The sequence below is a fragment of the Streptomyces griseoaurantiacus genome (assembly GCF_036189845.1).
GTDB lineage: Bacteria > Actinomycetota > Actinomycetes > Streptomycetales > Streptomycetaceae > Streptomyces > Streptomyces griseoaurantiacus.
Window position 1 is genome coordinate 7,181,338 of sequence record NZ_CP108326.1, and the last position, 112,605, is coordinate 7,293,942.

Here is a 112,605-nt window from a genome sequence, read left to right on the forward strand (position 1 = left end):
TCGCCCGTGGACCGCCACATCTGGGTGAACGCCCCGATGGCCAGGCCCTGGTTGTAACTCCACACCGTCTGCCCGTTGTTGGCGCAGCCGTCGGTCAGGCCGTCGTTGACGAGGGAGGAGGAGCCGATGAGCCCGCTGCCCAGGTACCAGTCGGCCGCCGTACTCGCCCGCGAGCCCCACAGGGTGTCACCGGGCAGCCGCTGGTGCAGTGCGGCCGTGATCCACAGGTAGAGACCGTTGGTCACCGCGTTCTTGTACGTGCGCTCGCGGTTCCAGTAGATCCCGCCGCCGCAGGTCCCGGTGTCCCAGAACGTGTGCAGGTACGAGGCGATCGTCACCGCCTCGTCCAGGTAACGGCGTTCGTGCGTGAGGTCGTAGGCGTCCAGCCAGGCGATCGCCCACCAGCCCGCGTCGTCGACGGCGCGGCTGATGAAGTGCCCTTCGATCGGGTCGGAACTCCGGCCGCCCGCCGGGAAGACGCCCCGGTTCTGCTCGAAGGTACGGGCGACGGCCCAGTCGTACTCGTGGTCCCCGGTGCGCCGGGAGAAGTCGACGACCGCCGTGAGGGCCACCGCCGAGTTCCACCAACTGCTCCGCCACCAGCCCTCGTTGACGTGATACGAGGCCATCAGCGCGTCGGCCGCCGCACGGGCCCGGCTCGGCGCGGGGCGGGCCCACGCCGTGCAGCTCCCCTCCTGGTGGCCGGCCTCCCGGCCGCAGGCGCGCACCGCCCCGCCGTAGAGCAGCCCGCGCGGATCACGGGTGGCGAACACCGCGGTACGGGTCGAGCCCGCGCCCTCGGGCACCTGGGTGCGGCCCAGGGAGGAGCCCTCCGGCCAGCCGGCGCCCTCGTCCCAGGAGCGGTCGAGCCAGATCTCGTCGCCCGGGCCGCCGTTCTCGATCACACCCCAGGCCGTCGCGCCGCGCTGGTCGACGTGGAGGCTGATGGTGCGTCCGAACAGCGTGGTGGACGGCACGGGACGCTCGTCGGACGGCGCGCCGGCGGGGTCGCCGCCGTCGCAGCGGGTGCCGTCGCACACCGTGGGGTAGACCCAGTCGGTGCAGGTCACACCGGCCGCGTCGCCGCAGGCGCGGATCCACCCCCGGCGGTGCCCCACCGGGTCGGTGATGTTGTACATGAGGGTGCGCGTGCCGGTCCGTGCGGCGGGGACGCTCGCCCGGCCGAGCAGCCCCTCCCAGGTGGCGCCACGGTCCCAGGAGCGGTCGAGCCAGACGGCGTCGCCCTTGGCGCCGCGGTCGATGCTCGCCCAGGCCATGCCGTCCGGGTCGGAGACGTGCAGCCGCAGCAGACGGCCGCCCGGCGTGCGGTCGGCGACCGGGAAGGTCTCCCGCTGCGCACGGGAGGGGTCGAGGGTGTCGCACGCCAGCGCGCAGACCGGGTTCGCCGCGGCCCGGGAGGGTGTGGGCAGGGCGAGGACACCGGCCACGGCGGCGGTGAGGACGAGGAGTCCGGAGAGGAGGAGGGAGAGGGCGCGCACCCGTGGGGAGGGCGCGTACGACCGTGCGCAGGGCGGATACGACCGTGCGGACAACGTTGTCCGAAGCCGGCGCGAGATGTTCCGGGGCCCGTTCACGACGCCGCGTCGAGCAGGTCGAGGGCGCTCTGCTGGCGTGCCGCGTCCACCTTGTCGAGCGGACCCGACCAGCGCAGCCCGTACTGGTCCAGCGCGTTGCGGTCGGCCGCGTGGGCGCGGTCCGCCTGACGGCGCAGGTAGGAGGTGTACGGGTGGTCGGGGAGCGCGGAGTCGAGCCGGGCCAGGCCGCGTACGTCCGCGCCCTTGAAGGACGGTCCGTCGCCCCCGCAGTCACCGTTCTCGCACGGGTCGCGCAGGATGCCCTCACCGGTGTGCAGCGAGGACGCGGTGGTCGCCGCGTCGGCGATCCGCCGCGCGGCGGTGAGGGGCGCGCCGTCCCCCGTGGCCCGGCTCAGCTCGGCCAGCGCGCCGAGGAGGACGCCCTGGTTGTAGGACCAGACGGTGTCGCCGTTGTTGCGGCAGGTGGACAGGCTGATCCCGTCGTTGACCAGGTACGAGCCGTTGATCATGCCGGTGCCCTGGAACCAGCTCCAGCCGGCCCGCGCGCGGTTCAGGTACGCGCTGTCGCCCGGCAGGCGGTTGTGCAGGGCCGCGTTGAGCTGGATGTAGAGGGAGTTGGTGATGGCGTTCTTGTAGGTCCGGGCCGTGCTCCACCACACCCCGCCGCCGCACGTGCCGTCCCAGTGGGCGGCCATGTGGTCGGCGTCGGCGCGGGCGGTGTTCAGGTAGCGGCTGTCGCCCGTGAGGTCGTAGGCGGCCACCCAGGCCAGTCCCCACCAGCCGGTGTCGTCGAGGTAGTCGTTGCGGAACTGCCCGCCCTGGGCGTTCAGGTTCCGCTCGTAGGTGCGGGCGATCGCGTACCGGTAACTGCCCATCCCCGTCACCCGGATGTTGTCGATGACGGCGGTGAGGGCGTTGGCCGAGTTCCACCAGCCGGTGGTGTCGAACAGGCCGGTGCCGTAGTTGTACAGGCTCATCAGACCGGTGGCCGCGGCGGTGCGCCGCTCACCGGCGTTCCAGGTGGTGCGCGCCCACGGGGTGCAGGCGATGTCGGCGCGGTCCCCGGCCTTGCCGCAGGCCCGCAGTGCGCCGACACCGTGGTTGTTCCAGTCGTCGACGTTGTACATCAGGGTGCGCCAGCCACGCTGTCCGGCGGGCACGGTGGTGTCCCCCAGTCTGCTGCCGGCGCTCCAGGTGCGGCCGCCGTCGAGCGAGCGGTCCAGCCAGACCTCGTCGCCGGGAGTGCCGTTGCCGAGGGACGCCCAGCCCATCGCGTCGGCGTCGTCGAAGTGCAGGACGAGGGAGCGGCCGAAGACGCTCGCGGTGACGGGCGTGCGGTCGCCGGGAGAGGCGGCGGGGTCGCGGGCGTCGCAGTACGTGTTGCAGATGGCCGCCGCCGCGGAGGTGTCCGCGGCGGCGGGAACGGGGACCAGGGCCGCGAGGGCGGCACCGAGGACCGTGGCGAGTACCACGGCGGGCCGGCGCAGCGCACCGGGCCCGGATCTGCGGGACATGGGACCTCCCTGCTCGGTGGGGGGACCCCGGACCGGGTCGGCGCGGACGTGTGCCGTGCGGTCGCGTGCCGCGAGGGTGGCCCGGGGGTGTGGGGTGAGAGCGGGGTGGAACGAAGGGGGGAGCGGGCCGACGGTGAGGCGCACGCACGGCGCCTGACACAGAGAGCGCTCTCAGACGGTAGTGCTGAGCTGGGGGGACGTCAACGGGGCGGACGAGCGGTGGTGTTGAGCGGCCGCCGAGGACGGGGGCGGGGCCGGCGGGCGGTCGCCCTGGCCGGCCCGGCCGGTTCAGGTGCGGGGGCGCAGGCCGTCCAGGGTGAGGTCCAGCAGGCGTTCCGCCCTGGCCCGGTCCTCGGCGCCGGAGGAGGTGAGGGCGATGCCCTCCAGCGCGGTCCCGATGTCGTCGGGACCGATGTCGGTGCGGATCGCGCCGGCGGCCACGCACGCGTCCATCAGGATCTTCAGTGCGTCCCAGATCAACTCGCGGCTGTGGCCGTAGGGGTTGCCGCGCCCCGAGGCGGCGATGGCGCGCAGGGCGTCGATCACGCCGTACTTGACCGTCACGTAGTCCAGGAAGAGGCGGGTCCAGTCGTGCAGCGCCTCCAGGGGCGGCTTCGTCGCGAGCAGGGCGGGGGCCGCGTCGCAGAGCTGCGCCACCTCGTTGCGGTAGACGGCCTCGACCAGCGCCTCCCGGGTGGGGAAGTTGCGGTACAGCGTGGCGCTGCCCACGCCCGCCTCCTTGGCGATGCGCTCCAGATGGGCGTCGAGCCCCTCCGTCGCGAAGACGCGCACGGCGGCCGCGAGGATCCTCTCCCGGTTGCGCCGCGCGTCGGCCCGCAGCGGGCGTGCCGCTTCCTCGGTCATCGACCCTGTCATCCCTTCACACGCATGACGACTTGCTAAGTGGAGGCGCCCCCACTTAGTCTCGGAGAAGTGGGGGCGCCCCCACTTCCACTGTAGGTCAGGCATGACCTGCGCACACCTGTCGAAGGACACATCATGTCGGGAATCAACGGCAAGGTCATCGCGCTCACGGGCGCCAGCAGCGGCATCGGGGAGGAGACCGCGGTCCACCTCGCCGCCCGCGGGGCCCGTGTCGTGCTCGGAGCACGGCGCAAGGAACGGCTGGACGCGGTCGTGGAGCGGATCACCTCACAGGGGGGCGAGGCGGTCGGTCTCGTCGTGGACGTCACCCGACGCGAGGACCTCGCCCGGCTGACCGGGGAGGCGGTCGAGAGGTTCGGCCGGCTGGACGTGCTGGTCTCCAACGCGGGCACCATGGCGATCTCGCCCTTCGACGAGCTGCGTCAGGACGACTGGGACGCGATGGTCGCCACCCACGTCACGGGCCTGCTCAACGGCATCGGAGCGGCCCTGCCCGTCTTCCGGCGCCAGCGCTCCGGACACTTCGTCAATGTGGCCTCGACCGCCGCCTACCTCGTCAAGTCCCCGCAGGGCGTGTACGCGGCGACGAAGACGGCGGTGAAGATCCTCAGCGAGGGGCTGCGCCAGGAGTCGGGACCTGACCTGCGCGTCACCCTGGTCTCGCCCGGCTTCACGGACACCGAGGGAGTGGGCAAGGGGGCCGGCCCCGAGATCGCGGCGGCGCTGGTGCGGCAGCGCGACGAGATCGCCATGCCGCCCTCGGCCGTCGCCTCCGCCATCGCCTACGCGATCGAGCAGCCCGCACACGTCGACGTCGGTGAGATCGTCGTCCGCTCGACCGCGCAGGCCTGACGGGCCGACCCCGGCGGCGGCCCGCTCAGCCGCCGTGGGTGGAGCCGCTGCGGTAGTCGGTGTAGGTGTACGGGTTGTCGAGGATCTTCGTCTCCGGCACGTCCGGGTTCATGCCCTTGCGCCAGCCCTCCTCGCCGAGCGACTCGCGCAGATGGGCGACCGTGGCCTCGATCTCCCGCCGCGCGGCGGCCAGGTGCACGCCGAGCAGCCGGTGCTCGTGCTTGACCACGCGGCCGTCCACCAGGACCGTGTGCACATCACCGCGCTGGGCCTGGAAGGCCACGTGGCCGTAGGGGTTGAGCAGCGGGAACGAGACCGGCGAGTGGTCGTTCTTGATCAGGACCAGGTCCGCCTTCTTCCCGGGTTCCAGACTGCCCAGGTCGTCCCGGCCGAGCGCGTGCGCGCCTCCGCGGGTGGCCCAGGAGACCACCTCCTCGGCGCGCAGCGCGGCGTGCGTGACGGTGTCGCCCTTCGCCTGCGCCTGGAGATGCTCCCGGGAACGGTCGGCGCCGAGGGTGGTCCGCATCGCGGAGAACAGGTCGCCGCTCCACCACACACTGGTGTCCATGGACAGCGACACCGGGATGCCGTGGGCGCGGATCGCCCAGGTGGGCGGGTAACCCTGGCCCGCGCTCTGCTCGCTCTCCGTCGACACCGAGACGGAGCCGCCGGTCGCCGCGATGCGGTGGTAGGAGTCGGCGGACAGCGAGGCGGCGTGCACGTAGACCGTCTCGGGGGTCATGAACCCGTGCTCGTGCATGAGCCGGATGCTGTCGTCCCCGGTCGCGCCCCACACGCCGGCGTGGGTGGTCACGGGCACGCCGAGTTCGCGTGCCACCTCGAAGGCCGGCTTCTCCGGGAAGGAGGGGTCGCCCGTCACGTCGAAGGCGAGCTGGAAGCCCAGCATGTCGTCCCCGGTGATCCGGCGCCGTACGAAGTCGCGGAACTCCGGGCTGCCGGTCCACTCGGCGGGCGGCTGCTGGATGTTGCCGTAGGCGAGGACGGCCCGGCCGGGCACCGCGCGCAGGGCGTCCACGGCGGCGTCCGCGTGGTCCACGGTCTGCAGGCCGTGCGACCAGTCCACCACCGTGGTGACACCGGCGTCGATCGCCTCGATCGCCGCGAGCAGGTTGCCGGCGTGGACGTCCTCGGGCCGGAACAGCCTGCCGGACTCGAGGTAGTACCAGACGAAGTACTGGGTGAGGGTCCAGTCGGCGCCGTAGCCGCGCATCGCGGTCTGCCACATGTGCCGGTGGGTGTCGATCATGCCCGGCATCACGATGCCGTCGGTGGCGTCGATGACGGCGGTGCCTTCGGGCACCTCCAGGGCGGGTCCGACGGCGGCGATCCGGTCGTCGACGACGAGCACGTCGGCGTCCGGGAGCACTCGGCGCGACGCGTCCATCGGCAGCACCGTCCCGCCTCGCAGGACCACCGGTCGGCCCGGCCGGAACTCGCTCGACTCGCTCATCCGTGGACTCCTCACACCGTGGACGCGACCCCGGTGGCGGACGCGTGTCCGCTCAGCGGTCGCCAAGAGTTGGGTGCCACTCTGGGCAGCCGCTCCGGCAGTGTCAAGCGCCCGTACGGAATCGGTTCGCGCGGGGCGGGGAAGGGGAAGGAGCCAGTACGTCCGTACAACGGTCGCACCTGCGGCGCCTCTTCCCGTGAGGTGGGCGGCATCGGGGTGCGGCTTCGCCGGGTGCATCCGTGCCACCTGCGGTTTCGCCGCCCGCGAGGGGAGGGCCGGGTGTGGTCTTCGGGTGCGTTCCGGCCGTCCGTCTGGCGGACGTGCCGGGGCCTCGTGCAGTAGGGTGACGCCCGCTCCGTCAGGCGGTTCCCCACCGTCACCGATCGACCGTTGTGAGGAGAGGCCATGCCGCGCGAAGGCACCGGACCGGACTTCATCGAGGCGCTGGCCCGCGGCCTGGAGGTGATCACCGCCTTCGCCCCGCACCGGCCCGTCATGAGCCTGAGCGAACTCGCGACGGGGACCGGACTGGCCCGGCCCACCGTGCGCCGCATCCTGCTCACCCTCCAGGAGCTGGGCTACGTGCGGGCCGACCCGCAGGGCTTCGCCCTCACCCCGCGCGTGCTGGAACTGGGGGTCGCCTATGTGCGGTCGATGGGGCTGTGGGACGTGGCCCGGCCGCACATGGAGCGGCTGTCGGCCGGCACCGGCGAATCCGTCTCCGCGGCCCAGCTCGACGGCTCCGACATCGTCTACGTGGCACGCGTGTCGGTGCCCAAGATCGTCGCCCTCGCCGTGCAGATCGGCACGCGTTTCCCGGCGCTGCAGACCTCGCTCGGCAAGGTGCTGCTCGCCGCCCTCGACCCGGTGCGGCTGGAGGAGGTCCTGGCCGAGCCCGGCAGGTCGGGTCTCGTGCCGCGCTGGCAGCCGGACCGCGCCGAGCGCGAGGCGGAACTGCGCGAGGTGCGGGCCCGGGGCTGGGCGCTCACCGACGAGCAGCTCACCCTGGGGATCCGCTCCGTCGCCGTGCCGCTGCGCGACGGCTCGGGCCGGGTGATCGCCGCGCTCAACGTCAACGCCCACGCCGCCGAGACCTCCGTCGAGCGGCTGCTCGACCACCATCTGCCGCTGCTGCTGCAGGCGGCCGGCGAGATCAGTGCCGACTTCGCCCGCCTGGAGACGGCCCCGCACGTCGTCCGGTAGGGCCGTGGCCCCTGTCGCGCGGGTCCCACCGAGGGCCGCCCGCCCCGGGCGAGCGCCTCGCCGTCCCGCCGCGGAGATCCGTCTCCCGCCGCGGAGGTCCGCGTCCGCCGCCCCTTGACGTCCGCGCCGTTCGTCATGCCAGAATCGTACAGCGGACAGTCGTCCGTACAGCGGTCGACGCATGGAGGCGGTCCCTGATGCCAGACGACACCGGACCCGGCCCGACGACCGGAGGCGGTGGTCCCCTGTCGGGACTGCTGGTCGCGGACTTCTCCCGTATCCTGGCCGGCCCCTACGCCACCATGCTGCTCGCCGACATGGGTGCCGACGTCATCAAGGTCGAGGGACCGCGCGGTGACGACACGCGCACCTGGACGCCCCCGGTGCGCGAGGGCGTCTCCACCTACTACCTGGGTGTCAACCGCGGCAAGCGCGCCCTCACCCTGGACCTCCGCGAACCCGAGGACGCCGCCGCGGCCCGGGAACTCGCCCGCCGCGCGGACGTCCTGATCGAGAACTTCAGGCCCGGCGGCCTGGACCGCTACGCCCTCGACTTCGACTCCGTACGGACCGCCAACCCGGGCATCGTCTACGCGTCCATCAGCGGCTTCGGCACCGGCGCGGGCCGGAACGTGCCCGGGTACGACCTCATGGTGCAGGCGATCTCCGGGCTGATGAGCCTCACCGGCGACCCGGACGGGCCGCCGTACCGGGCCGGGATCTCCGTCTTCGACGTGATGGCCGGCAACCACGCCGTCATCGGCATCCTCGCCGCCCTGCGCCACCGCGAGGCCACCGGCACAGGACAGCACGTCGAGGTCAACCTGCTGTCCTCGGCGCTGACCGGACTGGTCAACCACAGCTCCGCCTACGCGGCGGGCGGCGTCGTCCCCTACCGGATGGGCAACGCCCACCCCAGCGTCTTCCCCTACGAGCCGCTGCCGACCGCCGACAACGACCTCATCGTCACCGCCGCCAACGACGGCCAGTTCCGCAAGCTCTGCGAGGTGCTCGGCATCCCCGAGGTCGCCGACGACCCGCGGTTCGCCCGCAACGCCGACCGCACCGAGCGCCGCGAGGAACTGCGGCCGCTCCTCGTCGAACGGCTCCGTGCGCGCGGTGCCGTCGAGTGGTTCGACCTGCTCGTGGCGGCCGGCGTGCCGTGCGGGCCGATCAACACCATCGACGGCGGCTTCGCCATGGCCGAGCGCTTCGGACTCGACCCGGTCGTGGAGGTCGGCGAGGGCGGACGCGCCGTACCGACCACCCGGCACCCCATCCGCTTCTCCGAGACCCCGGCCGCCTACCGGCTGCCCCCGCCCGAACCCGACGAGCACGGCGCGGAGATCCGCGCCTGGCTCAACACCCCCCACCCGGCCGGCACTTCGCCCGCCCCCGATGCCCTGCGGGCTCCCCGGGAGGACGGCGATGGCTGAGGAACGCCCCGTACCCGTGTACCCGACCGCCCTCGGCGCCTCCTCCCGCGAGTCGATCACCCTGCTCGGGCACGACCTGGCCCGCGACATCATGGGCGAGGTCGGCTTCGGTGAACTGGCCTTCTGGCTGGCCACCCAGCGACGGCCCACGCCCGGCGAGACCCGGGTGTTCGAGGCCGTGCTCGCCGCCCTCGCCGACCACGGCTTCACCCCGACCGCCATGGTGACCAGGCTGACCTACCTCTCCGCACCGGACTCCGTGCAGGGCGCGCTCGCCGCGGGACTGCTCGGCGGCGGCTCCCGCTTCCTCGGCGTCACCGAGGACTGCGGCCGCTTCCTGCACGAGATACTGACCGGACTCGGCGGGGCCCTGCCCGAGGACGAGTCCGGCTGGGACGCGGTGGCGCTGGAGACCGTACGGGCGCGGCGCGCCGAGGGCCGGTTCGTTCCCGGACTCGGCCACCACGTCCACAAGGACGGCGACCCGCGCACCCCCCGGCTGCTCGCCCTCGCCGAGGAGGAGCACCTCCTCGGGCCGCATCTCACCCTCTTCACCGCGATCGGCCGGGTCCATCCGCGGGTCCTCGGCCGTACCCTGCCGTTGAACGGCGCCGGCGTCTGCGGGGCCGCGCTCGCCGACCTCGGCCTGCCGCTGGAACTCCTGCGCGGCTTCGCCCTGCTGGCCCGCACCGCCGGACTGATCGGGCAACTCGCCGAGGAACTGCGCCACCCCGTCGCCAACGAGATGTTCCTCTCCGTCGACCTCAACAACCGCTCCGTGCCGCCCGATCCGTACACCCCAGAGCCCCCGCACGCCTGACCCGTACGCCCGGCCCCCACCCCCGGGCGGCCGCCACCCGCCGGCCACACCAACGGAGGTCCGCATGGCTGAACTGGTCGCGGTCATCGCGTCCACCCACCACCCCTTCTACTACCGCGCCAGCACCTCCACCGGCGAGGACCGCCCGCCCTTCGCGGACGAATGGGTGCGCAAGGTGGAGGCGTTCCGCGAAACCCTGACGAAGGCACGCCCGGACGTGCTGGTGATGGTGGGCTCCGACCACTTCCACCAGTTCTGGCTGGACAACATGCCCCAGTTCCTGGTCGGCAAGGCGCCCGTCTACGACGCCAACTTCTACAACGAGGAACGCGAGTTCGGCCTCCCCAGAATGGTGCTGCGAGGCCAGGAGGACCTCTCCGCGCACCTCCTGCGCGGGGGTCTGGACGCCGGATTCGACCTCGCCTTCTCCAACGAACTGCGGATCGACCACTCCATCACGTGCCCGATCATCACCCTGCGCCCGGGGAACGACCTGCCGATCGTCCCCGTCTACACCAACATCTTCGCGCCCCCGCTGCCGCGCCCCGAACGGTTCGTGCAGCTCGGGCGCGCGATACGGGCCCTGGTGGAGTCGTGGCCGGCCGAGAAGCGGGTCGCGGTGATCGGCACCGGGCACCTGTCCCTGGAACTGGGCGGGCCACGGCAGTTCGGGCCGACCGGCCCCGACCCGGAGTTCGACCGCAAGGCCGTCCGCTGGATCTCCTCCGGCGACATCGAGGGCTGCCTGTCCGAGGTCACCCTCGACAGCCTCCACCTGCCCGGCAACGCCACCCACGGCTTCATGGACTTCATGCTGATGATGGGCGTGGCGGGGGAGGGGCTCGCCGCCGACTACGTCGACACCTACGACCTCTTCCACACGATGGAGGCGTACTTCACCTGGTACCCGAAGGGCGGCCGCGCGTGAGCAAGTACCTGCTGAACAAGTTCCTGTTCACCGTCGACCGCGACCCGGAACTGGTCGAGAGCTACCGCCAGGACCCGCGCGCCACCGTGGCACGCTGGGAGGAGGTGTACGCGAACCGCATCCTCAACTGCGTCACCGGGGAGTCCTCCACCTGGCTGCGCCTCGAGGACGCGGAACGGGAGGCGCTCGCCACCCACGACTACGTGACGCTCTTCGAGATGGGCGCGCACCCCTTCCTCACCCTCACCCTGTTCATCGGCCTGTTCGAGCGGGACCACCCGCCGATGGGCTTCCAGACCGAGTACGCGAGGAGACTCGCGCACATGTCGCTGCCCTACCCCGACATCGCCACATGAGGGCGGCGGAACTGCGCGAACCCGGACGGCCCCCCGCCGTCACCGACCGGGAGGAGCCGGTGTGCGGGCCCGGGGAGGTCCTGATCGAGGTGCTCGCCGCCCCGATCACCCCGCTGGACCTGCTCTGCGCCACCGGAACCTCCTACTTCGGCCGGCCCGCGACGCCGTACGTGCCCGGGGTGCAGGGCGTGGGCAGCGTCGGGGACCGGACGGTGTGGTTCGCCACCCCGGCCGGCATGACCCCCGGCGACGGGAGCATGGCCGAACGGGCCGTGGCCCGCGCCGAGGACGTCGTCGCACTCCCCGAGGGCGCCGACCCGGTCGCCGTCGCCGCGCTCGGCCTGTCGGCCGTCGCCGCGCACATGGCGCTCACGTGGCGCGGCGGACTCGTGCCCGGTGAGCGGGTGATCGTGCTGGGCGCCGGCGGTGTGGTGGGCGAGGCGGCGGTCCGCCTCGCCCGTGCCGCGGGCGCCCGCCGGGTGGTGGCCGGGGCCCGCTCTCCGGCGGCCCGTGCCCGCGCCCGGTGGGCCGGCGCCGACGCCGTCGTCGCCCTGGACACCGATGACGTGGCCGTGCTGGCCGAGCGCTTCACCGAGGCCGCCGACGGCCCGGTGGACCTCGTCCTCGACCCGCTGTTCGGCGCCCCCGCCGCGGCCGCGGCCCGGGCCCTGTGCCGGGGTGGCCGGCTGGTCAACCTCGGCGGCGCGGCCGGTGGGACCAGCCCCCTCGACTCCGCGACGCTGCGCAGCAAGTCGCTCCGCGTCCTCGGCTACACCAACAACGAACTGACGGCGCGGCAACGGGCGGAGGCGATCACCGAGATCGCGCGGCGGGCGGCGGAGGGACACCTCTCCGTCACGCACGAGACGGCCCCCCTGAGCGACGCCACCCGGGCGTGGCAACGTCAGGGGGAGGGCGCCGCCTCGGGCCGGATCGTGCTGCTGCCCTGAGACCGCCCAGTGGCTCAGTCGCGGTAGCGGGCGCTCAGGACGTTCAGGACGTCCTGGTAGCGGCCCTCGGCCTCGGCGTTGCGCTGCCACTTCACCCGCTCGACGAGGATCTGCTCGGCGTCCGGCCGGGTCCGCAGCAGATCCATCACCTCGGTGAGGAACTCCTCCAGCGGCATGGCGACCTCGCTGTTCTCCTGGTTCATCAGCGAGGTCCGGGTGGCCGGCGGGACGAGTTCGACGACCCGCACGTTGCTCCTGGTCAGCTGCACCCGCAGCGACTCGGTGAAGGAGTGGATCGCGGCCTTGGTCGCGTTGTAGGTGGGGGTGGCGGGCAGCGGCACGTAGGCCAGGCCGGAACTGACGGTCATGACGGTCGCCGAGGGCCGGGCGAGCAGACCGGGCAGGAAGGCGTTGACCAGGCGGATCGGCCCGAGCAGGTTGACCGCGACGGTGCGCTCGGCCACGTCGAGGGAGGCCGGGTCCCGCAGGTCCTCCGGTTCCATGATCCCGGCCATGGTGATGAGCGCGTTCAGGCTCGGATGCCGGCGCGCGAGATCCTCCCGCGCGGCGGCGACGGAGGCCGGGTCGGTGGTGTCGATCTCGACGGTGTCGATGCCGGGGTGCTCGGCGGCGATCCGCCGCAGAAGCTCGGTGCGGCGTCCGCCGATGATGACGGTGCTGCCGGCGGCGTGCAGGCGCAGGGCCAGGCCCAGGCCGATCCCGGAGGTGGCGCCGGGAATGAAGACGGTGCTGCTGGTGACGTTCACGGGTTTCCTTGTCGATGGGGTGTGAGGGCGTGACTGATGGCCGCGGGTCCGGGCGGACCGGCGGAGGGGGAGAAGCGGGAGCGGGCGGGGGGACTCAGTCGAAGGACTGCGACCCCAGCACGGTCAGGAAGTCGACCTTCGCCACGGCGTCGGACCCCGCACGTGGACGGAACAGGACCAGGCGGTGCCCGGTCGCCGGGCTGAGCACCACGTCGCACTGCAGGTCCAGCTCGCCGACCAGCGGGTGCAGGATGCGTTTGGGCGCCGAGGACAGCGCCGCCACCTCGTGCTCCTCCCACATGCGGGCGAACTCCCCGCTGCGGGACAGCAGATCGGCCACCAGTCCGTGGGCGGCGGCATCGCGCGTCGACCGTCCGGCCAGGCCGGCGCGGAGATCGGCGGCGTACGCGCGGCCGATGCGTTCGTGTTCGGCCGGGTCGTTCAGCTCGCGCGAGGAGAGGTCGGCGAACCAGCGCCAGGTCACGTTCGACTCGTGGCCCGGCAGTCCGGTCCATCCCCCGAGCAGGGCCTCCGCGGCCCGGTTCTGCGCCACGACCGTCAGCAGGTCGTCGCAGATCTGCGCCGGGGTGCCGTCCAGTACGTCGAGCAGGTACCGCATCGCCGGATCAACGGGGGCCAGCGGAGAGTGCGGCTCGGGCGGTCGCTGACCGGCGAGGCGGAACAGGTGCCGCTGCTCCTCGCCGCTCAGGCGCATCGCCCGGGCCAGACCCGCGAGGGCCGCCTCCGAGGGCGTCCTCACCCGTCCCTGCTCCAGACGGGAGTAGTAGTCGGACGAGAGGGCCGCCAGCTGCGCGACCTCCTCGCGTCGCAGACCGGGAGTACGGCGCCGGCCGCCGGGGGCCAGGCCCACGTCCCGGGGGCGCAGCCGCTCGCGACGCGAGCGCAGGAACTCACCGAGCGCGTTCCGGTCCTCCATCACCGCCTCCTTCCGTGTCGTGCGGTGAGGAAGAGTCTCGTCCGGCGCCACGGTGACTACCAGGCCGCGTTTTACCGGGGACCGCGGGACCCCCCCTGGCGATCCCCGACGGCGATGCCGACGGTGGGGCGCGGGACGCGCGGGCCCGCGACCACCCGCACCCCACCGGCGTGCTCAGCCGGCGGTGGGAGCGCCGAACCACCGGGGGAGCCGGTCCAGCAGTTCCCCCTGGTCGTCACCGGCCCACGCCACATGGCCGTCCGGACGCAGCAGTACCGCGGGCACGTCCAGTCGCTCGCCGTCGTCGACGGTGTCGACGACATGGTCGACCCGGTCCTCCCAGCCGGCCACCGAGAGGCCTCCGGTCCCCTCGAGCAGCAGCCCGCGCCCGCCGCGCGTCAGCTCGTAGAGGCGCCCCCGCCCCAGCCGCACGTCCCGCAGTCGCCTGCCGAGCAGTTCATGGCCCTCGCCGAAGTCGTAACGAATGCCGATCGCCGTGATCCGCTCCGTCAGGTACCGGTTCACCTCCTCGAAGTCCATGAGCCGCGAGACCAGCCGCCGCACCGCCTGCGGCCCCGGCTCCACGGACATCAGCTCCATCTGCGCACGGGTGTTGTCCAGCACCTCGGCGGCCACCGGGTGCCGTTCGGCGTGGTAGCTGTCCAGCAGCCCTTCCGGTGCCCAGCCGGCGACCTCCGCGGCCAGCTTCCAGCCCAGGTTGAACGCGTCCTGGAGGCCGAGGTTGAGGCCCTGCCCGCCGGTCGGCGGATGGATGTGCGCGGCGTCGCCGGCCAGCAGCACCCGGCCGCACCGGTAGCGCTCGGCCTGGCGGGTCGCGTCGCCGAAGCGGGAGAGCCAGCGCGGTGAGTGCACGCCCAGGTCGGTGCCGGCGAGCTTGCGCACCTGCCGCCTCAGCTCCTCCAGGGTCGGCGGGACCGTGCGGTCCTCGGCGACCCCCTCGGCGGGCGCGACCAGGCGGTACGCCCCGTCGCCGAGGGGCATCGCGCCGAACCGCTTCTCGGTCCTGCGCACCTCGGCCACCACGGCGTTCAGCGTTTCCGGGGGAGCGGTCAACTCCACTTCCCCGAGCAGCGTGTCGACCCTGGAGGGCTCCCCGGGAAAGCCGACGCCGAGCAGCCTGCGCACCGTGCTGCGGCCACCGTCGCAGCCGACGAGGTAGCGCGAGCGCAGCCGTGTGCCGTCGGCGAGTTCGGCGCTCACCCCCTGCTCGTCCTGGCTCAGCCCGACGAGTTCGCGGCCGCGCCGGATCTCGGCGCCCAGCGCGGCGGCGTGCTCGGCCAGCAGACGGTCCGTGGCCGTCTGCGGGATGCCGAGGGTGTACGGATGCGCGGTGTCCAGCCCCTCCGGCGCCGGCTTGACGAGGGCGGCGAAGAACCCGCCGGCCGGGTGCCGCGTGCCGAGCGCGAGGAACCGCTCCAGCAGACCCCGCTGGTCCAGCACCTCGACGCTGCGCGCGTGCAGCCCGAGCGCGCGGACGACCCTGGTCGGCTCCGCGTCCTTCTCCAGCACGAGCGTGCGCACCCCGTGCAACCGCAGTTCGCAGGCCAGCATCAGGCCGGTCGGACCGCCACCGGCGATGATCACGTCGATCATGGACTTTCCCCCTACGTGAAGACGCGCACGCGCCGAGGACCGCACGCGCCGAGGACCGCATACGCCGAGGACCGCATACGCCGAGGACCGCATACGCCGAGGACCGCGTACGTCGAAGGCGCGCATACGTCATGAATCACCGAAAACCCCATGTTCCGGCTTCGGGTCGACGATTGTGCGGCACGACCCCGGCCTTGCCGCAAGGCCCCCCGTGCGCTATACGTTGAGCGTGGCAAGGAGCCGGCAAGCGCTCCTTGCCTTCGTTCTTCCGCCGTTCGTGAGTTTCGCGGATTCCCGGGGGTTTGTGGGTCCGTCCGGCGTCGGCTCACCCAGTGCGGGTACTTCACCGGCGAGGGGCCGCACGGCCCGGTCCGCGTCACCGCGCGCCGGACGCGCCGTGCCGCCTCCGGTCGACCGCAGCCGCCGCCGCGCGGCGCGACCGCCGCAGCGCCGCACCTTGAGGAGCGCCTCATGGACTACGAACGTGAGCTGGCCGAGATCGAGCGGCAACTCCTGACCCAGGATCCCGACCTCGCGGCCGAACTGGACACCTTCGGCGACATCACGAAGGCCCGCCGGGCCCCCTGCCCGCCCACGCCGGCCGCCGCTCCCGAGGCGCCCCCCGCACCGGCCCGCACCCGCACCGCGCGCCGCAGACGACGGCTCGTCATCGCGGCCTGCGTGGCCGTCGCACTGATCGTCATCGCCCTCACGTCCGCCCTCGGCGCCGGTGCCGCGACGCACCGGCCGGACCACCGGGCGCCCCGGCCCGGCCATGCCCTCCAGGACGACCCCGTACCGGGCCTCGCCGACCGGGCCTAGTGCGGGCGCGGGCGCACGAGAGGCGTCCGGCGAAGGACGTCAGGCCGCCGCGAACGCCGCGGCGACGGCGGTGTCCCTGCGCGCGTGCACGACCAGCCGGCAGCCGCCGGTGTCCGCGCCCTCCTCCAGCAGCCGCCGCGCGGGCGCACTGTGGGTGGACACGGACATCAGGACGCCCAGACCGCTGCACAGGCGGTGGGCACGCAGGACCGCACCGACCGTGGCGGGGCCCGCGGCGGGCTCCTCGAGCACGACCACGACGGGCCTCGGACGGTACGCGTGGACCAGGTTGCCGATCTCCGCGGCGAGCGCGGCGCGCCCGGTGGGACCGGGATCGCGGTGCACGGTGAGGACGAGGACACCACGCTCGAGCGCATGAGACAGCATGCCTGCTCCCTTCCACCGGCCAGTGTGCTGCCGCGGAAGTACCCCGGGCGTGCCGTGCGAATCGGGGCGCCGGCCGTTTACGCCCGGACGCTGCGGTGACTTGACCCGGAACCGTGCGTTTCACCGGAAACCATCCCGAAGAGGAGCCGCGCCATGGCGAGCATCAGCCCCATCGACCTGCAGAAGGCCCTCAAGGGCGCCGACTACCCCGCGAGCCGCGACGACCTGGTCGAGCTGGCCAGGAACAACGGCGCCGACGACGCCCTCGTCGACAAGCTGTCGAACTCCGGCGTCTCGGAGTTCGACGGTCCCAACAAGGTCCAGAAGGCCGTGTTCGACAACGGGTGACCGAAGGGCCGGACTGCCCCGGCGCGCTCCTTTCCCCAGCTCCGCGCCCCTGCGAGGCGCGCTCGGAGGGCCGGGGAGGGGGCACGGTGTCCGAGGGGTGGATTCCCTACGTTCCCCATAGGAGAACTCATTAATGTGCGGCCATGGATTTCTCCGGGCCGCTCATCCTCTCCGGGGCGCTCGTCGGCCTCGCCGTCGGACTGACGGGTATGGGCGGCGGCGCGCTCATGACACCGATCATGGTCATGGCGTTCGGCGTCAACCCCACCGCGGCCATCGGCAGCGACCTCGCCGCCTCGGTGTTCATGAAGCCGTTCGGAGCGGTCGTGCACCAGCGGGCCGGCACCGTGCGCTGGGACCTCGTCCGCTGGCTGCTGCCCACGGCCGTGCCCGCCGCGTTCGGCGGCGTGTTCCTGCTCCGCGCGCTCGGCGAGGGCGGGGCGCTGCAACGGCACGTCAAGTACGTCATCGGCGGGGCGCTGCTGCTGGCCGTCCTCGGCATGCTCGTCCGCATGGCGCTCGACCGCAGGCGCGGTGCCGCCCCGGACGAGTCGGGCGACGTGCCGGTGCGTCCCCTCGCGACCCTGGGGATCGGACTGCTCGGCGGGACCGTCGTCGGGATGACCTCGGTCGGCTCCGGTTCCCTGATCATCGTGATGCTGATGCTGGCGCACCCCCGGCTCAGGGCGAACCATCTCGTCGGCACGGATCTCGTGCAGGCGATCCCGGTGGTCGCGGCGGCAGCGCTCGGGCACCTGGTGCGCGGCGACGCGGACCTCGGGCTCGCCGCCACCCTGCTCGTCGGGGCGATACCGGGCGTCCTCCTCGGAGCCCGGCTGTCGACCCGGGTCACCGGACCGGCCCTGCGGTGGGCCCTGGTGGTGCTGCTCACCGGGTCCGGCCTGTCCATGCTGTCGGTGCCGGGCGCCGTCCTCCTGGCCGTGTGCGTGCCGCTCGCCGGGGCGGGCGCCGGGCTCACGCTGCGCGAGCGACGCCGTGCCGCCGCGTCCTCGGCGGCGCCCCCGCCCGGCCCGCCCGGCCCGGCCGGCAACGGCGACGGCGACGGGGACGGGGACCGGGACCGGGACCGGGTCGGACCGGAGGGCGTGCGCCTCCCGACCTGAGCGGGCCCTCGCCCCACCGGGCTTCCCTCCCTGCCGGAGGGCGGACCTCCGCCCCCGTTTACCCGCCCCCACCTCGCGGGTACCCCGCACCCCTCGAGACGCGGAGCAGACCGCCGTCCGAGGATCGACCCAGGTCGGGCACGGGGGCGGGAACGAGGACCGAGGAGGAAGCGCATGCCGAGCAGGACGGGGCGAAAGCTCGCGGTGGTGACCGGCGGAACGGCCGGGGTCGGCCGCGCGACCGTGCGCGAGTTCGCGGCACGCGGATACGACGTGGCGGTGCTCGCCCGCGGCCGGGCCGGCCTGGACGGCGCGGTGAAGGACGTCGAGGACGCCGGGGGCAGCGCCCTGGCCGTTCCCGTCGACGTGGCCGACCACGAGGCGGTGCGGCGGGCCGCCGAGCGGGTCGAGCGGGACATGGGCGAGATCGACGTCTGGGTCAACGTGGCCTTCGCCGGCGCGCTCACCTTCTTCTGGGACACCTCGCCCGAGGAGTACGAACGCATGACCGCGGTCACCTACCTGGGCCAGGTCAACGGCACCCGGGCCGCGCTCGCCCACATGCGGCCGCGTGACCGGGGTGTCGTCGTCAACGTCGGCTCGGCGATGGCCTACCGCTCCATCCCGCTGCAGTCCGCGTACTGCGGCGCCAAGCACGCGGTCAAGGGCTTCACCGAGTCGGTCAGGACCGAACTGATCCACGAACGCAGCAAGGTCCGCATCTGCATGATCCAGCTGCCCGGTCTGAACACACCGCAGTTCGACTGGAACCTCAGCCGGATGCCGAAGCACCCCAGGCCCGTGCCGCCCGTGTTCCAGCCGGAACTCCCCGCGAAGGGCATCGTCTTCCTCGCCGAGCACCCCCGGCGCAACCTGTGGGTCGGCCTGTCCACCGCCTACACCATCCTCGGCGAACGCCTCGCCCCCACGTTCATGGACCTCTACCTCGGACGCAAGGTCGTCGCCGCCCAGCAGACCGAGGAGGACCTGCCGCGCTGGGGGGCCAACGTCGACGAGCCCTCCGACGAGACCGAGGACCGGGGCGCGCACGGTGACTTCGGCGCGCGGGCACACGGCCGCGACCCGGTGCTGTGGCTGTCCCGGCACCGGCGCGCCCTGCTGGGCGGCCTCACCGCCGCGGCGGCGGGCCTCGGCGCGGCCGCCGCGTGGGGCTCCCGCGGGAGGTGACCGCGCGGGGGGAGAGGACGCGGGGGAGCGGTCCACCGTCCCCCTCCCTCACCCCGGTCACGTGGGCGGCACCGGTCCGAGTACCGCCTCCACCGCCGCGTACGCCTGCTCCCGCAGCCAGCGGTGGGCCTGGTCCTGGTCGTGGCGCCGGTGCCACATCAGGTGCACCGGGATCGGCTCCATGGGCACCGGCAGCGCCAGCGTCGTCAGCCCCAGGGCCTCCAGCGCGGTACGGATGATGGTGCCGGGGACGGTGACGAGCAGATCCGTCTCCCGGGCCAGCTGCAGGGCCGTGGCCGCGCTCGGCGCCGCCGCGACGACCGTCCGCCGCAGCCCGAGGGCCTCCAGGGCGGCGTCGACCGGATCGTGCAGCCGGCCGCGGCGGGAGACGGTGAGGTGGTCGGCCGAGGCGTACCGCTCGACGGTCAGCGGGCGCGCGGTGAGCGGATGCCCGGTGCGCAGCGCGACCACGAGACGGTCCTCACCGAGGAACCGGCTGTTGACGTCGGGCGCCGTCGACGGGGCGGTCCCGGAGGCCAGGTCGACCTCGCCGCGCCGCAGCTCGGGGGTGTCGGAGGCGGATTCCGCGACGAGCCGCAGCCGTACCCCCGGGGCCCGCCGGTGCACCGCGGCCACCAGGGCCGGGCCGCACGCGGCGGTGAGCGCGTCGTGCCAGCGCACGGTGAACACCCGCTCCAGCGTGGCCAGATCGATCTCCCTGCGGGTGGACAGCACGCCGTGGGCGCGGTGCACGAGCTCGTGCACCTCCTCGCGCAGCGCCAGGGCGTGGGCGGTGGGGACCATCGTGTGCCCCGAGCGGACCAGGATCGGATCGCCGGTCGCCTTGCGGATCCGGCCGAGCGTCCGGCTCATCGCCGGAGCGGTCACATGCAGCCGGGCGGCGGCGCCGGCGACGCTCCCCTCCTCCAGGAGCGCGTCGAGGGCGGTGAGGAGATTCAGGTCCAATTGCATGTGAGTAAGTTTATGGATGACGAGCGTGCATTTGTAGTTAATCCGCGCCGTACCTAACGTCATGTGCAGGCCGCTTCGCCCGTGTGAGTGAGGCAGCGGCGGCCGAGGGCCCGACCTCTCTCTCCTTCCCCTGCCTTCCCTTCTGCGTGAGGAGTCCGCCATGTCCGCCGTCCAGTCCCAGAACAAGTCCCAGAAAAAGTCCCAGAACAAGTCCGAGAGCCAGGCCGCGCTGCAGGCCGAGATGAAGGCCGCCGGTATCGACGAGGTGCTGCTGGGCGAGGCGCGCGCCGCGGTCGAGGCCGCCGGCGCCGTCCTGCGCGAGCGCTACACCACCCACGCCCGTGCCCGGAACATCGCGGAGATCTTCGAGGAGCTCCAGGCCAACGACAACGCGGTCCTGCCCGAGCTGGAGCGACGCCTGCTCGCCGCCCGGCCCGGCTCGCGGTGGGTCGAGGACGAACTGGCCACCGGTGCGATGCCGGAGGGCGAGTGGTGGATCGTCGACCCGGCCGAGGGCAACATCAACCACGTCCACGGCATGCCCGAATGGGCCGTCACCGCCACCCTCATGCGGGACAACCGGCCGGTCCTGACGGCCGTTCACCTCCCGCTGGCCGGCGACACCTACACCGCCGTCGCCGGCCACGGCGCCACGCTCGACGGCGAGCCGCTGCACGTCTCCACCAAGACCGGTCTGGACGCGGCACTCGTCGCCACCGGGCAGGCCCGGCCCGACGAGGACGAGGAGACCTACCGCCGGATCGGCGAGTCGGTCACGGCCCTGCTGACGGCCGGTCTGGTGGTCAGGGTCTCCGTTCCGGCCACCCTCCAGCTCATCAACGTCGCGGCCGGCCGCATGGAGGCCTTCTGGCAGTACTCCGAGGTGCGCTCCGGTCTCGTGTCCGGGGCCCTGCTCGTCACCGAGGCCGGCGGCGTCGTGACCGACATCCACGGCGACCCCTGGACGCCCGCGCGTCGCGACTTCCTGGCCGCCGCCCCCGGCGTCCACCGGGCCGTCTCCGCGGCCCTCGCCCCCGTCAAGTGACCGGCACCACCCGCCCCTTCACGAGTGAGGACGTACTCTTCATGACCACCATCGGCATCCTCGGCGCCGGACGCGTCGGCCTCGGCCTGGCCCGCAAGCTCGCCCTCGCCGGTCACGACGTCGTCGTGGGCCGCCGCGATCCGGCCCGGGAACTCCCCGCGCAGGCGCGTGACCTCGGCCCCCGCGTCCGCTTCACCGACCAGCGCTCCGCGGCCGCCGCCGGGGACCTCGTCATCAACGCCACGCCCGGCGACACCACCCTCGAACGCCTGGGCGCGATGGCGGACGTGCTCGCCGGCAAGATCCTCGTCGACATCGCCAACGCCACCCACCACGGTCCCGACGGCCTCCCCGGCGAGCTGGTGCACCAGGACGGCAGCCTCGGCGAACGGCTCCAGCGGGCACTGCCCGCCACCCGCGTCGTGAAGACCCTCAACACCATGCTGCACGTGGTCATGACGGCGCCCGAGTCCCTGGCCACCCCGCCCACCGCCTACCTCTCCGGCGACGACCAGGACGCCAAGGACACCGTGGCCCGGCTCCTGGGCGACCTGGGCTGGAAGCCGGACTGGATCGAGGACATCGGCGACATCGGCACCGCGCGCGCCACCGAGGTCCTCATCCTCCTGGTGACCCAGGTGCTGCGCCACCAGGGCCTGCGGCCGACGGCCGTCTCCCTGTCCCGCTGACCCACCGCCCGCCACCGGGGACCGCGCCGCAGGGCGCGGTCCCCCGACCCGTGGCCCACGGTCCGCGGCGGCCCCGCGCCTACGTCCGGAGCAGCCCCGCGCTCAGGCCCGGAGCAGCCCCGCGAGCACCCGGGCCGCGCTGATCCCGGGATCCTTGGTCGCCGTCAGCAGGGTCAGGGGCCGGTCCCCGGCCAGTTCGCGCAGGTGCGCCAGCGCGTCGGCCCGCTCGGGCTCCTTCAGTTCCTCCCGGTAGCGCCGGCCGAACTCCTCGAAACGGTCCGGGACATGGCCGTACCACTTGCGCAGTTCCGTGGACGGGGCCACCTGCTTGCACCACTCGTCCAGATGCGCCCGGTCCTTGCTCATGCCGCGCGGCCAGATCCGGTCGACCAGGACGCGGGTGCCGTCGTCCCGCGCGGGCTCCTCGTAGACCCGGCGGACGTGGACCGCCTTCGTGCGTGCCATGGGTACCTCCTCGTGGGAGCCCGGCCTCCGGGCGCCGCCGCTCCGGGCCGGACACCACCCCGTCCTCCACGCTACCCGGCGGCCCGCGCCGTGCGCCGGGGAACGGTGTCCACCCCCTCTGTTGACATGGCCATGATCGATCTCTAACGTGGCGGAGCGCTTCCCTCTTCGGCTCCTCCCCGGCATCCGTCGGCCGTCCCGGCCCGCACTCCGTGCGCCCCGGGAGTCCGGCGCCTGCCCCCGCACCGCAACCGTGCCCGCCGCCCCGCCGAGCGTTCCGCATCTGCTCGGACAACGTTGTCACCCGGCACTCGCCGCGTTCGGCGCCCTCCGACCCGCACGGCCACCCCCCATTCCTCGCACAGGAGGCGGCTCATGAGATCCCCCTCGACCGGTGCCGGGCGCGCCGCGGCGCGCAGGTGTCCACCCCGATGGCGGCGCCTCGCCGCCCTGACCGGGGCGGGCGCGGGCCTGGCCCTGATCGCCACGTTCGCCATGCCCGTCCAGGCCTCGGCCGGCTCCGCCCGTCCGGCGGAGAGGGCGGCGGCGCCCGTCACGGACCCGGCGGCTCTGGTCAACCCGTTCATCGGGACGTCCAACGACGCCAACGACTTCCCCGGGGCCGACATGCCGTTCGGCATGGTCCAGTGGAGCCCGGACACCCCCTCCCGGCCGCCCGGCGGCGGCTACGAGTACAAGGACTCCTCGATCACCGGCTTCAGCCTCACCCACATCGCCGGACCCGGCTGCGGCGCCGCGGGCGACATCCCCGTACTGCCCACCGTCGGCGCCGTCGACTACGCGGCCAAGGACTCCTTCTCGCACTCCGCCGAGTCCGCCACGGCCGGCGCGTACAAGGTCGCCCTCGACAACAAGGTGACCACCGAACTCACCGCGACCACCCGCAGTGGCATGGCCCGCTTCACCTTCCCCTCCACCACCCAGGCCAATCTGCTCTTCAAACTGGGCGGCAGCCAGAACGGCGGCTCGAACACGAGGTTCACCGCCGTCTCCGCCACCGAGGTGAGCGGGCAGGTCACCAGCGGCCGGTTCTGCGGCGCGGGCAACACCTACACCGTCTACTTCGACATGGTCTTCGACCGCCCGTACACCGCGCAGAGCACCTCCGGCGCGAACGCCCGCGTCACCTTCGACACCACCGGCGGCCAGGTCGTCCGGGCCAAGGTGGGACTCTCCTACGTCTCCGTCGCGGGCGCGGTCGCCAACCGCACCGCCGAGGCACCCGGCTGGGACTTCGACGCCACCCGCGCGGCCGCCCACCGGGCCTGGAACGACGCACTCGGGAAGATCGGGATCTCCGGCGGCACCACCGACCGGCAGACCCTCTTCTACACCGCGCTCTACCACTCGCTGCTGCACCCGAACGTCATCAGCGACACCACCGGCCAGTACTACGGCTTCGACGGCAGGACGCACACCGTCGACCCCGGCCACGACGCCGCCTACGCCAACTACTCCGGCTGGGACATCTACCGTTCCCAGGCGCAGCTCGAGGCGCTGGTCAGCCCCGAGGTGGCCTCGGACACCGCCCAGTCGATGCTCGACGACTACCGGCAGACGGGCGTCTTCCCCAAGTGGTCGGAGAACAACGGCGAGTCCTACGTCATGGTCGGCGACCCGGCGGCCGCCATCCTCGCCGACTACCACGCCTTCGGCGCCCGGGACTTCGACACCTCGGCCGCCCTCGCCGGCCTGGTGAAACAGGCGAGCACCACCAACAACGACCGGCCGGGCCTCAACTACCTCGACGCCCCCGGCTACCTGCCGCACAACGGCGGCTACGGCTGCTGCAACTTCTACGGCCCGGTGGCCACCACCCTGGAGTACGCCACCGCCGACTTCGCGCTCTCCGCGTTCGCCGGCGCGCTCGGCGACACGGCGAACCAGCGCACCTACGCCGACCGCGCCCAGGACTGGCGCGGCACCCTCGACCCGGCCTCCGGATTCGTCCAGCCGCGCAACGCCGACGGCACCTGGACGGCCGGGTTCGACCCCACCAGCGGCACCGACATGGTCGAGGCCGACTCCTGGATCTACAGCGGCATGGTCCCCTTCGACGTGGCCGGACTGGCCGCCGCCAAGGGCGGCGACGCCGTGATGAGCGACTACCTCGACACCGTGCTGCGCAGCTACACCGGCGCCAACGGCTACGCCTGGGTCGGCAACGAGCCCAGCATCGAACTGCCCTGGGAGTACGACTACCTCGGCGAGCCCTACAAGACCCAGAGCACCGTGCGGGCCATCCAGGACCAGATCTGGGCCAACACCCCCGCCGGTCTCGCCGACGGCAACGACGACCTCGGCGCGATGAGCGCCTGGTACGTGTGGTCGGCCCTCGGCATGTTCCCGATGACCCCCGGCACCGACGACCTGGCCCTCGGCTCCCCGCTGTTCCCCCAGGCCGTGCTCACCCTGCCCTCGGGCCGGACCCTCACGATCAACGGTGAGGGAGCCGCCGACGACGCCCCCTACGTGCAGTCCGCGAGCTTCGACGGCGCCGCCTGGAACAACGCCTACGCGCCCACGAACGCACTCAGCGACGGGGGCACCCTCACCTACCGCCTGGGCACCACCGCCAACACCTCCTGGGCGAGCGCGGCGAGCGCGGCACCGCCCTCCTACCACGGCTCCGTCCTCGCCCCGCCGGACCCGAGGGCCGGCATCGTCACCTCCGGCGTGAACGCGGGCACGTGCCTCGACGTCGACCACTCGGGCACCGCGGACGGCACCGCCGTGCAGATCCACACCTGCAACAGCACCTACGCACAGGACTGGACGGTCGCAGACGACGGCACCCTGCGGGCGCTCGGCAAGTGCCTGGACGTCGCCAACAGCGGCACCGCCAACGGCACGGCGGTCCGCCTGTGGACCTGCAACGGGACCGGGGCGCAGGCCTGGTCCCCCGGGTCCGGCGGCACCCTGGTCAACACCAACTCAGGGCGCTGCCTGAACGATCCGAACGCCTCGACCGCCGACGGCACCCGTCTGGAGATCCGCGACTGCGCGGGCGGCACCGCCCAGAAGTGGAACCTGCCCGCCGCCCCGCGCGCCCGCACCGGTCCCGTCACCGCGGGGGCCGGCCAGAACCTGTGCCTGGACGACAGGTCCGGTGCCACGGCCGACGGCACACCGATCCAGATCCGCGGCTGCGACGGCGGCGAGGCCCAGACCGTCACCGTGGCCGCCGACAGCACCCTGCGCTTGCGGGGCGGCTGCGTGGACGCCGCCGACAGCGGCACCACCGAGGGCACCAGGGTGCAGCTCTACACCTGCAACGGGACCAACGCCCAGCAGTGGCGGGCGACGTCCGCGGGACGGCTGGTGAACACCAACTCCGGGCTCTGCCTGGCCGCGCCGTCCACCACCGAGGGGACCCAGCTCCAGCTCCGGGCGTGCGACGGCGGCGCCGCCCAGAGGTGGACGCTGCCCGCCTGACCGGTACGGCCCGCGCACGACGGCCGGCCGGTCCCCCGCCCACCTCAGGTGCGCGGGGGACCGGCCGGCCGCCTTCAGGCCCTCACTTGGTGAACGTGAACCAGTTGACGTTGACGAACTCGGTGCTGCTGTCCGCGAAGGTCAGATAGACGTCGTGCACACCGGTCACGGAGCGGGTGACGTTCGCCGGTATGGTGCGCCAGCTCTGCCAGCCGCCGGTGTCACCGAGGTCGATCTCCGCGATCTGCGGCCCGGTCGCGCTGTCGATCCGTACCCGGATCGCCCCGCTCACCCCGGCCCCGACCCCCGAGGCGACCCGCGCCACGAACTGCGTGGGGGAGGAACTGCCGAAGTCCAGGCCGGAGTACTTCAGCCAGTCACCGGCTCCGATGTAACCCACGTCCTGCCCGCCCCCGCTGTCCGAGCAGGCCTCCGTCTGGGTGCCGCTCTGCGAGCTGTAGCTCTCCGCCTGGACGGTGGCGTACGCGCTGGTGCCGCCGCCTCCGCCACCCCCGCCGCCACCGGAACCGCCGGAGCCGGGACCGAGGGTGAGCGTCCAGGACGTGGGCGCCACGTCCTGCAGATGGCCGTCGACCGGGGCGCTGCCCGTGGGGCCGACGTCGTCGTAGGGGAAGGCGTAGCCGACGGTGGAGAACCGGTGCACCAGCCGGGCGTAGTGGTTGGTGATCGACTCCGTGTAGTACTGGTCGGGCCGCACCCCGCTCGGCTGGTTGGCGCCCCCGGACACCAGGAGGTTGGAGCGGTTGAGGGCGGCGGCCAGCCGGGCCGCGATCGCGCCGCGCGCGTCGGAGCCGGAATTGTAGAGGGGACCGCTCGCACAGCCGAAGATGTCGGCGGCCGAGGGCTTGGTGAACGGCACCCCGTTGGTGTTGAGCCCCGAGAACGTCAGGACGTCGCCGCTGACCCGGCCCGAGTACGCCCCGATCGAGCCCTGGCCGTCGATGGTGAGGGTGTTGCTTCGGAAGTGGTCCCACACCCGGTCCAGATACGGTCTCCAGTACGAGCCGAAGTCGGCCGGCGCGTGCGAGGGGGCCAGTACCCGCAGCACCGCGCCGGAGGAGTCGGTGGCGACGAGCCGGTCCCACGGCGCCCCGTCCGCCGAGTGCTGCGTGCGCAGCCCCGAGGCGATGGAGGCCAGCGCGGTCGAGGGCAGCGCCGGCACCGACTGGTTCCCGGAGGCGCCGGTGGTGGACATCGAGATCGGCAGGGCGACCATGTCCACGTAGCTGATGTTGGCGTACAGGTTGGCCGAGTTGTAGGTGAACTCGGCGAAGCCCCAGTTGGTGGTCCAGTTGGGGTCGTTGCTGGTGAAGCCGGGCTGGACGAGGCCGGGTCTCCCGCCGTTCAGGCTCGCCGGGTTGACGAAGAACTGGATCTTCTTCCCGACGGAGAACCAGACGCGGCCGCCGATGATGTAGTCGCGCAGCGTCAGCCGGACGGGGGAGGAGCCCGAACCACCGAGGGCGATGGAGTAGTCGGGCGTCGGGGTCTGCACGGCGGAGACGTCCGCCAGCCGGTGGAAGACGCCGTCACCGGTGACGAACCCGGGCCAGCCGGAGGTGTCGGCGCCGGTGACGTAGGCGTAGACCTGCGCGGAACTGCCGGAGTTGTTGGCCAGGGTGAGAGGGAGGGAGGCGGCGGCACTGGCGGTGCCGGCGCTCGCGAGCGGGAGCGCGGCGGCCGTGGCCACCGCGGCGGTGAGAAGGGCACGACGGGAGAGCACGACGGGCTCCTGGGGGAGTGTGGGGTGGAGGGTGCCGTGTGAGAGCGCTCTCAAGGGGAGTGAGCGCGAGTTCCACTATTGGACTGAACCAATCCCCGGTCAAGAGGTGTGCACGTCAAGGACGGTGACGGTGGGGCGGACTCCGGTTCCTTTTCCGGACGAAGGTCGTTGATCACCGCATGACGCACACCACACCCCCCTCGCCCGAGGAGATCGCCCGCGAATGGCACGCGCGTGCGCGACGCGCAGGACTCGCCCGCGTGATGCGCGCCCAGCAGCCGCCCGAACTGGGGGAGGCGGTCACCGAGGAGACCCGGCGGACCCTCGCCCGTCTGCTCAAGCGCGCCGGTCAGGAACTGCCCGAAGGCATCGGCACGGTCCTCGAGATCGGCTGCGGCATCGGCCGGCTCACCCCCACGCTCGCGGCCGCGGCCCGGCGGGTCGCGGCGCTCGACATGACCCCCGGCATGCTGGAGTCGGCCCGCACGGCCTGCGCGGACCTCGATCACGTCAGCCTGCACCTGCTCCGCGCCCAGGACCTGACCCTGGAGGACGTCGACCGTCTGGTGGGCCGCCCGGCCGATGTGACCGTCTGCGTGTGGGTGCTCATGCACCTCCTCGACGACGCCGAACTGGCCGCCCTCTTCCGCACCTTGTCGCTCGCCACCCGGCACCTGCTGCTGATCGAGTACGAGCGGGCGGCCGTCCCGGTCGGCCGGTTCTCCCGACTGCGGCCCCTGAGCCACTTCCTCGACCTGCTGCCCGGCTCCCGGGTGCTCGAACGCCACGAACTCGACTACGGCGGCGACCGCTCCTTCGCCGCCCTCGTCGACACCGGTCTCAGCGGAGGAGCACGCTGAGGTCTTCCACCCCCGGCCCGCGCGCCCGGCGGGAGGCGCACTCGAACCGGATCTCCGTCTCCGGCGAGAGCGACAGTTCCAGGCCCGTCACCGGCCGGGGCGCGCGGATGAGGATGTTGTAGTGGTTCGGGAAGTGGCAGGCGTCGAAACCGAGCACCGTGCCGATCGGCAGTCCGCCGGCCAGGACCGTGTCACCGCGGTCCAGCACTCCGGCGCAGGCCAGTTCGACGAAGCCGAGGAACCCCACCCGGTCCACGCGGGCACCGGCGGAGGTGTCCGTGTGGTCGGTGGTGACCAGCTCGTGCACCTCGCCGCGCCGCACGCACCGGCTGGCGTAGGGCTCCAGCGACATGCCGCGCCGGTCCAGGCGGTGGGTGAGGACCTTCACCAGGGGGCCGTGGACGACGCGCTTGGCGCCGTCCTCCGCGGGGTTCACGCGTGGGTCTCCTCTCGTTCGGGGGCGCCGTCCGCCAGGGTGTAGCAGGCGGCCACCAGTTCGGCGACGGCCAGGCCGTCGGGCGCGGGGCCGGGTCCGGAGCCGACCGGGGAAGCGGGGCCCGGGCGGGAAGCGGGCCCGGATCGGTTACCGGAGGTCCCGTGCGCCCGCACGACCCGTGCGAAGTCCCGCAGCACACCGGCGTACTCGTGCCACAGGGAGCCCTTGAACTCCGTGTGCCCGGCGAGCATGTCGGCGGCGTCCGCGCGGCCGTCGGCCAGCCGGACCTCCACCGTCTTGCGCTCACCGGGGTAGGACCAGTCGAGCTCGACCCGCGCCCGCGCGCCCGTCGCGGGAGCCCGGAGCAGCATCCGTGCGGCGCGGTCGACACCGAGCCGGTCGCGGTCCAGCGCCACCCGGTCCACGCTCACGTCCCCGCCGAGGAAGAGGCGTACGAGGTCCAGGGCGTTGGGGCCGTTGTCCGCGAGGCAGCCGCCCCCGCAGCGGGCCGGGTCCAGGTACCAGCGGTCGCGGCCCGCGTGCTCCTCGATCGTCTCCTTGTAGCGCACGGTCAGCGTGTCCACAGGAACCCCTTCGGGAAGCCGCCCCAGCAGGGCGCGGACGGGGTCGTTGTAACGCCGGTGGAAGGAGGTGAACAGGGGGAGTCCGCGCTCGCGCGCGTACCGGTCGAGGGCGCGCGCGTCCGCCACCCGGGTCGCCAGGGGTTTCTCCACGCACACCGCGCGCCCGGCCGCCAGCGCGTCCCGGCAGACCGGGAAGTGCGCGTCGTTGGGCACGTTGACGACGACGGCGTCCACCTCCGCCTCCCGCAGCAGCCGCCGGTGGTCGGTGTGACGCTCCAGGTGCGCGGGCAGCCCCGCGAGGGCGGCGGGATCGCGGTCGCACACGGCCACGAGCTCGGCCTCCGGGGAGCGTTCGAGCGCGGCCAGGTAGAAGCGGGAGATCACCCCGAGCCCGATCATCCCGATCCGCAGGGCGGTCCGCTGCGGGGCCGCCATCTGCCCGTGGGCGGTCCACGGCCGCCTCCCGTCCCGCCCTCGCCCGTACGGCGCCGCCGTCATGCCGCGCCCCCCTGCCCCTCGCCCCCACCGGTCACGGACGCGGGGAAGACGATCCCGGACCGCCCCGCCAGCGCGAGGAGTTCACGGTGCGACACGGCGCCGAGCGGCACACCGTGCGCCAGCCGGTCACGGGAGCGCTGCCATTCCCGCCGGCCGGGATAGCCGACCGGCTCGTCCTGCCGCAGCGGAGGGCAGTCGAGGAGCGCACCGAACAGCCCGCCGGCCGCGTCCAGGAACTCGGCCTCGGGGCGCAGCCGGCCGGGGGCCACGGCCAGCAGCAGATGGCCGACGTCGTCGTCGGGCCGCGGCGAGGTGTCGCGGGCCGGGCCGAGACCGGCGCCGGGCAGCAGCGCGGAGAGCACCTCCACCAGCAGACCGAGCCCGTACCCCTTGTGGGCGCCCGTCTCCGGCGAGCCGCCGAGCCAGCGCAGCCGGGCCTCGCCGCGGTCGTAGGCCGCCGGATCGCCGACCGGGGCGCCCTCGGCGTCCTCCAGCCAGCCCTCCGGGACGCGTTCGCCCGCGCGGGCGGCGGCCCGGATTCGGCCGGTCGGCACCACGGTCGTACTCATGTCCAGGACGAACGGCGGGTGCTCGCCCCCAGGTGCCGCCAGCGCCAGCGGGTTGGTGCCCAGCATCGGGAGGGCGCCGCCGGGCGGCGGGGCGAGACGCTGCCGTCCGCAGTTGGACGCGACCAGGCCGATCATGCCCTGGTCCACGGCCCGCAGCGCGTGGTGCCCCGCGCACCCGAAGTGGGTCCCGCCGCGCACCGACACCAGGCCGACCCCGTGCAGCCGGGCGCGCTCGGCGGCCAGTTCCATCGCCTCGGTCGCCGTCCACAGGCCGAGCCCGCGCCGGGCGTCGAGCAGGACCGCGGCGCCGCTGTCGGCGAGGACCTCGGGCTCGGCGCGCGGATCGCAGCGGCCGCTGTCCAGCAAGGGCAGGTAGAGCCGGGTCAGATTGCCGACACCGTGCGTGCTGAAGCCGGTGAGATCGCCGTGGCACAGAGCCTCGGCGGCCCCCAGTGCACGGCCCGGGGGCAGCCCCCGGGAACGGAACACCCCCGTGACGAAGTCCCGCAGCCCCTCGTAGGGCACCCGGACCTCGCCGCCGCGCGAGGAGCGCGGCCCGGGCGGCGCCCGGTGCGGGCGCGGCCCGGGGGTGACGGTGGTGCTCGTGGGACGGTGTGCGCTCACGTGTCCTGCCTTTCGGGGGCGTGCGGAGAAGGGTCGTCGGTGGAGGATTCCGGGGGACGGGTGCGGGGCACGCCGGACGGGTGCGGCGGTCGCGGCGCACGGCCGCCGCGGGCGAAGGCGACCAGGAGCCGGGCCACCTCGCCGGCGTACCGGTCCAGTTCGGCGAGGTCGGCGTACTCGCCCTCCGCATGGGCCCGGTTGGTGTCCAGGCCGCCGGGGCCGAGCACGGCGGTGTACGTGCCGGGAACGCCGCTCATCCACACGGCGTCGCACGTGAACGCGGGCTCCTCGGCGGGCCACCGCGACAGCCCGCACGACTCCAGCAGCCGCTCGGCCCAGGCGGGGTCGCCGGCCGGGCCGCCCAGCGCGGGCAGCCCGCGCTTGAGCCAGTGCAGCGAGGTGATGGCCTCGGCGTCACCGGCCGTCCTGGCCAGGCCGGGGTGCCCGCGCGCGCCGGCGCGGAAGGCGGCCGGCCCCTCGCGGAGCGTCTCGCGCAGCGCGGCCTCGGCCGCGCGCCCGCGCTCCGGGTCGGTGTAGGCGAGATTGAGCAGCAACTGCCCGCTGCCGTACACCTTGTTGTGCCGCTCCCCGGTGTGCAGCCCGGCCACGCAGACGCGCGTGCCGGGCACCCGCCCCGGCAGCACCGTCGCCAGGTGGTGGCCGAGGAATCCGAGGAGCACGGTGGCGTTGTGGCCCGCCTCCGGGTGGTCGTCGACCGCGTCCTCGCCGCGCACCCGCACGCGGGCCGTCATGGCGGCCGTCGCCCGCGGCAGGTACCGGTGCCCCGTGGGCTCGCAGAACACGTTGAGCCGTCCGACGAGGCCCTGCTCGACGAGCGGCCGGGTGCCGAAGGTGCCCATCGCGCCGCCCTCCTCGCCCGCCACCGCCTGGACGAGGACACCGACCCGGCCGCCCACCGCCGGTTCCGCCGCGCGGGCCGCCCGGATGCCGGCCAGCAGGGCGACCGCCGGGCCCTTGGCGTCGATCGCCCCCCGCCCGCGGAACCGGGCGCCGTCGAAGGAGGGCGGCCACCAGCCGGCCACCGTGTCGAGATGGACGTTGAACATGACGGTCGCCTCGCGCGGCAGCCCGGGCGGCCCGAGGCGCAGCACGAGACTCGGCTGGCAGACCAGGAAGGCGGGATCCTCGGCGGCCTCCCGGACGGGCAGGGGGACGTCGTCCCGCAGCAGCACGGTCCCGGGCGGCGCGGCGTGCCGCACCACCGACATCCCGAACCGCCGCGCCGCCGCCGCGTAGGCGCGCCCGGCCTCCCACAGCCGTACGGTGCCGGTGTCGCCGGTCTCCAGCGGTCCCGCGGTGGGAATGCCGAGGAGGCGCAGCAGCAGGGCGTGGTCCTCGCCGGTGAGCCGGGCCCTCGGGGAGCGGGACGGGTCAGCCACGCCCGCCCCCGTGCGGAAGGGCCGCCACGGCGGGCAGGACCTCCCGGGCCACCAGGCGCTCCAGCTCCCGCCCGTGGGCGACGAAGGCCGCCACGCCGTCGCCCTCGCGCGTGTCGGTGCCGTCGTGCGGGCGCAGTCTGGTGTGGGGCTCGATGGACCAGGTGCCGCGCCGTCCGCGCCGCAGCAGTGTGGTGAGGCATTCGCGCACCTCGGCGTGGCCGTGGCCGGGCAGCACGTAGGCCACCTCGCCGGCGCGGGTGCGTACGGCGTCCTTGACGTGGACGTGCGCCACGAACTCCGCCACCGCCTCCAGCAGCGCGGCCGAGCCGTAGCCGTACGGCACGCCGTTGCCGGTGTCGAAGAGCAGCCGCAGCGCCGGGCTGTCGACGTGGTGCAGCAGGTCCAGCATCCGCTCGGCGCGCGTGCCCGCCCAGCCGGCGCAGTTCTCGTGCAGCAGGACGAGCCCGGTGTCCTCGGCCTGCCGGGTCAGTGCGGTCATCCGGTGCCTCACCCGCCGGGCCCATTCCGCCTCGCCCAGACCGTCGTTGGGGTACGACATGACCCGCACGTACCGGGTGCCGAGGACCGCGCAGCGCCGGGCCAGCACGCGGAGTTCGCCGGTGTCGCGGGCGAAGGGGCCGGTGACCGGCCGGTTGTAGTCGGCGATCCGCGAGTCGACGCAGACCACCTCCGTGCCGGCCTCGGCGATCCGCTCGGCGAGCCGCCCGAAGGCGTGCTCGTCGAGGTCGGCGAGGGCCCGCCCGTCGACGGTGCGCAACTCCAGAGCCGTCCAGCCCAGTTCGCGCAGGGCGGCGAGCTGCCCGGTCAGGCCGGGGGCGGCCTCGTCGCCGATGCCGGCGTAGCGGATACCGGGCGGCGGGGCGGTCGGGGTGTCGCCGGCGGGGACGCCGGCCGGGCGGCGGGGGACGCCGACGGGCCCCTTCGTCCGGTGGTGTTCATCCCGCACGGCGGGCCTCCAGGGGGCCGGGAGCGGCCGGGCCGCCGGGGCGGGGCAGGCGGGGAATCGTGCCGCCCGCCGCCAGGTGCCGGGCGTCCTCGAGGAGTTCGACGGTGCGCGCGTGCACCCCGAGGCACCCGGCGGCGCCGGGCGGATCGTCTCCCGCGAAGCGACGGTAGGCGGCGACCAGGCACCGCCGCAGCGCGTCGTCCTCGAACAGCTCCCGTGTCCGGCGCCCCTCGCGCCACATGTCGAGCCGGGCCACGTCGTCGTCCTGCGCGACGGGATAGTGGCCGATCAGACGCACGCCGTCCGCCGTGTCGACGGTGATGCGGCGCCGGCGCACCGGCGAGGTGAGATCGCAGTCGACCAGCCCGCGCGCACCCCCGCGGTGGCGCAGGGCCAGCCGCGCTCCGCCCATGTGCGGCACGACCCGCTCGCCGAGCCGCAGATCGCTCCAGGAGGCCGCGCACACCTCGCCGTCGCCCAGGAGCCGCAGCAGGACCCCCAGCGCGTGCGGGACCTCCACCTCGAAGGCGTGGCGGTGGGTTCCGCCGGTGAGGGAGCGGCGGAAGCGGGCCTTGTCCTGCGTCACGGACACCGAGCGGACCTGCCCGGCGGTGGCCAGGAGAGCGGAGATCCGGTCGGTGAGCGCGCTGTGCAGCCAGGGGGAGACCACCTCGACCCGCAGGCCGTGGCGGTCCACGGCCTCCCGGACCCGGCGCAGCGCGGCGCGGTCGGCGGCCAGGGGCTTCTCCACCACGAACCGTCGGTAGCCGAGCTGCGCGGCCTCCTCCAGCAGGGCGGCCCGCACGTCCGGCGGGGTGCACAGATGGACGACGGTGACGTCCGGGTCGAGGCAGCGGCGGGCCCGCTGCAGCGAGTCCGCGATGACCAGGGGGTCCCCGCCGGTGCCGGGCGGGCCGCCGGGCAGCGGGCGGGGGCCCGGGTCGACGCCCACCACGGGGCGCCCGGCGAAGAGCTCCGGGTGCGTGGCCCGCGCGCGGGCGAGCACCGGCAGATGAAGTCCCGCCCCGGCGCGTCCGAGCCCGAGGAGCAATGTGCGCAGCATGACGGTGCCACCCCTTTCGGCCGGCCCGAAGCCGGAGTTTCGGCAGGCTTTCCCGCCGGTTCCTCGAACACACCGGAAAACGTCTCGCGCGCGTTCCGTCGACTTGATCGCGGTACGCGGCGCGGTGTTTTTCCGACGTCGTTCCCTCTTCTTCACGGGCGCGCGAAGAAGACAATATGACCTCACTCCGTACTCTTTTCACTATTCCGGGTGACATGCTTTCCTGCCCGGTGCTGTGTGCCCCTGACCTGCCTACGGTGGTCGCGGAGACCTTTCGGTCCGGAACGGAACAAGGGGAGTTGCGGTGGATACTGTCGCGGTCATCGGCTTGGGGTACACGGGACTTCCACTGGCGCGTGAGGCGTGCGCGGTGGGAATGCGTGTCCTCGGTCTCGACGAGAATTCCGCCGTCACCACCGCACTCCAATCCGGCCGTTCCCGCGTGCCGGACGTGCCGGACACCGATCTCGCCCGCATGCGCGCCGCCGGATTCACCGCCACGACGGACGCGGGCTTACTGGCCGAGGCCGGCGTGGTCGTCGTCTGCGTCCCCACACCGCTGGACGAGGCGGGCGAGCCGGACCTGTCCCCGGTGCGCCGGGCCGCCACCGCCGTCGGCGCCCATCTGAAACCGGGCAGCCTGGTGGTCCTGGAGTCCACCTCCTATCCCGGTACGACCGACACACTCGTGCGCACCCTCCTGGAGGAGGCCTCCGGCCTCACCGCCGGGACGGACTTCTCGCTGGCCTTCTCCCCGGAGCGCATCGACCCGGGCAACGGCCGCTACGGCATCCGCAACACCCCCCGCGTCGTCGGCGGCTGCACCCCGCGCTGCACGGCGGCCGCGGCCGCCTTCTTCGGGCGCCTGTGCGACCGGGTCGTCGAGGCCGGCTCCGCACGCGAGGCGGAACTCGCCAAACTGCTGGAGAACGTCTACCGGAGCGTCAACATCGCCCTCGTCAACGAACTCGCGGTCGCCGGGCGCGCGTTGGGCGTCGACGTGTGGGACGCCCTCGACTGCGCCGCCAGCAAGCCCTTCGGCTACCAGCCCTTCCGCCCCGGCCCCGGTGTCGGCGGCCACTGCATCCCCGTCGACCCTGCCTACCTCGCCCACTGGGCCCGCGCCGCGGGCAGCCCGCTGCACCTGGTCGAACTGGCCCAGGAGGTCAACGCCGCGATGCCCGCGCACGTCGTACGCCGGGCCGGTGAACTGCTCTCCGGCGCCGGCGGACAACTGGACGGCGCGCGCCTGCTGCTGGTGGGCGTCACCTACAAGCGGGACAGCCGCGATCTGCGCTGCACCCCGGCCACCCCCCTGACCCGGCTGCTGCGCCGGGCCGGCGCCCATGTGTGCTACCACGACCCGCTCGCCGACACCTGGGCCGTCGACGGGGAGGCGGTGCCCCGCGCCGCACGGCTGCGGGAGGCGGCGGCCGGGGCGGACCTGACCATCCTGCTCCAGGACCACGGCGTGCTGCCCGTGGAACGGCTCCCCGACTGGGCGCCCCTGCTGCTCGACACCCGCGGCCGGCTCCGGGACAGCACCGCCCATGTGCTCTGAACGCCCGCCCGGCGGGCCCCCTCGATCGTTCACACCGCCCGCCCTCCCGCCGCGAAGGCGCACACCGTGTCGGCGACGTACTCGACCTCCGCGTCCGTGAGGTGCGGGTTGACGGGCAGGGCGAGCTGGCGGCGGCTCGCCGCCCACGCGTGCGGCCACTCCCGGCCGGGCGGCGCGAAACGGGCGAAGGCCGGCTGGTGGGGGAGGGGCAGCGGATAGTAGACGTGACTCGCCACGCCGTGCGCCGCCAGATGCCTCTCCAGGGCGTCCCGTTCCTCGGCGAGCACCGAGTAGACGTAGTAGCAACGGCCGTCCCGCCCCGGCGGCGGGGGCACGATCCCCCGCTCGGCCAGCGGGGCGAAGCGCTCCGTGTAGTGGGCGGCGATGCGGGCGCGGCGCTCCAGGCGCGCGGCCAGGCCGGGCAGCCGATGGAGCTGGAACGCCGCCTGCAGCTCGTCGAACCGGCTGTTGAGCCCCACCCGCTGGTGCACGAAGCGCGGACCCTCCTGCCCGTGGTTGCGCAAGGCGCGCACCACGCGCGCCAGTTCGGCGTCATGAGTGACCACCACGCCGCCTTCGCCCGCCGTGCCGAAGGTCTTCACCTGGACGAAGGAGAACACCCCGGCCTCGCCCCAGGTCCCCGCGGGCCGCCCGTGGAGCACCCCGCCCTGCGCGACCGCCGAGTCCTCCACCAGCCGTACGCCGTGCCGCCGCGCGATCTCCCGCATCGCGGGCATGTCCGCCATCACCGAGAACATGTGCGCCGGCATCACCGCCCTGGTGCGCGGGGTGATCGCCCGTTCCACCTCCGCCGGGTCCACGACCATCGTCACCGGGTCGATGTCCGCGAAGACGGGCGTGGCCCCCAGGTTGGCGACCGTGTTGCCGAGCGGGGCGCAGCCGTAGGCGGGCACGACGACCTCGTCCCCGGGCCCCACCCCCATCGCCGTCAGGATCAGGGTGAGCCCGGAGGTGCCGCTGGAGCAGGCCACCACCTCGGCCCCGTCCACCGTGGCGCGCAGCGCCTCCTCCAGGGCGGCGGTCCGCTCGCCCAGGATGAACCGCTGCCCGGCGACCGTGCCGGTGCGGCGCACGAGGTCGAGCAGCACCTCGCGGTCCTCCTCGAACAGGTCGGGCGCGAAGAAGGGGATCGTCCTCCCGCGGGTCACGGCTCGGGTCATGCGGCAGCCCTCCCGGTGAAGAAGCGGCGGACCAGCCCGCACACCGTGTCGAGGTCGGCGTCCGTCAGGTCCGGATGGAACGGCAGCGCGAGGGTCCGCCCGCAGGCGGCCTCGGCGTGCGGGAACTGTCCGCGCCGGTAGCCGAGTTCGGCGAAGCACGGCTGGAGGTGGAGCGGCACCGGGTAGTACGTCTCGGTGCCCACGCCGTGGTCGGCGAGGAAGGAGACGAGCGCGTCCCGCCGCTCGGCCTCCACCAGATAGACGTAGAACACCGCCTCTGTGGCGGCCGCGCGGGCGGCGAGGGTCGGCAGGCGCAGCAGACCGGGCACGTCACGCAGCCGCTCGGTGTACGCCGCCGCCAGCGCGGCCCGGCGACGCACGGCCCCCTCGAGCCGGGGCAGCTTCCCGAGCAGCACGGCGGCCTGGAGGTCGTCCATCTTGCTGTTGACGCCGTTGAGTTCGGTGGCGCTGGAGATGCCGGGGAAGTGGGCGAGGGTACGGGCGGTGCGCCCGTGGTGGCGCAGGGCCGCCACCCGCTCCGCGATCCGCGGGTCGTCGGTGAGGACGGCGCCCGCGTCACCGAGGGCGCCGAGCGTCTTGGTGGGGAAGAAGGACAGCACGCCGCCCGCCCCCAGCAGCCCCGCGTGCACACCGTTCCAGCGCATGCCGATCGCCTCGGCGCTGTCCTCGACGAGCGTCAGCCCGTGCCGCTCGGCCACCCGTGTCAGGGCGCTCATGTCGGCCAGTTGGCAGAAAAGGTGCACCGGCATGAGCATCGTGGTGCGCGCGGTGACCGCGTCCGCCGCCGAGCCGGGATCGAGCGTGTACGTCACAGGATCGATGTCGGCGAAGACCGGCCGGCCCCCCGCGAGGACGACGGAGGAGGCGGTGGCGAAGAAGCTGAACGCGGGCACGACGACCTCGTCGCCCGGGCCGAGCCCGCAGGCCCGCAGCAGCAGGACGAGCGCGTCGGTACCGCTGTTGACGGCCACGCAGTGGCGGGCCCCGGTCCACTCGGCCAGCGCCTCCTCCCATCTGCCGACCTGCCGCCCGTGCGAGTACTTCCCGTCGTCGATCACCTCGGTGACACGGGCGCGGATGTCGGGCCAGGCCTCCTCGAACGAGGCGGCCTGGGTGAAGAACGGCACCGGACGGGAGCGGTCCGGCGCCGGACCGGTGACGGGGCCGGCTGCGGTGGGGTTCATGGGTCCTCGGGGTCGGCGGCGGGTGTCGTCCGTACGGGGCCGGCCCGCGGCAGGGGGCGGCCCCTTCCCCGGCGGGTGAGCGGCCGCCGGGGAAGGGACCGGGTCTGCGCGGCCGGTGGGGCCGTCAGAGCAGGGCGACGTCGAGCTCGCCCGTGTGGTACTTGTGCACGGCCTGGACCAGCTCCTCGACGCTGAGCTGCCCGTCGTTGTCGGCGTCGATGGCCCGGAACGCCGTGTCGGCGGTGGACTCGTCGGCGCCGGTGGCCTTGATCCAGAGCTTGAACTCCTTGGGACTGACCTGTCCGTCACCGTCCTTGTCGCACAGGTCGAGGATGGAGGCGATGGTCGGCCGCACGACCTCGTCGAAGCCCGTCCGTCCCCGCGCGAGGATCTGGCGGTCGGCGAGGTCCTGGAACTTCTGCCGGTCCAGGGAGCCGTTCGGGCCCAGCTGGGCCTGCCCGGCGAGGTAGTTCCACATGCCGAGGTAGGCCTCGAGGAGTGCCTGGCCCTTGTCCGACGTCGGCGACTCGTCGAACGAGGCGAGGATGCGGCGGGCCTCGTGCTCCCAGTCGCCGCGGTCGATCCTGCCGTCTCCGTCGCGGTCCCACAGCTCGAAGCGCCGCTGGAGTCGCTCTTCCTGGACGGTGGGGGACATGGTGAACTCTCTTTCTGTCGGGTTCTGCCGGATCTCTGGGGTTCTCGGGGTCCGCGGGGTCTCCGGCCGGCTGTCCTGCCGCTGCCGGGGGGTGTGGATGACCGTGTGCAGACCCGTACGGAGGGCCGTCGTGCGCCCGTCCGCGGGGGGAGGCGTGCGGCCGCCCCGGGTGACCGTCGCCGCCAGCGCGATCCCCGCGAGAACGCAGGGCAGCACGAGCGAGACGGCCTGGGCGAACACCTCGGCCCCGGACGAGCGGCCGAAGTGCGCGCTGTGGAAGAGGAGATGGGGAGCGGAGAAGGCGAGCAGTCCGGCGGCGGCGGCCCGCACGAGCCACGGCCGCGGCACACAGGCGGCCCAGCCGAGCACCACCCCGAGGCCGAGCACCGCGGCGCCGAAATCGCGCAGCAGGTGCTCGTTGTAGGGCGGGAACAGCGCCACCCACGGGTGGCCCGGCAGCGGGAAGGCCGCGTAGAAGCCGCGAGGCAGCAGCAGCGCCCACGCGCCCGGCACTCCTTCACCGAGCGCCAGCACCACCAGGCAGCCCCGCGCCCACGACAGACGACGGCCTTCCAGGCGGGGAGCGTCGAGGGGGTGCGGCCGGCCCGTCCGCTGCGCGGCGCCGGTCAGACGCCGAGGAGGGGAGCGTCCTGCTTGCCCTCGTGGTAGAGGCCGACCGCCGTCACCAGCTCGTCGACACTGAGCTGTCCGTCACCGTTGGCGTCGATCGCCTCGAAGGCCCGGGCGGCGTCGATGTCGCCGCTGATGGCCTCCAGCCACCTGCGGAATTCCGCGGGGTTGACCTGGCCGTCGCCGTCGATGTCGCACAGGTCGACCATGGCCCGGATGCTCGGCCGCAGCACCTTCCCGAAGCCGGCCGCCCCGTGCCGGAGCATCTCCCGTTCGGCCACGCCGACGAACTGCTCCTTCGTCATGGACGAGCCCGCGGCGAGGTCCGCCCGTGCGACGAGGTAGTCGAACATCTGCGGGTACGCGTGCAGCAGCGCCTGGGCCCGGGGCGAACTCTCGTGCTCCCCGAAGGCGCGCACGATGCGCTGGGCCTCCCGTTCGAGGTCCGTGCGGTCGATGCGCCCGTCCTCATTGATGTCGTAGAGGTCGAAGCGCTGTTCCAGCCGCTTCCTCTGGGTGCCGGTGAGGGACATCTCTCTCCTTCTGGACGGACGGCAGGGCGGGAATTCTGGGACGTTCCCCTGGTTTTCCTTCGCGTTCTCCGCGTGTTCCTCGGTGGCGTGCCCATTCCTCCGCCGCTGCCGTCCGGCATGGGGGGTGAATCGTACGAATGCAGAATTACCCAGGTATTCCCGCGCCGAACTCACCCGGCGGCGGATAGCCCGTACGAGTGAGCGGAGGGGGGTGCGGGATCGCTCGGCAGTGCGAGAGGGGAATGTGTGACCGTCGGCCATCGTCCCTCGTCAACTCGGGTGTGTTGGTGGATCGTCCAAGGCTCGGACAGGCCCCCGGCGGTGCCGGCGGGCGCTTCGGGGGAGAGAGGTCTTCACTCGTTGGGGCGAACAGTCGCCGCCCCGGTGCGAAGCCGTCCCGGCCCGGTCATAAAGTCCTTGACGGTATTCCGGCAGGAATGCCGGAATGCCGGTGCGTCGAATGACGTGCCTGTCGATTCCCGTGCCTCCGCCGGGACCCGCCCGCGACCGCATGCACCCGGAGTGAATTCTGTGACCAGTGATTTCCGTATCAGTGATTCCCCGGCCAACGATTCAGAAATCGGTGATTCCTCGGCCAACGATTCAGTAATCGGTGATTCCCGGGCCAGGGATTCGCGGGGTGGTGGTTCTCCGGCCGGCGGTTCGGCGGGCCAGGGGCCCCCGCCCGGCGGCCCGCCCGCCGAGAGCCGGCTGCGCGCCTACGCCCGCCTGGGCAAGCTCGACGTCTACGACTACTACCCGGCCGTCGCCGTGGCGCTCTCGGCACTCGTTCTGCCCGGCGGCCGGCTCACCTCCGGGGCGCTCACGGCCTCGGCGCTCTTCCTGTGCGGCTCGGTCTTCGTGATCGTCGCGATGGTCGCCCTCGACGACGTCACCGGCTACCGCGACGGCAGCGACATCACCAACTACGGGCCGGACGACCCCCTGCGCAACAAACGCCGCAAGCCGCTGGTGTCCGGAGAGCTGACGGTCCGTCAGGCGCTCGTCTTCGCCCGCGTCACCGCCGTCATGGGCGCCCTCCTGTGGGCCGGCGCCGCCCTGACCGCCCCCCACCGGCCCACCTGGACACTGATGCTGCTCGCCGTCCTCTTCGTGGTGTCGCTGCAGTACTCCTACGGCCTGAAGATCAGCTACCACGGCTTCCAGGAGGCTTTCATCTGCGGACTGGGTGTCGGCATGGTGATGGCCACCTACGGACTGGCCGCCGGACACTTCTCCGGGTTCGTGCTCGTGCAGGGCGTGCTCTTCGGCCTCGGGCCGCTGATGTTCGGGGTGTACTCCAACACCAACGACATCCCCGGGGACCGCGCCGTGGGCCGCCCCACCGTGGCCGCCCTGACCACCCCCCGCGGCAACGCCGTCTTCGTCGGGGCGCTGTCCGCCGCCGAGTTCCTGCTCGGCCTCGCCGCCTCCGCCACCGGCCTCGCCCCGTGGTGGTTCGCGCCGCTGATGCTTCCCGTGACCGCCCTGCGCACCCGCCAGTACCTCCTCGGCTTCCGCACCGGGGACATCATGCGGGCCCGCCGGATCGGCTTCCGCGCGCACCGCCTCGGCTTCGTCCTGCTGATCGCCGCCAACCTCCTGGCCGGGGCGGAGGCCGCCGCATGAGCCCCGACCTCGACGTGGCCGTGATCGGCGCGGGCATCGCCGGCCTGACCACCGCGCACGAACTGCGGCGCGCCGGACTGGAGGTGCGCGTCTTCGAGGAACGGCCGTACGTGGGCGGCCGCATGCACTCCTTCCGGCACGACGGCTACACCATCGACGAGGGCGCCGAACAGATCTCCGCCCGCGGCTACCGCGCCACCTGGGAACTGCTCGCCCGCCTCGGCGTCACCGCCGCCGAGGTGCCCCGCATCGGCAGGGCCATCGGCGTGTGGCGGGACGGGCGCGCCCACCCGGGTGTCGCCGACCCCTCCGCGGTCCTGACCGGCGCCGGGCTCTCCCCACGCGCCCGCGCCGACCTCGCCCGCCTCCTGGCCTGGACGGCACGGCACCGCCGGCCCCTCGGCAGCGAACACCCCGAGCACAGCCCCGCGGGCGACCGCACCCTCGCCCGGTTCGCCCGCCGCTACCACCGGGACCTCCACGACTACCTCCTCCAGCCCGTCGCCTCCTGCTTCTTCGGCTGGGACACCACCCGCTCCGCCGCCGCGCCCCTGCTCGGCCTCCTGCACTCCGTGGGCCCCGTCTCCACCTGGCGGACCTACCACGACGGCATGGACCTCCTCGCCCGGCGGCTGGCCGGCGACCTCGACGTCGCCACCGCCCGCCCCGTGCGCGAGGTCGTCACCGAGGGGGACCGGGTCCGGCTGCGGACGGCCGGGGGCACCGTCACCGCCCGCGCGGCCGTCCTGTGCGTCCCCGCGCCCGTGGCCGCCCGGCTGCACGTCACCGCCCCCGAGGACGAACGCGCGCACCTCACCGCGTGCACCTTCACCCCCACCCTCAAGGTGAGCTGCCTGCTCGACCGGCCGCTCGCCCCGGCCTCCTCCACGGCCCTGTACGCGCTCCTCACCCCCGACGCCGAGGACGACACGCTCTCCGGCATCCTCGTCGACCACGCCAAACACCCCGGCCGCGCACCCGCCGGCAAGGGCCTGCTGACGCTCATGGCCGACCCGCGCCGCATCCCCGGACTGCGCGGTGCCTCCGAACGGGAGACCACCGACCTGCTCGTGGGCGCGGCCACCCGCTACGTCCCCGGCCTGCGGGAGGCCGCCCGCCGCCACTTCGTGCACCGCTTCACCCACGGCCTGCCCGAGGTCACCCCCGAGGCCCTGCGCGGCCGGGCCGCCTTCCAGGCCCGGCCCGCCCGCCCCGTCGAGTACGCCGGCGACTGGGTCCTGCTGCGCCCCGCCAGTGAGGCCGCCGTCCGCTCCGGGGCCCTGGCCGCCTCCCGGGTCCTCAGCCGGCTGCGCCCCGCCCCCACCACCGTCCGCACGGCCCGGCCGGCCGTCCCCGCACCGAGGAGCGAGGTCCGTGAAACCGCGTGACATGGGTGTCCTGTTCGACGAGTGCGCCGCACGCGGCAGTCGCACCACCGTCCACCTCGACCGCCCCTTCGACCTCGCCCCCGAGCGCGGCACCCGCTGGACCGTGCCCGGCCTCGCCGCCCTCGTCCGGGAGACGGCCGGCATGCTGGCCGCCGCCGGGGTCCGCCCCGGCGACCGGGTGGCCCTCGTCAAGCAGAACCACTGGGACTACGACCTGCTGGCCTGCGCCGCCGTCCGGATCGGCGCCGTGCCCGCACAGCTGTCCGCCCGGCTGTCCGGAGAGGCACTGGTGACGCTCCTCGCCCGGCTCTCCCCGGCCCTCCTCGTCACCTCCGCCCAGGTCCTCGCACGCGCCCGGCGCGAGGGCACCGACCCGGCCGCCGCGGCCGGCACCACCCTCGTCCTGGACGCCGAGGCGGACGTACCCGGCACCCTCGGCCCCGACGACGTCCGCGGCCACCCCGCGCCCCCGCCCGTCCGCAGGGGCGAGGACCGGCCACTGATCATCAACCACACCTCGGGCACCACCGGCGTGCCCAAACTCGTCACCCACTCCACCCGCACGATCATCGGCGAACTCGCCCGCTTCGAGAGCGTCCGCTACCCCCGCATCGGCGTACGGCGCGAGGACACCCTGCTCAACGCCAGTTCCTTCGCCCACGGGCGCACGTTCTGCTGGACCGCGAGCACGCTGTGCCTGGCCCCCGCCGAGATCGTCCTCGTCACCGGCCCGGACCCCGACCTCGCGGACCCGCTGCTGCGCACCCACCCGCCCACCCTCGTCGAGGCGACCCCCGCCACCTACGTCCGCCTCCGGCCGCTGACCGAGCGGCTGGACAACCCCTTCCGCGACGTCCGCCTCTTCGTCAGCACCTACGACGCCGTCCACCCGCCCACCGTCCGCGCCTACCTGACCGCCAGCCGGCACCGGGCCCCGCTGTGGATGCAGGGCTGGGGCCAGACCGAGACCGGTCCGCTCACCTTCCGCTTCCACACCCGGGCGAGCACCGAGGAGGGCCGCGGCCCCGGCAGCCGCAACCTCGGCCGGCCGGTACCCGTCAAGACCCGGCTGCGGGTGGTCGACCCCGACACCCTCCGGCCCGTGCCCCGGGGCCGGCCCGGAGTGGTGCTCGCCCGCACCAGGGCCCGCGCCCTCGGCTACGTCGGCGAGGAGGACCGCTGGGCCGCGAAACTGCTCGGCGACTGGTGGAACACCGGCGACATCGGCCGCCTGCGGCGGGACGGCAGCGTGGAACTGCTCGACCGCGAGGTCGACCACGGGCCCGGCCTGAGCTGCCTGCGGGCCGAGGACGTGCTGGAGGAACGGCTGCCCTCGGCACTGGAATGCCTCGTGCTGAGCGGCGCCGAGGGCCCGCCCCTGCCCGTGGTCGTCACCGCCGACGGGCACCTGGACGCGGACGCCTGGCGCACCGCGACGCACGGCCTGCCGCCCCTGGCCGCACCCGTCGCCCTCACCTGGGATCAGGTCCCGCGCACCGACACCGGCAAGGTCCGCCGCACGGTGCTGCTGCGGCAGCTCACCGGCACGGCCGGCACCGGCGGCTCCGGCCGCTGGACCTGAACGAGGACCACCGCGGGGCCCACGACAGGGGCCCGCGACACGGAAGGGAGCAAGACACCGCATGCCCGCACACCTGGTCGAGGACCCCGGCTACGTCTTCGACGACGACGAGGCGCACCGCCGGGAACAGCACCGCTGCCTCGCCGAGGCCTACGACGCCGCCACCTTCGCGCGGCTCGCGGAGACCGGGGTCACGCGCGGCTGGCGCTGCCTGGAGATCGGCTCGGGCGGCGGCAGCGTCGCCGCCTGGCTCGCCGAGCGCGTCGCCCCGGACGGCGAGGTCCTCGCCACCGACCTCGCGCCGCACCGCATCCCGCACCGGCCCGGGCTGACCGCGCTGCGGCACGACGTGGCCACCGACCCGCTCCCCGAGGCCGCCTTCGACCTCGTCTTCGCCCGCCTCGTCCTCCAGCACGTGCCCGAACGGCTCGCCGTCCTCGGCAAGCTGGCGCGGGCACTGAAACCGGGCGGCCGGCTGCAGATCGAGGAGTTCGACACCTCCTACGAGCCGCCCCTGCTCACCCCCGACGAGGAATCGGCACGCCTGTACGAGAGATTCCTCGCCACCAAGTGCGCCGTCATGCGGGCCGCCGGCGGCGATCCCGAGTGGGGGCGGCGCGCCCCGGCCGCGATGCGGGCCGCCGGACTCGTCGACGTCGACCCCAGGCCCCGCGTCGAACTGCGCACCGCCGACTCGCCCGGACTGCGGCTGCAGCTCCACCACACCCACCACCTGCGGGACAAACTCCTCGCGGCCGGAATGACGGACGAACAGCTCGACCGCGTACGGGCGTTGATGCGGGACCCCGGCTTCCGGGCCGCCTCCAGCGTCCTCTACTCGGTACAGGCTCGCCGCCCCCTCGACGGGCCCCTCCCGGGAGCCAGCCGATGACCCTCGCCGTGCCGCCCGCCCGCACCGGCCCGGACGTCGCCAGGCGCGTGGCCGGACGGCTGCTCGCCCTGACCGGCGCACCGGACACCGCCGCAGTCACCTGCGCCGTCGACTGGTCGGGCCCACTGGACCTCGCCCTGTCCGGGGAACGGGACGTCCAGGCGGCCTGCGGCCTCATGCACGTCCACGGCCGCGCCGCCGGCCGGCCCACCCCGCTCGCCGTGGACTACGCCTCCACCGTCGCCGGCGTCCTCGCCGCCCAGGGCGTGACCGCTGCCCTGATCGCCCGCACCAGGGGCGCCCGCCCCGCCGCCGTGCGCACCTCGGTCGCCCAGGCGGCGCTGCTCGCCCTCACCCAGTACCTGGCGGCGGCGACCGCCGAGGAGGACGGCACCCCCGAGCCCTCCGGGGCGGACGGCCCCGGAGCCCCCGGATTCGTCTCCCGCGACGGCGTCCGCCTCGAACTCGAAGCCCTCGACGCCGAACCGTGGATCGCCTTCTGGCGGCGGCTCGGCGCACCGCCGGACGCCGTCCGCCGAGGCTGGCGCGCCTTCCAGGGACGGTTCGCGACCGCCGTCAGCCCGCTGCCGCCCGCGCTGGCCGCCACCGTCCGCGGCCTGCCGTTCACCGTGCTGCGGGCGGCGGCGGACGCGGCCGGGGCGAGCCTGCTGGCCGTGCGGGAGGACCCGGCACCTCCGGCCGGCGTCCCCCCGTGGACACTCGCCCCGCTCCCGGGCGGCGGCGCCCCCCGCCCGGCCGGGCCGGACACCGCGCCGCCCCTGGACGGACTGCGTGTCGTGGAGTCGACACGACGCGTCCAGGGGCCGCTGGCCGGCCACCTCCTGCGCCTGCTGGGCGCGGAGGTCGTCCGCGTCGAACCCCCCGGCGCCGACCCGATGCGCGGCATCCCGCCCCTGACGGGCGACTGCTCGGCCCGGTTCGCCGCCCTCAACGCGGGCAAGACCGTCGTCGAGGCCGACCTCACCACCGGGTCCGGACGCGCGCGGGTGCGCGAACTGGTCCGCGGGGCCGACGTCTTCCTGCACAACTGGGCGCCCGGCAAGGCGGCCGCCCTCCGCCTGGACGCCGGGGACCTCGGCCGGGTGCGGCCCTCCCTCGTGTACGCCTGGGCGTCCGGCTGGGGCGAGGCACTCGGCCCCCGGCCACCGCTGGGCACCGACTACCTCGTCCAGGCCCGCAGCGGCCTCGCCGCCGCCCTCCGCCCGGCCGGCGAAGCGCCCACGCCCTCCCTGATGACCCTCACCGACGTCCTCGGCGGACTCCTCAGCGCCCAGGCCGTCCTCGCGGCACTGCTCGAACGGCTGCGCAGCGGACAGGGCCGGCGGGCGGACTCCTCGCTGTACTCCGCCGCCGCGCTCGTCCCACGCCCGCGACACCGTGTCCACTGGGGCCCGTACGACCGTCCGCTGGCCACGGGCGAGGGCCACCTGTGGCTGGGGCCCGAGGCCCGGGCCCACCCCGAGCGCGTGGCCCGCGCGCTGGGCGCCCCGGCCACGGGGGACCCCGAGGCACTCGCCGCCCGCGCCCGCGCCCTGACCGCCGGCGCGCTGCTGCCCCGGCTGGCGGCGGCCGGAGTCTCCGCGCTCCCCGTGTGCACCGACCTCGCCGCCCTGGCCCGCGACCCCCGCCTCGCCCCCGCGCTCCACACCGGCGCCTACGCCGCCCCCCGCACCCCCTGGGAGTTCGCATGACGCGCCTATGGACCTCCTCGGCCGGCGTGGAGATCCGCGACCTGGTGCCCGCCGCGCTGCGCCGCTCCTGGGTCGCCCGCGGCCACTGCCCCGACCGCGACCTCTACTCGCTCTTCGCCGCCCATGTGCGCGCCCACCCCACCCGCACGGCCGTCGTCGACGCGGCGGGCGCCCTCGACTACGCCGGCCTCGACGCGGAGGTGCGCCACCTCGCCGCCCGCCTGGCCGAACGAGGCCTGGGCGCACGGGACATCATCGCCGTCCGGGTGCCCGACGGGCGCCGCGCGGTGGCCGCGGAACTCGCCGTCGCGGCACTGGGCGCCCTCGTCCTGCCCTACCCGCCCGGGCACGGCAGCCGGGGCCCCGCGAGCCTCCTCGCCCGCTCCCGGGCCCGTGCGGTGATCGTCGAGCACGCCCGCGACGCACTGCCGGACACCCCGCTCCCGCACCTGGAGGCCGTGTTCTCCTGGGGGGAATCGGCACACCCGAAGGGAGTCCGGCTCACCGCCCCCGCACGGGAGCCGTTCCGGCCGCGTCCCGTCGACCCGGAGGCGCCCGCACGCATCCTCGTCTCCTCCGGGTCCGAGGCCGAACCGAAGATGGTCGCCTACTCCCACAACGCGATGGCGGGCGGCCGCGCCAACTACCTGCGCGCCCTGGCCTGCGGCGACCCGGAGGGCATGCGCAACCTCGTCCTCGTGCCGCTCGCCTCCTCCTTCGGCTCCCTCGGCACCTCCGTCACCGTGGCCGCCCTGGGCGCCACGCTGCTGGTCCAGCGGGCCTTCGACCCGGGGGAGGCGCTGCGGACGCTCACCGCGCACCGCCCGACGCACGTCTTCGGCGTCCCCACGATGCTGCGCCGGCTCGCCGAGGCGCCCCCGCCGCCCGGCGAGGACCTGAGCGGGCTGCGCGCCCTCGTCTCCAGCGGCGCGGCACTCCCCGAGGCCACGGCGGCACTCTGCGTCCGCCGCTTCGGACGCCCGGTCGTCACCGTCTACGGCTCCTCCGACGGCGTCAACTGCCACACCGCCGCCACCGGACTGTCCCCGGAGACCGGCACCGGCCTGCCCGATCCGGCCGTCACCGAACTACGGGTGGCCCCCGGCACCGGCGAGATCCTCGCCCGGGGCCCCATGACGCCGCTGTGCCACGTGGCGGCGCCCGAGCTCGACCTGCGGCACCGCACCCCGGACGGCTGGGTCCGCACCGGCGACCGGGGCCGCCTGGACGCCCACGGCAGGCTCCACGTCCTCGGCCGCCTCCGGGGGACCGTCCTGCGCGGCGGCTACACCATCAGCCCCGCCGAGGTCGAGGAGGCACTCGCCGCCCACCCCGCCGTCGCCGAGGCCGCCTGTGTCGGCGTGCCCGACGAGGAACTGGGTGAGCGCCTGTGCGCCTGCGTGCGCCAGCCGCCCGGCACCCCCGCGCTCACCCTGCGGGACCTCACCGGCTACCTGGAGACCGCCCGCGGACTGGAACGCCGCAAACTCCCCGAACTCCTGCTCCGGGTGACCGAGATGCCACTCGGCCCGACCGGCAAGATCTGCCGCAGGACGCTCACCCGGCTGGCGGTGGCCGGAGCGACCCGCCCCGGCGCACCGCGCGACCGGGCGCACCCGTCCGCCTGACCGTCGGGCGGACGGGGCTTCGGGCCGGACGGTCCGTCAGCAGTACAGGTTCCCGCCCGCCGACGTGCCGAGGAGGCCCACGAACCGCTGGTAGGCGTCCACCCGGCTCTGGACCTGTGCGGGGTTGCGGCCGTCGCACTCCAGGGAGCCGTTGATGCTGCGGATGGTCTGGCCGAAGCCCGCGCCGTTGACCATCGCGTTGTGCGGGGTCATGCTGCCCGGGCCCGACTGGGTGTTCCAGTACCACAGGCCCGTCTTCCAGGCGACGGAGGCGTCGGACTGCACCAGGCCCGGGTTGTTGAGCAGGTCGATGCCGAGGGCGTCGCCGGCCGCCTTGTAGTTGAAGTTCCAGCTGAGCTGGATGGGGCCGCGGCCGTAGTACGCCGACTGGCCCGCGGGGCAGCCGTAGGGCTGGTTCCAGTCGCAGTAGTGCGGGTAGTTGGCGGTGTTCTGCTCCACGACGTACACCAGCCCGCCGGTCTCGTGGCTGACGTTGGCGAGGAACGCCGCCGCCTCCTGCTTCCTGACGGTGTCGCTGCCGGTGTTGGCGAAGCCGGGGTAGGCGCTCAGTGCGGCCCGCAGACCGCTGTACGTGTAGAACGAGTTCCGGTTCGGGAACATCTGGTTGAACTGCGCCTCGCTCACCACGAAGCCGGAGGGGTTGGTGGAGCCGCCGTCGTCGCAGGCGTAGGGCTCCCAGTACCAGGTGCTGATGGTGGGGTCGTAGCCCGGGTTGTCGTGCTCGGCGATGTACGCCCTGCCGTCGGTGTAGCGGACGATGTCGCCGGTGGCGTAGGACCGTCCGGCCGCCCAGCTCGGGTAGCTGGAACAGGACGCGGCGGCCGTCGCGGAGGCGGGGGTGGACGACAGCAGCGGCGCGGCGGTGCCGAGCACGAGCGTGGCCAGGAGGGCGGAAAGGCGAGCGGAGAGTCGGCGCTTGGGCACGGGACCACTTCCTCGGGGTACGGGCCGCACCGAGGGCAGGGCGAAGCCTGCCGCGTACACGCCGGCGGGGACCGGCGGTCGTCACGGTGCGGCCGCGGTGGGGGGTGACACCCACTCAAGCGCATTGGTATGTACCAGTCAAGGTATAGACCAATAGGATCTCCGCTCCGCCCCGCCTCCCCGCTCAGTCGGTCCCGGGCGCCCAGCCGCTCACCGCGAAGCGGCTGCCGTCCCGCCGGACCTCGACCGCGCCCGGGCCCGCGAAGTGCGCCGGAACCACCAGTTCCCGCCGGTCCGCGGCCTGTTCGAGCACCGCCCGGCGGGTCGCGGCGGCCGCGCGCGGATCCTCGCAGAAGCAGCTGTTGAACCGGGGGTCGAGGATCTGCACGGGGCTGTGCAGCATGTCCCCGACGAAGACGGCGCGGTCCCCGCCGGAGGACAGCCGGACGACCGAGGAGCCCGGGGTGTGCCCCGGCGCGGGCTCCAGGGTCAGGTGCGCGTCGACACGGTGGCCGCCCTCCCACAGCACGGCACGGTCGAGCACCGGCGTGACGCTGTCCTCGTACACCAAGTGGCTCCCCTCGCGCCGCCGTTGCTCGTACTCGTCCCGGGGGACGGGCCGGCGGTGGGCGTTGCGGGGGTCGAAGTACTCCTTGTCGGCCTTCGGGATCAGATAGGTGGCGTTCGGGAAGGTCGGGACCCAGGAGTCGCCGTCCAGGCGGGTGTTCCAGCCGACGTGGTCGTAGTGGACATGCGTGTTGATCACGACGTCCACGTCCTCGGGCCGGACGCCGGCCCGCGCCAGACGGTCCAGGAAGTCCGTGCGCAGATGGTCGAAGAGGGGCACCTGCGGCCGGGTCCGGTCGTTGCCCGCCCCCGTGTCCACCAGGACCACCCTGCCCTCGCTGCGCAGCACCCAGGTCTGGACGGCGCCGTGGTACGCGTCGGTCTCCGGACGCCAGTGGTCCGGGGCCAGCCAGGACTCGTTCTCGCGCCAGATCTCCGGCGGACTGTCCGGGATCATGAACCGGGCGGGGGCGATCTCGCCCTGCCACTCGACCACCTTCGTGACCTCGACCTCGCCGAGCCGGAAACGCTGCATAGTGTGCATACGGCCACGCTAGGACGGACCGGTGAGCGAATCCATGCGCAAACGACTCATTCACCTGCGCGATCGTCTCAACGGCGGCACTTCCGGTGCGCCGGCCGCTCCGGGTACGGTGAAGGCGTGGACGTACTCAGCGACGTGATCACCACGATGCGCACCGGCCGTCCGGCCTCCCGCCGGCTCCGGGTGGACGCGCCCTGGTGCTACCGGTTCGACCCCTACGAGGGCGCCGGCTTCCACATCCTGCTGCGCGGCACCGGCTGGCTGCTCGCCGAGGGCGCCGAACCCGTGCCGCTGGCCACCGGCGACGTCGTCCTGGTGCCGCACGGCAGCGCCCACGTCCTCTCCCACGTGCCCCGGCCCGAGGGGGCGGTCCCGCTCGACGACGCGGAGGCGGAACCGGAGGGACGCGTCGAGTTCCTGTGCGGCAAGTACCGCCTCGACCACACGCGCGGGCACCCCCTGCTCGGCTCGCTGCCCGACGTCGTCCACCTTCCCGCCGGACCCGGCCGCCACGCTGAGCTGCGCGCGGCCGTCGACCTCCTGGCGGCCGAGGTGACCGGCGGCCGCTCGGGCCGGGACGCCGTCGTCTCCGGGCTGCTGGACCTCCTGCTCGTCTACATGGCGCGCGCCTGGTTCGAGGAGCACCCCGAGGACGGCTGGCCGCGCGCCCTGCGCGACCGCGAGGTCGCCGCCGTGCTGGAGGCGCTGCACACCGAGCCCGCCGCGCCCTGGCGGCTGGAGGAGCTCGCCGCCCGCGTCGGCCTGTCCCGCGCGACCCTGGCCCGGCGCTTCACCGCGCTCACCGGGCAGCCGCCGATGACCTACCTGACCTGGTGGCGGATGACCAGCGCGGCCCATCTGCTGCGGACCGGCGAGCAGCCGCTCACCGCCGTGGCGCGGCAGGTCGGCTACGGCTCGCCGTTCGCGTTCTCACACGCCTTCAAACGCCACTTCGGCCGGACACCCGCCCAGTTCCGTTCGGACGCCTCCCCGCCGGAACCACGCTGACGGCGGCACGCGGGGGCCGGTCCCCGTTCCCGGCCGCCGCCGGGGCGGGCGCCACCGCGTCGCCCGACTCCAGGCGCAGCATCGCCTCCTCGTCCGGGGTGCCCGGCGCCGCCTGGTAGACCACCATCCGCTGGCCACCCGTCCGGGCCAGCCGCATGACCTCGTAGGTGAGGGTCATCACGCCCACCGCCGGATGCCGGAAGCGCTTCTGTCCGCCGCCGCGCTCGCAGACGTCGTACCGTTCCCAGAGACGCGCGAACTCCGGTGACTTCAGAGTCAGTTCGCCGACCAGTGCGGTCAGTTCGGGGTCGTCGGGATCCGCTCCGGCGACCGCCCTGAGGTGGGCGAGCGAGGAGGTGACCGTGTCCTCCCAGGACTCGTACAGCGTGCGGCCGACCGGATGGAGGAAGAGGTAGCGGGTCAGGTTGCGCCGCTCCTCCGGCCAGTCCCACAGACCGGGCAGCAGCCGCCGGCCGGGCGGATTGGCGGCCAGCACCCGGTTGTAGCGGCTCACCACGTACCCGGGCAGCGGACGGACCGATTCCAGCATCCGCAGCACCGAGTCGCGCACGGTGTGGTCCGCGGAGGCGGGCAGCTCGCCGACCCTCCCCGAGGCCAACTCGGCCAGCTCGTGCAGCCGTTCGTAGCCGTCCCCGCGCAGCCGCAGGGCGCGCCCGAGGGCGTCGAGGACGGCGGGGGAGGGGTTGGTCTCGCGGCCCCGCTCCAGCCGGATGTAGTAGTCGACGCTGACCCCGGCCAGCGCGGCAAGCTCCTCCCGGCGCAGCCCCGGAGTGCGGCGCAGTCCCGCGCCCGCCGGAAGCCCCACCTCCTCGGGCCGCACCTGCGCCCTGCGGGCCTTCAGGTATCTGCCGAGTTCGGTGCCCCGCGCTTCCGTCGCTGCCATCCGGCCATTCTCGCAGGAGGTGACGGCGTGTGGGGGGCCGTGTCAGGGCCAGGAACCCCGCACCCCGGGAACGAGGCGGTCTGCCGCGCGGGGGCGCGGCGGAGGAGAGTCGATGCCGGAGCGGGCGGCCCGGCCGCCGGGGACCAGGGGGTGCGAGACACCGGTCCGCGTCCCCGACGGTCCGTGGCCGCCCGCCCGCCCGTCGCATCCGCAGGCCGGTGGTGGCGCGTGAGCCCACCCCCACGCCCTCACCGGCCGCGATCCGCACACCGGCCGCGATCCGCACACCGGCCGCGATCCGCACACCGGCCATCCGCACACCGGCCATCCGCACACCGGCCATCCGCACACCGGCCACCCGCACACCGGTCCCCGCGCCCCGGGAACCGCCCCGGGTGCCCGACCGCCCAAGGAGTCACCATGCCGCCCACACCGTCCCCCTCCTCCACGCCGACCACACGGACCACACCGACCGCACGGACGACGCCGACCGAGCCCACCGTGCCGGCCGCTCCCCGGTCCCGGCCGGGCCCCCCGGGCGGCAGCGGCGGGGGAGCGGGCCTGCTCGCCTCACTGCTCGGCTTCACGGTCATCACCATCGACGTCTCCGCCGTCAACATCGCCCTCCCCGCCATCGGGAACTCCCTGCACGGCGGCATGACCGGGCTGCAGTGGGTCGTGGACGCGTACACCCTGATGTGCGCGGCCCTCATGCTCTCCGCCGGTGCCCTCGCCGACCGTGCCGGTGCCCGCCGCGCCTACGCCTGGGGCGTCGCCCTGTTCACCCTCGCCTCCCTCGGCTGCGCGCTGGCGCCCGGCATCGGGGCGCTCGTCGCCGCGCGCGCGGCGCAGGGCGCCGCGGCCGCCGTCGTCATGCCGGCCTCCCTCGCACTGATCCGCCAGGTCTACGAGGACCCGCGGGCCCGGGCCCGCGCCCTCGCCCTGTGGGCGGTCGGCGGCTCGGTGGCGATGGCCGCCGGCCCGGTGCTGGGCGGTCTGCTCACCGACGCGGCCGGCTGGCGGGCGGTGTTCCTGCTCAACCTGCCGGTGGGCGTGGTGATCCTGGGCCTGCTGGCGCGGGTGCCGCGCTCCCCGTCCCGGCCCGCCGCCCTGGACCTCGGCGGCCAGGCGACCGCCGTACTCGCCCTCGCGGGGCTGGCCTTCGCGGTGATCGAGGGCGGCCACCGGGGCTGGAGCAGCGCGCCCGTGCTCGCCGCCGCCGTGCTCGCCCTCGTCTGCGCCGTGGCCTTCCGGGTGGTGGAGGCCCGGCATCCGCGGCCGATGGTGCCGCTCGGCATGCTGGCGGAGCGCCGGGTGTCCGTGCCGCTCGCGGTCGGGTTCGCGGTCAACGCCGCCTTCTACGGAGGCATCTTCGTCCTCGGGCTGTACTACCAGCAGATGCGGGGGATGTCGGGGACCGAGGCCGGGCTGATGTTCGTGCCCCTGTCGGCGGTGGTGACCGTGACGAACCTGCTCTCGCCCAGGCTCGCCGAGCGGTACGGGCGGCGGCCGGTGCTCGTGGCCGGGCAACTGGTGTTCGCCGGGGCGATGGTGGCGATGCTGCCGCTGGCGGCGCACACCCCGCTGTGGCTCGTCCTGGTCCTGCTGCTGCCGCTGAGCATCGGCGGGGCGGTGGTGGTCCCCGCGCTCACCGCGCTCCTGATGGACGCCGTCCCCGGGGAGCGCGCGGGCACCGCCTCGGGGCTGCTCAACTCCCTGCGCCAGACCGGCGGCGCCCTCGCCGTCGCCCTCTTCGGCAGCCTGCTGGCAGGCCCCGGCGGCGCGTTCTCGCTGCCGGGCATGCGCGCTGGCCTCCTCGCCGTCGCCGTACTGCTGCTCGCCACCGCCGCGCTCTCCCGCGTGCTGCTGCCGCGCGAGTGAGGTATTGCCGCGAGGGGCCGGCGGTGCCTCGCCTACGCTCGGGGCATGACGATCCGGTACACATGGCGGGGCGGCTTCGACAACGCCGCCCTCGAGACGCTGCACGCCGAGGGATTCGGGCACCCGGCCGGGAACACCGACTGGCGTGCCCGGCTGGAACGCCACAGCCTCGGCTGGGTGTGCGCCCTGCGCGAGGACGCCCTGGTCGGCTTCGTCAACGTGGTCGGGGACGGCGGCGCGCACGCCTTCCTGCTGGACACGGTCGTCGCCCGCGGCGAGCGGGGGAGCGGGATCGGCACCGCGCTCGTCGCCCGCGCGGCGCAGGAGGCTTGCGCCGCCGGGTGCGAGTGGCTGCACGTCGACTTCGAGGAGCACCTGCGACACTTCTACCTCGAGGGGTGCGGCTTCCGGGAGACGGCGGCGGGACTCCTCGCCCTGTGACATCCGGGGCGCGGCCCGCGCTCACCGCGCGGGCGGGCGCGGCGTTCCGGCCGTGAACTCCTCGCTGCCGAGGACCCGCAGCAGCTCCAGCCGTTCACGGGTCTCCGTGTCCGCCGGGGTGAGCACCAGCAGTTGCTGGTTCCGGTCGGGGGTCACCAGCGTCTCGCAGTCCATCACCAGCTGCCCCACCCGCGGATGCAGGAAGGTCTTGCGGTCGGCGCGCCGCACCGCCACCTCGTGCTCCTGCCACAGCCGGTCGAACTCGGAGCTCGCCGCCCGCAGCCGCGAGACGAGCCCGGCGACCTCCGGGTCGCCGGCCCGGCGTCCCGCGGCCGCGCGCAGATCGGCCACGAGCCCGCGTGAGTGGTGCTCCCACTCCCGCGGCGGGCGGACCGCCCGGACCTCGGGCTCGGTGAACCAGCGGTGGGCCAGATAGCGCCGGTCACCGGTGAGGCCCGTGTCCGCGCCTCCGACGAGCGTCGACATCCGGTTCCGGGCGAGGACCTCGCCGAGGTCGGAGAGGACCACGGCCGGGGTGTCGCCGAGCAGGTCGAGCATGCGGATCAGCCCGGCGCGGGCCATCCGGGCCACCCCTTCGGCGGGCGGCGGCCGGTGCCCCGCCAGGTGGAACAGGTGGGCGCGCTCGTCCTCGGACAGCCGCAGCGCCCGGGACAGCGCCCCGAGCAGCTGCGGCGAGGGCTGACTGCTGCGGCCCTGCTCCAGCCGAACGACGTAGTCCACGGACATGCCCGCCAGCATGGCCACCTCCTCCCTGCGCAGACCGGCGGTACGGCGGCGGGGGCCGTCGGGGATCCCCACCTCGGCCGGACGGATCGCCTCACGGCGGCGGCGCAGGAAATCGGCGAGCTGCTCACGTTCCATACGCCCATGGTCCTCCCGGGCCGGCGGCGCATCCAGGGAGCGCCGCTCCCATGAGACACGCTCCGCTTTCGCGCCCCGCGGCGGCCGACCACAGTGGTGGTGCACCGACGAACCGAGGAGCGAACGATGCAAGAGCGAACCCTGGGCAGCACCGGACCGGCCGTCTCCGCGCTGGGGCTGGGCGCGATGAGCATGTCCGGCGTCTACGGCGAGACCGACCGCGCCGAGAGCATCGCCACCGTGCACGCGGCCCTGGACGCCGGCGTCACGCTGATCGACACCGGCGACTTCTACGGCATGGGCCACAACGAGATGCTGCTCGCCGAGGCGCTGCGCGGCCGGGACCGGGACAGCTACCAGCTGAGCGTCAAGTTCGGCGAGCTGCGGGGCCCGCTGCCGGGGCCCGGCACGCGGGACTGCCGCCCCGAGGCGGTACGGAACTTCCTCGCCTACTCCCTGGCCCGGCTGGGCGCCGACCACATCGACATCTACCGTCCCGCCAGGCTCGACCCGGCGGTGCCGATCGAGGAGACGGTGGGCGCGATCAAAGAGCTGATCGAGGCCGGGTACGTACGCCATCTGGGCCTGTCCGAGGTCGACGCGGCCACGATCCGCCGGGCGCACGCCGTGCATCCGGTCGCCGACCTGCAGATCGAGTACTCGGTGCTCTCCCGCGCGGTGGAGCCCGAGATCCTGCCCACCCTGCGGGAACTCGGCATCGGCATGACGGCGTACGGCGTCCTCGGCCGCGGCCTGCTCTCCGGCCACTGGCAGGCCGGCCAGGAGGCCGCCCCGGGCGACTTCCGCGCCCACAGCCCGCGGTTCGCGAAGGAGAACGTCGCGCACAACCTGGCCCTCGTGGAGGCCCTGCGGACGGTCGCCGAGGCGAAGGGGTGCACGGTCGCCCAGCTCGTCATCGCCTGGGTGGCCGCGCGGGGCGAGGACATCGTGCCGCTGGTCGGCGCGCGGACCCGGGAACGACTGGCGGAGGCGCTGCCCGCGCTGGAGGTGCGGCTCACCGAGGACGACCTCGCCGCGATCGAGAAGGCGGTTCCGAGGGGCGCCGCGCGCGGCGACCGCTACCCGGCGGGGGCCATGTCCGCCCTGGGCGTGGGGAACTGAGCGCCGGACCCGCGGGGACGGCCCCGCGGGTCCCGGGAGGGCGGCGGGTCAGCGCACGGGGAAGCCGAAGGTGTAGCCCTGCTCCTTGAGCCAGGGCAGGATCTGGCGCAGCGCCTCGACGGTCTCGGCGCGGTCGCCACCCGCGTCGTGGAAGAGCACGGTGGGGCCGTTCGAGATCTCCTGCTTGACCGTGGCGACGATGGCGGCCGTTCCGGGGTGCTCGAAGTCCTTGGTGTCGACGTTCCAGCCCAGCGGCCGCATCCCCCGGGAGGCGGCCAGAGTGCGGCTGTAGGGGGTGAACGCGCCGCCCGGCGCGCGGTAGTACTGCGGGCGGACGCCGCCGGAGGCCTTGGTGATCATGCGTTCGGCGTCCAGGATCTGCTGCGACTGGTAGGCCTCGGGCTTCTTGTCCATGGCGACGTCGTGGGCCACCGTGTGGTCGCACAGCCGGTGCCCGTCCGCCACCACGGCCTTCACCAGGTCCGGGTGGGCCTCGGCCTGGGAGCCGACCATGCAGAAGGTCGCCTTCACCCCGTTCTCCTCGAGCACCTTCAGCACCTGCGGCGTCCACGTCGGGTCGGGGCCGTCGTCGATGGTGATGTTGACACCGCGGTCACCGCGGTCCGAGGCGTGGGCGATGTCCACCGACACCTTCGCCGGGGCACGGTCGGACGGGGCGGTGGAGTGCGCCGCGGTGTCCCGCGCCTTCTGCCCTTCGGCCGCGCCGGCTCCCGCGGTCCACAGCGCGGTGGCCGTGACCGCCGCCGTCACACCGACCGCCGCCACGAACACCCGGCCGTGCCAACCCCGCCCGCCATGCCTGCTCATGCTCCGCCGCTCCGTCCGTGCTGTTCCGCGTCGTCCCGTTGCACCCCATCAGACAGCAGAAACGGGCCCGGGGATCCCGCTGTTACCGATCAAGGACAATCTGGCGGGGAACCGGGGACAACGCGGACGCCGCCGCTGCGGACGGGGCGTCACCACCGGCGGCGGGAACACCGACCGGCGCTCCCGCCGCCGACGGCGCTGCCCCAACAGCCGCGACACGCAGGGGGGTTGCCTCTACACTCGGTCCTCTTCCGACGCTGGAGGACACATGACCACCGCACCGTTGAGCGGGACCGACTTCTCCCCGCTGCTGCGTACCGACTTCACCGACGACGCGGCCTGGCGGACGCTGCTGGACGACATCGACAAGAGCTGGCTGACCGTCATGGACGATCCGGCCCACGAGGGGTTCTCCCCGGACCGGTTGCTCGCGCTGGTACCGGACGGCTCCTGGTACCCGGTGCTCGTGGTGGCCGACCGGGACACGTTCCGCGGGGAGGAACGCACCCTGCTCCTGGTCGACGTCCGCGAGGAGCCGGGCCGCACGTTCCGCGCGGCCGTCCCCGACGCGTTCGACTCCGCCCTCGGCAATCTGGCCATCGACAACCAGACCTTCGACGACTACCTCGCCTCCGGGTCGCTCGGCGAGGACGGCGTGTACCGCCTCCACGAGCGCCACCGCCAGGCACTCGCCGCGCTGCGGGGCGCGGCGGACCCGCAGGGCGCCCCCGCGTTCGCGTCGGTGCGGGGACGGGTGCCGGGGCCGGGGAATCAGCCCCGCTGACCGCCGCCGGCCGCGAGGGTGTCCCGGACCAGGCGGGGGGCCTTCTCACCCAGCACGATGTGCACGTCCAGGCCCGGCAGGGCGGGCAGCGCCGCCCAGTGGGTGACGGGCTCCTCGCAGGGCGGGCCGCCGTAGGGGTGGCGGACGACGCGGTCGGAGTCGACGAAGCAGTCGAGGTGCTCGGTGCCGTCCTCGGCGAAGTGGCGCCGGGTGAAGTACATCGGCAGCACGATCCAGAAGGCCTCCCCCGAGGCGGGATCGTCCCCCTCCCTTTCCGGCGGGTAGCGCCCGGTCACCGCCGCCGCCACCGGCAGCCCGTCCCGGGGGAGCCGCTCGCGGGCGTCCACCCACTCCACCGTCGCTTCCACAGGCGCTCCGCTCCTCGCTCGGGGTTCGGGACGCCCCATTGTGCGCGGTGCGTGCCCGTGGGGCCAGTGGCGCACGGGGGCGCCGCCCCCCACCGTGGCGGTGACGGCCGGGCGGTGACGGCCCCTCGGTTCTCAGGCGGTGCCCATGATCTCCCCCGCACGGACCTCGTGCAGGTAGGCCTCGGCCCGCTCCCGCGCCACGAGCCGGCCGGGGTCGCGGCCGCTGAGGACCCAGAAGAACGTCGGCCCGATGAGCAGGGCCGTGGCCTGGTCGAGCGGGAGTTTTCCGCGTCCCTCTCCCACCGCTCGGCGCACCACGGCGCGGGCGCTGTCCCCGAGGACGTCCTTGGTCGCCAGGAGTGCCGCGACGGCCGGGTCGCCCTGCGCCTCCCCGATGAGCGCGCGGTAGGCCGCTCCGGCCGGTGAGTGGGCGAGGAAGCGGACCAGCGCCTCCAGGTACGCCGTCAGATCCGCGAGGGGGTCGTCCGTGGGCTCGACGGCCAGTTCGGCGGCGGCGTCGTTGACGCTGGCCTCGAAGAGGACCTCCGCCTTGGTGGACCACCAGCGGTACACCGTCTGGCGGGAGACGCGCGCCCGTTCGGCGATGCCCTTCATCGTCACGCCCGCGTAGCCGACCTCCAGCAGCAGGTCGTCGACGGCGTGCAGCACGGCCGCGCGGGCCTCCTCGCTGCGCGGTCGGCCACCGGCCCCGGGTTCCTTCCTCGCTGCTTCCGTCACCCCGGAATTCTATACATGGACACGGTGTCTCGTATCTGTTAGGTTTCTGGACACGGTGCTCCGTAATTCGGGTGCCGCCATGGTGAACGCCCTCGAAGAGGGCGAGAAGGAGGCCATACCCATGCGTGTATTCGTGACGGGAGCGAGCGGATGGATCGGATCCGCCGTCGTGGACGAACTGATCACCACGGGCCACGAGGTCGTCGGCCTCGCCCGCTCGGAGAAGTCCGCGCGCTCGCTGGAGCGCAAGGGGGTCCGGGTCCTGCGCGGGGACATGGAGGACCTCGACGTGCTGCGCCGCGGGGCGGCCGAGTCGGACGGCGTCATCCACCTGGCCAACAAGCACGACTGGAGCGACCCCGTCGGGTCGGACCGCGCCGAACGGGCCTCGGTGGACGCCCTCGGCGGCGAACTCGCGGGCAGCGACCGCCCCTTGGTGGTCGCCTCGGTACTGTCCGGCTTCCCCGGCGACCGGCCCGTCCTCGAGACGGACCCCTCGCCCGCCGTGGGCCCGGACTCCAACCGGGGCGGCAGCGAGAACCTCGCCCTGGACTACGTGCGGCAGGGCGTGCGCACCGTCGTCAGCCGCTTCGCGCCCAGCGTGCACGGCCAGGGCGACTGGGGTTTCGTCAAGTTCCTGGTGGACGCCGCCCGCAAGCAGGGCTGCTCCGGATACCTCGGTGAGGGCACCACCACCTGGTCGGCGGTGCACCGCCCGGACGCCGCCCGGCTCCTCCGGCTCGGCCTGGAGAGGGCCCCCGCCGGGACCCGGATGCACGTGACCGCCGAGGAGGCCGTCACCACCAGGGAGATCGCCGAGGCCATCGGCCGTCACCTCGGGATACCGGTCGTCCGGGTCGCGCCCGAGGACGCCGGGGCGCACTTCGGCTTCGTCGGCGGCTTCTTCGCCAGGACCATGACCGCCTCCAGCGAACTGACCCGCGCGGCGCTGAACTGGCACCCGACCGGGCCGACCCTGGTCGAGGACATCGAGGCCGGTGCGTATGACCTCGTCTGAGCCGCCGGGGCTCACGTACCGGCCGGCGCCCTCCCGTGGGGCGGCACCACGCGGTGCCGCCCCACGGGGCGGGGCGGGGAACGTGCTGGCCTGCGTGTCCCTCTGCACGGTCCTCGTCGTCGGTTTCGTCGCGGCCGTCAACCTCGCGATCCCCCCGCTCGCCGCCGGGAGCCTGCACCCCTCCCCGACGCAGCTCCTGTGGATCGTCGACAGCTACGTGGTGCTCTTCGCCTGCCTCGTCATCCCCGCCGGCGCCCTCGGTGACCGGGCCGGACGCAAGGGCGTGCTCCAGGCCGGGCTGCTCCTCCTCGCCGTCGGCGCCCTCGTCTCGGCGGCGGCCGGGAACGTGGCGGTGATGCTCGCCGGCCGCGCCCTCGCGGGAACCGGAGCCGCCTGCGTGCTGCCCAACGCGCTCGCCGTGCTCCTGCACGCCACCGAACCGGCCCGCCGCTCCCGGGCGATCGCGGTCTGGGCCGCGATGACGGGACTGGGGGGACTGCTCGGCAACGTGGGCGGCGGCGCCCTCCTCACCGCCGGGTCCTGGCGGCTGCTCTTCGCGGCCGTCGCCCCCCTCGGCGTGCTGTGCGCGGTGTGGGTGGCGGTGGCGGCGCCCCGCGGGCCGCGCGGCCACCGGGACCTGGCCCCACGGGCCGCCGCCCTGCTGACCCTGGCCACGCTCGCCCTGCTGCTCGGCGTCATCCAGGGCCCGGAGCAGGGCTGGGGGAGTGCCGTGGTGCTCGGCGCCTTCGGCTGCTCAGCGGTGCTGTTCGGACTGTGGGCCGTCGGGGAACTGCGCGCGCCGCACCCCCTGCTGGATCCGCGGCTGTTCGCCGTGCCGGCGCTGCGGGCCGCCTGCCTGGGGATGCTGGTCGTCTTCTTCGGGATGTTCGGCTTCTTCTACCTCAACGCCTCCCTGATGCAGTACGGGCGCGGCTTCTCCGTCCTGCGGACCGGCCTCGCCGTCATGCCGATGAGCGCCCCACTGCTGCTCGGCAGCCGCCATGTGCCGGCCCTGGTCGCCCGGTGGGGCGACCGCGTGGTCCTGACGGCCTCGTTCGCCGTCTCGGGCCTGGGACTCCTGGGGCTCGCCGCCGCACTCGACGAGGGCTATCCGCTCTACGCGCTGTGGCTGTTCGTCCTCGGGTGCGGCATCGCCCTGGCGCTGCCGACGCTCACCGCGGCGATCGCGAACGCGCTGCCCCGCGAGCAGGCCGGTGTCGCGGGCGGACTCCAGGCGACCACACGGGAGTTGGGCAGTGCCCTCGGTGTCGCGGTGATCGGCACCGTCCTCACCGCGCGCTTCGTCCACACCCTGCCGGAGCGGGCGCCCGGTGCCGTCCGGCCCGGACATGTGCCCGGTGGCGTCGCCGAGGCCCTTGCGGCCGCGCCGGGGGAGCACGGGGCGGTCGTCGGCGCCTACACGGCGAGCGCGGACACCGCGCTGAAGGTGGCCGCCCTCGTCGTGCTGGGCGCGGGCACGCTGGTGGTCACCGAGATGAGCTGGGCGGCCCGGCGGGCCCGTCGCGCCGCCGGGTGAGGCGCCCGGCCCCGGCGCGGCCGGCGTCCCTCAGGCGCTCACGGTCTCCCGGACCGCCGCCGCGAACTCCTCCGTGAGCGGATGCGTGGGGTGCGCCGGGTGGGCCAGGTAGACGGTGGTGGCGGGGGCGTCGCGCACCGGGACGAAACGGACTCCCGGGTGGCTGAAGCTCTGTGCGGTGCCGGCCGCGCCGAGGCCGAACGCGCCACCGGTGGCGATGAGGTTGAGCCACTGGTCCACATTGCCGACCTCGACCGTCCGGCCCGGGCGGTGCCCCGGGGGCCACAGCTCCGGCGAGGCGGTACCGGTGTCCGGCCACAGGGCGAGGGGCAGCTCGTCCGGCAGCCCCGGGGCGGCGGACGGGGCGGTGAGATCGGTCATGAGCACCGTCTCCCGCTGGGCGAGCGGGTGGTCGTCGGGGAGGGCGGCGACACGGTCCTCCCGGTAGAGGGCCTCGGTGCGCAGCAGCGGGCCGGACGGGCGGGTGCGCAGCACGGCCACGTCGGTCGCGCCGGTGGCCAGCCCCGCCGTGCTGTCGTCCTGCCGGACCACGTCGAGCGGGATGTGCGGATGCGTACGGCGCCAGGTGCGCAACAGGGGCACGGTCCGCCGTCCCAGCACCGCGCAGGTGTAGCCGAGCCGCAGCGGGCGCACGACCGTGCGGGTGTCGGCGAGGGCCGCGTCGAGCCGGGCGAGGATCGCCCGTCCGTGCCCGAGCAGGGTGCTCCCGGCGGGCGTGAGGGCGAGGTGCCGGCTGGAGCGGTCGACGAGCCGGACGCCGACCCGCGACTCCAGCTGGGCCAGCGTGCGGGACAGGGCGGGCTGCGTCATGTGCAGCAGCGTCGCCGCGGCGGTCACGGTGCCCGCCCGGGCCACGGCGTCCAGCGCGCGCAGATGGCGGAGCTCCACATCATCCATGCGCGCCAAGCATAGACCCTGCCCAGACGGCATTTCCCCGACCCGTGCGGGCCTCCGTAGCGTCGCCGATGCCCGGGAGTTGTCCCCGGGAGCGGCCCTTCGGTCGCGGTTCGCGGACCACGCGGTTTTCGGGCCGCGGGTTCCCGAGCGCGAGATTTTCGACCATGAGGAACGGTGGAGCGTGAGGATTCTCCTGATCGGCGCGGGCGGCACACTGGGCGGTGCCGTGCGCCGGACACTGGTGGAGCGCGGGCACGAGGTGATCGGCGTCGGCCGCTCGGGCGGCGACCTGGTCGCCGACGTGACCGACCCCGAGGCGGTCACCCGGCTGTACGCACAGGCGGGCCCGCTGGACGCGGTGGCGGTCGCGGCGGGCGAGGCGGTGTTCCGTCCCCTCGGCGAACTGACACCCGAGGACGCGCTGCGGACCTTCCACGGCAAGGTGCTCGCCCAGATGGACCTGGTCCGCCAGGGCATCCGGCACGTGGCGCCGAACGGCTCCTTCACCCTGGTGAGCGGCATCCTGGCCGAGGAGCCCATACCGGCGAGCGCGGCCGCGGCGGCGGCCAACGGCGCGGTGGAGGCCTATGTCCGCGCCGCGGCGATCGAACTTCCGCCACGGCGGATCAACGTGGTCAGCCCCACGGTCGTCGAGGAGTCCCTGGCGGCCTACGGCCCCCTCTTCCCCGGCGTCGAACCGGCTCCCGTCTCCCGCGTGGCGACGGCCTACGTCCGCTCCGTCGAGGGCGCCGGGACGGGCCGGACGTACCGCGTCCGATGATCCGGCGTGCCCGGTCCGGGCCCGCCTACGGTGTGCCCGGGCCGGGCCCGGGCGCCGGGCGGGTCACCCGTACGAGCCCCGTCTGATAGGCGATGACGACGAGCTGGGCACGGTCCCGGGCGCCCAGCTTCGCCATCGCCCGGTAGATGTGGGTGCGGACGGTCAGCGGGCTGAGGACGAGCGCCTCGGCGATCTCGCTGTTGGACATCCCCTCGGCGGCCATCGCCATGGTCTCGCGTTCACGGGCGGTGAGTTCCGACAGCCGCTTCGGCGAGGCGAGTTGCGCGCCGGGGGAGGGGCTCATCAGGAAGTTCGCGATGAGGGTGCGCGTGGCGGCGGGGGACAGCAGCGCCTCCCCGGAGGCGACCGTGCGCAGGCCGGCGAGCAGGGTGTCGGTCGTGACGTCCTTGCCGAGGAAGCCGCTGGCGCCGGCGTGCAGGGCCCGGGCCACGTACTCCTCGGTCTCGAAGGTGGTCAGGATGAGGACGCGGGTGGCCGACAGGTCCGGGTCGGCGCACAGGACCGACGTGGCGGCGAGCCCGTCCGTGCCCGGCATGCGGATGTCCATCAGGACGATGTCGGGGCGGGTGGCCCGTGCCAGGTCCACCGCCTCCGCGCCGTCGGAGGCCTCGCCGACCACGGTCATGTCCTCGCAGGAGTCGATCAGCATCCGGAACGTGGCCCGGAGCAGGGCCTGATCGTCGGCGAGCAGCACTCTGACGGTCATGCGTCCTCCCCTGTCGCGTCGCCCGCGCCGTGCGGGGCCGCTTCGGGCGCGGCGGGCGGCAGCGGCAGACTCGTCGCCACCTCGAAGCCGCCGCCCGGACGGGGGCCCGCGTGGAACTCGCCGCCCACGGTGCGGGCCCGTTCGCGCATGCCCATGATGCCGAAGCCCCGGCCCGGCGCGCCGGGCGGGACCTTCGCGGCCCCGGGCGGCTCGCCGTTGGTGACGGTGATCAGCAGGCGGGACTCCTCGTAGGCGAGACGCACGTGCGCCGAGTCGGTGGCGGCGTGCTTGGTGGCGTTGGTGAGCGCCTCCTGGACGATGCGGAACGCGGTCAGGTCGACCCCGGAGGTGAGCGGACGCGGCTCGCCCGTCGTGGTGACCGAGACGGTGAGCCCGGCCACCGCGCACGTCGCGACCAGTTCGTCCAGGCGGGCGAGGCCCGGGGAGGGGGCGAGCGTCCCGGCCTCGGGGCCACCGTGGTGACGCAACAGCCCCAGCATGGACTTCAGTTCGCGCAGCGCGGAGGACGTGGTGTCGCTCAGCCCGGTCAGGATCTCCTTGGTACGGGGCGGATCGGTGAGCGCGAAGTGGGCGGCCGTACCGGCCTGGGCGTTGGCCAGGGCCAGGTGGTGGGCGACGACGTCGTGCAGTTCGCGGGCGATGCGCAGGCGCTCCTCGGCGACCCGCAGCCGTGCCTCCTCCTCGCGGGTCCGCTCGGCGTACTCGGCACGGGCCTGCACCGAGGCCAGATAGGCGCGTCGCAGCCGGGTCATGCTGCCGGCGGCGAGCGGCAGCAGCAGCCAGAAGCAGTAGCCGACGGTACGGGGGACGGGGGAGGAGGCGAAGGCGGGGTCGAACACCGCCGAGGTGACCGTCAGCGCCGCCGCCGTGACGAGGCTGTGCAGGCGCGCGGTCCGTGGGCCGGCGTGCGTGCTCAGCCAGTACGTCGCGGCCATGGCGGGGGCCAGCAGCAGTGGGGTCAGCACATACCCCAGCGCGGTGACGACCACGACGCACACCGCGTTCACCGCGGAGACGGTGCGCGGGAGGATCCGGTGCCCGAACAGACTGAGACCCGCGACCCCCATGACGGACAGCACGGTGGCGTTCTGCCCGGGGGAGGTGACGCCGGGCCTGGTGAGACCGCTGCCCGCGACCGCGCAGCCCACGAGCGCCAGTACCAGGAAGGTGTCGACGACGCGCGGATGACGGTCGGCGTACTGCCCGAAGCGGTCGTGGCCGAGCCGGTCGTGGCCGAAACGGTCAGGGCCGAAGGGGCCGGGGGCGTGCACGGGGCTGTCGCTCATGGTTCTCCGGTCGGTGCTGCGTGCTGCGTGCTGCGTGCTGCGTGCTGCGTGCTGTGTGCTGTGTGGTGTGTGTGGTGTGTGTGGTGAGAATCGCGGCGCGCCGTCCGCCGGGGGTGGGCGCCCCCGGCGGACGGCTGGTGAGGGGGTCAGGTGCGGGACACCTCCCGTGGGGCCACCGTCCCCGACGGCGGGGTGTCCGTCCCGGCCGGCCGCCGGTGCAGTGCCTCGCCCTCCACGTCGACGCGGGGCAGCAGCCGGTCCAGCCGGGCCGGCAGCCACCAGGCACGGTGGCCGAGGAGTGCGAGGACGGCGGGCACGAGCGCCATCCGTACCACGAAGGCGTCGAGCAGGACGGCCGAGGCGAGCCCGAACCCGATCATCTTGATCATGGAGTCGTCCTCGCTGACGAACCCGGCGAAGACCGCGACCATGATCAGCGCGGCGGCGGCCACGACCCGCGCACTGTGCCGGAACCCCTCGGTGACCGACTCGCCGGGTGTCCGGCCGTGGACGTATGCCTCGCGCATCCGGGAGACGAGGAAGACCTCGTAGTCCATGGCCAGGCCGAAGACGATCCCCACCAGGAAGATCGGCATCAGGCTCATGATCGGGCCGGTGTGCTCCGCGCCCAGCAGTCCGGCGCCGTGCCCCTGCTGGAAGACGAGGACGACCACGCCCAGCGAGGCCAGCACCGACAGCAGGTAACCGGCGGCCGCCTTCAGCGGGACCAGGAGGGACCGGAACACCAGCAGCAGGAGGATGACCGCGAGGCCCACGACAACGGTCAGATAGGGAACCAGGGCGGACTGCACCTTCCCGGCGATGTCGATGTCGAGGGCGGTGGTGCCGGTGACGGCGAACGTCACCCCGGTCCCCGACACGATCTCCGGCCGTTCCTCGCGGATGGACGTGACCAGGTCCTTGGTCCTTTCGTCGGTCGGCGCCGTGGACGGCACCGCCTGGAAGACGGCCGTGTCGCCCGCCTCGTTGAAGCGCGCGGGGGAGACGGAGACGATTCCCCCGGTGTCGCCGATCCGCCGTGCGACGGTCCTGACGGCATCCTTGGCGTCCTTTGTGCCACGGGCGTCCACGACGATGGTCAGGGGCCCGTTGAAGCCGGGGCCGAACGCCTCGGCGAGGGCATCGTAAGCCCGGCGCTCGGTGGTGGAGACCGGCTTGGCCTCGTCCCCGGGGTTGCCGAGCCGCAGGTCCGTCATCGGCAGCGCGAGGGCCCCGAGGCCCACCACGCCCAGGAGGAGCACGGGCAGCGGACGCCGCAGCACGAACCGCGCCCAGCGGGTGCCCCAGCCCTCCGTGGCGTCCTTCGGCGCGTCGTCCCTGGCGCTCCGTCCGCCGCCCGTGCCGCCCGTGCCGCCCGCGCGGCCCGCCCGGCCCGCGCGGGCCCGCCGGGTGAGGACGGCGTTCGGCCAGAACCCGAGGAGCGCCGGGACCAGGGTGAGGGCGATCAGCACGGCGACGGTGACCGCGCCGGACGCGGCCAGGCCCATCTTGGTGAGCATCGGGATGCCCACCACCGACAGCCCGGCCAGCGCGATGACCACCGTCAGCCCGGCGAACACCACCGCCGAGCCGGCCGTGCCGGCCGCGACAGCGGCCGCCTCCCGTGGCTCGTGGCCCCGGGAGCGCTCCTCGCGGTAGCGGGAGACGACGAACAGGGCGTAGTCGATGCCGACGGCGAGGCCCAGCATCATCGCCAGGATGCTCGTCGTCGCGGACAGGTGCAGGGCGTGGGCCAGCGTCAGGATGGACGCCAGGCTGACCCCGACGCCGATCAGGGCGGTCAGCAGCGGCAGCCCGGCCGCGGCGAGCGAGCCGAAGGTGACGAGCAGGACCAGGGCGGCCACCGCGACACCGGTCGCCTCGGCCGTCCCGCCCGGTCCGCCGCCCTCGTCCAGGGCCTTCCCGCCCACCTCGACGGTCAGCCCCGCCCCCCGGGCGTCCTCGACGGCGCCCTTCAGCCGGTCCCGGGCGGCCGCCGTGAGGTCCTTGGGACCGGCCTCGTAGGTGACCGTCGCATACGCCGTCCGGCCGTCCTGGCTCAGCGCCTTCGCGCGGAACGGGTCGGAGGCGCTCACGGCCTGGGGGCCCTCGGCCAGCGAGGCGACGGCCGCCTCGACCGCCCTCCTGTTCCCGCCGGCGTCGATGCGCTCCCCGTCCGGCGCGACGAACACGACGCGGGCGCTCGCCCCGTCGGCCGCGGTCCCGGGGAACCGCTGTTCCATCAGGTCGAAGGCCTTCTGCGACTCGATGCCGGGCATGGAGAAGCCCTCGTCGGACGCCTTGGGCGCGCTGAGCGCCCCGAATCCGGCGAGGGCGAGCACGGCCGCCCAGACCAGGACGACGTACCAGCGGTGCCGGAAGGCGATCCGGCCCACTCGGTGAAGGAATATGGCCACGGCAGGAGCTCTCCCCATCTGGTGCTGGTGGTCGGCCCAGCCTCCCGGGGCGCACCCCGCCGTGTCGTCGTACGCCTGTCGGCAGTCGCCGCTACTGAATCCGTAGTACGACGGGCCCGGCGCACCCCCTGTACGCCTCGGCCGTTCTGGTATACGTTCGCGTCGCCCGCGTCGTATGAAACGTTTCAAACGCCGTACGTTTCCACCCTGTCCGCTCCGTGAGGTGAGCCGCGATGCCCGAGAACCGCACGCACGACCGAGGACCCCGACGGCGCACGGTCGTCACCGCCGGTGCCCTCACCCTGACCGCCCTCGCCGCGGCCCGCCCCGCACAGGCCGCCACCGCCGCCGGCCCGGAATCCGGGGCCGCCGGCGCCCGTCCCCCCGCCCGCGCGGCCGGCCCCCGCCGCGGCGACTGGCACCGCTACGTCCAGGCCCCCGCCTCCACCACCGTGCGCCCCGTGCGCATCACGGAGTCCACCGGCGACGTGAGCGACCCCGAGGCCCTGCTGCGCCCCGGTGGCGGCAGAACCGTGCTGCGCCGGCCGCAGCCGAAGGCCGCGCCCCGCTGGCCCGAGGGCACCACCGCCGAGGCATCCTCCGCGCACGCCCCGAACAACGGCAACGACGGCAACCACCGCACCTACGACGCGGCCAACGCGATCGACGGCGACCCGGAAACCTTCTGGAACGACGACACCGAGCGGGGCTTCCCCGACGTCCTCACCCTCACCGTGCCGGCCCCGATCGAACTGTCCGGCATCACGGTCGTCTCCAACGCCGACGGCGTGCCCACCGCGTTCACCGTCGAGGCGGGCCGCCAGGGCGGCGGCTGGGAGACCGTCGCCACCGTCGCCGACAACGATGTCGTCCAGTGTGCGGTCCCCTTCTCCCGCACGGTCACCACCGACCGGCTGCGCCTGACCGTCACGGCCGCGCAGGACACCGGCAAGGGCGTCTTCACCCGCGTCAACGAGGTGTGGCCCGAGGCGGTCGAGCCCGCCGCGCCGCCGAGTGTGACCGTCGACTTCGGCAAGGTGGTCGTCGGCCACCCCGACATCCGCTTCACCGGCGCCTCCGCCAACTCCCCGGGTGTGCGGCTCGCGTTCTCCGAGACGCGGGAGTTCCTCACCGACCGCTCCGACTTCACCCGGTCCGACCAGGCCGGCGGCACCGGCCGGGGCACCGACCAGTTCGCCGTCCCCGCCGCCGGCGCCCACTGGAAGGACACCAAGGGATTCCAGCGCGACGGCAAGGTCTTCGCCGACGGGCTGCACGGCTTCCGGTACCTCCGCATCACCCTGGACGCCCTGGCCTCCGACGCCCCCGTGGCCCAGCCGTGGGGCAGGGTCGACATCGACTCCGTCAGCCTCGACTTCACCGCCTACCTCGGCACCCCGAGCACCTACCGCGGCTGGTTCCTGTGCTCCGAGGACGACTTGAATCGTTTCTGGTACGGGGCCTCGTACACCAACGAACTCGTCACCGACACCTTCCGCCGCGACGACGTCGACCCCAGGAACGCCTGGAGCGACACCCTGGAGGGCAAGCTCGTCCTGCACGACGGGGCCAAGCGCGACCGCGACCCGTACGTGGGCGACCTCGCCGTCTCCGCGCGGACCCTGTACCTGACGCACGACGACACCGCGGCGGCGGCCCGCAACGTCCTGGTCGACCTCGCCGACCACCAGCGGTCCGACGGCTGGATCCCCCCGGCCTCCATCAGCGGCTACACCCTCCCGCTCTTCGACTATCCGCTGTGGTGGGTCACCTGCGGCTGGGACTACGTCCTCTACACCGGGGACCGCGCCTACGCCTCCCGCACCTACCCGAACCTGGTGAAGGTGCTGGACACCTGGTACCCGAGCGTCACCGACTCCGCCGGACTGCTCAGCAAGGGACTCAACGACACCGGCGGCTACGGCGACTACGCCTTCCTCGGCCGCACCGGACGGGTCACCTACTACAACGTCCTCTACGTGCAGGCCCTGAACGACGCCGCCAGGCTGGCCGACTGGCTCGGCCACGGCGCCGATGCCGACCGCTGGCGCGAGCGGGCGGACACCGTCGCCGAGGCGGTCAACGCGCACCTGTGGGACGCCTCCGCCGGCGCCTATCTCGACTCCGGGACCGGTGCCGTGCGCCACGCCCAGGACGGCAACGCCCTGGCCGTGGTCGCCGGGGTGGCCGGGGCCGACCGGGCCGCCTCCGCGCTCGCCCACCTCGACGCCACGACACGGCGGCCCTACGGCAACGCGTTCATGGACAACGACACCCTGTTCGCCGACGCCTCCCAGCGGGTGTACGCCTTCACGTCCTACCCGGAGATCGTCGCCCGCTTCCTGAGCGGCCGGGCCGACTCGGCACTGGACCAGATCCGGCGCACCTACGACTGGATGGACCGCCACGACCCCGGCATCACGAACTGGGAGGGCATCGGGCCGGGCGGCTCCCTGTACGAGGGGGCGTACACGAGCATGGCCCACGGCTGGTCCACCGGGGTACTGCCCGCGCTCACCCACCAGTTGCTCGGCGCGTCTCCGCTGTCACCGGGCTACGCGACCTGGGAGGTGCGGCCGCACCCGGGCGACGTGGCGTGGGCACAGGGCGAACTGCCCACGCCGCACGGAGGACTGGGAGTGGAGTGGACGCAGACGGGCGGGGAGTTCTCGCTGACGGTGCGCGTGCCCGCGAGGACCCGGGGGAGCGTGGCGCTTCCGACCGGCGGACGGGACGTGGTCGTGCGCGCCGGAGGGCGCCTCCTGTGGGACGGGAAGCGCGGACACGTCAAGGGGGTCTCCGGCGGGGACGGACGGGTGACCGTGTCGGACGTGGGGCCCGGGAAGCACACGTTCGCGGTGTCGCTCCGGCAGAAGTGACAACGGGGGGCAGGGGGCACGCCCCTGCCCCCCGTCGGGTGCCTCTGCGCTCAGCGGCCCGCGGGCAGCACCGCGAGCAGGGTGACGACCGTCTTCGCCACGGCCTCACGGGCCGGCGTCAGGTACTTCCTCGGGTCGGTGAGCGAGGACTCGGCGTCCAGGACCCCGCGCACCGCGCCCGTGAACGCCACGTTGAGAGCCGTACCGATGTTGACCTTCGCCATGCCGGACTCCACCGCCCGGCGCAGGTCCCCGTCGGGGACCCCCGAGGAGCCGTGGAGCACCAGCGGGACCGGGACGCGTCCGCGCAGCCGGGAGATGAGCGCGTGGTCGAGCGAGGCCGTGCGCTCCGTCATCGCGTGGCTGCTGCCGACGGCGACGGCGAGTGCGTCCACGCCCGTGCGGGCGACGTAGTCGGCCGCCTCGGCGGGGTCGGTCCGCACCCCGGCGGCGTGGGCGCTCGCCGGAGCGTCCGGCTTGCCGCCGACGTAGCCGAGTTCGGCCTCCAGCCACAGGCCGGCCTCGTGCGCCCATCGGGCGGCCTCGGCGGTGGCGGCGATATTGCGGTCGTGGGGGAGCGCGCCCGCGTCGAACATCACCGAGGAGAAGCCGTTGTCCGCGGCCTGCCGCACCAGTTGCATGTCGGTGGCGTGGTCCAGGTGCAGGGCGAGTTCCACCTCGCTCGCCTCGGCCACGGCGGCGGTGGCACGGGCCAGCGGGGCGAGCCGGCCGCCGTGGTAGCGCACGGCGTTCTCGCTGATCTGGAGGATCACCGGCCGTCCGGCCGCCTGCGCGCCGTCCGCGATCGCCTCCGCGTGCTCCAGCGTGATGACGTTGAAGGCGGGGACGCAGCCGTGGGCGGCGGCGGCCCGGGAGACCAGTTCTCCGGTGGGGACCAGGGGCATGTTCGAATCCTCTTGGGCGCGAAGGCGGGGGGCCGGGACGGCCGGTGCGGGCGGGGAGGGGTGGAGGGCGGAGCGGCCGTGCGGCCGAGGGGCCCGGCGGGAGCGGGACGCCTCGGCCGCACGGGACGGGGGTGGGGTGGACGGGGGAGCGGCGGGGACGGGGCGGGACCGGCTAGCCGACCTTCTCCGCCGTGGCCCCCGGGGCGAGGGTGTCCTCCCCGCGCTTCTCGTCGGTGTAGACCATGAGCGTCGAACCGGCGAGGGCGAGGACGATGCCGATGGTGCCCCAGACGGTGGGCAGCGTCTGGTAGATGATCAGGGACAGCACGATCGTCAGGACCGGCGCCAGCGCGTTGGTGATGGGTGCCACCACGCTCGCCTTGCCGCGGCTGAGCGCCATGACGAGGAACAGCGCGCCCACCGCGTTGAGGACCTGGGTCCCCGCCGTGATCGCCGGGGCCTGCCAGGGAGCCGAGGGCAGGCTGCCCATCATCAGGTAGGCCACCGGGACGAGCGCGAGACCGCTGATCGTCATCCAGCCGAACGTCGTGGCGTCGTTGACGCCCGCCAGCGCCGCCTTGCGCATGAAGAACGCCTGGGCGCCCCAGGCCACGCAGATGATGACGGCGAGCACCATCCACGAGCCGGTGTCGACGTCACCGCCGGCCCCGGAGGGAATGCTGAGCAGCACGATCGCGACCGCCGCGGCGATCACACCGACCACGGCGAGCCGGGCTATGCGCTCGCGCAGCAGCGCCACGGCCATCAGGACGGTGATGACGGGGGAGAGCGAGACCACCGGGAAGATCAGGTAGGCCGGTCCGTCGGCGAGTGCCTGGAAGAGCAGCAACTGGCCACCGGCACCGGTGAGTCCGGCCAGCAGACCGTACAACGCGGCCACCGGGCGGCGGTCGAAGCGCTCGCGCCGCAGGGCGGCGGCCGCGGGGACCAGCATGGTGAACGCCCAGATGATGTAGATCATCTCGTCCGGGTAGTCGTACCGTTCGACGGGCTGGCTGGAGGTCGCGCCCCAGACGCCCCAGAACAGCACCAGCAGTCCGGCGTAGACGATCCAGCTCCGGCTGCTCCCGCCGGGCGCGCCGGGGGTGCCGGACGCGCCGGCCAGGTCAGAAGACGTCATCTCTGTCCTCCAGGGGGTGAGGGTCCGCGCTGTCGCGGAGAGCGGTGAGTGCCGCGGCGTCCAGCGGGGTGCCGGCCCGCTTCGCCGCGTAGAGCGCGGCCCCGATGACAGGGGGGAACAAGGGGGTGCGCAGGTCGTACGTCCCGTCGCCCTCGCGCAGCCGCGCGGTGAAGGCCTCCCGCACGGCGGCGGAGCCGAAGACCCCGCCCGAGTAGGAGACGGGTACCGCCTCGTCGGCGGCGAAGCCCAGCCGGCGTCGCGCGGTGTCGACGAGCACGGCCAATTCCCGGCCCGCCTCGGCCAGGATGCCGGCGGCCGCCTCGTCGCCGAGCTCGGCGGCCCGGGAGACGCTGCGGCTCAGGCCGGCGATGTCGCTGCGCCGTCCGTGCCAGCGGTTGAGGACCACGTCGATGACCTCGAGGTCGTCGATGAGTTCCAGGTGCCGGCGCAGCACCTCGGCGAGGGGACCCTCCGGGAGCCGTCCGTCGCTCATCCTGGTGAAGGCGTTGAGCGCCTGGACGGCGATCCAGTAGGCGGAGCCCTCGTCGCTGAACATCTCGCTCCAGCCGCCGACGCGGACGCCGGAGCCGTTCCGCTCGCCGTACACCATGGAGCCGGTGCCGCTGATGACGTTGATGCCGTCGACGGCGCCCAGGGAACCCGCCCACCCGCAGATCATGTCGTTGTCGCAGGCGTAGCGGTCGTTGCCGAGGACCTTGGCGGGGGCCGCGTCGAGCGCGGGGAGGTCACGGGGGGCCTCGCCGTAGCCGGGCAGGCCGAGGAAGGCGTGGTCGATGCCGTCCGTCGTGATGCCGGCCTTGGCGCAGACCTCGGCGATGCCCTTCTCCAGCACCCGGACGACGTGCTCGACGCCGCCCGAGCCGTTCTCGGCGAAGTAGTAGGCGCCGTCGCCGAGGGCCTCGGCCCGTACGGTGCCGGTGCTGTCGACGAGGCAGAAGGCCGTTTTCGTGCCTCCGCCGTCCACACCCAGAAACATCCTCGCTCCTCCTGTCGCTTCGGTGCGCGTGTCGTGGTCAGGCACGGTCGGTGCCGCGTTCCGGGAGCGGGTGCAGAGTCACGCCCTGCACCACCCGGTTCACCTCGCCGGAGGGGAACGGGTTGTCGGAAGGGATGCCGCGGGCCAGGGAGGAACGCAGGGCGAGGAGCTGCGCGCAGACGACCGCGGGCAGGGCCAGCGCGGCGTCCTCGGCCTCTCCGGCGCCGGGAACGATCCAGGTGCCGTCCTCGGGCAGCCCGTCCGGACGGCCGGCGACCGCGATCACCGCGCCCTGCGGAAGGCCCGCGCGCAGCTCGGCCAGGATGTCCAGGTCGTAGGCACGGGTGTACGGGTCGTTCGAGACGTAGACGAGTACCGCCGTGCGGTCGTCGAGCACCGCCTTGGGGCCGTGCCGGAAGCCCAGCGAGGACTCGGCCAGGGCGACGACCGCGCCGCCGGTCAGCTCGAGCAGCTTCAGCGCGGACTCCTCCGCCAGCCCCTTCAGCGCCCCGCTGCCGAGGTACACCAGCCGCTCCGGACGGCGGGCGACCAGGGCCTCGATGCCCTCGTCCAGGCCGCCGGTGGTGAGGTGCTCCGCGGCCTTCGCGAGCGTCTCGACCTCCGCCTCGCCGTCCACGGCGCCGAAGGCGAGCAGGGAGGCCAGCACCATGGAGGTGAAGCTCGACGTCATGGCGAAGCCGCGGTCGTTGGAGGCGGCCGGCATCCGCAGGACGTGCGCGCCGGGATCGGCGGCGTGCTCGCGGGCGAGCCGGCCCTCGCTGTTGCAGGTGATGATCAGGTGTCCGACCCGGCTGAGGCAGCGGCCGGCGAGCTCGGCGGCCGCGACGCTCTCGGGGCTGTCCCCGGAGCGGGCGAAGGACACCAGCAGGGTCGGCACGTCCTCGCTGAAGGAGCCGTAGGGGTCCGAGACGATGTCGGTCGTCGCCACGGCGTCCACACGGCGCCCGGTGCGGCGGGCCAGTACGCCGCGGACGATCCGCCCCGCGTAGGCCGATGTACCGGCGCCCGTCAGCACGATCCGCAGGTCTTCCCGCGCGAGGAAGGGCGCCAGGAAGTCGTCCAGTTCCTTGCGGCCGTCCGCCAGGATCCGGCCGACCTCGCGCCACATCCGCGGCTGCTGCCCGATCTCGGCGACCGTGTGCTCGGCGCCCTCGTGGCGGGAGGTGGGGGTGTCGGTCGTGGTGGTCACGCGTACTCCTTGTCATGGCGTGCGGTGGTGCGGCGTGCGGTGGTGCGGCAGGCGCGGTCGTAGTCGCGCAGGACGTCGCGGACCCGGTCGACGGCCAGGGCCCGCGGGCTCGGCTCGAGGCGGCCGGCACGCACGCGCCGGTACTGCTCGGGAAGCCGGGCGCTCAGCAGCGGCAGGGGGATGCCGGTGGCGGAGAGGTTCTCGAAGAGCGCGGTCACGGCCGCCTCTATCTCGGGGTCCGGCCAGTAGTAGCGGACCCGGTCGCTGTAGCTGTAGCGGCGGGCGAGCCGCCGCTCCTGCTCCTCGCCCTCGTAGTAGCCCTCCCACCAGGACGGTTCGGCGCGCATCCGGCGCTCGACGACCTCGGGGAGGCGGGAGCGCCGCTCGGGGGCGAGGAGTTCCTCCTCGATGCCGGCCAGCGCGTACAGCGCCTCGCGCAGGGCGAAGGTCAGGCCGGGGCCGACCTTGAGCACCGCCCAGTGGTCCTCGACCAGCGCGGACAGCGCCTCGGGGGTCTGGTAGTCGGTGGAGTGCGCCTCGAAGACCATGCCGGGCTCGGTGTCCAGCACCGTGCGCAGTTCCCCGGTGCGCTCCCGGTCGTAGTCGACGACCTTGAGGTGGTCGAACTCGACGCCCGGCTGCACGACCAGCGCCATGACCCGGGGCCACACCTCGCTCACCCCGTGCTCCGCGAAGGCCTCGTGATGGCGCTTGAGAGTGAGCCGGGCCCCGTCCGCGGTGGTGGGGCGGACGCCGTCCAGCGTCTCGTGCGCACCGCCCGGCACCGGCACCTCGGTGCCGATCACGTAGCGGAGCGCGGCGCCGCCGTCCTCGGAGATCTCGCGTGCGGTCTCCTCCGCGACAGCCACCAGACGTGCCGCCCGGTCGGCGACCACCTCGTCGCTCAGCGGCGCGGGGTCGCCGGCGCAGGAGAAGCTGCAGTCCAGGTGGATCTTGGTGAAGCCCGCCCGGACGTATGCCGCCACGAGCCGCTCCGCCTCCCGCATGGCCTCCTCCGGGGGCAGCGCGCGCCACCGGTTGGGGCCGAGGTGGTCGCCGCCGAGGACGACACGGTCGGCGGGCAGGCCCAGACGACCGGCGATGCCCCGCACCAGGGAACGGAAGTCGTCCGGCCGCATGCCGGTGTAGCCGCCGTACTGGTCCACCTGGTTCGACGTCGCCTCCACCAGGACCGTGCCCCCGGACTCCAGGGCCTGGAGGACCGCCGCCTCGATCACCAGCGGATGGGCGGAACAGACCGACGTGATCCCCCGGGCGTCACCACCTTTCTGGTGCCGCACCAGTTCGTCCAAGGCACTGCTCATGATTCACCCCACGGTCGCACAAGTCGGGCGCCACAGGCGAAGACGCCTGAATCACCCCGGAAAACCAACTGGAACGATACTGGCCTGAAAACTGGTCGTCAATGGTCTGAGTCTGGTATGTATCTGGTATGGCAACTCACTGGTACGGTACTGGTATGGCCGCCTCGGACTCCGCTCTCCCGCAGGGACTCCTCTCCAACGACGCCCTCCCGCTCTACGCCCAGGTCGCCGCGCGCCTGCTCGACGACATCTCCGGCGACGGAGCGCGCCCCGGCGACCGCCTCCCCTCCGAACGCGCGCTGGCCGGCCGCTACGGCGTCTCCCGCGTCACGATGCGGGCGGCGCTCAACGAACTCGCGGCGCGCGACGTCATCGAGTCCTCACCGGCCCGCGGCTGGTTCCTCGCCGAGGGCATCACCCGTGTCCTCTCGGCCCCGCGCCGGCCCACGGGCACGCCCGGCCCCGCCGGCGGCCGCACCGTGCAGGGCTTCGCCGACTACGCCGAACAGCACGGCTTCCGCATCCGCGCCGAGGTACTGGAGTCGGAGGTCAGGCCCGCCACCGTCCGTGAGGCCGAACGACTGCGCATCGGCCCCGGCGCCGACCTCTTCGAGATGCGCCGCGTCCGCTACCTCGACGACCGCGTCGTCGTCCTGGAGCACAACCGGCTGCCCCTCGAACTGTGCCCGCTGCTCGCCGAGACCGACTTCTCCAAGGACTCGCTCTTCGCCACCCTGCGCCGCGCGGACCCGCCCCAACTGCCGCGCGTCGCCGACTACTCGGTGGAGGCCAGGCAGCCCACGGACGTGGAGCGCGAACTGCTGGAGATAACGGACACCACGCCCGTCCTGGTGGCCACCCAGCTCGCCTTCAACCAGTACTCCCAGCCCCTGGAACTGACCGCGGCCATCTACCGCGGCGACCGCTACCACTTCCGGGCGTCCATCACCGGCTGAGCCCCGCCCCGGCCGCCGTCCCCGCGGGGGAGGCGCTCAGGCGCGGCGCAGGGCCCGGGGGTGCGGTCGAAGCGGGTGCGGCCGAAGCGGGCGCGGAAGGTCCTGATGGAGTGGCCGCCGTCGGAGAAGGGCCCACGCGCCGCCGGCCCCGACACGCCGAGCGACGTGGACAGCGGCTCCTCGCCGCGGCCGCTGTCGGCGTCGGGGGGGCGAGGCCGACGGCGAAGCCGCCCGGGCGGTCCCTGCTCGTTTATGGTGCCGGCTGTCCTCCTCCCGCATTGCCGATGCGTCGCCGGGCGGCATATGTTGACCGGATGAGCGAGCGCGTGCTGCAAGAACCCACCCTGCTGATCCTCACGGCACTGGCGGACCGGCCCCGGCACGGCTACGCCGTCACCCAGGAGGTCACCGCCCTGTCCGCGGGCCGGGTGGTCCTGCGCACCGGCACCCTCTACGGCGCCCTCGACCGGCTCCTGAAGGAGGGGCTGATCGAGGTGCACCGCGAGGAGGTCGTCGACGGGCGGGCCCGCAAGGTCTACACGCTGGCCCCCTCCGGCCGGGAACGCCTGGTCGCCGAGGCCGAGCGGATGGCGGCCACGGCCCGTGAGGCCACCCGCCGACTGCGCCTCGCCGGACCGACGGCCACGGCGGCGAACCCGGCGGCCCGGTGATGATCGCCCTCCTGCTGCGCCTGTACCCGCGGCGCTACCGCCGCGAGAACGGTGCGGAGATTCTCGCCGTCCACCAGGAGGCGGCGGCGCACCTCACCCGCCTCGGCAGGGTGCGGGACACCGCGGACATCGCCGCGCACGCGCTGCGGATGCGCCTCGGACTGACCTCCGCGACGGCCGCCGGACGGCTGCTGGCCGAGGCGGGGCCGCTGGCGGCGGGCGCGGCGGCGGCCTACTGCGGCCTCCACCTCAGCCGCTGGTACATCTCGACGGTCGTGTCACCCGGCCCCGCGCATCTCGAGGCCGACAGTGCGAGCGTCCTGCTGTTCGCCGCCGCCCTCGCCTTCGTCGGCGCCGTCACGGCACTGACCGGACACCGGCGCGCGGGCACCCTCGCCCTCGTCACCGGGCTGGTGGCGCTGGCGGTCGCGGCCGTCGTCGACGGGCCCGCCTTCGGCGATCCCGTGGTCACCCCCGCCATGGCCCTGCTCACCGCCTTCGTCCTCGTCGCCGGCCCGCCCGACCTGCCGCCGGACCCCGGGGCGTGCGCGGCGGCCGGTGCCATGGCGGCCGCCGCGTGGCTGCCCCTCACCGCCCTCTACGCCGGGGCGCTGCCGGTCAGCACCGACTACGGCATGTGGCCCCTTCTCGTCCTCGCGGCCGCCGCGCTCCTGCGGACGCTCCGCACGGCGTCCTCCGTCCTCACCGGCACCGCCGCGGCCGCCACCGCCTCCCCCCTCCTCCTCGCCCACGCCCGCACCAGCGGCGCCTGGGAGTACCCCCTCCCGCTCTGGGCGGGCATCGCCGCGATCCCCCTGGCGGGAGCCCTGGCCGTAGCGCTGCGCACGCTCCGCCGCCGGGTGCCCGGAACGCGCGACTGAGGCCTGCCGGCCGACGCTGGGCGCCCGGCCGGTTCATCATAGTCAGTTCAACGACATATACTTCCGTGCGTCATATGTAGTCGATCGGCCCCGCCGCCCCTTCCTGTCCGGGCCGGCCGCCCGTCCTCCGACGACATGGGAGCGAACCCTCGATGCCGTTCACGCTGGCCCATCCCGCGGCCGTGCTGCCCCTGCTGCGTTCACCGTTCTCCCCGGCCGCTCTCGTCTGCGGGGCGATGGCGCCCGACATGCCCTACTTCCTGGCCGCCGCGCGGATCCCGGTGAGCGCCCGGTCCTGGTACGAGCCCTTCCTCAACGCGACCGTGTCGCACGGCCTGTCCGGGCTCGCCGTGTCCGTGTCCTTCGCGCTCGCACTCCTGCTGCTGTACGCGGGGGTGCGCCGGCCGGTCGCGGCATTGCTCCCGGGCGGGCGCGCGCCGCACGGAAGAGGCGGGCGCAGTGCCCGGCGGGTGGGAGGGGTGCTGCTGTCCGTGCTGATCGGGGTGGCGACGCACCTGCTGTGGGACTCCTTCACCCACGCCGACGGATGGGCTGTCGTCCATGTGAGCCCGCTGCGGGCCCGTCTCGCGGGGGACCTCACGGTGGCGCGGGCGGTCCAGCACCTCAGCACCGCCGGAGGGCTGGCCGCCGTGGCCGCGCACCTGTGGCGGCGCGGGCGCCGGGCGCCGGGCGGCGGCGCCGGGCCGACGGCGCTGCCGGCGCCGGTCCGTCGCACCACCGTGGCGGCACTGGCGCTCGCGGCCCTCGCCGGCGCCGCCGCCCGCACGCACCCCCTGGCCTCCTACCGGGGCGGGCCCGCGGCGGCCGACCGCGTGGGCACGCGGGAGGCCTTGGAGACCGTGGCCTCGGACTGGGCCACGGGTGGCGGGGCCGCGCTGGTCCTCGCCCTCCTCCTGTACGCGTGCCTCTGGTGGGGTCACCGTGCGTGGCGTATCCGCACCGCACGGTCGACACGCGAGGCGAGTGCGTAACTCCTGCTGCGGCAAGGGAACTTGAGGGGCGTGCGAGGCGTCTGTCGTCTCGGAACGCCGTGCGGGTGCCCCGTCCCCGAGTCAGGTGTCCGCCGTACTCCCCGCACATGTTCACCCCGCTCCGGAGGCCCCACCCCCATGCCGATCAACGAACTGAACGGCGTCACCCAGTACGTCATGGACCTCGTGGGCATCTTCTCCTTCGCCCTCTCGGGCGCCTTCATCGCCGTCCGAAGGGATTTCGACGTCTTCGGGACGGTCATCCTGAGCGAGGCCGCCGGACTGGGCGGCGGCCTCTTCCGCGACCTCGTCCTGCAGGTGCCGCCGGCCGCCTTCACCGACCTCGGCTACTACTTCACCCCCGTCGGTGCCGCCGCGGCCGTGTACTTCGGACACCGCCTCTACGACGACCTCCTGGTGCGCAGAAGCGTCCTCTTCGACGTGCCCGACGCCGGCGCGCTCGGACTGTTCAGCGTCACCGGCACCATCAAGGCCCTCACCCACGGCTTCAACGTCCCCGCCGCCGTCACCCTCGGCGCCGCGAGCGCCGTCGGGGGCGGCGTGCTGGCCAGCGTGCTCGCCATGGAGGTGCCGTCCCTGCTGCGCTGGGACAGTGACCTGTACGCCCTGCCCGCCGTCGCCGGAGCCGGCTCGACCGCCGTCCTGCACCTCGCCGGAACGCTCAACGTGGGTACGGCGGTCGGCGCCTCGGTGTTCGCGATCTCCCTGCGGCTGCTCGCCCTGCGCTACGGCTGGCGCACCCCGCGCTCGCACTTCTGGCGCGACCCCTTCTCGGGGATGCGGCACCAGCCGGTCGCGGAGCCGGCGCGTCCGGCGCCGCCCGTCCCGCTGGAGGCCGACACCGTGACGCTGAACCCCTTCGACGCCCACACGGTCACCGTCCGGCGCGGGGACCTGGCCCACGGCGGGCCCCTGCCCGCGCACGTGCGGGATCCGAGGATCGGCTGGGGCGGTCCCATGCCACCGCACGTGCGGCCGGACGAAACCGGGCCGGACGAGGTGCGCGAGGAGCCCCGCCGGTGCTGACGGGGCTCGACGCGGCCGGGCCGGCCCGCCCGGGTCAGGACGTGCCGAGATACGTGGTGGCGTGGATCTCGTGGAGGTGGATGAGCACGTCGTGCGCCTCACCGAGCGCCATGTCGTACCTGTAGGTGTCGGGCCAGCCCGCGCCGACGTTGTAGGTGGTGCGCCGCTGGTCCAGCCAGGCCCGCACGGCGGGCGGTGCGGTGCGCATGTCGAGGATGTAGTCGCGCTGCCGTGCCGCGTCCAGCGTGTACTCGTTCGAACCGGGCCGGGCGCCCTCGATGGTGCGGGTCCGCATCACCCCGTCGTCGGTGCCGAACGCCTTGAAGTCGCCCTTGTAGAAGCTGAATCCGATGCTGACGTACTTCCCGCCCAGCGCGTCGCGCAGGAACGCCCCCTCGGTCTTGGGGTAGCGCGGGTCGAAGGAGTCGTAGGACACGTGGGTGTTGTGCGCCGACAGCAGCATCCGGTCGCCGGTGTGCCGGTTCCACCACAGCGTGTTCGCGGCCATCGTCCGGTCGCGGTACTTCATCATCCGCGCGACCTGGGTCTCGTCCTCGACGTCGAAGGAGAGGCCCTCGGCCATCTGGTGCACGGCCCTGGCGTTCTGCACCGCCCAGAGCCGGTCGCGGGCGTCGGCGCCGCGCCCCGGGCGGGCCTTCTCCAACAGGTCGAGGACCTTCCCGGTGCGCTCCGCACCATCCTTGCGCTCGGCCAGTGACAGCGCGGAGTACCGCGCGCTGTACGTGGCGGCGTCGGTGGTGGGCCTGAGTCCCTCGTAGAGCGCGGCGACCCGGTCCAGCAACTCCGGGTGGGCGCGGGCCACGTAGTCGGTGATCCGGTCGTACAGCTCCGGCCCGGCGTAGCCCATGTCGGTGCCCACGAAGTGCACCGGGTCGTGCGGGTGACGCAGGTTGTACTCCCGTATCCAGGCGATGAGGTCGCGGTAGTCCTGGTTGTTCCAGATCTCGTAGGAGCCCTGGAACTCCTCGTGCGCGATGTCCTCCAGGCTGCCCTTGCCGTGCACCACGTAGTCGTCGAGGCGCAGGCCGCTGCTCCAGGGCAGTTCCAGGGCGAAGGCACGGAACCCCTTCTCCTGGACCAGGTGCCGCAGTACCCGGTGCTTCATGCGGAAGAACTCCCGCGAGCCGTGGGTGGCTTCGCCGACTCCCACCACCTGGGCGTTCCCGACCATGGGGTCCAGTGCGTCGAGGTCCCGCCGGGAGCTGTCGGGATCGGTCGACCGCAGCGCGTGGGCACTGCGCTCGATGCCGCGCACCACCCGGTCCGCGGCCGAGGCGGTCCCGCCGACCCCGCCGGAGCCGACGGAGTCCGCGGCGACCCGCGTCGGCCCGTGGGCCGTGGCGTCCGCGAGGGCCGGGGTGGCCGCGGTCAGGGTGGCGAGGGTGAGGAGGGCCGAGGGGAGCAGTATCGCCGTGCGTCGTTTCATGGCTCCAGACTCCCGCCCGGACACCCTCGCCCACCAACCCGTGCGCTGCCCGCCCCCGGGTACCGCAGGCACTACCCGAGCAGGGGAGAAGCCCCCCCGGAAGACGGCTTCGGCCACGGCCTCAGACGGTGGGGCGTGCCGCCCAGACCGTGCGTGTGGTGCGCACTCCCAGGTCGTTCCGGCGCGCCAGGGCGTGGGGCCCGTCCGGGTCGAGGAGGGCGTCCAGCGCGGCCAGGTCCCGCGGGGTCAACTCGGCGGCGACGGCCTCCCGTACCCGGCGCAGGGCACTCGACGCGTAACGGGCCACCGCCTCCCGGTCCGACGGGGCCTGCGGGCCACGACCCGGCTCGATCGCGAGGGTACGTTCCGCCTCGACGTCGAATCCCGTGCTCCTCAGCAGGGGCGCCCAGTTTTCATGACGATGTGCCAGGTGGGCGGCGTGCCGGCGGTCGAGCGCGGCATGGCAGCGGTCCTCGAGACCCGGGGCCCCCGCAGGGGCGTCCGCGGGCAGGAACCGCGGGAAACCGGCCAGTTCGACGACCGCCAGCAGCCCGCCCGGCGCCAGCAGGCCGCGCACCCGGCGCAGCGCCCGCTCGGGATCGGCCAGATGGTGCAGCGCGGCCGAGGCCCACACCAGGTCGGGAGCGCCCAGGTCGGGCCACTCCTCGGCGTCCAGATCGGCCGCCACGGGGTGCACCCGGTCGGCGAGACCGGCCGCCGCCGCCTTCTCGTGCAGCCGGCGCAGGTGCGCGGGGGAGGAGTCGACGGCCGTCACCTCGGCCCGGGGGAAGCGGTCGAGCAGGGCGAACGTGCCGGCTCCGGTGCCGCAGCCGAGGTCGAGGAGGTGACGGGGCGTGTCGGTGACGGGCAGCCGGGCGACGAGCGAGGCGAGGTGCCCGGCGAGCACCTCCGCGTCCAGGTCGAGGAGTTCGGACAGGTCACCGGCGTCTTGCTCCTGCGCGGAGTGCGCCGTGTGCGGGGAGGGGTGGGTCATACGGTCACGCTAGGCGGGCCTCGCGCCCACGGCCCGCCCGTTCCCGGCATCGGCAAGAGGGCGGCCCGATCCGCTGCCGGAGGCGCAAGGCACGGTCAGGAGGGGGACCGTCGTGGCGGGCGGTCGGTGCCTGCCTCACCGCGCTGGTGGCCTCGGCGTGCGTCGCGGTCGAAGATGCCCAGGATCTCGCAGGGCCCGCCCTCGGCCCCGATGGCGTGCGGCAGCATCGTGGGGAACTCCGCCGCCTGGTTGGTCTCGAGCCGCAGCCGCCGGTTGCCCAGCAGGAGAGTGGCGGTGCCGGACAGCACCACGAGCCATTCACGTCCCGGGTGGGCCCGCATCCGTGAGGGGTTGTCCGGAGGCGGGTTGGTCATGCGCTGCCGGACGACGGACACCCCCGGCTGCGCCTTGAGCAGCCAGCTCAGCTGTCCGTGGGCCGCGTCGACCGAGGGATGCGAGACGACGTCGTCGACGGCCGTCTCGACCAGTTGGTCGAGGGAGGTGTCCAGCGCGCGGGCGAGGGTGACGAGCTGGTCCAGGGCCAGTCGCCTTCGGCCCGTCTCGATCCGGCTGAGGGTGGACTGGCTGAGCCGGGCGCGGGCGGCCAGCTCCTCCAGCGACCAGCCCTGCGCGACGCGCAGGGCACGGATGCGCCTGCGCACGAGACCGTCCAGGTCGCCGTCGTCCTCTTGCGTCATGGGCAGCATCGTATGCCGGTCCGGCAAGGTCTGCCCGAGGGTGCGGAGGGGCGGGCCCCCGCACCCCCGCACCGCCACGCTCACTCGCTCACTTGCTCTGCAGCTTCCCCAGGGGGTCGCGGCCCTCCTCGAGGGCGGCGGCAGCGGCCGGCCAGCCGGAGTCGCCGGGGATGAGGGCGTCCCGCAGGAAGGCCGTCGTGAGCCGCTGGAGCAGGGCGACGCGCGAGGGATTCTCGTCGGTCGTCGACGTCGACTCCTGACCGTAGATGCCGCCGAGCGAGTGTTCCGCCCCGGACAGGGTGAGCAGGCTCTTCGGGGCCGGGCTGTAGGTGTAGGGGTCGGTGAACCAGTCCGGCCCTCGGGTCGAGAGGAACGACTGGTCGTTGTCCCCGGCGACGACCAGGGCGCGCGTGCGCATGTTCTCGAACGAGGGCTTCATGAAGGGGAAGTTCTCCGCGGCGAACGGCGTCAGACTGTCCCCGAGGCCGGTCAGTGCGAGCAGGACGCCCGCCGAGACGCGGCTGTCGGTCATGTCCTCGCCCGGTACGCCCTCGGCGTCCAGGACGCGCGCGCCCAGCAGCGCGCTCGCCGACTGGGCTCCCCAGGAGTGACCGGCGACGGCGATCCTGCCGTGGTCGAGTCGCCCGGCGAGACCCGGTACGGCGGCCTCCAGCGTGGGGAGGCCGTCCAGCACGCGGACCAGGTCCTCGATGCGGTGGCGCCAGATGTGCGGCGTCCGAGGGTCCTCGGGGGGAACGCCGAGCGTCCTGGAATCGAGATGGGTGGGCTGTACGACCGCGAAGCCGGAGGCGGCCCAGAAGTCCACCAGCGGGGCGTATTCGTTCATCGATCCGCCGAAGCCGTGCGAGAAGACGAGGACCGGCAGGCCGTCACCGCTCGCGGGGGCGGTGACGCGGACCTTCAGGTCCTCGCCGCGTCCGGGGGCGGGCAGGGCGATCGGGCGCAGGGAGACCACCGGGGTGGGCGGCGGGAGGGTCTCGCGCAGGTCGGTCGTCTTGGGGAGGGCGGGCTCAGGCATGAGTGAGGCCTTCTGTTCGGTAGGGAACCGCGGTGGTCAAGGCGTCGTGCCGCCACATTCCGCCAGCAGGTGCGCGGGATGGACGGCACGCCCCGGAACTGCCAGGATGGCAGAAGCGGAACGTCGCTCCGCTCACGATACGGAACGTTGCTCCGCTTCGCAATGTTCCCGCGACCGGCGCAGCACGAGAGGGGACACGCCACCGTGAACCACGGCACGACGCAGGAGGCCGGACCCCGGCGCAAGGACGCCCGGCGCAACGCGCTGACCCTGCTCGACGCGGCCGCCGAGGTCTTCGTCGCCTCCGGAGTGGACGCACCGGTCCGCGACATCGCGGCCAGGGCCGGCGTCGGCATGGGTACCCTCTACCGGCACTTCCCCACCCGGGCGGACCTGGTCATCGCCGTCTACCGGCACCAGATCGACGCCTGCGTCGAGGCCGGGCCGGCGCTGTTGGCCGCTTCCGCGTCCCCCCATGTCGCCCTCGCACGCTGGGTCGACCTCTTCGTCGACTTCCTCGTCACCAAGCACGGTCTGGCCGCCGCGCTCCGAGCCGACCACGCCCGCTTCGAGACCCTCCACGCCTACTTCCTCGACCGGCTGCTGCCGGTCTGCGCCGGCCTCCTCGATGCCGCCGTGGCCGCCGGCGAGATCCGCCCCGGCCTCGGCGCCCCGCACCTCCTGCACGCCATCGGCAACCTCTGCGTCGGCGCCGAACGCGACAGGGACTACGACGCACGCCGGCTCGTCGGCCTTCTCGTCGCGGGCCTGCGCGTACGCGACTGACGGCGGTCCGGTACAGCGGGGGAGGGGAGACACGTGGGAGGCGCGATGACCTGGACGGAACGCACGGTCCTACGGGACGGCGTGCGGCTGGTGTGCCGGGACTGGGGCGGGAGCGGAGCGGCCGTGGTGCTGCTGCACGGGCTGGCAGGTCACGCCGGCGAATGGGACGCGACGGCCGCGCGGCTGAGCACCACGCACCGTGTCGTCGCCGTGGACCAGCGCGGACACGGCGCGAGTGAACGGCTCCCGACGGTCGTCTCCCGCGCGGCCTACGTCGAGGACGTCCTCGCCGTGACGGACCGGTTGGGCCTTCAGTCGCCCGTCCTGGTCGGCCAGTCCCTCGGCGGGCACACCGCCGTCCTCACCGCCGCGCGGCACCCCGGGCTGGTCCGCGCGCTCGTGCTCGTCGAAGCCGGGGCGGGCGAACCCAGCCCGGGAACCCCGGCGGACATCGGGGCGTGGCTGGACTCCTGGCCGGTGCCCTTCCCCTCGCGCGAGGCCGCGGTCCGGTTCTTCGGCGGCGGACCCGTCGGCGAGGGCGGGCTGTGGCCGCGCTTCGACCGGGACACGATGGTCGCCTCACTGGCCGAGCTTGCCCGGTGCTCCTTCGCCGCCGAGTGGAGCGGTGTCAGCTGCCCCACCCTGCTCGTGCTGGCCCGGTCGAGCCTCCTTCCCCCCGCGGAGATCGACGAACTGCTGCGCCGCCGCCCCGGCCTGACGTCCGTCAGCGTTCCCGGCACCGGGCACGACCTGCATCTGGAACGGCCCGGGGTCCTGCACGAGCTGATCTCGCGGTTCCTCGCCGACGGGCGCCGGCCGCCCGGTGCCCGGAACTGGCGGTGCGTCAGGTCTGCTGGGACGGCGCGTACACCTCCGCCTCGACACCGAACGTCCAGGCCACCCCCTCCTTCGCCGTGCGGGTCCTCGGGGGCACGCGGAGCCAGTAGGTGCGGTGCGTGCCGTCCGGCTCGGGCGTGGAGTTGAGCACCTCCACCATCACCAGCGGTTCGTCACCGACGAGGTCGATGCGCCACAGGGTGCCGGTCTCGTCGCGGTGCAGGGGCTTGGCGTCGGAGTCCTTGAGGTAGCGGTCGTATCCGTAGTACTCCAGCATCACGCGCCGCAGTTCGGCGTTCTCCTCCTTGTGGATCCGGACCGGCGTCAGCGTCGCCAGTTCGGTGAGGAAATCGGCCGGGACCGGCATGCCGCGCCAGGCGTGCAGGGCGAAGCCGTCCGGGTAGGCCAGGGCGGGTCCCTCCCCGTTGTCCAGCCGTCCGGCCTCGTCCTGGTGCAGCGCCACGGGCCGCTCCGACACCACGGCGACCCGGGCGTACGGCCACCACCAGCCGGCGCTGCGGCACACCTCGGTCAGCGCCTCGAACGGGCCGCCGGCCGGGGCGAACGCGGCGAGCCAGGGCGCGTCGTGCTGCCCGAGCACCGCCTCCAGGAGCAGCAGCCGTACCGCGGTCGCCTCCTCGCCCGTCGTCCCGCCGGCCAGCTCCTCCAGCACCCCGGTCCTGATCCGGTCCACCAGCGCCTGAGTGGACTCCCACAGCCGGCCGCCCGTCGCCGCCCAGTGCTCCGACCAGCCGCCGGCGCCCAACTCGGCGTGCAACCGGGCACGTTCGGCGGCCCAGGGGGCGTCACGTATCGCGTCCCGGACACAGGCCCCCCGGTCGGGCAGCTCTCGTATCAAGGACACGGCCGCGCGCGGGGACCCGGCCCACACGATCCGCTCGGGCTCCGGCAGTCCGGCCGCCCGGTAGGCCGCCCGGACGCCCGCCTCGGCCGCCGCCCGGTCGGCGGGGACGGTGGCCCGCGTCCACGTGCGCCACGTGCCCAGACCGTCGACGGAACCGTCGTCCGTCGATGTGGCGTCCACCGAATCGCCCTCCGCCGACATGACGTTCACGGAACCGCCGTTCACGGAACCGCCGTTCGCCGGATCCGTCCCGGCGGCGTCCGCCGCGCCGCTCCCGTCCGCCCCGCTGTCCATGCCCGCCCCACTCATGCCCGCCCCACTCATGCCCGCCCCACTCATGCCCGCCCCGCCCATGTCCGCCCCGCCCATGTCCGTTCCGTTCCCTCTCATGTTCGTGTCCCTCGTGTCTTCCGGCCCCGCGCCGGCGTGCACACCCACGCCTGCGCCCACACCCGCGTCCGTCCGGTCCGCGCCGGTGCCGCGCGCCCGCTCAGTCCGCCACGATGCGCACGGACCCGGGCACGTACTCCCGCTGCCTGATGACCCGGAACCAGCCCTCGGGCAGCGTGATCACCGCGTGCTCCTCGTGCACCACCCGGCCGCCCCGGGGCAGGTGCAGCAGCATCGGTCCGAACGGACCCGGCTCACGTATCAACTCGCCCGGCCCGACGACCGCGTGGGCGTGCCCCGTCACCTCGCCGAGCGCCAGCACGAGCCGGCCCCGCGCGTCCCGCCGCTCCCTCGGCGCGTGCGCCACATGAGCCGGGACCGCTTCCTCCGCGACGGGCACGATCAGTACGTCTCCCTGCCGGTACATGACTCTCCCCTCCGGCCGGGTGCACCGTGCACCGGCCTCATGAACGACACCGTAGGACCCACCACTGACAACGCCCCCTCGCCGCCGCCCGATCCGTCCCCGCACCGCGCTCCGTCCGCCCCGCCGACGGCGAATGTCAGTGGCTCTTGGTAGAACTGCGGCAATCGCGAGACCGCCGCAATCGACTGCCAAGGAGCATGCGCGTGTACGACGCCGACGAGATCGAGACGCTGTACGGATTGCCCGCCCACGACTTCCCGGCCCCCGACGAGCCCGTGGACGGCCTGCCCGCCGCCGACTCGGTCGCCTGGCGCGTCAGCAGCCGCCTGTACGAGGTCGACGAGGAGTGGACCAAGGCGTTCGGGCGGTTCTGTGCCGGCGTCGACACCACTCGCGTGCGGGCACTGGTCGTGGGCGCGTGGGCAGCGGCGTACGAGGGCGACTCCTCCGAGGTCGTCGAGACGTTGGTGGCCGCCCGGGACCGGTTCCCGGCGCTGCGGGCGATCTTCCTCGGCGACATCTCGATGGAGGAGGCCGAAATATCGTGGATCAGCCAGAGTGACGTCACCCCGCTCCTCGCCGCCTACCCCGCGCTGGAGGAGTTCGGGGTGCGCGGCGGCAGCGGACTGGAGTTCACCCCCCTGCGCCATGAGGGGTTGCGCCGCCTGGAGGCGCAGGCCGGTGGACTGCCCGCCGCGATGGTCCGCGGCGTGGGCGCCAGCGACCTGCCCGCCCTCGAGCATCTCGACCTGTGGCTGGGCACCCCCGACTACGGCGGCGACAGCGAGGTCGCCGACCTGGAGCCGATCCTCTCCGGTGCGCGCCTGCCGAAGCTGCGCCATCTCGCCCTGCGCAACAGCGAGATGCAGGACGCGGTGGCCGCGGCCGTCGCCGCCGCCCCGGTCGTCGCCCGGCTCGAGGTCCTGGACATGTCCATGGGCGTACTGACGGACGAGGGCGTCGGCGCGCTCCTCGGCGGACAGCCGCTGACCCACCTCCGCAGGCTCGACCTGCACCACAACTACCTGAGCGAGCCCATGCGGGACCGCCTCCGCCAGGTTCTGGAGCCGGCGGGCGTGGAGCTCGAACTGGAACGGGGCGACGCCGACGAGGACACGGAGGACGACGGCACCGTGTGGCGCTACGTCGCCGTGGGCGAGTGAGCCTCCCCGACACGGCGGGACCGCGGGCGCCGCGCCGGGCGCCGTCCACGGTCCCGCCGGCCGGGTCACCGGCCGTGCCGGCGCCGCACGACCGGCGCCTGGCGGTGGTCGGCAACCCCGGCAACCGCCGGGTCACCCTGTTCACGCAGGCGGTGCGCGCGGCCGGGCTGCCCGGCCCCCGCGTCGTGCCGTGGATCGACGTACTGCGCGACGGGGGAGCGGACTTCGCACCCGAGGAGACGGTCCGGCTCGACTCGCCGGGAGAGGACCCGGAGGTCGACCTCCTGCTGCGGGACGCGGAGGACCCCGCCCGGGTGGAGGGCTCGGCGCGCTGGTACGCGCGGTTCACGGCCGCGGTCGGCACCCTGCGTGGCGGCGCCCGGCTGGACGACCCCGGCGACCTCGCCGTCCTGTTCGACAAGCGCCGCTGCCACGCCGTCCTGGACGCCGCGGGCGTGCCGGTGCCCGCCTCGCCCACCTCGGGCCCGGGCGCCGCCCCGGTGCGCGGCTGGGACGACGTGCGGTCGCTGATGCGCACCCACCGCATGCTGCGTGCGTTCGTCAAGCTCGCGCACGGCTCGTCCGCCTCGGGGGTCCTTGCCGTCGAGACGGGCGGCGGCGGCCGGATCCGGGCCACCACCTCGGTGGAACGGACCCCGGACGGAGCGCTCTACAACTCCCTTCGGGTGCGCCGCTACGAACGCGAACGGGACATCGCCGCGATCGTCGACGCCCTCGCCCCCGACGGGCTGCACCTGGAACGCTGGCTGCCCAAGGCCTCCCAGCGGGGCCGCGCGGCCGACCTGCGGGTGGTCGTGGTGGCGGGGAGGGCCACCCACGCCGTCGTCCGCACCAGCCGCGCCCCCATGACCAACCTCCACCTCGGCGGCCGGCGCGGCGACCTCGACGCCGTGCGCGAGGCGGTGGAGACCGCGGGAGGGCGCTGGGCGGACGTGCTCGAGGTGTGCGAGCGGGCCGCGGCCTGCTTCCCGCGCACCCTGTGCGTCGGCGTGGACCTGCTGCCGGCCATCGGCTGGCGCAAGGTCTTCGTCGGCGAGGTCAACGCCTTCGGCGACCTGCTGCCCGGGCTGACCGGTCTGCCCGGCAGCGGCGCGGAGGGGGCCGACACCTACGCGGCTCAGGTCGCGGCCGCCCTGCACGGCCACGGCACCCACGACCCGGCGGCCGTCACCCTCGGCAGCGCGCCGCACCCGCACCACCCGTAACGAACAGGACCACCCATGGACCAGTCCACCACACCGGGCCCACCGGGCCCACCGGCCACACCCGTTCCGCCCGGCACACCGTCTCCCGACATGAACGCGATCGTCGGCGATCACGACATCCTGCTGGTCACCCTCGACACCCTGCGCCACGACGTGGCCGTCGAACTGGCCGAACAGGGCCGGTTGCCGAACCTCGCCCGTCACCTCCCCGACGGCCGATGGGAGGAGCGGCACGCGCCCGGCAGCTTCACCTACGCCTCCCACCAGGCCATCTTCGCGGGCTTCCTGCCCACCCCGGCCGGACCCGGCCCGCACCCGCGCCTGTTCGCGGCGAGCTTCGCCGGCAGCGAGAGCACCGCGCCCGGCACCTTCGTCTACGACACCCCCGACCTCGTCTCCGGACTGGCCGGGCAGGGCTTCCGCACGGTGTGCATCGGCGGCGTCGGCTTCTTCAACGGACAGGGCCCGCTCGGCTCCGTCCTCCCCGGTCTCTTCCAGGAGTCGCACTGGGAACCGGAGTTCGGCGTCACCTCGCCCCACTCCTTCGAGCACCAGATCGACCGGGCGGAACAAGTGATCGCCGGACTCCCGGCCGAGCAGCGGCTGTTCCTCTTCGTCAACGTCTCCGCGCTGCACCAGCCCAACTGGTTCCATCTGCCCGGCGCCACGCGGGAGGCCGGAGACACCCGGCAGACCCACGCCGCCGCCCTGGAGTACGTCGACCGGCACATCGGCCGCCTGTTCGCGGCCGCCGCATCCCGCCGCCGCTGCTTCGCCATCGTCTGCTCCGACCACGGCACCGCCTACGGCGACGACGGCTACACCGGTCACCGCCTCGGCCACGAGTGCGTGTGGACCGTCCCCTACGCCCACTTCTTCCTCGAACCCGCCGAGGCCCACCGATGACCACAGCCCCCGCCACCACGGCGACCACACCCTCCGCCGCCGAGGCGGCCGGCCCCTACCAGCACTACGTCTACGCCTACCCCCACAAGAGCGCCTACCGACGGCTGCCCGAGCGGCCCACCCTGACCTCCCTCTGGGCGGCGGAGGACAAGAGCGCCCTCTCCCTCTACCTGCACATCCCCTTCTGCGAGGTGCGCTGCGGCTTCTGCAACCTCTTCACCCGCATCGGCGCCCCCGAAGGGCTCACCGGCGCCTACCTGGACGCACTCGAACGGCAGGCGAGCGCGGTGCGCGAGGCCCTCGGTGAGGGCGAGGACATCCGGTTCGCCACCGCCGCGTTCGGCGGCGGGACACCCACCTTCCTGACCGCGCCCGAACTGGAACGACTGTGCGACATCGCAGAGTCGCGCATGGGCGCCCGACTGGACGCGATCCCGCTCTCCGTCGAGGCGTCCCCCGCCACGGCCACCGCCGACCGGCTCGCCGTCCTCGCCGACCGGGGCGCCACCCGGCTCAGCCTCGGCGTGCAGAGCTTCGTCGAGGCCGAGGCCCGCGCCGCCGTACGCCCCCAGCGGCGCGCCGACGTCGAGGCGGCGCTCGCCCGGATCCGCGAGGCCCGCATACCGGTGCTCAACATCGACCTGATCTACGGCATCGACGGCCAGACCGAGGAGACCTGGCTCCACTCCCTGGACGCCGCCCTCGCCTGGGCCCCCGAGGAGCTGTACCTCTACCCGCTCTACGTCCGCCCCCTCACCGGCCTCGACCGTCACCGTGCCGCCTCCGGACCCGCCCGCGACCCGGCCTGGGACGCCCAGCGGCTGCGCCTGTACCGCGCCGGCCGCGACCACCTGCTCGCCCGCGGCTACACCCAGCAGTCCATGCGGATGTTCCGCCGCGCGGACGCCCCGCCGCAGGGCGCCGACGACTACGCCTGCCAGACCGACGGCATGATCGGCCTGGGCTGCGGCGCCCGCTCCTACACCTCGGCCCTGCACTACTCCTTCGACTACGCCGTCGGAATGCACGCCATCCGCGGCATCATCGACGACTACGTCGCCACCGAGGACTTCACCCGCGCCGAGGTCGGCCACCGGATGGACGCCGACGAGGCCCGCCGCCGGCACCTGCTGCAGTCCCTGCTCCAGGCGGAGGGACTCGCGGAGAGCGACTACCAGGCCCGGTTCGGACAGGCACCCGCCGAGGACTTCGGCAGCGCACTGGACGTGCTCGCCGACCGCGGCTGGCTGGCGGCCGCCGACGGCCGGCTGCGCCTCACCCCGGAAGGGCTGGCCCACTCCGACGCCGTCGGGCCGCTGCTGTTCTCCCCGGCCGTGCGCGCCGCCATGGCCGCCTACGAGAGGAAGTGACCGGCCGCCCATGGACCTGACCGTCCTGTACCGGGGGCCGCTCGCCTCCTGCGACTACGACTGCCCCTACTGCCCGTTCGCCAAGCGCCGCGACTCCACCGAGCAACTCCGCGCCGACCGGGCCGCCCTGGAACGCTTCGCGCACTGGGCCGCCGGGCAGACGGACGACCGCCTGTCCCTGCTGTTCACCCCGTGGGGGGAGGGGCTGGTCCGTTCCTGGTACCGGCGCACCCTCGCGGAGCTGTCGCACCTGCCGCACATCCGCCGCGTCGCCATCCAGACCAACCTCAGCTGCCGCACCGACTGGCTGGCCGAGGCCGAACCCGACACCCTCGCCCTGTGGTGCACGTACCACCCGGGCCAGACCCCCTACGACCGCTTCCTCGGCAAGTGCCGCGAACTGGCCGAGCGCGGCGTGCGGTTCAGCGTCGGCATCGTCGGCCTGCCCGAGCACCTGGAGGCGGCCCGCAGGCTCAGGACCGAACTGCCCGAGCACGTCTACCTGTGGATCAACGCGGCCGAGGGCCACACCTACACCGACGCGGAGGCCGAGGTGTGGACGGCCCTGGACCCGCTCTTCCCCTACAGCCGCCACCCGCACGCGAGCGCCGGACTGCCCTGCCGCACCGGCGAGTCGGTGATCTCCGTCGACGGCGAGGGCACCGTCCGCCGCTGCCATTTCGTGCCCGCCGAACTCGGCAACCTCTACGACGGTTCCTACCGCGCCGCCCTGCGGCCCCGCCCCTGCCCACTCGCCGTCTGCGACTGCCACATCGGCTATGTGCACCTGGAGACACTGCCGCTGTACGACGTCTTCGCGGGTGGCGTCCTGGAGCGCGTCCCGGCGGCGGTCCCGCCGGAACCGGCCCGGCGTCCGGCGCCCATCGCACTCGCACTCGCCCGCCCGGGCGGGAGCCGCCCCTAGGCGAGCCTTCCCTGAGCGGGCGGGCGGATGGCCGGGCGGGCGTGGGGCTGCCTGCGGAACCGGGCGGGTCAGCGGGTGCTCAGGACGATCTTCTCGCAGTCCTCCCGCTTGTGCTTGAACAGCTCGTAGCCCGCCGGTGCCTCGGACAGCGGCATCCGGTGGGTGATGATCCTGGTGGGATCGATCTCCCCGCGCTCGATCCGCTCCAGCAGCGGCTTCATGTACCGCTGCACGTGGCACTGGCCTGCCCGCAGCGTCAGCGAGCGGTTCATCCACGAACCCACGGGGAACTTGTCGACGAATCCGCCGTAGACACCCACGACGGACACCACACCACCGCTGCGGCAGGACGTGATCGCCTGCCGCAGCGCGTGCGGCCGGTCGGTCTCGGCGCGGACCGCCTGCTTCGCCCGGTCGTAGAGCGCGACGTGCGGGGCGCCGTGCGTGGCCTCGAGACCGACCGCGTCGATGCACTTGTCGGGACCGCGCCCGCCGGTCATGTCCAGCAGGGCGGAACGGACGTCCGTGTCCTCGAAGTCGATGGTCTCGTACCCCTGCGCCGCCGCCATCTCCAGCCGGTACGGCTCCCTGTCGATCGCGATCACCTTCGCCGCGCCCAGCATGCGCGCGCTGTCCATGGCGAACTGACCCACCGCGCCCGCGCCCCACACCGCGACGACATCACCGTCCCCGATGTCGCACATCTCCGCCGCCATGTATCCGGTGGGCAGCACGTCCGACAGGAAGAGCACCTGCTCGTCGTCCAGGTCGGACTCCACCACCAGCGGGTTGACGTCGGCGAAGGGCACCCGCGCGTACTCGGCCTGACCGCCCGCGAAACCACCCGTGAGATGGGAGTAGCCGTAGATGCCGGCGGTGGGGTGACCGAACATCTTCTCGGCCATCCCGGCGTTGGGGTTGCTGTTCTCGCAGCACGAGTACAGGCGTGCCCGGCAGGCGGCACAGGCCCCGCAGGCGATGGGGAACGGCACCACGACCCGGTCCCCGACCCGTATCTTCGAACGGTCGACCCCGGCACCCACCTCGACGACCTCGCCCATGAACTCGTGGCCGAGGATGTCCCCCTTCTGCATGCCGGGCACGTACCCGTCCACGAGGTGCAGGTCGGAACCGCAGATCGCGGTGGAGGTGATCCGCACGACGGCGTCCCGGCCGTTGAGGATCGACGGGTCCGGGACGTCCTCCACGGACACCGAGTCGGGGCCCATCCAGCAGGTGGCCTTCACGACAGCGTCTCCTTCAGTTCCTTGGGGGTGAGGGGGCGGGCGGGGTGCTGGGGGAACTCGCCGCGGGCCCGCTTGCCCGCGGGGGCGCCCTTGGAACGGACGACCTCCCCCGTCTCCACGGCCTGTTTGAAGCGCCGCAGGTCGTCGTCGAGCTGCTGTGAGGGTTCCTCGCCGAAGTAGCGGGCGACCGCGCGGCCCAGCGCGCCGGCGGGCACCGCGTAGCGCAGGGTCACGCGCACCTCCGTGCCGCTTCCGCCGGGGGCGGGGGAGAAGCGCACCTCGCCGCCGTTGTCGACGTCGGCGCCGTCCAGCGAACGCCAGACCAGCAGGCTGCCGGGCACATCCTCGGTGACCTCGGCGTCCCATTCCACCGTCCGGCCGAAGGGGGCACTCGCCCGCCAGTGACTGGTGCTCTCCCCGGTCCGGCGCACCTCCTCCAGGTGCGCCATGAACGTGGGGAGCCCCTCCAGGCGCCGCCAGAAGGCGTAGGTCTCCTCGGGGGAGGTGCTCACGGTCGTCGTGGCCGTCAGCGTCGTCTCCGACCCCCTGCCGGTGCGGGTGACGGCCGCGTAGACGTCCACGGCGGTCAGCGCGGCGACCGCGGCCGTGGCGAGCGCCGTCCGGCCGAGGCCCCGCCCGTCGTGGCGGCGCAGGGCGCGGGTCAGGAGGGTCAGGTCCACGATGTCGCCGCCGACCCTGCCCCACAGCCAGACGGGGTGCGGACGGGCCAGCAGCCCGCCCGCCGCCGCCAGTTCGCGGACGCCGACGGCGAGGGTGGCCGTGCGCTGCCGGGGGCCGGCGGTCACGCCGATGCCCCGGGCCACGTCGGCGGGCCTGGCCACCTGGGGGACGCCCAGGGCCGCGCTGGCGAGGCCAAGGCCGCGCACGAGCGGGTCGCGGCGGAGGGTCTTCATGGTGTCTGCTCCTCATGTCGGTAGGGCGCTGTGGGGCCACGGAGAAATGTCGGTACATCGGTACGTCAGTACGTCAGTACGTCGGCACCTCGGCACCTCGGTGCGGCCCGTTTCAGGGGTGCGGTCAGGCGCGGTCGGTCGGCTCCAGTCGCAGCCGGGCCTCGACCCGGCCGTCCACGACCCGGGTCTCGAAGGCGGGCTGGGGCGCGGTGGCGGGGCCCTCCACGTTCCAGCCGTCGCTGAGCCGGAAGAGGCTCCCGTGCCACGGGCAGCGCAGGCATCCGTCCTCCACGGTCCCCTCGGACAGCGGTCCGGCCATGTGGCTGCACCGCTCGGCCAGGACCCACACGGTGTCGTCCTCCGCGCGCACCGCGACGACGGCGATGTCGTCGATGTCGCGCCGCACGGGCCGGCCCAGCGGCAGGTCGTCCAGCTCGGCCAGCGGATGCCAGCCGGGCCGGACCAGATGGGGCACGTGCTCGGCGTGGTTGGCGCCGGAGGCCTGGCGGTAGGCGAGGTGCCCGCCCAGCGCGCCGCCCACCCCCACCGCCCCGAGACCGGCCAGGCCGAGCGTGCGGCCCAGCGCCTCACGGCCGCGGAGGCGTGCGGTGAGCGAGCCCGCGTAGAGGCCGATCCCCGCGACGTTCGCGGCCGCGTGCACCAGGCCCACGCGCATCTGCTCGCGGTGCAGCTCGGCCCAGTCGACCCAGCCCGCGAGGGCCGCGGGGAGGGCGGCACCGAGCCCGGTGGCGATCAGGGTGCGTGCCGCCCGGCGCTGGCCGGGAAACAGGTCGAGCACGGCGGCCGACAGCCAGCTGCCCACCGGGACCTGCACCAGCAGGGGGTGCACGGGATGGCCCAGCCACCGCCCGTGCAGGGCGTCACGGGCCCGCCCCAGGGGCAGCGCCCGGACCGCCTGCTGCACCTGTGCGAGCAGCCGGTCGGCCCCGGTGAACCGTTCGATCCGGTCCGTGGCCGCCAGAACGCGGCCGGGGCCCTTGGCGTCGGGCAGTGCCCGGCTCATCTTCGCGCCTGCCCGGCGCGGGAATGCGCTGTTGGTCATGGGAGGCGAGTAGCCGGAAAAGAGCGGAACAACCCGGCACAACCCGTCGGCCCGCGACACGGCCGGTCCGGACGCCTTCCCGGGGCGCGCTCGCGCCGGGGAAGGCCGTCTCCCGCCGGGCGGCCCGGCGCCGGGCGCGGCCGGTCCGCGCGTACCAGTCGGCGGCCAGGAGCGAGGCGAGCGCGAGCTCGGCGAGATCGCCGCCGTAGTACATCCACTGGGCGCCGCGCCGCAGGTCGGCCGTCGCGAAGGCGGTGCCGGGCGGGGGAGTGGCGTAGAGCGTCCTGGCGAGTACGGCGTGGGCCGCCCCGGCGGCGAGCAGGGCGCCGCCCCGCCAGGCGAGGCTCCACCGGTGGCGGACCGGTTCGAGGGAGCAGACGGCGAAGGCGAGGAGCAGTCCGGAGACCAGGACGTGGAGGTGCACGGCCGCGTCGAGCAGGGGCCGGCCGGCGGAGCGGGAGAGCAGGGGCGTGCGGTACAGCAGCCAGAGACCGCCCACGTCCAGTGCCGCCGCCATCGGTGGGAACAGCAGCAGGGCCGCGGGGCGGGAGCCCAGCACCGCCCGCAGCGCCCGCCGCGGGGGCCCGGCCGGCAGGGTGCGCAGGACGAGGGTGACCGGGCGGGCTGCGGCCAGCACGGGCGGAACGGCCATGGCGAACACGAGGTGGCGGATCATGTGCACGGTGAAGGGCCCGCCCGGCGGGGTTCCGGCCGCCGCGCCGGCCAGGGCGGCGCAGCCCGCGGCGAACAGGGCGTCCCGGTGGCGCGGCCAGCCGTCACCCCGTCGGCGCAACCGCGCCGCGGCCGCGAGGTAGCCGGCGGCGGAGAGCGCGGCGCCGAGGACGAGCACGGCCCCGAAGAGGCCCGTGCCGTGTCCGCCGCCAGGCGTGTGGGCGGAGATCACACCACCGCCCGCCCGCCCGGCGCGCGCCCGCGGGCGCGGACGGCGAGGGCGGCACCGAGGAGGAACAGCGCGGCTCCGGCGCCGTTCCACGCCCAGTCGTAGCCGGTCACGTCGACGCCGTAACGGATCTGGTGCACCCGCAGCAGCTTGTGGTCGACGATCCCGTCGAACAGCTGGAAGCCGCCCAGGCCCAGGAACAGCCCGGCCCAGGCGTGGGCGGGAGCGAGGGCGCGGCGGCGCCGCAGGTCGGCGAAGAGGAAGAACCCGGCGACCAGCCCGAGCAGCTCGGCGGTGTGCAGCAGCCCGTCGGACAGCAGTCCGACGCCGGAGGTGGAGCGGTCGTAGAAGTGGTGCCAGTGCAGGAGCTGGTGGAACCCGATCTCGTCGACGGCGGCCATCGCCGCGGCCCCGAGCAGCGCGCACACCGCCAGCGAGCGCTCGGGCCGGGGGAGGGGCCCGGCGGGCGGGGGCGGAACCGGTCGGCTGCTCATCGCGCTGTACCTCCTGAAGTGCGGCGGAGTGCGGGGGAAGTGCGGGGTGCGATACGGATACCCGCACGCACCGCCGCACGCCCCCGCGCCACCCGCACGCCCCCGCGCCACCCGCACGCCCCCGCGCCACCGGCACGCGTCCGTGCTGTCCGCACGCTCCCGCGCCACCGGCCCGGCCTCGCGGCTACCCGCCCGGGTAGCCCCGCCCGCTCACCCGTCCTCCCATAGGATCAGAGCGTGGCCGCGAGACGGTCGGCCACCGTCCTGACGAACCGTCCTGGCTCCTCCGGACGACCGCCCTCGGCGAGCACGGCCAGGGTGTGGAGCAGCTCGGCGGTCTCCACCAGACCGCTGCGGTCCTCACGCTCCCCGTACGCCCGGTTCAGCGCGCTCACCAGGGGGTGGCCGGCGTTGAGTTCGAGGATGCGCTTCGCCTTCGGCACCTCCTGGCCCATCGCGCGGTACATGTTCTCCAGCGCGGGCGACAGGTCGTCCGTGTCGGAGACGACACACGCCGGGGAAGTGGTGAGCCGCGAGGACAGCCGGACGTCCTTGACCTCCTCGCTCAGCCGCTCCTTCATCCAGCCGAGCAGGTCCGCGTACTCCTCGCCCTGCTTCTCGCGCTCCTCCTCGCCCTTCTCGTCCGGGACGGCCTCGACCTCGCCCTTGGCGACGGAGCGCAGCTTCCTGCCCTCGAACTCGCCGACGGTGTCGACCCACACCTCGTCGACGGGATCGGTGAGCAGCAGCACCTCGATGTCGCGGGCGCGCAGCGCCTCCATGTGCGGGGAGCTCTCGATGCTCTGCCGAGACTCGCCGGTCATGTAGTAAATGGCGTCCTGGCCGTCCCTCATCCGCTCCACGTACTCGTGGAGGGTGGTCGGCTCCTCGCCGTGCGTGCTGGCGAGGGTGGTGACGGCGAGGATCGCGTCCCGGCTGTCGGGGTCGGTGACCAGGCCCTCCTTCACCGCCGTGCCGAACTCCCGCCAGAACGTGGCGAACCGCTCCGGCTCACGGTTCTTCATGTCCTTCAGCGAGGACAGCACCTTCTTGGTGAGCCGCCGCTGGATCATGCGGATGTGCCGGTCCTGCTGCAGGATCTCCCGCGAGACGTTGAGCGAGAGGTCCTGCGCGTCCACGACGCCCTTGACGAACCGCAGGAAGGACGGCAGCAGCGCCTCGCAGTCGTCCATGATCAGGACGCGCTTCACGTACAGCTGCAGTCCGTGCCGGTAGCCGCGCGTGAACAGGTCGTGCGGGGCGTGCTCGGGGAGGAACAGCAGCGCCTGGTACTCGAACGTGCCCTCCGCCTGGAACCGGATGGTCTCCAGCGGGGGACGCCAGTCGTGCCCGATGTGCTTGTACAGCTCGTGGTACTCGTCCTCGGACACCTCGTCACGCGGCCGCGCCCACAGGGCCTTCATGGAGTTCAGCGTCTCGGGCGCGGGCTCGGCCCCGTCGTCCCCCTCGCCGTCCCCGGGCGTCTTCTCCCCGGCCATGCGGATGGGCCAGGTGATGAAGTCGGAGTACCGCTTGACGATCTCGCGGATCGTGTACGGGGAGGTGTAGTCGTGGAGCTGGTCCTCGGGGTCGGCCGGCTTCAGGTGCAGGGTGACGGCGGTTCCCTGCGGAGCCTCGTCCACCTTCTCCAGGCTGTACGTGCCCTCGCCGCGCGAACTCCAGCGCGTACCCTGCGACTCGCCGGCCCGGCGGGTCACCACGGTCATCTCGTCGGCGACCATGAAGCCCGAGTAGAAGCCGACGCCGAACTGCCCGATGAGCCCCTCGGTGCCGTCCGTCTCACCGCCGGTCTCCTTCTCCTTGGCCTCGCGCAGCTCCCGCAGGAACTCGGCGGTCCCCGAGTTGGCGATGGTGCCGATGAGCCGTCCGACCTCGTCGTACGACATTCCGATGCCGTTGTCCCGCACGGTGAGCGTGCGGGCCTCCGGGTCGGTCTCGATCTCGATGTGCAGATCGCTGGTGTCGGCGCCGAGGGAGTCGTCACGCAGGGCCTCCAGACGCAGCTTGTCCAGTGCGTCGGAGGCGTTCGAGACGAGTTCGCGCAGGAAGACGTCCTTGTTCGAGTAGACCGAGTGGATCATCAGCTGGAGCAGCTGACGGGCCTCTACCTGGAACTCAAACGTTTCGGCCGGCATGGCTGGCGTTCACCTCACAGGTCTGTTCGCCGGTATGGATCCTGGTCACTTTAAGGGACGCGGCGGGCCCCGCACGCCTCGTACGGGCCGGTCCGCCGCCGAGGCCCCGGCCGGCCCGCCGCCGGTCCGTCCGGGAGTGAGGGAACGCCGCCGCCGCACGCGTGCTAACGAGGCCGGGGAACGCCTGTGAACCAGGCCGGGAAACTCGTGCGAACCGGGCCGGGAAGGGGACACGCGTACGCGGTGTCGTGCGGGGGCGCGGCCATGGGCCCCGTGCCCGTTCTGCTCCGTCATGGGACCAGCCGTCGACTGCCGACGGGCTCCTCCTGGACCCGCGGGTGTGCGCGGCGGGGGCCGTTCAGGCCCCTGGGCGAACGCGAACGCCGGGCTCCCCGGGACGCGCCCGGGGGAGCCCGGCACACTCCGTACGATGTGCGGGTACGGTGTGCCACACCCCCGCCGTGCCGCCCGTACGAGGAGACCACGTGCCTGCCGACATCCCGTCCGCGACCGACGAGGCGTTCTGGCGGGAGCGCCACCTCTGCTTCCTCGTCACCCTGCGCCCCGACGGAACACCGCACCAGGTGCCGGTCGGCGTCACCTACGATCCCGAGGCGCGGATCGCACGGGTCATCAGCAGCGGACGCAGCCGGAAGGTCCGCAACGTGCGCGCCGCCGGCCCCCGCGCGCGGGTCGCCCTCAGCCAGGTGGACGGCGGCCGCTGGTGCACCCTGGAGGGGACGGCCGTCGTCCGTGACGACGCCGAGTCGGTCGCGGAGGCCGTACGCCGGTACGCCGAGCGTTACCGGACCCCGCGGCCGAATCCGGAGCGGGTGGTGATCGAGGTCGCCGTCGACCGGGTGATGGGCAGCGCGAGGCCGCCCGGCTGGTAGCAGACGGCTGGTAGAGGAGTGGCCCGGTCGGGCCGGTCAGGGGCGTGGGCAGGGCCGGCCCGTTCGCCGGCTCTCGGTGGCGAGGGTGATCACCTCGTCCAGTTCGCCCCTGGCGTGCACGAGATCGCCGATCTGCCCGTCGAGGCGCCGCCGTTCGGCCGAGAGCCGCTCCAGCAGCTCCGGCGTGGCCTCGCCGTTCGCCGCGCGCGGCAGCAGCTCCCTGATCGTCCGGCTGGACAGGCCCGCCGCGTACAGCCGCCGGATCAGGCGGACACGGTCGACCGCGTCCTGCGGGTACTGCCGCCGGCCGTTCGGGCCGCGCCACGGGTCGAGCAGCCCCTGCTCCTCGTAGTACCGCAGCGCCCTGACACTGACGCCGGTGAGAGCGGCGAGTTCGCCGATGCGCATCGATTCCTCCGGCCCGGACCGGCGCCCGTGCTTGCTCCTGACGCCGACGTGAGCTTTTAGCGTAGTCCCCGCCGAGCACACCCCCTCGGGGTGGAACGGGCGGGGCCCCGCCCCGTCCGGCGGCTTCCCCTCACGTCTCTCGTACGCCTCTCGACGGAGAACCCCTGTGACCACCACCGGCATGAACACGTCCGCCCTCTCCGCTGTATCCGCTGTGTCGGCCCTCGACGCGCATCTCACGCCCGCCGCCCCCGTCGTCTCGGTCAAGCCGGTGACACTCGACTCGCCCGGCCGGGGGACGGATCTGCGGGTGCGGATCTCCGCGCCGGCCGCCGGAAGCGGGCTCCCGGTCGTCCTCCTCTCGCACGGCCACGGCTCCTCACTGGAGGGCTACGGGCCCCTGGCCGACTTCTGGGCCGCCCACGGCTTCGTGGTGATCCAGCCCACCCACCTCGACTCCCGCACCGTCGGCCTGCCCCAGGACGATCCCCGCACCCCGCGCCTGTGGCGGTTCCGCGTCGAGGACATGAAGCGTGTCCTCGACCACCTCGACGTGCTGGAGGCGGCCGTCCCCGGTCTCGGCGGCCGTCCGGACCGCACCCGTGTCGCCGCGGCCGGGCACTCCTTCGGCGGCCAGACCGTCGGCAACCTCCTCGGACTCCGCGTCCTCGACCCGGTCACCGGACGGGAGGAGGACGACCTGTCCGACGCGCGGATCACCGCCGGCGTCCTGCTCGCCACGGCCGGGCGGGGCGGTGCCGACCTGACCCCGTACGCGGCGGAGACCTTCCCCTTCCTCAACCCGGACTTCGCCCGCATGAGGACACCGGCCCTCGTCGTCGTCGGCGACCGGGACGACTCCCCGCTGTCCCGCCGGGGCCCGGAGTGGATGACCGACGCCTACACCCTGAGCCCGGGCGACAAGAGTCTGCTCACACTGTTCGGTGCCGAGCACTCGCTGGGCGGGATACCCGGCTACGAGGCGCGCGAGACCACGGACGAGAACCCGGAGCACGTCGCTCTGCTCCAGCGGGTGACCTGGGCCTATCTGCGGCACGCCCTCGGCGTCGACGACACGGCCTGGGCGGCGGCACGCGAGGCGCTCTCCGGCGGCGCCGCCGCACCGGCCCGGCTGGAGACCAGGGAGCCGGGCGGGACGCCCGCGGAATGAGGGAGGCGGGCGGGCGGCGCGTGTGCCGCCGCCCGCCCACCGGCGCTCAGTGACGGGCCGAGGACGCGAGCATCGGGAGCGAGACGATGTCGGCCAGGGCCTGCTGGCCCGCGATGTTCGCGTGGATCCCGTCACCGGTGTCGTACGCCGGGGCGATGCTGTTCGGCTTCACCGGGTCCGCCAGCACCCGGTCGAAGGGCAGGACGCCGTCGCAGGTGCCGCCGCAGTCGTTCCACTTGGCGACGAACGTGCCCACGGTGTGCCGGTCGCGGTTGTTCTGGTCGGAGTAGCCCGGCCGGGGGGTGATGGGCGTGACGTACACCTTGATCCCGGCCGCGCGCAGCCGCTGGAAGACCTCCCGGTAACTGGCCAGGATCTGCTCGGCCCCGCAGCCGTCCGCGAGGTCGTTGGTGCCGTAGTAGTAGAGGACGCCGGTGACCCCGTGCAGGGCCAGGACGTCGCGCTCGAGCCGGGAGACCGCGTCCAGGCCGCGCAGGGAGTCGCCGGTGCGCGGGCAGGTCGCCGCGCTGGTGGTGCCGCCGATGCCGGCGTTGGCGAGGGCGAACCGCCGCCCGGCGGGGAGTTCGGCCGTGATCCGCCGGGCCAGGTCGTCCGTCCAGCGCAGGTTCTCGCCCGGACGCTCGCACCCCGCACCGCAGTTGGTCGAACCGGTGCCGTCCACGACCGAACTGCCGAAGGCGACGAGGCTGCCCCTCAGCCGGGGGTTGTGCACGTCGACGGCGCTCACCAGGAGGGTGGACTCCGTCTTCTCCGTGAAGGCGGCACCGCTCGCCTCGGCGGTGTGGTCCCCGGAGCCGGCCGGGCTCAGGTAGTTGGTGCGGAAGGCACTGTCGTGCCGGCCCGCCGGTGCCGAGCCGGACACGGACAGCGACACCGCGACGTCGCCCTGCGCCTCGGTCCGCAGCCGGGTGCCGTCGCTCCACACCTCGCCGTGGGCCGGCACGACGACGCCGTGCCGGCCCCCGAAGGTGAGGGCACGCGGAGTGCCCTCCGTAGCGGCGCTCTTGCCGGTGCTGGGCGCCACCGTGGCCGCGTCCACGGTGAGGGGGGTGTCCCCGAAGGTGTTCTGGATGCGGACGCGGACCGCGTCGCCGCCCTGGCTGAGGTGGGTGATCATCCGTAGGGACTGCTCGCGCAGGGGGGTGGGGGAGAGGCGCTGCTGGGAGGTGGCCCAGGAGGTGAACCAGCCCTGCTTCCCGGTGTGCCGGGCGGGGGCCGTCCCGGCGGAGGTGGCCGCGGTCGTCGCGGACGTGGCGAGCAGGGAGGAGGCCACCGCCAGGACCAGGGCGGCCCCGACGCGTCGGGTGCGGGAGGGGGTGGGGTGCGGCACGCGGGCAGGGAACGGACGCATGGGGGTGCCTTCCGACGTGAGCGGACGGGTGCGGGTCATCTGCACGCGCCCTCCGCCACTCGCGACGCTGCGATGACTCCCGCATCCTAGACACCGCCACCGCCTCCCGAAACAGTGCCGCACACGCCACGGGCCCCGACCCACCGGCCCGAACACGTGGGAATCCGGGAGGAATCGGGGCTCGGACGCGAGCGGGTCAGGCCCGGGTCACCGGTGCCTGCAGCTCCGTCACCCAGGCCTCGCGCTCCGGCGGGCACTCCAGGCTGATCTCCCGGGGGTAGCCCGTCGGCCGGTAGCCGTGGGCGTCGGTCCAGCGGGCCAGGACCTGCGCGGTGGACAGGACGTCGTCCATCGAGCCGCGGTGCACGATGGTCGCCGCCTTGTCCAGCGGCGGCAGGTCGAGGACCCGGAACTCGCCGTCCTGGAGCGGGGCGGAGACCTGGACGGCGGCGTGGACCGTGATCCTCCCCTCGCCGTCCGGGGCGTCCTCGTAGTAGGCCACCCCCGGGCCCGTGGGCGTGACACCCGCCGCCTCCAGGCGCCGGAACAGCTCCTCGTACAGCGGGGTGATGACGGGTCCTATGTCCGCGGGTCCGAAGCCCGCGGCGGTCGAGGTCAGTTCCGCCACCCGAAGGGCGGGGACCTCCTTGAGAACGACATCGTTCGTGGGCATGTGCCCCTCACTCTCGATCGCTCGGAGCCTCGCCTCGACCTGGACGAGCCGGGCCCGCGCGGCGGACACGGCGGTCTCCAGCTCGGCCCGCCGCAGACGCAGCATGCCGCGCAGTTCCTCGGCACCGACCTTCTCGTCCACGATGTCCCGGACCTGCCGGAGGGTGAAGCCGAGGTCCTTCAGCGCGATGATCCGGTTGAGGCGGGCGAGTTGGGCGGCGGTGTAGTGGCGGTAGCCGCTCGCGGGGTCGACATGGGCCGGGCGCAACAGACCGGTCGCGTCGTAGTGACGCAGCATCCGGACCGAGACACGGCCGTGCCGGGCGAAGTCTCCGATGGTGAACATGATGTCTCCGAGTCGACCGCCTGACACCGTGTGAGGGTCAAGGCACGCGTACACCGTCGATCGCGATGTCCAGGAGGCGGCGCGCCTGTTCCTCGTCGCCCCGGTGCTCGGTGGCCAGCGAGATGGCGCCGACGAGGGCCAGCAGGTCGTCCACGCGGAGGCCGTCGCGGGCCGCACCCGACCGCTGTGCCCGGCGCAGCAGTTCACCCGCCGCGGAGGTGATCATCACGGTGCAGCCCTCGTCCTGCCGCACCCGTGCGGGCTCCCGCTCCTCGTGCGCGAGCGAGGCGGCCAGGCCCCGGCAGGTGGCCGCGTAGGCGTTGAAGTCCCGCAGCCAGGAGAACAGCGCGGTGCCGGGCTCGCTGTCCCGCGCGTACTGCCGCGCCTTGGCGCAGAGCGCCTCGACACGGTCGCGGAAGACGGCCTCCAGCAGGGAGCGCCGGGAGGGGAAGTGCCGGTGCAGGGTGGCCGAGCCGACGCCGGCCCGGCGGGCGATCTCCTCCAGCGAGGCGCCGGCCCCGTGGACGGCGAAGGCCTGCTGGGCGGCGTCGAGAATGCGCTGGTGGTTGCGCCGGGCATCGGCGCGCAGGGGCCGTCGCACTGCGGTGTCGGGCACGGTCGCTTCCTGTGGTCGACGGGGGATCCACCTCTGCCCGTAGCCTAGCCGACCGCGCACGCCGCCCCGCCGCCCACTGTGACCGGCGTCACTCCGAAAGGAAAACCTCGCGTCCGTGCCCCGCGTCTAGAGGGTGTGAGAGCAGGGAGAAGGGCACCGCGCGAGCTGGACGAGGAGCACCTCGTCAAGCGCGTGGCCCGCGGCGACCGGGCCGCGTTCGAGGAGCTGTACCGGCGTACCGCGCCGTCGCTGGCCGTACGGCTGCGCCGGCGGTGCGCCGACGAGCAGATCGTCGCCGAGGTCATGCAGGAGACGTACCTCGCCGTGTGGCGCGCGGCGGGCGCGTTCGCGGGGAGCGCGGCCGGGGGCACCGCCGTCGGCTGGCTGTGGACGATCGCGGCGCGCCGCCTGGTCGACGCGTTCCGGCGCCGCGCCCACCACGCCGAACCCCCGCCCGCGGCCGCCCCGCACGCGGTGGCGCCCGCGGCCGAGGAGGAGGCGCTCGCGGCGACCGTCGGCGGGGACGTCGGCGACGCGCTGCGGGGCCTCGCGCCGGAACTCCGGCAGGTGCTGCAGGCCATGGTCCTCGACGGCATGACCGTCCGGGAGACGGCCGTCCTGCTCGGACTCCCCGAGGGAACCGTCAAGACCCGCGCCCGCCGGGCCCGGCTCGAGATGCGGAGGGCACTGACATGAGCGGCACGGGAAGAAGAGGTCGGGGCGGGGGCGGCCCGCACGGGGCACACGCGTCGTCGCCGTTCCTCGCGGCCTACGCGCGCGGCGCTGCGGACGGCCTCGCCGAGGACGAGGTGTGGGCCCTGGAGGCGCATCTGGAGGAGTGCCGGGACTGCCGTGACCGGTTGTCGGCCGAGGTGACCGCCGGCGCCCCGGACGTCACGGCACTCGTCGCCACCGTGTGGTCCGGCCTCGAGGAGCGGCTCGCCGGCACCCCCGTGATGCCCCACCGCAGGCGCCCCTCCGCACGGCTGTCGCGGTGGACGACCCCCGTCATGGCGCCCTGGCTCGCCATGACGGCCGGCGTCACCCTGCTCGCGCTGCTCCTGGACCTGCTGGGCACCGGTACCGGGGAGACACCGTTCGTCCTGCTGCTGGCGCCCGTCCTGCCCGTGCTCGGCGTCGCCGCCTCCTGGTCGCGCGGCCTTGACCCCGCGTACGAACTGACCGCCTCCGCACCGAGGGCGGGACTGTACCTGGTGCTGCGGCGTACCACGGCCGTGCTCGCCGTGGTCCTGCCCGCCCTGCTCGTCTGCGGGTGGGTGACGGGAGTGACGGCCTGGCAGTGGCTGCTGCCCTGCCTGGCCTTCACGTCCTCGGCCCTGGCACTCGGCGGCGTCGTCGGCGTCACCCGCGCCGCCGTGTCACTGGTGGCGGTGTGGGCGGCCGTGATCGCGGCCCCCACCGCGGCGGCGGGCCGGACGACCGCCGTCCTGCGGGAGGGCGCCCTGCCCGTGTGGGCCCTGGTCCTCGCCCTCGCCACCGGCGTCGTGCTCGCCCGCAGGGGCGCGTACGCCGTCCTGGGCGCCCACCGGTGACGCACGCCCCCCGGTGAACCGGTTCCCCGGAGTCACCGGTGAACCGGCGACTCCGGGGACCCCGCTGACGAAGAAGACGAAGAAGACGAAACAGACGAAGCAGATGAAGCAGATGACGACAAGAAGGGACCCCGCATGACGCCCGCAGTGAGCGCGGCCGACCTCGCGCCGACGGCGTACGCCTGGCAGATCAGGGCCACCGGCCTGAAGGTCAGGGCCGGCCGGAAACGCATGGCGGTCGACGGCCTCGACCTCTCTCTCGGCACCGGAGTGCACGGCCTGCTCGGCCCCAACGGGGCCGGCAAGACCACCCTCATCCGAGCCCTGGCCACCGTGCTGCGCCCCGCCGGGGGCACCCTGGAACTGCTCGGCGAGCCCGTGGGCGGCGGAGGCGAGTACCGTGCGCTGCGCCGCCGGATCGGCTACCTGCCGCAGGAGTTCGGCTACTACAAGCGCTTCACCGTGCGCGAGTTCGTCGAGTACATGGCGTGGCTGAAGGAGGTACCCAAGCGGGACATCCCGGCGGCCGTGCAGCGCGCCGTCGAGCGCGTGGGTCTCGCCGACCGCGCCGACACACGGATGAAGACCCTGTCCGGCGGCATGGTGCGCCGGGTCGGCATCGCCCAAGCACTCGTCAACGACCCGGCGGTCCTGCTGCTCGACGAGCCGACGGTCGGTCTGGACCCCGCGCAGCGGCTGCGCTTCCGCGAACTGCTGCAGGAACTGGGCACCGACACCTGCGTCGTCGTCTCCACCCACCTGGTGGAGGACGTGGGCGCCGCCTGCACCCATGTGGTGCTCCTCGCCGAGGGCCGGCTGGTCTTCCGGGGCACCCCGAAGGAACTGGCCGCGGCGGGCGGCCCCGAGCACGTGGGCGACAGCCCGCTCGAACGCGGCTACTCGGCGCTGCTGCAGGGCCCCGGCCGGGACGGGGGAGCGTGGTGAACGTCCCCGTCCTGCGCACCGAGCTGCGGCGCTCCACCGCCCCCTGGGCCGGAGCGGTCGTCCTCACGGGCGCGCTCGCCTTCCTGTATCTGATCGACGGTTCCTGGCGGCACGGCGGCACGGCGTGGACCGCCCAGTGGACCTCCCTCGCCCTGTGGCTCCGCGGCCTGCTGTTCTACCTGTGGCCGATCACCGTGGGCCTCGGCGCGCTGCAAGGGCTGCGCGACCACCGCTCCCGGATGCCCGAACTGCTCAGCAGCATCCCGAGGCCCGCCTGGCAGCGCGCGGCGGCGCCGGCCGGTGCGAGTGCGCTCGCACTGACCTGCGCCTTCGCGCTCCTCGTCCTCGTGGGCGGGGTGCAGGTGGTCGCCCACACCGACTACACGCACCTCGGATGGCTGCCGATCTCGCTGGTGGGGGCGCTGTCCCTGGTCGCGGGGGCCGTGCTCGGCATGGGCGTGGGACGGGCGCTGCCCTCCGTGCTCACGCCGCCCGTGCTGGGCATGGCGGCCTTCGCGTTGACCGTCCTGATGAACGCCTCTCCGGGCCGCACGGAGACCACCGGGCCGGACGGTTTCCCCACCTCCGAGCCCAACCGAGTCTCCCTGCTGTCGCCGGCGGTGGAGGAGGTGCGCAATGCCTTCGTCACGCTCTCCGGCTCGGTGCATCTCGGGCAGACGCTCTGGCTGTTGGGCCTGACCGCGACCGGCTTCGCCCTGCTGATCGCGGCCGCCCCGCGCACCCGCCTCCTCGCGGTGACCCCCGCCCTGGCGGGGGCCGTCCTCGCCCTCCTCGTCCTCCCCGCCGACCCGCAGCGCATGTACGTGGCCGACGAGGGAGCGGTCGCCCCGGTGTGCGACGGCCCGGTCTGTGTGGCCCGGCTGCACCGGGAGCGGCTCGCCGAGGTAGCCGGCCCCGGCAAGGAGGCCCTGCGCCTGCTGCACCGCGCCCTGGGAGAGGACGCGCCCGCGGCCGTGCGGGAGAACACCTCCGTCCAGCTCTCGGGCACCACCCCGCCCCGGTCCCGGAAGACGGTGCTGTTCGGTTTCGACGAGGACCTCTTCAGCGGGACGAAGGGGAAGGACCTGACCCGGGCCCTCGTCGCCCAGGGCATGGCGCCCGAGTGCACCCCCGTGGGCTGGAGCGGCTTCGGTGGGGACCAGTTCGCGCAGGCGGCCGCGCTGGACTGGGTGCTCGGCCGCCCCGTGACGTTCCCCGGCACCGGCTCCGAGGGCCTGCGCCACGATATCGACGCCGAGGCCCGCCCGGTGTGGAGGAAGCTCCGGGCACTGCCCCGGGACGAGCAGCTCTCCCGGATCGAGGCCATGCGCGCCGCCGCGTTCTCCTGCGAGGGCGATCCCTTCGACGCGCTCAAGGGGGGTGCCGGCCGGTGAGGTGGCTGACGCTGTACGCACGCTCGCGCCAGGTGCCCGCCTCGCTCGCCGTGCTCCTGGTGAGCGCGCTCGCCGCCCTCGCCGGGGGTGCCGAGGACCCGAAGCCGCTCCTGCTCGTCCTCGCCACGGGGGCGATGGCGGCCTCCGCCGGACTCGGCGGCCAGGACCTCGCGCTGGACCGGACGGCCGCGCTGCGCTGGGTGCCCCGCAGGGGCGCCCATGTCCTCCTCGCCGGCGCGGTCGTCGGTGTGCTGCCGCCGGCCCTGCGCCTCCTGGCCGGCGCCCCGGCCACGGCCGCGTTCGCCGTCCGGGACGCCGCGGGCCTGATGGGACTGGCCGCGCTGGGCGCCGCGCTCTGGGGCGGGCAGTACGCCTGGACCCTGCCGTTCACCTGGCTCGCGTTCACCCTCTTCGCCCCGCCCGCGACCGGCACCCCGACCCGGATCGCCTCGTGGATGCTGATGCCCACGGGCACCGTGGCGGCCACCTGGACGGCCGCGGCCCTCACAGTGGCGGGCACCACGGCCTACGCGCTCGCCGGCCCGCGCCGGTGACCCGGGGCCCGCGACGGTGACCCGGGAACCGGGCCGGGGACCGGGCGCGGTCCTCCGGACCCGGTGCCGGGGACCGCACCGGGGGCTACCGGCCGTCGCGTGGGCGGTGCGCGCGGACGAGACCGTCCATCAGCAGGTCGAGCAGGCGCTCGGCCTGCGCGCGCTGTTCGGGGGTGCCGGTGACGAGGGTGGCGCCCGCCAGGGCCATGAGGATGTCGGAGGAGGGCACGTCCTCCCGGAGGACCTCCTGGGCGATGCCCGCCCGGCGGAACTCCTCGATCGCGCCCGTCAACTGTTCACGGGTCAGCGAGCCCAGCTCCGCGTCCTCCCGCAGGAGGGTCCTGAGGGTCTCGGCCATGCCGTGCTTGGTGACGAGGTAGTCCAGCACCTGCGACATCCAGGTCCGCAGGGCCCGGTCGGCGGGCAGCCCGGCGAGCAGGTCACGGGCCCCGGCGGCCAGCCGGGCCGTCTCGTAGCGGTAGGTCGCGTCGACGAGCTGCTCACGGGTGGGAAAGCGCCGGTACAGCGTGCCGATCCCGACCCCGGCGTCCTTGGCGATCCCCTTGAGGGTCGCGGCGGCACCGTCCCGGGCGAAGGCGGCCGCGGCGGCGGCGAGCAGCTTGTCCTCGTTGGCCCGCGCGTCGGCCCGTACGGGCCGGGCGGATGGCTCGGGCATGCGGGGTCTCTCCCCTCCTGCTTGATAAGCGGAGTCGACTCCGCTTACTGTGGCGGTCTACAAGCGGAGTCGGCTCCGCTTGGGTGGACGATAGCAGCGGCCACCGGCCGCCCCGTACCACCGCAGCCACCAGGAAGGTGCACGACATGCAGTACCGCACGCTGGGAAGCACCGGCGTCCAGGTCAGCTCGCTGTGTCTGGGCGCGATGATGTTCGGGACCTGGGGGAACGCCGACCACGAGGACGTGGCCGACATCGTCCGCACGGCGCTCGACGCGGGCGTCAACATCATCGACACCGCCGACGTGTA

Annotated in this window: 104 protein-coding genes and 1 pseudogene (2 of these 105 cut by a window edge); 51 read left to right on the forward strand and 54 right to left on the reverse strand. The window is 74.0% G+C overall.

Annotated elements, in window-relative coordinates; genetic code table 11:
• From OHB09_RS31525 to OHB09_RS31535, 3 genes are all read right to left on the reverse strand, one after another.
• On the reverse strand, positions 1–1,499 hold the 5' portion of the coding sequence (locus tag OHB09_RS31525; RefSeq protein WP_234527686.1) for a glycoside hydrolase family 76 protein. It extends 370 nt beyond the left edge of the window; 1,499 of the gene's 1,869 nt are visible here — the first part of the coding sequence; its start codon is at positions 1,497–1,499; its stop codon lies beyond the left edge, outside the window.
• 92 nt (positions 1,500–1,591) lie between these two features.
• Positions 1,592–3,070 (reverse strand): glycoside hydrolase family 76 protein, encoded by a 1,479-nt coding sequence (locus OHB09_RS31530; RefSeq protein ID WP_328922914.1) that lies wholly within the window; start codon positions 3,068–3,070, stop codon positions 1,592–1,594.
• A 288-nt stretch (positions 3,071–3,358) separates the two neighbouring features.
• Positions 3,359–3,934, reverse strand: coding sequence for a TetR/AcrR family transcriptional regulator (locus OHB09_RS31535; protein WP_319117669.1), 576 nt, complete (start codon positions 3,932–3,934; stop codon positions 3,359–3,361).
• A 135-nt stretch (positions 3,935–4,069) separates the two neighbouring features.
• Here OHB09_RS31535 and OHB09_RS31540 point away from each other — a divergent pair, with 135 nt between their 5' ends.
• Complete coding sequence (locus OHB09_RS31540) at positions 4,070–4,807, forward strand: SDR family oxidoreductase (protein WP_191853683.1); 738 nt, start codon at positions 4,070–4,072, stop codon at positions 4,805–4,807.
• 25 nt (positions 4,808–4,832) lie between these two features.
• Here OHB09_RS31540 and OHB09_RS31545 read toward each other — a convergent pair whose 3' ends face one another.
• Entirely contained in the window at positions 4,833–6,278 is a 1,446-nt protein-coding gene (locus OHB09_RS31545) for an amidohydrolase family protein (protein ID WP_328922915.1), read from the reverse strand.
• 405 nt (positions 6,279–6,683) lie between these two features.
• Here OHB09_RS31545 and OHB09_RS31550 point away from each other — a divergent pair, with 405 nt between their 5' ends.
• The 6 genes from OHB09_RS31550 (at position 6,684) to OHB09_RS31575 (ending at position 11,971) form a co-directional block, all read left to right on the forward strand.
• Positions 6,684–7,481 carry an IclR family transcriptional regulator domain-containing protein gene (locus OHB09_RS31550; RefSeq protein WP_191891405.1) on the forward strand — a complete coding sequence of 266 codons (798 nt, stop codon included), beginning with the start codon at positions 6,684–6,686 and terminating at the stop codon, positions 7,479–7,481.
• Between the two features lie 197 nt (positions 7,482–7,678).
• Positions 7,679–8,917 carry a CaiB/BaiF CoA transferase family protein gene (locus tag OHB09_RS31555; protein WP_328727695.1) on the forward strand — a complete coding sequence of 413 codons (1,239 nt, stop codon included), beginning with the start codon at positions 7,679–7,681 and terminating at the stop codon, positions 8,915–8,917.
• A complete protein-coding gene (locus OHB09_RS31560; protein WP_328727694.1) occupies positions 8,910–9,737 on the forward strand; it encodes a citryl-CoA lyase in 828 nt (275 codons plus the stop codon). Before OHB09_RS31555 ends, OHB09_RS31560 begins: the two co-directional genes overlap by 8 nt.
• Before the next feature lie 64 nt (positions 9,738–9,801).
• Positions 9,802–10,665, forward strand: a complete 864-nt coding sequence (locus tag OHB09_RS31565) for a DODA-type extradiol aromatic ring-opening family dioxygenase (protein ID WP_006140123.1) — start codon at positions 9,802–9,804, stop codon at positions 10,663–10,665.
• Positions 10,662–11,021, forward strand: a complete 360-nt coding sequence (locus OHB09_RS31570; protein ID WP_191891403.1) for a hypothetical protein — start codon at positions 10,662–10,664, stop codon at positions 11,019–11,021. The genes OHB09_RS31565 and OHB09_RS31570 overlap by 4 nt, the downstream gene beginning before the upstream one ends.
• Positions 11,018–11,971 carry a quinone oxidoreductase family protein gene (locus tag OHB09_RS31575; RefSeq protein ID WP_191853687.1) on the forward strand — a complete coding sequence of 318 codons (954 nt, stop codon included), beginning with the start codon at positions 11,018–11,020 and terminating at the stop codon, positions 11,969–11,971. The genes OHB09_RS31570 and OHB09_RS31575 overlap by 4 nt, the downstream gene beginning before the upstream one ends.
• Positions 11,972–11,985: 14 nt before the next feature.
• Here OHB09_RS31575 and OHB09_RS31580 read toward each other — a convergent pair whose 3' ends face one another.
• The 3 genes from OHB09_RS31580 to rox form a co-directional block, all read right to left on the reverse strand.
• A complete protein-coding gene (locus OHB09_RS31580; protein WP_006140126.1) occupies positions 11,986–12,738 on the reverse strand; it encodes an SDR family oxidoreductase in 753 nt (250 codons plus the stop codon).
• Positions 12,739–12,832: 94 nt separating this feature from the next.
• A complete protein-coding gene (locus OHB09_RS31585) occupies positions 12,833–13,675 on the reverse strand; it encodes a helix-turn-helix transcriptional regulator (RefSeq protein ID WP_191891201.1) in 843 nt (280 codons plus the stop codon).
• Between the two features lie 174 nt (positions 13,676–13,849).
• Positions 13,850–15,289 carry a rifampin monooxygenase gene (rox, locus tag OHB09_RS31590; protein WP_328922916.1) on the reverse strand — a complete coding sequence of 480 codons (1,440 nt, stop codon included), beginning with the start codon at positions 15,287–15,289 and terminating at the stop codon, positions 13,850–13,852.
• 471 nt (positions 15,290–15,760) lie between these two features.
• Between rox and OHB09_RS31595 the strand changes: the two genes are divergently transcribed.
• Positions 15,761–16,111, forward strand: a complete 351-nt coding sequence (locus OHB09_RS31595; protein ID WP_191853689.1) for a DUF3040 domain-containing protein — start codon at positions 15,761–15,763, stop codon at positions 16,109–16,111.
• 39 nt (positions 16,112–16,150) lie between these two features.
• On the opposite strand, the gene OHB09_RS31600 is transcribed toward OHB09_RS31595, so the two are convergent.
• Positions 16,151–16,498 (reverse strand): hypothetical protein, encoded by a 348-nt coding sequence (locus tag OHB09_RS31600; protein ID WP_191891199.1) that lies wholly within the window; start codon positions 16,496–16,498, stop codon positions 16,151–16,153.
• 153 nt (positions 16,499–16,651) lie between these two features.
• Here OHB09_RS31600 and OHB09_RS31605 point away from each other — a divergent pair, with 153 nt between their 5' ends.
• The 3 genes from OHB09_RS31605 to OHB09_RS31615 all read left to right on the forward strand — a co-directional run bounded on the left by OHB09_RS31605 (position 16,652) and on the right by OHB09_RS31615 (position 19,158).
• Positions 16,652–16,846 (forward strand): DUF2795 domain-containing protein, encoded by a 195-nt coding sequence (locus tag OHB09_RS31605; RefSeq protein ID WP_006140131.1) that lies wholly within the window; start codon positions 16,652–16,654, stop codon positions 16,844–16,846.
• A 143-nt stretch (positions 16,847–16,989) separates the two neighbouring features.
• Positions 16,990–17,970 (forward strand): sulfite exporter TauE/SafE family protein, encoded by a 981-nt coding sequence (locus OHB09_RS31610; RefSeq protein WP_319351255.1) that lies wholly within the window; start codon positions 16,990–16,992, stop codon positions 17,968–17,970.
• Between the two features lie 174 nt (positions 17,971–18,144).
• Complete coding sequence (locus OHB09_RS31615; RefSeq protein ID WP_191853692.1) at positions 18,145–19,158, forward strand: SDR family oxidoreductase; 1,014 nt, start codon at positions 18,145–18,147, stop codon at positions 19,156–19,158.
• A gap of 57 nt (positions 19,159–19,215) precedes the next feature.
• Here the strand turns inward: OHB09_RS31615 and OHB09_RS31620 are convergent, their stop codons facing one another.
• The gene (locus OHB09_RS31620) at positions 19,216–20,130 is read right to left on the reverse strand and encodes a LysR family transcriptional regulator (protein ID WP_040895110.1); all 915 of its coding nucleotides are present in this window, start codon (positions 20,128–20,130) and stop codon (positions 19,216–19,218) included.
• Between the two features lie 160 nt (positions 20,131–20,290).
• On the opposite strand from OHB09_RS31620, the gene OHB09_RS31625 reads away from it, so the two are divergent.
• Both OHB09_RS31625 and OHB09_RS31630 read left to right on the forward strand, forming a co-directional pair.
• On the forward strand, positions 20,291–21,175 hold the full coding sequence (locus OHB09_RS31625) for an inositol monophosphatase family protein (RefSeq protein ID WP_397891661.1): 885 nt from the start codon (positions 20,291–20,293) through the stop codon (positions 21,173–21,175).
• Between the two features lie 41 nt (positions 21,176–21,216).
• Positions 21,217–21,864: an NADPH-dependent F420 reductase gene (locus OHB09_RS31630; RefSeq protein ID WP_191853693.1), complete on the forward strand. Its 648-nt coding sequence runs from the start codon at positions 21,217–21,219 to the stop codon at positions 21,862–21,864.
• A 102-nt stretch (positions 21,865–21,966) separates the two neighbouring features.
• Here the strand turns inward: OHB09_RS31630 and OHB09_RS31635 are convergent, their stop codons facing one another.
• Positions 21,967–22,329 (reverse strand): DUF488 domain-containing protein, encoded by a 363-nt coding sequence (locus OHB09_RS31635; RefSeq protein ID WP_191853694.1) that lies wholly within the window; start codon positions 22,327–22,329, stop codon positions 21,967–21,969.
• Between the two features lie 375 nt (positions 22,330–22,704).
• On the opposite strand from OHB09_RS31635, the gene OHB09_RS31640 reads away from it, so the two are divergent.
• Positions 22,705–25,785, forward strand: coding sequence for a lectin (locus tag OHB09_RS31640; protein WP_328922917.1), 3,081 nt, complete (start codon positions 22,705–22,707; stop codon positions 25,783–25,785).
• Positions 25,786–25,867: 82 nt separating this feature from the next.
• On the opposite strand, the gene OHB09_RS31645 is transcribed toward OHB09_RS31640, so the two are convergent.
• On the reverse strand, positions 25,868–27,529 hold the full coding sequence (locus tag OHB09_RS31645; RefSeq protein WP_006140139.1) for a beta-1,3-glucanase family protein: 1,662 nt from the start codon (positions 27,527–27,529) through the stop codon (positions 25,868–25,870).
• Positions 27,530–27,708: 179 nt separating this feature from the next.
• Between OHB09_RS31645 and OHB09_RS31650 the strand changes: the two genes are divergently transcribed.
• Positions 27,709–28,389: a class I SAM-dependent methyltransferase gene (locus OHB09_RS31650; RefSeq protein ID WP_006140140.1), complete on the forward strand. Its 681-nt coding sequence runs from the start codon at positions 27,709–27,711 to the stop codon at positions 28,387–28,389.
• Here OHB09_RS31650 and OHB09_RS31655 read toward each other — a convergent pair.
• From OHB09_RS31655 to OHB09_RS31680, 6 genes are read right to left on the reverse strand one after another with little or no spacing between them, the layout of a single operon-like run.
• On the reverse strand, positions 28,370–28,825 hold the full coding sequence (locus OHB09_RS31655) for a DUF6917 domain-containing protein (protein ID WP_093594840.1): 456 nt from the start codon (positions 28,823–28,825) through the stop codon (positions 28,370–28,372). The two genes, OHB09_RS31650 and OHB09_RS31655, sit on opposite strands and share 20 nt — an antisense overlap.
• Positions 28,822–29,907, reverse strand: coding sequence for a Gfo/Idh/MocA family protein (locus OHB09_RS31660; protein ID WP_328727689.1), 1,086 nt, complete (start codon positions 29,905–29,907; stop codon positions 28,822–28,824). Before OHB09_RS31660 ends, OHB09_RS31655 begins: the two co-directional genes overlap by 4 nt.
• On the reverse strand, positions 29,904–31,100 hold the full coding sequence (locus tag OHB09_RS31665) for an Ldh family oxidoreductase (RefSeq protein ID WP_319351251.1): 1,197 nt from the start codon (positions 31,098–31,100) through the stop codon (positions 29,904–29,906). Before OHB09_RS31665 ends, OHB09_RS31660 begins: the two co-directional genes overlap by 4 nt.
• Complete coding sequence (locus OHB09_RS31670; RefSeq protein ID WP_328922918.1) at positions 31,097–32,500, reverse strand: M20/M25/M40 family metallo-hydrolase; 1,404 nt, start codon at positions 32,498–32,500, stop codon at positions 31,097–31,099. The genes OHB09_RS31665 and OHB09_RS31670 overlap by 4 nt, the downstream gene beginning before the upstream one ends.
• Entirely contained in the window at positions 32,493–33,467 is a 975-nt protein-coding gene (locus OHB09_RS31675; RefSeq protein WP_176945065.1) for a sugar phosphate isomerase/epimerase family protein, read from the reverse strand. The genes OHB09_RS31670 and OHB09_RS31675 overlap by 8 nt, the downstream gene beginning before the upstream one ends.
• Positions 33,457–34,530 carry a Gfo/Idh/MocA family oxidoreductase gene (locus tag OHB09_RS31680; protein WP_093594849.1) on the reverse strand — a complete coding sequence of 358 codons (1,074 nt, stop codon included), beginning with the start codon at positions 34,528–34,530 and terminating at the stop codon, positions 33,457–33,459. The genes OHB09_RS31675 and OHB09_RS31680 overlap by 11 nt, the downstream gene beginning before the upstream one ends.
• Before the next feature lie 322 nt (positions 34,531–34,852).
• Here OHB09_RS31680 and OHB09_RS31685 point away from each other — a divergent pair, with 322 nt between their 5' ends.
• On the forward strand, positions 34,853–36,091 hold the full coding sequence (locus OHB09_RS31685; protein ID WP_328923078.1) for a nucleotide sugar dehydrogenase: 1,239 nt from the start codon (positions 34,853–34,855) through the stop codon (positions 36,089–36,091).
• A 29-nt stretch (positions 36,092–36,120) separates the two neighbouring features.
• On the opposite strand, the gene OHB09_RS31690 is transcribed toward OHB09_RS31685, so the two are convergent.
• The 4 genes from OHB09_RS31690 to OHB09_RS31705 all read right to left on the reverse strand — a co-directional run bounded on the left by OHB09_RS31690 (position 36,121) and on the right by OHB09_RS31705 (position 40,295).
• Positions 36,121–37,272, reverse strand: coding sequence for a DegT/DnrJ/EryC1/StrS family aminotransferase (locus tag OHB09_RS31690; RefSeq protein ID WP_191891190.1), 1,152 nt, complete (start codon positions 37,270–37,272; stop codon positions 36,121–36,123).
• Positions 37,269–38,477, reverse strand: a complete 1,209-nt coding sequence (locus OHB09_RS31695; protein ID WP_328727684.1) for a DegT/DnrJ/EryC1/StrS family aminotransferase — start codon at positions 38,475–38,477, stop codon at positions 37,269–37,271. Before OHB09_RS31695 ends, OHB09_RS31690 begins: the two co-directional genes overlap by 4 nt.
• 124 nt (positions 38,478–38,601) lie before the next feature.
• Positions 38,602–39,669 (reverse strand): EF-hand domain-containing protein, encoded by a 1,068-nt coding sequence (locus tag OHB09_RS31700; RefSeq protein ID WP_328922919.1) that lies wholly within the window; start codon positions 39,667–39,669, stop codon positions 38,602–38,604.
• Positions 39,670–39,758: 89 nt separating this feature from the next.
• A complete protein-coding gene (locus tag OHB09_RS31705) occupies positions 39,759–40,295 on the reverse strand; it encodes an EF-hand domain-containing protein (RefSeq protein ID WP_006140151.1) in 537 nt (178 codons plus the stop codon).
• A 531-nt stretch (positions 40,296–40,826) separates the two neighbouring features.
• Here OHB09_RS31705 and OHB09_RS31710 point away from each other — a divergent pair.
• The 6 genes from OHB09_RS31710 to OHB09_RS31735 all read left to right on the forward strand — a co-directional run bounded on the left by OHB09_RS31710 (position 40,827) and on the right by OHB09_RS31735 (position 49,126).
• Positions 40,827–41,924, forward strand: a complete 1,098-nt coding sequence (locus OHB09_RS31710; RefSeq protein ID WP_328922920.1) for a UbiA family prenyltransferase — start codon at positions 40,827–40,829, stop codon at positions 41,922–41,924.
• Entirely contained in the window at positions 41,921–43,312 is a 1,392-nt protein-coding gene (locus OHB09_RS31715) for a protoporphyrinogen/coproporphyrinogen oxidase (RefSeq protein ID WP_328922921.1), read from the forward strand. Before OHB09_RS31710 ends, OHB09_RS31715 begins: the two co-directional genes overlap by 4 nt.
• A gap of 1 nt (position 43,313) precedes the next feature.
• A complete protein-coding gene (locus OHB09_RS31720) occupies positions 43,314–44,894 on the forward strand; it encodes an AMP-binding protein (RefSeq protein WP_040895115.1) in 1,581 nt (526 codons plus the stop codon).
• Between the two features lie 61 nt (positions 44,895–44,955).
• Complete coding sequence (locus OHB09_RS31725) at positions 44,956–45,786, forward strand: class I SAM-dependent methyltransferase (protein WP_006140155.1); 831 nt, start codon at positions 44,956–44,958, stop codon at positions 45,784–45,786.
• Positions 45,783–47,498: a CoA transferase gene (locus tag OHB09_RS31730; protein WP_328922922.1), complete on the forward strand. Its 1,716-nt coding sequence runs from the start codon at positions 45,783–45,785 to the stop codon at positions 47,496–47,498. The genes OHB09_RS31725 and OHB09_RS31730 overlap by 4 nt, the downstream gene beginning before the upstream one ends.
• Complete coding sequence (locus tag OHB09_RS31735; protein WP_328922923.1) at positions 47,495–49,126, forward strand: class I adenylate-forming enzyme family protein; 1,632 nt, start codon at positions 47,495–47,497, stop codon at positions 49,124–49,126. The genes OHB09_RS31730 and OHB09_RS31735 overlap by 4 nt, the downstream gene beginning before the upstream one ends.
• A 36-nt stretch (positions 49,127–49,162) precedes the next feature.
• Here the strand turns inward: OHB09_RS31735 and OHB09_RS31740 are convergent, their stop codons facing one another.
• Together OHB09_RS31740 and OHB09_RS31745 are read right to left on the reverse strand one after the other, a co-directional pair.
• Positions 49,163–50,071, reverse strand: coding sequence for a glycoside hydrolase family 19 protein (locus OHB09_RS31740; RefSeq protein WP_006140158.1), 909 nt, complete (start codon positions 50,069–50,071; stop codon positions 49,163–49,165).
• Positions 50,072–50,255: 184 nt separating this feature from the next.
• A complete protein-coding gene (locus OHB09_RS31745) occupies positions 50,256–51,173 on the reverse strand; it encodes an MBL fold metallo-hydrolase (RefSeq protein WP_006140159.1) in 918 nt (305 codons plus the stop codon).
• A gap of 126 nt (positions 51,174–51,299) precedes the next feature.
• On the opposite strand from OHB09_RS31745, the gene OHB09_RS31750 reads away from it, so the two are divergent.
• Positions 51,300–52,190 carry an AraC family transcriptional regulator gene (locus OHB09_RS31750; RefSeq protein ID WP_328922924.1) on the forward strand — a complete coding sequence of 297 codons (891 nt, stop codon included), beginning with the start codon at positions 51,300–51,302 and terminating at the stop codon, positions 52,188–52,190.
• Here the strand turns inward: OHB09_RS31750 and OHB09_RS31755 are convergent.
• The gene (locus OHB09_RS31755; protein ID WP_328922925.1) at positions 52,123–53,094 is read right to left on the reverse strand and encodes a helix-turn-helix domain-containing protein; all 972 of its coding nucleotides are present in this window, start codon (positions 53,092–53,094) and stop codon (positions 52,123–52,125) included. The genes OHB09_RS31750 and OHB09_RS31755 overlap by 68 nt on opposite strands.
• Positions 53,095–53,514: 420 nt before the next feature.
• On the opposite strand from OHB09_RS31755, the gene OHB09_RS31760 reads away from it, so the two are divergent.
• Positions 53,515–54,975 carry an MFS transporter gene (locus OHB09_RS31760; RefSeq protein ID WP_328727676.1) on the forward strand — a complete coding sequence of 487 codons (1,461 nt, stop codon included), beginning with the start codon at positions 53,515–53,517 and terminating at the stop codon, positions 54,973–54,975.
• A gap of 45 nt (positions 54,976–55,020) precedes the next feature.
• Positions 55,021–55,416, forward strand: a complete 396-nt coding sequence (locus OHB09_RS31765; protein ID WP_319117706.1) for a GNAT family N-acetyltransferase — start codon at positions 55,021–55,023, stop codon at positions 55,414–55,416.
• Between the two features lie 21 nt (positions 55,417–55,437).
• Here OHB09_RS31765 and OHB09_RS31770 read toward each other — a convergent pair whose 3' ends face one another.
• Complete coding sequence (locus OHB09_RS31770; protein WP_093594882.1) at positions 55,438–56,298, reverse strand: helix-turn-helix transcriptional regulator; 861 nt, start codon at positions 56,296–56,298, stop codon at positions 55,438–55,440.
• A 126-nt stretch (positions 56,299–56,424) separates the two neighbouring features.
• Between OHB09_RS31770 and OHB09_RS31775 the strand changes: the two genes are divergently transcribed.
• On the forward strand, positions 56,425–57,420 hold the full coding sequence (locus OHB09_RS31775) for an aldo/keto reductase (protein WP_328922926.1): 996 nt from the start codon (positions 56,425–56,427) through the stop codon (positions 57,418–57,420).
• Positions 57,421–57,468: 48 nt separating this feature from the next.
• Here the strand turns inward: OHB09_RS31775 and OHB09_RS31780 are convergent, their stop codons facing one another.
• Entirely contained in the window at positions 57,469–58,248 is a 780-nt protein-coding gene (locus tag OHB09_RS31780; protein ID WP_319117707.1) for a polysaccharide deacetylase family protein, read from the reverse strand.
• A 268-nt stretch (positions 58,249–58,516) separates the two neighbouring features.
• Between OHB09_RS31780 and OHB09_RS31785 the strand changes: the two genes are divergently transcribed.
• Positions 58,517–59,032: a DUF6924 domain-containing protein gene (locus tag OHB09_RS31785; RefSeq protein WP_006140166.1), complete on the forward strand. Its 516-nt coding sequence runs from the start codon at positions 58,517–58,519 to the stop codon at positions 59,030–59,032.
• On the opposite strand, the gene OHB09_RS31790 is transcribed toward OHB09_RS31785, so the two are convergent.
• Complete coding sequence (locus OHB09_RS31790; RefSeq protein WP_310592018.1) at positions 59,020–59,400, reverse strand: AQJ64_40280 family protein; 381 nt, start codon at positions 59,398–59,400, stop codon at positions 59,020–59,022. The two genes, OHB09_RS31785 and OHB09_RS31790, sit on opposite strands and share 13 nt — an antisense overlap.
• A gap of 132 nt (positions 59,401–59,532) precedes the next feature.
• On the reverse strand, positions 59,533–60,069 hold the full coding sequence (locus OHB09_RS31795) for a TetR/AcrR family transcriptional regulator (protein ID WP_093594888.1): 537 nt from the start codon (positions 60,067–60,069) through the stop codon (positions 59,533–59,535).
• A gap of 190 nt (positions 60,070–60,259) precedes the next feature.
• On the opposite strand from OHB09_RS31795, the gene OHB09_RS31800 reads away from it, so the two are divergent.
• Together OHB09_RS31800 and OHB09_RS31805 are read left to right on the forward strand one after the other, a co-directional pair.
• Positions 60,260–61,156: an SDR family oxidoreductase gene (locus OHB09_RS31800; RefSeq protein ID WP_176945067.1), complete on the forward strand. Its 897-nt coding sequence runs from the start codon at positions 60,260–60,262 to the stop codon at positions 61,154–61,156.
• Positions 61,157–61,250: 94 nt separating this feature from the next.
• Positions 61,251–62,693, forward strand: coding sequence for an MFS transporter (locus tag OHB09_RS31805; protein WP_328922927.1), 1,443 nt, complete (start codon positions 61,251–61,253; stop codon positions 62,691–62,693).
• 30 nt (positions 62,694–62,723) lie between these two features.
• On the opposite strand, the gene OHB09_RS31810 is transcribed toward OHB09_RS31805, so the two are convergent.
• Entirely contained in the window at positions 62,724–63,611 is an 888-nt protein-coding gene (locus OHB09_RS31810; RefSeq protein ID WP_093594897.1) for a LysR family transcriptional regulator, read from the reverse strand.
• A gap of 181 nt (positions 63,612–63,792) precedes the next feature.
• Here OHB09_RS31810 and OHB09_RS31815 point away from each other — a divergent pair, with 181 nt between their 5' ends.
• Positions 63,793–64,392: a short chain dehydrogenase gene (locus tag OHB09_RS31815; protein WP_319351240.1), complete on the forward strand. Its 600-nt coding sequence runs from the start codon at positions 63,793–63,795 to the stop codon at positions 64,390–64,392.
• Positions 64,393–64,417: 25 nt separating this feature from the next.
• On the opposite strand, the gene OHB09_RS31820 is transcribed toward OHB09_RS31815, so the two are convergent.
• The 3 genes from OHB09_RS31820 to OHB09_RS31830 form a co-directional block, all read right to left on the reverse strand.
• Positions 64,418–65,119, reverse strand: a complete 702-nt coding sequence (locus OHB09_RS31820; protein WP_040895122.1) for a response regulator transcription factor — start codon at positions 65,117–65,119, stop codon at positions 64,418–64,420.
• Positions 65,116–66,426 carry a sensor histidine kinase gene (locus OHB09_RS31825; protein ID WP_328922928.1) on the reverse strand — a complete coding sequence of 437 codons (1,311 nt, stop codon included), beginning with the start codon at positions 66,424–66,426 and terminating at the stop codon, positions 65,116–65,118. The genes OHB09_RS31820 and OHB09_RS31825 overlap by 4 nt, the downstream gene beginning before the upstream one ends.
• Before the next feature lie 146 nt (positions 66,427–66,572).
• Positions 66,573–68,843: an MMPL family transporter gene (locus OHB09_RS31830; protein WP_328922929.1), complete on the reverse strand. Its 2,271-nt coding sequence runs from the start codon at positions 68,841–68,843 to the stop codon at positions 66,573–66,575.
• A 233-nt stretch (positions 68,844–69,076) separates the two neighbouring features.
• Here OHB09_RS31830 and OHB09_RS31835 point away from each other — a divergent pair, with 233 nt between their 5' ends.
• Positions 69,077–71,722: an alpha-L-rhamnosidase-related protein gene (locus OHB09_RS31835; protein WP_191891179.1), complete on the forward strand. Its 2,646-nt coding sequence runs from the start codon at positions 69,077–69,079 to the stop codon at positions 71,720–71,722.
• A 50-nt stretch (positions 71,723–71,772) separates the two neighbouring features.
• Here the strand turns inward: OHB09_RS31835 and OHB09_RS31840 are convergent, their stop codons facing one another.
• The 5 genes from OHB09_RS31840 to OHB09_RS31860 form a co-directional block, all read right to left on the reverse strand.
• Positions 71,773–72,627 carry a class II fructose-bisphosphate aldolase gene (locus tag OHB09_RS31840; protein ID WP_328922930.1) on the reverse strand — a complete coding sequence of 285 codons (855 nt, stop codon included), beginning with the start codon at positions 72,625–72,627 and terminating at the stop codon, positions 71,773–71,775.
• 172 nt (positions 72,628–72,799) lie between these two features.
• Complete coding sequence (locus OHB09_RS31845; RefSeq protein ID WP_006140179.1) at positions 72,800–73,768, reverse strand: DMT family transporter; 969 nt, start codon at positions 73,766–73,768, stop codon at positions 72,800–72,802.
• The gene (locus OHB09_RS31850; RefSeq protein WP_191853717.1) at positions 73,755–74,765 is read right to left on the reverse strand and encodes an N-acetylglucosamine kinase; all 1,011 of its coding nucleotides are present in this window, start codon (positions 74,763–74,765) and stop codon (positions 73,755–73,757) included. The genes OHB09_RS31845 and OHB09_RS31850 overlap by 14 nt, the downstream gene beginning before the upstream one ends.
• A 37-nt stretch (positions 74,766–74,802) precedes the next feature.
• Positions 74,803–75,975, reverse strand: a complete 1,173-nt coding sequence (locus OHB09_RS31855) for an SIS domain-containing protein (RefSeq protein ID WP_234526908.1) — start codon at positions 75,973–75,975, stop codon at positions 74,803–74,805.
• Positions 75,972–77,300, reverse strand: a complete 1,329-nt coding sequence (locus OHB09_RS31860; protein WP_191853719.1) for a D-tagatose-bisphosphate aldolase, class II, non-catalytic subunit — start codon at positions 77,298–77,300, stop codon at positions 75,972–75,974. The genes OHB09_RS31855 and OHB09_RS31860 overlap by 4 nt, the downstream gene beginning before the upstream one ends.
• A gap of 155 nt (positions 77,301–77,455) precedes the next feature.
• Between OHB09_RS31860 and OHB09_RS31865 the strand changes: the two genes are divergently transcribed.
• From OHB09_RS31865 to OHB09_RS31885, 5 genes are all read left to right on the forward strand, one after another.
• Positions 77,456–78,256, forward strand: a complete 801-nt coding sequence (locus OHB09_RS31865; protein WP_006140183.1) for a GntR family transcriptional regulator — start codon at positions 77,456–77,458, stop codon at positions 78,254–78,256.
• A 314-nt stretch (positions 78,257–78,570) separates the two neighbouring features.
• Entirely contained in the window at positions 78,571–78,927 is a 357-nt protein-coding gene (locus OHB09_RS31870; protein ID WP_040895129.1) for a PadR family transcriptional regulator, read from the forward strand.
• Positions 78,924–79,808, forward strand: coding sequence for a hypothetical protein (locus OHB09_RS31875; protein ID WP_328922931.1), 885 nt, complete (start codon positions 78,924–78,926; stop codon positions 79,806–79,808). The genes OHB09_RS31870 and OHB09_RS31875 overlap by 4 nt, the downstream gene beginning before the upstream one ends.
• Positions 79,809–79,960: 152 nt before the next feature.
• On the forward strand, positions 79,961–80,800 hold the full coding sequence (locus OHB09_RS31880) for a DUF4184 family protein (RefSeq protein WP_328727663.1): 840 nt from the start codon (positions 79,961–79,963) through the stop codon (positions 80,798–80,800).
• 138 nt (positions 80,801–80,938) lie between these two features.
• Positions 80,939–81,847 carry a trimeric intracellular cation channel family protein gene (locus OHB09_RS31885; protein ID WP_328922932.1) on the forward strand — a complete coding sequence of 303 codons (909 nt, stop codon included), beginning with the start codon at positions 80,939–80,941 and terminating at the stop codon, positions 81,845–81,847.
• 34 nt (positions 81,848–81,881) lie between these two features.
• On the opposite strand, the gene OHB09_RS31890 is transcribed toward OHB09_RS31885, so the two are convergent.
• The 4 genes from OHB09_RS31890 to OHB09_RS31905 form a co-directional block, all read right to left on the reverse strand.
• The gene (locus OHB09_RS31890; protein ID WP_328922933.1) at positions 81,882–83,294 is read right to left on the reverse strand and encodes an erythromycin esterase family protein; all 1,413 of its coding nucleotides are present in this window, start codon (positions 83,292–83,294) and stop codon (positions 81,882–81,884) included.
• 121 nt (positions 83,295–83,415) lie between these two features.
• On the reverse strand, positions 83,416–84,288 hold the full coding sequence (locus tag OHB09_RS31895; RefSeq protein ID WP_191891274.1) for a class I SAM-dependent methyltransferase: 873 nt from the start codon (positions 84,286–84,288) through the stop codon (positions 83,416–83,418).
• A 95-nt stretch (positions 84,289–84,383) separates the two neighbouring features.
• Positions 84,384–84,986, reverse strand: a complete 603-nt coding sequence (locus OHB09_RS31900) for a helix-turn-helix domain-containing protein (protein WP_093595170.1) — start codon at positions 84,984–84,986, stop codon at positions 84,384–84,386.
• 88 nt (positions 84,987–85,074) lie between these two features.
• Positions 85,075–86,025: an alpha/beta hydrolase family protein gene (locus OHB09_RS31905; RefSeq protein ID WP_191853726.1), complete on the reverse strand. Its 951-nt coding sequence runs from the start codon at positions 86,023–86,025 to the stop codon at positions 85,075–85,077.
• 204 nt (positions 86,026–86,229) lie between these two features.
• Here OHB09_RS31905 and OHB09_RS31910 point away from each other — a divergent pair, with 204 nt between their 5' ends.
• On the forward strand, positions 86,230–86,811 hold the full coding sequence (locus tag OHB09_RS31910; protein ID WP_328922934.1) for a TetR/AcrR family transcriptional regulator: 582 nt from the start codon (positions 86,230–86,232) through the stop codon (positions 86,809–86,811).
• A 45-nt stretch (positions 86,812–86,856) separates the two neighbouring features.
• Positions 86,857–87,612: pseudogene (locus tag OHB09_RS31915) on the forward strand (alpha/beta fold hydrolase); the annotation flags it as partial.
• Positions 87,613–87,655: 43 nt separating this feature from the next.
• Here OHB09_RS31915 and OHB09_RS31920 read toward each other — a convergent pair.
• Complete coding sequence (locus OHB09_RS31920) at positions 87,656–88,714, reverse strand: DUF6745 domain-containing protein (protein ID WP_328730332.1); 1,059 nt, start codon at positions 88,712–88,714, stop codon at positions 87,656–87,658.
• A 289-nt stretch (positions 88,715–89,003) separates the two neighbouring features.
• Positions 89,004–89,330 carry a hypothetical protein gene (locus OHB09_RS31925; RefSeq protein WP_006140196.1) on the reverse strand — a complete coding sequence of 109 codons (327 nt, stop codon included), beginning with the start codon at positions 89,328–89,330 and terminating at the stop codon, positions 89,004–89,006.
• A gap of 197 nt (positions 89,331–89,527) precedes the next feature.
• Here OHB09_RS31925 and OHB09_RS31930 point away from each other — a divergent pair, with 197 nt between their 5' ends.
• The 5 genes from OHB09_RS31930 (at position 89,528) to OHB09_RS31950 (ending at position 94,920) form a co-directional block, all read left to right on the forward strand.
• Positions 89,528–90,493, forward strand: a complete 966-nt coding sequence (locus tag OHB09_RS31930; protein ID WP_267972906.1) for an STM4015 family protein — start codon at positions 89,528–89,530, stop codon at positions 90,491–90,493.
• Positions 90,494–90,567: 74 nt separating this feature from the next.
• Positions 90,568–91,719, forward strand: coding sequence for an STM4014 family protein (locus OHB09_RS31935; protein WP_328922935.1), 1,152 nt, complete (start codon positions 90,568–90,570; stop codon positions 91,717–91,719).
• A gap of 90 nt (positions 91,720–91,809) precedes the next feature.
• Positions 91,810–92,625, forward strand: a complete 816-nt coding sequence (locus tag OHB09_RS31940) for an STM4013/SEN3800 family hydrolase (protein ID WP_328918141.1) — start codon at positions 91,810–91,812, stop codon at positions 92,623–92,625.
• The gene (locus tag OHB09_RS31945) at positions 92,622–93,995 is read left to right on the forward strand and encodes an STM4012 family radical SAM protein (protein WP_328922936.1); all 1,374 of its coding nucleotides are present in this window, start codon (positions 92,622–92,624) and stop codon (positions 93,993–93,995) included. The genes OHB09_RS31940 and OHB09_RS31945 overlap by 4 nt, the downstream gene beginning before the upstream one ends.
• A 10-nt stretch (positions 93,996–94,005) precedes the next feature.
• The gene (locus OHB09_RS31950) at positions 94,006–94,920 is read left to right on the forward strand and encodes an STM4011 family radical SAM protein (RefSeq protein ID WP_191891278.1); all 915 of its coding nucleotides are present in this window, start codon (positions 94,006–94,008) and stop codon (positions 94,918–94,920) included.
• A gap of 68 nt (positions 94,921–94,988) precedes the next feature.
• Here OHB09_RS31950 and OHB09_RS31955 read toward each other — a convergent pair whose 3' ends face one another.
• The 6 genes from OHB09_RS31955 to htpG all read right to left on the reverse strand — a co-directional run bounded on the left by OHB09_RS31955 (position 94,989) and on the right by htpG (position 101,695).
• Positions 94,989–96,167, reverse strand: a complete 1,179-nt coding sequence (locus tag OHB09_RS31955) for a zinc-dependent alcohol dehydrogenase (RefSeq protein WP_234528381.1) — start codon at positions 96,165–96,167, stop codon at positions 94,989–94,991.
• Positions 96,164–97,081, reverse strand: a complete 918-nt coding sequence (locus OHB09_RS31960; protein ID WP_328922937.1) for an SRPBCC family protein — start codon at positions 97,079–97,081, stop codon at positions 96,164–96,166. Before OHB09_RS31960 ends, OHB09_RS31955 begins: the two co-directional genes overlap by 4 nt.
• A gap of 124 nt (positions 97,082–97,205) precedes the next feature.
• Complete coding sequence (locus OHB09_RS31965; protein ID WP_234528379.1) at positions 97,206–98,006, reverse strand: Rieske 2Fe-2S domain-containing protein; 801 nt, start codon at positions 98,004–98,006, stop codon at positions 97,206–97,208.
• Entirely contained in the window at positions 97,963–99,048 is a 1,086-nt protein-coding gene (locus OHB09_RS31970) for a cytochrome c oxidase assembly protein (protein WP_328922938.1), read from the reverse strand. Before OHB09_RS31970 ends, OHB09_RS31965 begins: the two co-directional genes overlap by 44 nt.
• The gene (locus tag OHB09_RS31975) at positions 99,045–99,539 is read right to left on the reverse strand and encodes a DUF2243 domain-containing protein (protein WP_328922939.1); all 495 of its coding nucleotides are present in this window, start codon (positions 99,537–99,539) and stop codon (positions 99,045–99,047) included. The genes OHB09_RS31970 and OHB09_RS31975 overlap by 4 nt, the downstream gene beginning before the upstream one ends.
• A gap of 230 nt (positions 99,540–99,769) precedes the next feature.
• Complete coding sequence (htpG, locus tag OHB09_RS31980) at positions 99,770–101,695, reverse strand: molecular chaperone HtpG (RefSeq protein WP_234525855.1); 1,926 nt, start codon at positions 101,693–101,695, stop codon at positions 99,770–99,772.
• A 485-nt stretch (positions 101,696–102,180) separates the two neighbouring features.
• On the opposite strand from htpG, the gene OHB09_RS31985 reads away from it, so the two are divergent.
• A complete protein-coding gene (locus OHB09_RS31985) occupies positions 102,181–102,588 on the forward strand; it encodes a pyridoxamine 5'-phosphate oxidase family protein (RefSeq protein WP_006140208.1) in 408 nt (135 codons plus the stop codon).
• A gap of 36 nt (positions 102,589–102,624) precedes the next feature.
• On the opposite strand, the gene OHB09_RS31990 is transcribed toward OHB09_RS31985, so the two are convergent.
• Entirely contained in the window at positions 102,625–102,996 is a 372-nt protein-coding gene (locus tag OHB09_RS31990; protein WP_006140209.1) for a MerR family transcriptional regulator, read from the reverse strand.
• 166 nt (positions 102,997–103,162) lie between these two features.
• Between OHB09_RS31990 and OHB09_RS31995 the strand changes: the two genes are divergently transcribed.
• On the forward strand, positions 103,163–104,167 hold the full coding sequence (locus tag OHB09_RS31995; protein WP_309486417.1) for an alpha/beta hydrolase family protein: 1,005 nt from the start codon (positions 103,163–103,165) through the stop codon (positions 104,165–104,167).
• Between the two features lie 46 nt (positions 104,168–104,213).
• Here the strand turns inward: OHB09_RS31995 and OHB09_RS32000 are convergent, their stop codons facing one another.
• The 3 genes from OHB09_RS32000 to OHB09_RS32010 form a co-directional block, all read right to left on the reverse strand.
• Positions 104,214–105,518, reverse strand: a complete 1,305-nt coding sequence (locus tag OHB09_RS32000; RefSeq protein ID WP_309486418.1) for a GDSL-type esterase/lipase family protein — start codon at positions 105,516–105,518, stop codon at positions 104,214–104,216.
• Positions 105,519–105,735: 217 nt separating this feature from the next.
• Positions 105,736–106,557, reverse strand: coding sequence for a MerR family transcriptional regulator (locus tag OHB09_RS32005; RefSeq protein WP_040895139.1), 822 nt, complete (start codon positions 106,555–106,557; stop codon positions 105,736–105,738).
• Positions 106,558–106,594: 37 nt separating this feature from the next.
• Positions 106,595–107,173 carry a TetR/AcrR family transcriptional regulator gene (locus OHB09_RS32010; RefSeq protein ID WP_319118490.1) on the reverse strand — a complete coding sequence of 193 codons (579 nt, stop codon included), beginning with the start codon at positions 107,171–107,173 and terminating at the stop codon, positions 106,595–106,597.
• 135 nt (positions 107,174–107,308) lie between these two features.
• Between OHB09_RS32010 and OHB09_RS32015 the strand changes: the two genes are divergently transcribed.
• The 5 genes from OHB09_RS32015 to OHB09_RS32035 all read left to right on the forward strand — a co-directional run bounded on the left by OHB09_RS32015 (position 107,309) and on the right by OHB09_RS32035 (position 111,619).
• Positions 107,309–107,869 carry an RNA polymerase sigma factor gene (locus OHB09_RS32015; protein WP_006140214.1) on the forward strand — a complete coding sequence of 187 codons (561 nt, stop codon included), beginning with the start codon at positions 107,309–107,311 and terminating at the stop codon, positions 107,867–107,869.
• Positions 107,866–108,726 (forward strand): zf-HC2 domain-containing protein, encoded by an 861-nt coding sequence (locus OHB09_RS32020; protein ID WP_093594977.1) that lies wholly within the window; start codon positions 107,866–107,868, stop codon positions 108,724–108,726. The genes OHB09_RS32015 and OHB09_RS32020 overlap by 4 nt, the downstream gene beginning before the upstream one ends.
• A gap of 135 nt (positions 108,727–108,861) precedes the next feature.
• Complete coding sequence (locus OHB09_RS32025) at positions 108,862–109,671, forward strand: ABC transporter ATP-binding protein (RefSeq protein WP_040895142.1); 810 nt, start codon at positions 108,862–108,864, stop codon at positions 109,669–109,671.
• A complete protein-coding gene (locus tag OHB09_RS32030; RefSeq protein WP_328922940.1) occupies positions 109,668–111,065 on the forward strand; it encodes a hypothetical protein in 1,398 nt (465 codons plus the stop codon). Before OHB09_RS32025 ends, OHB09_RS32030 begins: the two co-directional genes overlap by 4 nt.
• Positions 111,062–111,619, forward strand: coding sequence for a hypothetical protein (locus tag OHB09_RS32035; RefSeq protein ID WP_191891287.1), 558 nt, complete (start codon positions 111,062–111,064; stop codon positions 111,617–111,619). Before OHB09_RS32030 ends, OHB09_RS32035 begins: the two co-directional genes overlap by 4 nt.
• 85 nt (positions 111,620–111,704) lie before the next feature.
• Here OHB09_RS32035 and OHB09_RS32040 read toward each other — a convergent pair whose 3' ends face one another.
• Complete coding sequence (locus OHB09_RS32040; RefSeq protein WP_191853741.1) at positions 111,705–112,295, reverse strand: TetR/AcrR family transcriptional regulator; 591 nt, start codon at positions 112,293–112,295, stop codon at positions 111,705–111,707.
• 146 nt (positions 112,296–112,441) lie between these two features.
• On the opposite strand from OHB09_RS32040, the gene OHB09_RS32045 reads away from it, so the two are divergent.
• Positions 112,442–112,605, forward strand: partial view of an aldo/keto reductase gene (locus OHB09_RS32045; protein WP_328922941.1) — the beginning only. Its footprint extends 886 nt past the window's final position; only the first 164 of its 1,050 coding nucleotides appear in the window; it begins with the start codon at positions 112,442–112,444; its stop codon lies beyond the right edge, outside the window.

Coding starts and splice junctions, on each gene's coding strand:
- OHB09_RS31530 (WP_328922914.1), bottom strand. CDS start 3,070: ATGTCCCGCAGATCCGGGCCCGGTGCGCTGCGCCGGCCCGCCGTGGTA.
- OHB09_RS31535 (WP_319117669.1), bottom strand. CDS start 3,934: ATGACCGAGGAAGCGGCACGCCCGCTGCGGGCCGACGCGCGGCGCAAC.
- OHB09_RS31620 (WP_040895110.1), bottom strand. CDS start 20,130: ATGCAATTGGACCTGAATCTCCTCACCGCCCTCGACGCGCTCCTGGAG.
- OHB09_RS32020 (WP_093594977.1), top strand. CDS start 107,866: ATGAGCGGCACGGGAAGAAGAGGTCGGGGCGGGGGCGGCCCGCACGGG.
- OHB09_RS31905 (WP_191853726.1), bottom strand. CDS start 86,025: ATGCCTGAGCCCGCCCTCCCCAAGACGACCGACCTGCGCGAGACCCTC.
- OHB09_RS31635 (WP_191853694.1), bottom strand. CDS start 22,329: ATGGCACGCACGAAGGCGGTCCACGTCCGCCGGGTCTACGAGGAGCCC.
- OHB09_RS31835 (WP_191891179.1), top strand. CDS start 69,077: ATGCCCGAGAACCGCACGCACGACCGAGGACCCCGACGGCGCACGGTC.
- OHB09_RS31800 (WP_176945067.1), top strand. CDS start 60,260: ATGCGTGTATTCGTGACGGGAGCGAGCGGATGGATCGGATCCGCCGTC.
- OHB09_RS31870 (WP_040895129.1), top strand. CDS start 78,571: ATGAGCGAGCGCGTGCTGCAAGAACCCACCCTGCTGATCCTCACGGCA.
- OHB09_RS31550 (WP_191891405.1), top strand. CDS start 6,684: ATGCCGCGCGAAGGCACCGGACCGGACTTCATCGAGGCGCTGGCCCGC.
- OHB09_RS31625 (WP_397891661.1), top strand. CDS start 20,291: ATGTCCGCCGTCCAGTCCCAGAACAAGTCCCAGAAAAAGTCCCAGAAC.
- OHB09_RS31605 (WP_006140131.1), top strand. CDS start 16,652: ATGGCGAGCATCAGCCCCATCGACCTGCAGAAGGCCCTCAAGGGCGCC.
- OHB09_RS31575 (WP_191853687.1), top strand. CDS start 11,018: ATGAGGGCGGCGGAACTGCGCGAACCCGGACGGCCCCCCGCCGTCACC.
- OHB09_RS31770 (WP_093594882.1), bottom strand. CDS start 56,298: ATGGAACGTGAGCAGCTCGCCGATTTCCTGCGCCGCCGCCGTGAGGCG.
- OHB09_RS31545 (WP_328922915.1), bottom strand. CDS start 6,278: ATGAGCGAGTCGAGCGAGTTCCGGCCGGGCCGACCGGTGGTCCTGCGA.
- OHB09_RS32040 (WP_191853741.1), bottom strand. CDS start 112,295: ATGCCCGAGCCATCCGCCCGGCCCGTACGGGCCGACGCGCGGGCCAAC.
- OHB09_RS31725 (WP_006140155.1), top strand. CDS start 44,956: ATGCCCGCACACCTGGTCGAGGACCCCGGCTACGTCTTCGACGACGAC.
- OHB09_RS31755 (WP_328922925.1), bottom strand. CDS start 53,094: ATGGCAGCGACGGAAGCGCGGGGCACCGAACTCGGCAGATACCTGAAG.
- OHB09_RS31820 (WP_040895122.1), bottom strand. CDS start 65,119: ATGACCGTCAGAGTGCTGCTCGCCGACGATCAGGCCCTGCTCCGGGCC.
- OHB09_RS31760 (WP_328727676.1), top strand. CDS start 53,515: ATGCCGCCCACACCGTCCCCCTCCTCCACGCCGACCACACGGACCACA.
- OHB09_RS31610 (WP_319351255.1), top strand. CDS start 16,990: ATGGATTTCTCCGGGCCGCTCATCCTCTCCGGGGCGCTCGTCGGCCTC.
- OHB09_RS31950 (WP_191891278.1), top strand. CDS start 94,006: ATGGACCTGACCGTCCTGTACCGGGGGCCGCTCGCCTCCTGCGACTAC.
- OHB09_RS31845 (WP_006140179.1), bottom strand. CDS start 73,768: ATGACGTCTTCTGACCTGGCCGGCGCGTCCGGCACCCCCGGCGCGCCC.
- OHB09_RS31730 (WP_328922922.1), top strand. CDS start 45,783: ATGACCCTCGCCGTGCCGCCCGCCCGCACCGGCCCGGACGTCGCCAGG.
- OHB09_RS31560 (WP_328727694.1), top strand. CDS start 8,910: ATGGCTGAGGAACGCCCCGTACCCGTGTACCCGACCGCCCTCGGCGCC.
- OHB09_RS31680 (WP_093594849.1), bottom strand. CDS start 34,530: ATGCTGCGCACATTGCTCCTCGGGCTCGGACGCGCCGGGGCGGGACTT.
- OHB09_RS31540 (WP_191853683.1), top strand. CDS start 4,070: ATGTCGGGAATCAACGGCAAGGTCATCGCGCTCACGGGCGCCAGCAGC.
- OHB09_RS31850 (WP_191853717.1), bottom strand. CDS start 74,765: ATGTTTCTGGGTGTGGACGGCGGAGGCACGAAAACGGCCTTCTGCCTC.
- OHB09_RS31705 (WP_006140151.1), bottom strand. CDS start 40,295: ATGTCCCTCACCGGCACCCAGAGGAAGCGGCTGGAACAGCGCTTCGAC.
- OHB09_RS31600 (WP_191891199.1), bottom strand. CDS start 16,498: ATGCTGTCTCATGCGCTCGAGCGTGGTGTCCTCGTCCTCACCGTGCAC.
- OHB09_RS31925 (WP_006140196.1), bottom strand. CDS start 89,330: ATGTACCGGCAGGGAGACGTACTGATCGTGCCCGTCGCGGAGGAAGCG.
- OHB09_RS31595 (WP_191853689.1), top strand. CDS start 15,761: ATGGACTACGAACGTGAGCTGGCCGAGATCGAGCGGCAACTCCTGACC.
- OHB09_RS31945 (WP_328922936.1), top strand. CDS start 92,622: ATGACCACAGCCCCCGCCACCACGGCGACCACACCCTCCGCCGCCGAG.
- OHB09_RS31775 (WP_328922926.1), top strand. CDS start 56,425: ATGCAAGAGCGAACCCTGGGCAGCACCGGACCGGCCGTCTCCGCGCTG.
- OHB09_RS31940 (WP_328918141.1), top strand. CDS start 91,810: ATGAACGCGATCGTCGGCGATCACGACATCCTGCTGGTCACCCTCGAC.
- OHB09_RS31990 (WP_006140209.1), bottom strand. CDS start 102,996: ATGCGCATCGGCGAACTCGCCGCTCTCACCGGCGTCAGTGTCAGGGCG.
- OHB09_RS31960 (WP_328922937.1), bottom strand. CDS start 97,081: ATGAAGACCCTCCGCCGCGACCCGCTCGTGCGCGGCCTTGGCCTCGCC.
- htpG (WP_234525855.1), bottom strand. CDS start 101,695: ATGCCGGCCGAAACGTTTGAGTTCCAGGTAGAGGCCCGTCAGCTGCTC.
- OHB09_RS31920 (WP_328730332.1), bottom strand. CDS start 88,714: ATGTCGGCGGAGGGCGATTCGGTGGACGCCACATCGACGGACGACGGT.
- OHB09_RS31810 (WP_093594897.1), bottom strand. CDS start 63,611: ATGGATGATGTGGAGCTCCGCCATCTGCGCGCGCTGGACGCCGTGGCC.
- OHB09_RS31785 (WP_006140166.1), top strand. CDS start 58,517: ATGACCACCGCACCGTTGAGCGGGACCGACTTCTCCCCGCTGCTGCGT.
- OHB09_RS31825 (WP_328922928.1), bottom strand. CDS start 66,426: ATGAGCGACAGCCCCGTGCACGCCCCCGGCCCCTTCGGCCCTGACCGT.
- OHB09_RS31745 (WP_006140159.1), bottom strand. CDS start 51,173: ATGCAGCGTTTCCGGCTCGGCGAGGTCGAGGTCACGAAGGTGGTCGAG.
- OHB09_RS31930 (WP_267972906.1), top strand. CDS start 89,528: ATGCGCGTGTACGACGCCGACGAGATCGAGACGCTGTACGGATTGCCC.
- OHB09_RS31615 (WP_191853692.1), top strand. CDS start 18,145: ATGCCGAGCAGGACGGGGCGAAAGCTCGCGGTGGTGACCGGCGGAACG.
- OHB09_RS31765 (WP_319117706.1), top strand. CDS start 55,021: ATGACGATCCGGTACACATGGCGGGGCGGCTTCGACAACGCCGCCCTC.
- OHB09_RS31865 (WP_006140183.1), top strand. CDS start 77,456: ATGGCCGCCTCGGACTCCGCTCTCCCGCAGGGACTCCTCTCCAACGAC.
- OHB09_RS31880 (WP_328727663.1), top strand. CDS start 79,961: ATGCCGTTCACGCTGGCCCATCCCGCGGCCGTGCTGCCCCTGCTGCGT.
- OHB09_RS31780 (WP_319117707.1), bottom strand. CDS start 58,248: ATGAGCAGGCATGGCGGGCGGGGTTGGCACGGCCGGGTGTTCGTGGCG.
- OHB09_RS31885 (WP_328922932.1), top strand. CDS start 80,939: ATGCCGATCAACGAACTGAACGGCGTCACCCAGTACGTCATGGACCTC.
- OHB09_RS32005 (WP_040895139.1), bottom strand. CDS start 106,557: ATGTTCACCATCGGAGACTTCGCCCGGCACGGCCGTGTCTCGGTCCGG.
- OHB09_RS31695 (WP_328727684.1), bottom strand. CDS start 38,477: ATGAACCCCACCGCAGCCGGCCCCGTCACCGGTCCGGCGCCGGACCGC.
- OHB09_RS31630 (WP_191853693.1), top strand. CDS start 21,217: ATGACCACCATCGGCATCCTCGGCGCCGGACGCGTCGGCCTCGGCCTG.
- OHB09_RS31640 (WP_328922917.1), top strand. CDS start 22,705: ATGAGATCCCCCTCGACCGGTGCCGGGCGCGCCGCGGCGCGCAGGTGT.
- OHB09_RS31900 (WP_093595170.1), bottom strand. CDS start 84,986: ATGACGCAAGAGGACGACGGCGACCTGGACGGTCTCGTGCGCAGGCGC.
- OHB09_RS31975 (WP_328922939.1), bottom strand. CDS start 99,539: ATGAGCAGCCGACCGGTTCCGCCCCCGCCCGCCGGGCCCCTCCCCCGG.
- OHB09_RS31890 (WP_328922933.1), bottom strand. CDS start 83,294: ATGAAACGACGCACGGCGATACTGCTCCCCTCGGCCCTCCTCACCCTC.
- OHB09_RS31555 (WP_328727695.1), top strand. CDS start 7,679: ATGCCAGACGACACCGGACCCGGCCCGACGACCGGAGGCGGTGGTCCC.
- OHB09_RS31650 (WP_006140140.1), top strand. CDS start 27,709: ATGACGCACACCACACCCCCCTCGCCCGAGGAGATCGCCCGCGAATGG.
- OHB09_RS31895 (WP_191891274.1), bottom strand. CDS start 84,288: ATGACCCACCCCTCCCCGCACACGGCGCACTCCGCGCAGGAGCAAGAC.
- OHB09_RS32025 (WP_040895142.1), top strand. CDS start 108,862: ATGACGCCCGCAGTGAGCGCGGCCGACCTCGCGCCGACGGCGTACGCC.
- OHB09_RS31585 (WP_191891201.1), bottom strand. CDS start 13,675: ATGGAGGACCGGAACGCGCTCGGTGAGTTCCTGCGCTCGCGTCGCGAG.
- OHB09_RS31715 (WP_328922921.1), top strand. CDS start 41,921: ATGAGCCCCGACCTCGACGTGGCCGTGATCGGCGCGGGCATCGCCGGC.
- OHB09_RS31720 (WP_040895115.1), top strand. CDS start 43,314: ATGGGTGTCCTGTTCGACGAGTGCGCCGCACGCGGCAGTCGCACCACC.
- OHB09_RS31735 (WP_328922923.1), top strand. CDS start 47,495: ATGACGCGCCTATGGACCTCCTCGGCCGGCGTGGAGATCCGCGACCTG.
- OHB09_RS31660 (WP_328727689.1), bottom strand. CDS start 29,907: ATGACGGCGGCGCCGTACGGGCGAGGGCGGGACGGGAGGCGGCCGTGG.
- rox (WP_328922916.1), bottom strand. CDS start 15,289: ATGATCGACGTGATCATCGCCGGTGGCGGTCCGACCGGCCTGATGCTG.
- OHB09_RS31860 (WP_191853719.1), bottom strand. CDS start 77,300: ATGAGCAGTGCCTTGGACGAACTGGTGCGGCACCAGAAAGGTGGTGAC.
- OHB09_RS31840 (WP_328922930.1), bottom strand. CDS start 72,627: ATGCCCCTGGTCCCCACCGGAGAACTGGTCTCCCGGGCCGCCGCCGCC.
- OHB09_RS31690 (WP_191891190.1), bottom strand. CDS start 37,272: ATGACCCGAGCCGTGACCCGCGGGAGGACGATCCCCTTCTTCGCGCCC.
- OHB09_RS31565 (WP_006140123.1), top strand. CDS start 9,802: ATGGCTGAACTGGTCGCGGTCATCGCGTCCACCCACCACCCCTTCTAC.